We start from the raw sequence: 113,539 nt of genomic DNA, 5'->3' as shown, positions 1-113,539 counted from the left end.
AAGTGCGACGACTGCGACGAGTACGGGTGGCTGCCCGACGACGAGCACGGACGGGCCGTGCGGTGCGGGTGTCGGGTCCCGGCTGCGGCCTGAGGTCCGTTGCGAGGGTATCCACACCCGCTCGCACGAAAAGCGTCCCTTGCTGTCGTGAAAAGACGTCACCTCTCGGGTCGAGATCAGAAATCGGGGAGGGAACTTCCCGGTCGGGCGCAAATCACCGGCGGACACTGTGACTAGGCTCGGCTCCGTGAGCGTACGTGCAGGAATCATCGTGACCGGAACCGAAGTGCTGACCGGGAGGATCGCCGACCAGAACGGACCGTGGTTGTCCGACCGACTCCTGAAACTCGGCGTCGACGTCGCCCACATCACGATTTGCGGCGACCGGCCCGCCGACCTGACCGCACAGCTGCGTTTCCTCACCGAGCAGGGCGTCGACCTCGTCGTCACCAGCGGGGGTCTCGGTCCCACCGCCGACGACCTCACCGTCTCCACCGTCGCCGAGTTCTGCAATCGCGAGCTTCTGCTCGACCCCGGACTCGAAGAACACATCGCGGGCGTCATCCGCAGCTTCCGACCGGACGCCCCGGATCTCGACGCGGGGCCGACGCGTATCGGGATCCGTAAGCAGGCGCACGTTCCCATCGGCGCCACTGCTCTGCCGCCCACAGGTACAGCGCCGGGTGTGGTCATCCCCGCGGTGCCCGGTGATCCGCCGGTGCCGACCATCGTGATCCTGCCCGGCCCGCCCGGTGAGCTGCAGGCGATGTGGCCTAGCGCGGTCACCTCACCCGCGGTCGCCGACGTACTGTCCCGAGCCGACGAACTGCAGCAGGAAACCGTGCGCGCCTACGGATTGCACGAGGCACAACTCGCCGAGACACTGCGCCGGGCCGAAACGGAGATCGCCGACCTCGACCGGCTCGAGATCACCACGTGCCTTCGACACGGTGAACTCGACATGGTGACCCGATTCGCCTCCGGCGACGCACACATCTATCGCCGTCTTCTCGGCGTCCTCATCGAACACCATGAACGCCAGATCTTCTCCCTCGCCGGTGCCACCATCGACGACCGGCTGATCGATGCCCTCGACGGTCGCTCGATCGGAACTGCGGAGTCGTGCACCGGCGGTCTCGTCGCTGCGCGTCTCACCGACCGACCCGGGTCGTCGGCCTACGTCATGGGTGGGGTGGTCTCGTACTCCAACGACGCGAAGTCCGATCTGATCGACGTACCGGCCGAAATGATCGTCGCGCACGGCGCGGTGAGCGAACAGGTCGCCGCAGCCATGGCCGAGGGTGCCCGACATCGGCTGAAGGTCGACGTCGCGGTCTCCACCACCGGCATCGCCGGCCCCGGCGGTGGCACCGAGGCCAAGCCGGTCGGCACGGTCTGCTTCGGCGTCGCGATCGAGGGACGGCCGACGTACACCGTCACCCGCCGCTTCCCCGGGGACCGCGAGCGCATTCGAACTCTCAGCACCACGGCGGCATTGCATCTGGTTGTCGCACAGCTCGATCAGGGTTGATCGGGTGCTCGTCGACCACCTTCCGCCCTCCCACGCCGTCCTCGACGGAGCACGGCGAGAATCCACTTCGGCTCGGAGGTCGTTGATCTCGGCGGTACAGGGACGGGACCCGGTCTCGGACCGCTTCGTCGGTGTACTGCGGGATCGAGCTACGTGAACCGTTCCGGCCGAAGCCTCGCGACCTCGATGAGGATGTTCCGTTCACATCGTGCAGAGATTCTCCGACCGTCACCGAGATCGCGCACCCCCACCATGCCGAACAAAAGAGACATCGATATCATCGACGTCGATTGTTGTCTGTCGGGGACACACGAGGAGAATCGCGCATGTCCCGGATCGATCGCAGACACCGCCGCGCCGTCGGCCTGCTCACCGCAGGTTTGCTTACTGCAGGACTGAGCGTCGCGGGTCCGGTCGGCTCCGCGTCCGCCGACCCGGTCCGCAACTGCCCTGAACGATACGTTCTCGCCGTCGACGGCACCCGCGGCTTCGAGACCCTCGACTCGATCGATCCGGAATCCCCCCTGGCGGAGATCTCCGCTCGTTACGAGGTTCCCGGCACGGTGGTCGAACACATCCGGTACCCCGCAGTGGTCGTACCGATGCCGGGCACCGGCTCGAGCGACGATTTCGACGGCATAGACGACGACGGTGCCGTCGCCTACGACAGGTCGAAGCAGATCGGGCATCAGCGACTCCGCCAGACCATCACCGTCCGACACAGCACCTGCCCCGACTCGGACCTGCTGGTTCTCGGATACTCGCAAGGCGCTTCGATCGCGGGAGACGTTCTCGCCGAGATCGCAGCCGACGGGTCCGTTCCCGCCGAACGGATCTCGGGCATTCTCTACTCCGATCCCCGCGACAACCGCGGCGTCGAGACCTTGTTCCCGGGTCCCGTCGTTCCCGGCGTGACGCTCGGCGGCGCTCGCAGCGATTTCGGCGAGATCCACGTCGAGCGAGTCTGCATCGAAGGCGACGCGATCTGTGACGGTCGCACTCCCGACGACGGCAAGGACTGGCTCCGGGAGAACGTGACCGGATATTTCCGGCTGCACACGAAGTACCCCGACTACCAGCCCTGACCGAGTCGAGCCGGAGGGTGCGCCAACGGAGTGGAGGCCTCGGGTCCGAGCCGTCGTTACCGATAGCAGTAGGAATCCGAGGAGGCGTCGCCACCCTGGAGGCGAACCTGGTGCGCCCGCAGACCCCGAAAGTCGTCGCCGTGCGGGAAGAAGCGCTCGTCGATTTCCATCCCGCCGCGAGGGTCGGTGTGCAGCAGGGCCATCCAGGCGCCGACCCCGTCCGGGTAGAACTGGTCGTCCCAGGCCCCGTACAAGGAGTTGGTGACGTAGACCCGCTTGCCGTCCCGGCTGATCTCGACCATCTGCGGACCACCGGACAGCGGCTCGTTCGGTACCGCCGGATGGGCGCGGCGGCCGACGATCCCTCCGAGTCGGACGGACCCGGTCTCCTTCGGATGGTCGGGCTCACGCACGTCGAACTGTTTCAGCTCTCCGGTGCCCCAGCACGAGACGTAGAGGAACGCGTCGTCGACCGACAGGTCGATGTCGGAGACGAGCGGCGGTACCGCACCGAACGGCTTCAACGCCGGCGGCAGTGCGTCCGGCTCCGCCGGCTCGGCCGGGATCGTGATCACCTTGTCCACTGCCCAACCGTCGTCACCGCGGTGCCAACGCCACACCGACGCGGACAGGTCCTCGGTCGAGACGACCACGCCGACGAATCCCCAGGTGGCCTCCGGGTCGTGCGACGGGCGCAGTTCGAGCGGCATCTGATACTGCGCGCCCAGATCCACTCGCTGCTGGTGCGCGCCTGTGGACAGGTCCCAGAAATGAATCGCATGGCCGTACTCGTTCGCCAGTAGCAGCGCGGGCACCAATCCGTTCTCGATCATCGACGGTGTGCCCCATTCGCTGCTGATCAGCGTGTTCTGGTTCAGATGCCACCAGGCGTCGTACGCGAAATACTGCGGCCCCCGGTCGGCTTCCCATTGCCGGAGCACGTCGAACGTGCCGTGATCGAGGATGGCGATCCCGCCTGGGCCGTCGGATCCGTCGGCACCACCCAGGCAGGTCATGAACACGCCGTCCGGCCCGCAGTGCAAGGTGTGCGGTCGAGAGTAACCCGCCTTGGCAGCGAGATCGGCAGCGTCCACAACCTTGGCCACGGTGGGTTGACGCGGGTCGGGCCCGGTGTCGAGCACATACAGGGACGACGAGCGGATGCCCGGCACGATGAGGTATCGGCGTGCCAATCCCGCCATATCGTGGCCCTCGTGCTTCAACGCGCTGCTGCAGGCGTTCCAACCGAAATGATGCAGTTCGTTGCCCAACCCGGGTACCTCGGTCCAGCCCACTACTCGGCCATAGGTGTCCGAGCCGGGATCCACGTCTATCACGCTCATGGCGTCGGGCTTGTCCGCCGCGCGATCGAACGCAGCCACGTAGGCCAATCGCTCCGGTGGGGCGGCGGCCGCGTCTGCTGCGGTCCGATAGAAGGTCGGGTCTGTGGTCGGCCGACTCATTTCCAGCCTCCTTCGTCGAGGAGACCCCACAAGACAGAATACGAGGATCGTGCGAGGGACGGAACCGTGACGAGCTCACGGCCGGACGCCGCGAACCGGCGTGCAGTGCTCCGCGCTGTGGACCGGATCGCGACGACCGGGCGGTAGAGGTGCGGTCGGGGTTCTACCCGGCGAATACTTCGGTGACCCAACGTAAAAGGGAACCCATCCTCAGGTAAGGATGGGTTCCCTCGTCGACGAGTCCCTGGAGGACGGTCGTTACTGCAATCCCCGCAGGTCTGTTATCCCTGCGCAGCGGCAGGCGCATCGACGTGCTCCACCGAGCCGGCTTCCGTGAGGGGATAGACGGGGTACTCCACACCCGAGAGGTACTGGACGGTGCGTACCACCTGGCACGAGTAGCCGAATTCGTTGTCGTACCAGACGTAGAGAATGGCGGTGTCGCCGTCGACGATCGCGGCGTTGGCGTCGATGATGCACGCCGCGCGCGACCCGATGAAGTCGCTCGACACTGCGTCGGTGGCCGAGGTGTAGTCGAGGTTGCGGCGTAGCGTCCCGGTGAGCGACTCCTGGTGCAGGTGCTCGAGCACCTCCTCCTTGGTGGTCTCACGAGTCAGCTGAAGGTGAAGAATCGCGACGGAGACATCCGGCGTAGGGACGCGGATCGAGTTGCCGGTGATCTTCGCTTTCAGATCGGGAAGTGCCTTCGCGACCGCCGAGGCGGCCCCGGTCTCGGTGAGCACCAGGTTGAACGGCGCGGAACGACCCCGGCGGTCGGCCTTGTGGTAGTTGTCCAGCAGGTTCTGGTCGTTGGTGAACGAGTGCACCGTCTCGACGTGACCACGCACCACACCGAATTCGTCGTCCATGGTCTTCAGCGGCGGAACGATGGCATTGGTGGTGCAGGACGCGCACGACACGATCTTCTCGTCCGGGTCGAGGTCGCGGTGGTTGACGCCGTGCACGATGTTCGGGAGATCACCCTTACCCGGTGCGGTGAGCACCACCTTGGCGATACCGGGGCGGAGATGCTTCGACAGCCCGTCGCGGTCGCGCCAGATTCCGGTGTTGTCGATCAGGATGGCCTTGTCGATGCCGTACTCGGTGTAGTCGACGCTTTCCGGATCGTTGCTGTAGATGAACTTGATGACATTGCCGTTGGCGACCAAGGCGTTGTTCTCGGTGTCGACCTTGATCGTGCCGTTGAACTGTCCGTGGACGGAGTCGCGACGCAGCAGAGAGGCACGCTTGGTCAGGTCGTCGTCACCTCCCTTACGGACCACCACAGCACGCAGGTTCAGCCCATTGCCCGAGCCTGCCTTCTCGATGAGCAGACGGGCGACGAGTCGGCCGATTCGCCCGAACCCGTACAGGACCACGTCCTGCGGTTTCGCGGGGCTCGTCTGCGCGCCGCCGACCAGATCCGCGAGGCTCTCAGCGACGAACTCCGGGATGGACCGTCCGGCCCCCTCGGCGTGATATGCCGTCACCAGCAGGCCGAGATCGATCTTCGACGGTTGCAGATCGAGATCGGTCAGCGCTTCGAGGAACGGGAATGTCGCCTCGACGGACAGCTCGTCGCCGCGGATCTGCCGCGCGAAACGGTGGGTCCGCAGAATGCCGATGACCGATTTGTTCACGAGGGAGCGGCTGTGGAGCAGGATTGTGACCGAGTGCCGGCGGTGCAGACCGCCGATGATCGGGATCATTGCTTCCGCAATGGCCTCCTGGGAGTTCCACTGTGACAATTCCGGGGTGCTCACTGCGCTCCTCTGCCTTTCGGGCTCGTCTGACCCGTCGCAGGCTGAGGGTGCCGCCCGGACGAGGCGCACGCCACTCGCCGGTCGGCGTTCCGGGTCGGTGGAACCGTTCGCGACCGACACCGATTACGGCGTGCGCAACGCCAAGCATAGGAAAGTGCTCCCGCGGGTCGACGACCGGCGTCGCCGAAGCCGGTTCGCCCGGATCTCTTGCTCCTCGGCCCGCCGTACCCCGTCGACCGATTCCGGCCGGAGCCAGGGTTCCCGCGCCGGCACCCGTCCCCTTGTGGTTCTTCGGACAATGGAAACGAACAGCCGACCCGGTACCACTTCGGAGGCGAACGATGAACCGGATCGAAATCATGGTCCGCCGGATCGACGGCTTCCAGCAACGACATCCGGTCCTCGCGGTGCCGTTCGCGGTGGTGCAGAAGTTCGGCAACGATCAGGCCGGCGGCAAGTCCGCCATCATCGCCTATTACGGATTGTTCGCGGTCTTCCCTGTCCTGCTGCTGTTTTCGACGATCCTCGGGTTCATCCTCGCCGGTCATCCCGGCCTCGAACAAGACATGATCAACTCCGTGCTGGCCGATTTCCCCATCCTGGGGACCCAGCTACGCAGTTCCACCCACCCGCTGCGGGGTAACGGCTGGGCTCTGGTCCTCGGTGTGCTCGGTGCCCTCTACGGGGCCCAAGGCATCGGCCAGGCCGCCCAGAACGCCATGAACACGGTATGGAACGTTCCGTTCAAGGACTGGCCCGGCTTCGTCGGCCGCCGCATCCGAGGAATGACGATCCTGGTGTTCCTCGGCCTCGGCATCCTGCTCTCGACCACCCTGATCGGGTTCGCTCCCCGCCTGGGCGCGCTGTCCGGGGCATGGACCATGGTCGCGTCGGCGGCTGTGAACTTCACCGTGTTCCTGGTCTGTTTCACCGTGCTGACCTCGGCCACCGTGCAGATCAGGGACGTGGTCGTCGGCGCAGTCATCGCCACCGTCTTCTGGGAGATCCTCCAACGCATCGGAGACTGGTTCGTCCGCTACACCATCGACCACGCCACCGACGTCTACGGCTTCTTCGCCATCGTCCTCGGACTCCTGTCCTGGTTGTATCTCGGTGCGCGGCTGACCCTGCTCGCCGCCGAGATCAACGTCGTCCTGCGTTACCGTCTCTGGCCCCGATCGATGACGCAACCGCCGTTCACCGCGCAGGACAAGTCGGCGATGGTGCTCCTGGCCAAGATGGAGGAACGCCGACCCGAGGAAACCGTCGAGGTGAGTTTCACCGACGAGGCGGACCGGCAGCCACTCGACGACACCACCCTTCCGCCCCGTCAGCACCAGCACCGGCACCGGCACCGGCACCGATGACACCCTGGCGAACCCGCCACGCACCCGGGGGGTCACCCACCTCGACCGACCCTCCGACCGGCGACCCGCATCCGCCTCACTACGCTCCAGTTCATGAGTAAGCCGACTTCGACCTACGTCGACGTGACGCTCGACCCGCGTGCCAACGTCTACTTCGACGGCAAGTGCGTCAGCCACAACTTCCATCTGGCGGATGGAACCCGCAAGTCGGCCGGCGTGATCCTGCCCGCCACCCTGAACTTCGGAACCGCCGCGCCGGAGGTCATGGAGCTGCACAGCGGCGCGTGCCGCGTCCGGCTGGCCGGCAGTGAGGAATGGGCGACCTACGGTGCCGGTGATTCGTTCTCGGTGCCGGGCGATTCTTCGTTCGACATCGAGGTCACCGAAGCCGTCAGCTACGTCTGCCACTACGGCTGACCGTACTTCGACAGACGAAACGCTCCCACCGAGTGCGGTACTCGGCGGGAGCGTCTCCATTCGTGCCGCCCAGGACCGGACGATCGCGACGAGGGAGCTCCGCTCAGCCGGTGATCTCGGCCCGATCGGGTTCGGTTCCGGTCTGTGCCTTCCGCTGCGACGAGGCGTGACCGACGAACATCGCCGACGCCACGATCCCGATGAGCAGGACCGTCGCCGGCAGGAGCATCGACTGGCTCAGCGCAGTGCTGAACTTCTCGGCGATCTGCTCCGGGAGAGCGTTTCCCATCGCGGCGCCGCTTCCCTCGCCGGCCTGCACTTCGCCCAGTCCCTGCGCGGCCATCCGCGACGAGATCAAGGCACCGATCGCGGCACTGCCCAGCACCGAACCGACCTGGCGGGTGGTGTTGTAGATGCCGGCACCGGCGCCCGCCTGATGGATGGGCAGGTTGTGGGTTGCGGTCGACGCCAGCGGTGCCCAGATGCAGGAATTGGACACGCCGGCAACGGCGGCGATGATCAGGAACAGCACGATGGGACTGTCCGGCGTCATCAGCACCGCGAAGCCGAAGACCGACGCCGAGAACACCGTGAAGCCGATGGTGGGCAGGACCCGCGGCGGCATCCTGTCGGAGAACTTGCCGATGAGCGGTGCGGTCAGGCCGGTGACGATCGCCATCGGGGCGAAGATCAGGGCTGCTCGCGTGGGGGAGAATCCGCGGACGGTCTCGAGATAGAAGTAGGCCGGGACCATCAGGGCGGTCATGGCTGCGCCCATCGACGAGATCGCGATGTTCGACATCGAGAAGTTCCGGTCGCGGAACAGGCTCAGCGGCACCAACGGTTCACCCTTGTTGCGGGCCTGATTGACCACGAACAGCACCATCACCGCGATACCCGCGACGATCATCACCCACGTCCAGACGTCCCAGTCCCGGCTGGATCCTTCCTGGATTCCGAAGACCAGCAGGAACAGACCGATACCGCTGAGGATCACACCGACGACGTCGAACTTGTGCGGTTGGGTTTCGAGGCTGGGCACCAGCCACGCCGCCGATGCGAACGCCACGACACCGATCGGGACGTTGATGTAGAAGATCCAGTTCCAGCCCTGCCAGTCCACCAGCACACCGCCGACGAGGGGGCCGAGCAGTGAGGCCAGGCCGGCGACAGCGCCCCACAGCCCCATGGCCGCACCCCGCTTGTCCGGCGCGAACGTACGAGTGATGATCGCCATCGTCTGCGGCGTCATCAGCGCCGCGCCGAGTCCCTGGACGGCGCGGGCGGCGATGAGAATTTCGATCGAGCCGGAGGTCGCGCACCACAGCGATGCCGCGGTGAACACGACCAGGCCGGCGAGATAGATGTTCTTCGGCCCGAACCGATCGCCGAGGCGACCGGTGAACAACAGGGGCACCGCGTAGGTCAGCAGGTAGGCGCTGGTCACCCAGACGACTTGATTGATGTCTGCCTGCAGGTCGGTCATGATCGCCGGGTTGGCCACCGCAACGATGGTCAGGTCCAGCAGGATCATGAAGAACCCGACCACCAGGGCCGACAGGCCCCACCACGGATTACGTTCGGTTTTCATCGATGTCGTTCCTGTCCGTACCGGCCGAGCACGACCGGCGATCCATTGGTTCGAGATGTCACGGTTCGGTCGACGCCCGCGACCGTCCCGGGTCGCCTACAGCGCTTCTCCGCAATTCGGCGAGAGTCTCGTCGGTCAACGCCGCGCTCCAGTCGCGGCCGGGATCGCGGGGCGGGTCCGGGATCCGCGCGCCTCCGGCGTCGAAGTTCTGCCACGCGAGAGAGCCGTCACGGATCTCGCCGATCAGGCGCCGCAACCATTCCGTTTCGTGAGCGGTTCTGTCGCGGAGGAAGTCGACGGCCACCCAGTACCGCCGGGGCACGTCGTTGTCGACGGCCCAGGCACGGATGGCGTCCAGTTCGACGAGATCGTCCTCGAGACGATCGATGCGTTCACCGATCAGGGCGACGACCTCGTCGGCCGGCAGATTGTGCGATTCGGCGAGGCCGAGAGGGAAAATCGGATACTCGCGAGCCGGTCGACGGATGATCTCGGCGATGCGGGCACGCACGGCCTCCGCTCCGGCCGCAGTGATGCTGTAGGTGGTGCGCTCGGGTCTGTTACCTGCGCGTTCGGTGCCCTCCTGCCGGATCAATCCGCTCTCCACCAGACGGGAGACGGTGTGGTACAGCGAGCTCGGCCGGAGCTTGATCAGGTTGTCCTCCCGGCGCTTGAGCAGAAGCTGATGCATCTCGTAGGGATGCATCGGTCGCTCCTCGAGCAGTCCGAGCACAGCGATGGCTATCGGTGTCAGGACGGCGATACGGGATTGTTCGGACACCGCTCCTGCCTCCTTCGATCGTCGGGAGGCGTTCGGGAACCGCGACTGCTGCGCCTCGAATAGTCGGTATCGAATATACGACGCGGATTATCCGACGGACAACAATGCCTCCTTCCTGGCGTTCGTCGCCGTGCCGGGCGCGCGGCAGACGTGGATCGGGGGTTCCGACCGGTGCGAGACATCGGCCGGAACCCCCGATCCGGTGACGAATACTGTTCTCGTCACGATCTGTGCAACCACACGTCGGGGATTCTTCGAATCTCCTCCCTCACATCGGGATCCGCGAGGACGAGAAGCAGCCGTGGCCGGAGCGACCGGGCCACCGAGACAACGGCCTCGATGGCGGCGAGGGCCGCGTCGGCCTGCCCGGCGGCAAGGACGACGAGGTCCTGCGCCTCGACGCCGAATCACGGCGCCGTCGCCAACCCCGCGCCTGCATCGGTCTGCGGCAACGGCAGCACCTCGGCTCCGTCGACCAGCGTCTTCCAGAGTTCCTTCCCGGTCCTCGCCGTGCTCTGCACGATCAGAGCCGCCAATCCCGCCACGTGCGGGGTGGCCATGGACGTCCCACTGATCGTGTTGTAGCGGTCCGGCATCGGCCACGACGAGTACACGTCTACACCGGGTGCGGCGATATCGACGGCGCCGCCCGGAACCACGGTGGCTCTGGCCGAGAAGGCCGCCATCTTCAGGTCGGACGCCAGTGCCGCGACCGCCATGATCGACGGCGAATTCGCGGGGCTGCCGACGAATCCGGGATCCGCCGGCCGACGCGCGTTGTTCCCCGCGGCCGCGATGATCAGCGTCCCGGCCGCCAACGCCCGCTGCCCGACGGCCTCGTAGGCCGTCACCGGCCGAGGTACGTCGGCGCCCAGCGACATCGAGATGACCTGGCACCGATTGGCCAATGCCCATTCGATCCCGGCGAGGATGGTGGAGTCGGATCCACTGCCCTGATTGCTCAGTACCTTGCCGACGAAGATCGCGGCCCGTGGTGCGACGCCGTAGCCGCGCGCGGTCGGTAGATTCCTCGGTCCGCAGGATGTGCCGACGCAGTGGGTGCCGTGCCCGTTCCCGTCCTGGACGGCCTGACCTGCGATGAACGACTTACTGGTGATCGTCCGACCTGCGAAGTCGGGATGGTTGAGATCGAATCCGGTGTCGAGCACTGCTACCCGGACAGCGGACCCGTCGAACTGTGACGTCAGTGCCCGGGTGGCCTGCAGACCCCAGGTGTGCCTGCGACCGTCCGCCAGATGTGTCTCCAGGGCGAGTGGTGCCGCCAGCGTACGGACGACGTGTTCGGGTTCCACGGCCACGATCGCCGGATCCTGACGTGCGACGTCCTCGAGCGATTCGACCTGCGACCCGTCGACGGCGGCGACAGCCACCCCGAGCCGATCGAATAGGGTCGCATCGGTGGATTCGAGTTCGTCTGCGGGTACCGCTTCCGGCCCCGTCTCGTCGCTGGACGCGATCGAGTTCACGCCGCTGATCGCCTCGAGTGCGGCCACGCGTTCCTCGTGAGTGCTGTCCTCGGTGAAAGTGATGATCTGCCGGCCCGTGGTTTCGGCTTCGACGGGGCCGTCGGCATCGTCCGTCATCATGATGCGTTCCTCTGATCCGAAGAGTGATACGAGATGCGGGAGGACCCCGCGGGATCAGTATGGGAACCGGCCGATACCGGCGCCTGCGTAGACGACTACCCCATTTCGACCGTGCTGGTCGCGTCACTGGTGCGTAGCCGTTCTCGATTTCGGTGTTCCCGACCGCGCTGAGCGATGTCGGGAACACCGAAATCGCATCCGGTCACCGCGTGTGCGACCGCTCCGGGACCGGCCGGAACCAGTCCCCCATACGCGACACGAGCGCGGGATCTCCTGCAGCCGTCACGGATCCGTCCCGGACAGCGCGCGACCAATCGCCCCGACCGCGAGCCAGTGCCAGCAGTGCCGGGATCGACGACTCGAGATACACGTAGCGAGCCGGGTCCAGCAGCGGATCGGTGAGGCATCCGTACGGTTGCGCGCCGCGCTGCACGACCAGCCAGTACCTGCGGTCGCACCGATGGTGGAGCCGGAACTCGAGCACGACCGGCCGGGCCGGACAGTGCGCGCGCTCCACCCGTCGCGCCAACCAGCCGAGCACAACGTCCGGGTCGCGTTCGACCATCGCCGGATCGTCCGGCAACCATGTCTCCGCCCAGGTGCGCAGCGCGCCGAGCGGTGCCATCAACCCGAGGCCGACGTCGGTCAGACGGTAGGCCGGGTGCGGATCTTCGCAACGGGACACCACCCCGAGCATCTCCAGCCGGCGCAGTCGGTCGGCGAGCACCGAACGCGAGATCCGGCCGGGCAGGCCGGTGGCGAGGTCGTTGAAGCCCTGCGGCCCGAGGATTCCCAACTGCCGTACGACGAGCAGACTCCACCGGTCACCGAGGTGTTCGATGGCCTTGGTGAAGGAGCAGTACCCGGCGGATCCACTCGCGTCCACCCCCCGAGTGTCCCACCGCCCGGCGGCCGGGTGCGGTTCGAAGTTCGAACTGGTCACGTCCCACTCGACGACGGATCGTGAAGACGAGGACGAGATCCGGAGGTCACGATGAACATCCAGACGCGCGTACCGGGTCACCCGACTCGCGTGCAGAACGGATACGATCGGATGGTTCGGGACGCCGGTGGTCGGAGCCGATTCGTCCCGACACGGACGGGCCGGGCACACGTCGTCGAGCACGGTGACGGGCTACCGGTCGTCCATCTGCACGGCAACAACACCTCGTCGTTGTCGCACCTGATGCTTCTCGAGCACACGACGGCGGTGCACTCGTTCCTGGTGGATCGGCCGGGTTTCGGTCTCAGCGATCCGTCGGACTTCCGCCGCACCGGGCTCCGGCGGCATGCGGTCGGATTCGTCGACGACGTGCTCGACGGGCTCGGGCTCGAGTCGGCGGTTCTCGTCGGCGCGTCGGGCGGAGGGATCTGGTCGATCTGGTACGCCCTCGATCGTCCGGAGCGGGTGCGGGGCGCGGTCACGCTCGGGTCCGTCCCGCTGCTGCCCGGTGCTCGGATTCCCGTCGATGTCCGGGTCATGGCGACCCCCGTTCTCGGGCAACTGCTCGGCCGCATCGTGAAACCGGGTCGACGGATGCTGCTGCACCTGCTGTCCTCGGTGGGCGAAGGCGAGACCATCCGGCGGTACCCCGAGCTACTCGACTCGCTCGTCGACGCGGCGCACGATCCCGTCGCGAGGGCAGCGAACGTTGCGGAGTTGCAGGCGATCCTGTCACCGTTCGGCACCCGGCGCGCCGCCAGGATCTGTCCGGATGTGCTGCGGCAGCTACACGTTCCCACGCTGATGATCTGGGGTGACCACGATCCCGTGGTCCCGGTCGAGGACGCCCGGGCCGTCGCGGCACTCGTACCGCACGCGCATCTGGAAGTGCTGGTCGCGGGACACGTGCCTCAGCTCGGCCATCCCGCACGGGTGGCGGCGCTGATCGAGGAGTTCGCCCACTCGATTCCGTGAGCAGCCCGCGGGACGCGATCAGTGCTTCAGGTGTTGCAGCCGTTCGTGTTCCGACAGTCCACCCCACACTCCGTGCGGTTCGCCGCTGAGTATCGCGTGGGTGCGGCACTCGGCCAGCACCGGGCAGTGCGCGCAGATGCGTTTCGCGACGACCTCGCGCCGCCTGCGGATGCTCGGTGGCTCGCCGTCCGGGGCGAAGAAGAAGTACTCGTCGGAGGTCCGGCAGTTGGCATGCTGCTGCCATCCGAGACGTGGCCGGACACGCTCGGTCAGCAGGGTCATCCGATCATCACCACCTCCAAGGTGCGGGGGCCGTGCACGCCCTCGACGCGTTCGAGTTCGATGTCCGACGTCGCGGACGGCCCACTGATCATCGTGATCGGCCGCTCCGGGACGAGCCGGGCCAGCGCTTCGGGCACTCCCACCTCGACATCGCTCATCGCCACCACGCACACGTGCAGGTCGGGGACCAGTGTCAGCGCGCGTCGCCCCTGGTCGGGGCTGCCGTCGAGGAAGATCGTGCCCGTCTCCGCGCAGGTCACGGCCGAGCCGGTGACGACCCCGTCGAGATCACCGAGGTCGGCTGCGGGCCTGTCGGTGGAGTCGACCACCACCTCGCCACCGAACTCCGCCAGCCACGACCGATCCAGGCCCTCCGGGACCCCGACGCGGCGCACCCCGCGATCCGTGAGGATCTTCGCCAGCACGACGGGCAGATCCTCCGGCGTGCTCTCGTGCACGTGAGCCTTGTAGTCGACCAGCCGATCGACCAGCAGCTCACGGCGCTCGGCGTCCGGCAGGGTGCGTCCGAGACGGTAGTCGCGCGGTACCTCGACCGGTGTCGGCGGTGCGAGGGTCTGCGCCGAACGGATCCGGCCGAGAATCGCGTCGCGGCTGCTCATCGCTGCTGTCCTTCCTCGCGTGCCTTCGCGAGCGCGGCACGGCCTTCATCGGATGCCCACCATTGCCGGAAGGTCTGTTTCGGCGGGGCCGGCATGTCACGGGCGTCGGTCCAACCGGCGAGCGGACCGGGCAGACTGGTGATCTTCCCCTTCTTGCCGGCGAGGACGCGGCCGAGTCCGGCGGCCTTCTGCGCGGCCGTCCAGCGCTGCGAGGACGACATGGCCAGCGAGGCGGCCTTCATCGCCGCAGCCTCGGGCCCGAAGCGGGCGTGTTCGACCTTCTGGTGGCGCAGTTCCACCAGCAACGAGGGGATGTCGATCTTGACGGGGCAGGCGTCGTAGCAGGCACCGCACAGGCTCGATGCGAACGGCAGGCTGGCGTTGGGGTCGTCGGGTCGGTCCATCCCGGCCAACTGCGGGCTGAGGACGGCGCCGATCGGGCCCGGGTAGGTCGAGCCGTAGGCGTGGCCCCCGGTGCGCTCGTAGACCGGGCACACGTTCAGGCATGCCGAGCACCGGATACAGTGCAGCGCTTCACGTCCGATCTCGTCGGCGAGCGCGGCGGTGCGGCCGTTGTCGAGCAGCACGAGATGGAACTCCTGCGGGCCGTCGCCGGGGGTGACACCGGTCCACATCGACGTGTAGGGATTCATGCGCTCCCCCGTCGACGAGCGCGGCAGCAGCTGCAGGAACACCTCGAGGTCACGGAAGGTGGGCAAGAGTTTCTCGATGCCCATGACGGTGATGAGTGTCTGCGGCAGCGTCAGGCACATGCGGCCGTTGCCCTCGGATTCGACGACGGCGAGGGTGCCGGTCTCGGCGATGCCGAAGTTCGCGCCCGACACCGCGACCGGCACGGTCATGAACTTGTGACGCAGGAACTTTCGTGCCGCGGCTGCGAGATGACGGGGGTTGTCGTCGAGGTCGGGGTCGACGTCCGGCATCTCACGCAGGAAGATCTCGCGGATCTCGGCGCGGTTGCGGTGGATGGCGGGCACCAGGATGTGCGAGGGCTTGTCGTGGCCGAGTTGGACGATGAGCTCGGCGAGGTCGGTCTCGTAGGCCGCGATCCCCCGTTCTTCGAGATGCTCGTTGAGCCCGATCTCCTGGGTGGCCATCGATTTGACCTTGATGACCTCGTCGGATCCTGTCTTCCGGATCAGCTCGGTGACGATGGCGTTGGCCTCGGCGGCGCCGGCAGCCCAGTGCACCACGCCACCACGCGCGGTCACCGCCTCCTCGAGCTGGGTGAGCAGCTCCGGGAGGCGGTTGAGCACGTCGGTCTTGATGGCGGCGCCGGCGTCGCGCAGTTGTTCCCAGTCGGGCAGTTCCCCGGTGACGTTCAGTCGCTTGGCACGGATGGTGTGGGTGGCCTTGCCGATGTTGCGCCGCAACTGCGGGTTCGCGAGTTCCTGGTGCGCTGCGTCGGGAAACTTTCTGATGCCGCGCAGATTTCCGGATCCACGCGGCGGGACGGTGGGCATACCGAGTGCGGTCACGCGGGCACTCCCTTGGGGGCGACGGCCGGTTCCACGGAGGCGAGGATCTCGGCGAGGTGGATGGTGCGGGTACCGGTGCGCAGGCGCGTGAGACCACCGCCGATGTGCATCAGGCACGACGAGTCGCCGGCGCTGCAGTATTCCGCGCCGGTGGCGGCGACATTGCTCAGCTTGTCGGCGAGCATCGCAGTGGAGGTCTCGGCGTTCTTGATCGCGAAGGTGCCCCCGAACCCGCAGCACGAATCGGCCTCGGGCAGTTCGACGAGATCGATCTCGCGCACGGCTCGCAACAACTGGAGTGGCTTCTCCCCCACCCGCAGCATCCGCAACGAATGACAGGTGGGGTGATAGGTCACCCGGTGCGGGAAATAGGCGCCGACGTCGGTGACGCCGAGGACGTCGACAAGGAATTCGGACAACTCGTACGTCTTGGCCTTGACGGTGTCGACCCGTCCGCACAACGACGCGGAACCGTAACGGGAGGCGACGATGTCGTGCTGGTGGCGAACGGATCCGACGCACGATCCGGAGGGGGCGACGACGGCGTCGATGCCGCTGTCGCCGAAGGCGTCGACGTAGTTCTCGACGAGCGGCAGCGCGTCGGGTTGGTAGCCGGTGTTGACGTGCATCTGACCGCAGCAGGTCTGGCGTTCGGGGAAGACGACGTCGTGCCCGAGCCGGGTGAGGAGCAGGGCGGTGGCCGAAACGGCCTTCGGGAACATCGTGTCGCCGAGGCACGTCGCGAACAGGGCGATTCGCATGGAGATCTCCGCATCGGGGGTGTGGTCTGACCACATTGAACCACACGTTCCGGAGATCCGCCGCACATTTTCGGACAGTGACCGCACATTCCGTCAGGGGGTCGACTGTGACGCGGACCATGGTGTACTTTCACGTGGTCTGACCACATCGGTCGAAATCACATCCGCCGCCGACAGCGGCGCAACCACAGGAGTTTCGTGTGGCAACCCGGATATCGGCGGTGACATTCACACCCGCCACTGACGCCATCGCAGGCAGCCTCACCGCATCGGCTCTCGTGGGCCTTGCGCCGCTGCTGACCTTCTTCGTCCTGCTCGCCGGCTTCAAACTCAAGGCCTGGTATTCCGGACTCGGCGCCCTCGTCGCCGCGCTCATCGTCGCGATCATCGGCTTCGACATGCCCGCGCCCCTGGCCGGCCTGTCCGCCCTGCAGGGCATCACCTTCGGACTCTTCCCGGTGATGTGGATCGTGATCACCGCGATCTGGTTCTACGAACTCACCGTCGTCAGCGGCCGGTTCGAGGATCTGCGGCGCATCTTCAACTCGATCGGCCACGGCGACATGCGGATCCAGGCGATGCTCATCGCCTTCTGCTTCGGTGGCATGCTCGAAGCACTGGCCGGATTCGGCGCACCCGTGGCGATCACCGGCGCCATGCTCGTCACCCTCGGCATGCCTGCCCTGCGAGCCGCGGTCACGGTCCTGATCGCCAACACCGCGCCGGTCGCCTTCGGCGCCATGGCCATCCCGATCACCACCGCCGGTGCCCTGACCGACATCCCCGCCACCGAGATCGCCGCCGTCGTGGGCCGTCAGACCCCGGTCCTGGCGCTCTTCGTGCCACTGTTGCTGCTCTTCCTGGTCGACGGTCGTCGCGGTGTCCGGCAGGCCTGGCCGATCGCGTTGGTCACCGGCACGACGTTCGCGCTCGCCCAGTTCTGGTGCTCGAGCCACTTCTCGTACGAACTCACCGATGTCGTCGCCTCGCTCGCCGGTCTCACCGCCGCCGTGCTGATGCTGCAGGTCTGGAAGCCGCGGACCCCCGAGGACCAGCTCTCGCGTACCCGCACCGATGTCATCGCTGTCCAGGCCGGCAAGGAGGGCCCCGGAGCCGCTCGTGCGCCGCAGCGTCCCGTCGCCGACGAGTCGCTGACCACCTCGCGCGTCGTCATGGCGCTGTTCCCGTACCTGCTGGTCATCACCGTGTTCGGCATTGCGAAGCTGTGGACCGTCGGTGTCGATCTGCCGGAGCGTCTCGCCGCCACCGACGTCGAGATCGAGTGGCCCGGCCTGTACGGCAATCTGCTCACCGGCGGGGGCGACGCATCGAGCAGCGCGGTCTACACCTTCTCGTGGCTGTCGTCGCCGGGCACACTGCTACTGCTCAGCGGCGCGATCGTCACTCTCGTCTACGCGCGGCGGGACAGCGGCGGCATGTTCCCGCTGACCGTCCGCCGAGCCGTGGCCACCTTCGGCACCACCGTCGTGCGTATGAAGCTCGCCATCGCCACGGTGGCCACCGTGCTGGGTCTGAGTTATGTGATGAATCAGTCCGGCCAGACCGTCGCGATCGGCACCTGGCTCGCCGGCACCGGTACGATCTTCGCCTTGTTCTCCCCGATCCTGGGCTGGCTCGGCACCGCCGTCACCGGCTCGGATACCTCCGCCAACGCCCTGTTCGCCCGCCTGCAGCAGGCAGCCGGGCAGACCGCCGGCATCGACCCGACCCTGCTGGTCGCGGCGAACACCTCCGGTGGTGTGGTCGGCAAGCTGATCAGCCCGCAGAACCTCACCATCGCCGCCACCGCGGTCGATCAGCCGGGCAGCGAATCGGTGTTGTTGCGCAAGGTGATCGGCTACAGCGTCGCGATGCTCGTCATCCTCTGCGTGCTGGTCTACCTGCAGTCCACACCGGTGCTGTCCTGGATGCTCCCCTGATCCGGAATCGACTAGGCTCTGAAGTCATGTCGTCGTTCGAGGGTCGTGCGTGGGAGCAGGTGCTGAACCACCTGGAGCAGATGCTGGTCTCGGGAGAACTCGGCCCGGGCCAGCATCTGCCCCCGGAGCGCACGCTCGCCGCACAACTCGGCGTCGGCAGGTCTTCGGTTCGTGAGGCACTGCGCGTGATGGAGGCCCTCGGACTGCTCAGCACCCACACCGGTTCCGGGCCGAACGCCGGCGCAATGATCGTCTCGCGACCCACCGGCGGGATGTCGATGCTCATGCGCCTGCAGGTCGCGGCGCAGAACTTCCCGGTCTCCGACATCGTCCGCACACGTCTGGTACTCGAGACGGAAGTGATGCAGACACTGGCCAACCGAACCCCGGCACCGGAACTCACCCAGGCCGAGGAACTCCTGGACGCGATGGACGCTCCGGAGTTGGCCGCACCCGAGTTCCTGGTTCTCGACGCCCAGTTCCACGTCGCGATGGCCGACGCGGCCGGCAACCTCGTCGTCGCGGCGATGATGGCCGGTCTGCGCGACTCCATCGAGAGTTACGTCCTTGCGGGCGCGCCGCACACCGACTGGCCCGCGACCTGCGTGCGGCTGCGTCACGAGCACCGCGGTCTCGTCGACGCGGTCCGCGCCGGCGACGCCACGCTCGCACGCAAGCGCATCGTCGAGCACATCCGCGGTTACTACGCTCGAAGTTTCGGCGCCGACGCGTTCTGACTCTGCTCCCGCACACCTGCACGGTCGACCCGGTCCGACGAGACAAACTGTCGGGCCGGGCTTTTCGGATGTTCGATCACTGCTCTTGCAACTGCCGGATGGCGTCGACCAGCGGCGCCAGGACGGGTTCGGTCGCGGCCTCGTCGAGCGCCTCCCGCAGGGCGGTGTTGTGGGTGGGCCGGGCCTCTTCGAGCAGGCGCCGACCGGCGTCGGTGACGTCGGTGTAGATGCCGCGACGATCGGTAGGACACAGATAGCGCGAGAGCAACCCACGATCCTCGAGCCGCGTGACCAACCGCGTCGTCGCGCTCTGACTGAGAACCACAGCATCGGCGACCTGACGCATCTGCAGGTGCCCGCCGTCCCCGTCGTGCTGACGGTTGAGCACATCCAGCAGCGAGTACTCGCGCACGCTCAACCCGTGGCCGGACTGCAGGGCGCTCTCGATCCGGTTCTCGAGCCGCCCGTGCAGGAGCGACAGCGCCGACCAACTGTTGGCCAGCGCGGTCATCGAGGGGTCCGTGGCGGTCATGGTCGGCTCCTGGGTCGGCTCGTACGAACAGGTGACGCCGACGGCATGCCGACGTTGTCGCAACGCTCACTATACCCGCGCTTGCAATTAGTCGGCGCCTGCAATTATTGTCTACGCCAGTAAAGCGCGTCTGCGTCTCTTCTCGATCGAAGGATCGTTCTCATGCCACTCGCTCTACTGGCCCTGGCCATCGGCGCCTTCGGGATCGGCACCACCGAGTTCGTGATCATGGGTTTGCTCCCCCAGGTCGGATCGGATCTCGGCGTGTCGATCCCCACGGCCGGATATCTGGTCACCGGCTACGCCCTCGGCGTCATGATCGGCGCCCCGATCATGACGGCGCTCGGCACCCGGATCTCCCGTAAGAACATGTTGATGCTGCTCATGGGCCTGTTCGTCCTGGGCAACGCCGTCTCCGCCCTCGCGCCCACCTTCGCCGTCATGCTGATCGGCCGCGTCGTCGCCTCCCTCGCCCACGGGGCCTTCTTCGGCATCGGCTCGGTCGTCGCCGCCGAACTGGTGGCACCGCAGAAAAAGGCGGCTGCCATCTCCCTGATGTTCACCGGACTGACGGTGGCCAATGTCGTCGGCGTGCCGCTGGGCACCTTCGTCGGCCACACCGCGGGCTGGCGCGCGACATTTCTGACCGTCGCCGCGCTCGGCGTCGTCGGCTTGGCCGGCGTCGCGAAGCTCGTTCCCGACGTCCCCCGACCCGCAGGCGTGCGGCTGCGCCACGAGGTCGCGGCGTTCAAGAACGTCCAGGTCGTACTGGCCATGACCATGACGGTCCTCGGCTTCGGTGGCGTGTTCGCCGCGATCACCTACATCGCACCGATCCTGACCGATGTCAGCGGTTTCGCCGAGTCCTCCGTCCCCTGGCTGATGGCCGTGTTCGGAACCGGCATGGTGGTCGGCAACCTCGTCGGCGGACATTTCGCCGACCGCAATCTCATGCCGATGCTCTACACCGCCCTGGCCGGCCTGGCCATGGTGCTGGGACTGTTCACCTTCCTGTCCTCCGACAAGACCGTGTCCGTCGCGGCGGTCTTCCTGATCGGCGCCCTCGGTTTCGCGACCGTGCCGCCCCTGCAGAAGCACGTCCTCGACCATGCGCACGGCGCCCCGACCCTGGCTTCCGCCGCCAACATCGGTGCCTTCAATCTCGGCAACGCCCTGGCCGCCTGGCTCGGCGGCACGGTGATATCCGCCGGATTCGGGTACACGGCACCCAACGCCGTCGGGGCCGTCCTGGCCGCGTCCGCTCTGGTCCCGGCGGTCCTGTCCCACCGACTACAGCGAAAGGACGACCACACCAACGCAACTCACACATCCACAGAACCCGACCTCCACAGCACAACCCGTGCTGCAGTCGACCCCGTCCGACTCTGATCCCGAACTACGCGAACACCCCCGAAGGAGCACCGACTCGTGACATCGTCCACGATCCCCACCGTCACCCTGAACAACGGCGTCGAGATCCCCCAGCTCGGCTTCGGCGTCTTCCAGATCCCCGAGGACGAGACCACCGCGGCCGTCAGCGCCGCACTCGAGACCGGCTACCGCCACATCGACACCGCCGCGATCTACGGCAACGAAGCCGGCGTCGGCCGCGCGCTGGCGGATTCCGGACTGTCCCGCGACGAGCTGTTCATCACGACGAAGGTGTGGAACTCCGATCAGGGTTACGACGCCACCCTCCGCGCCTTCGACACCAGCCTCACCGCGCTCGGCCTCGATCGTCTCGATCTCTACCTGATCCACTGGCCGACCCCGGCCCGCGATGTCTACGCCGACACCTGGCGTGCCCTCGAACGCCTCGTCGAGGAAGGACGCCTTCGCGCTGCGGGCGTGTCGAAAACCGAAATCCGCGCACTGGCGATTCTGAGGCTCGGCGGCGACGGTAATCGGACCGTCGCGGTCGAGTTTCCGCGATGGCCATCGACAGGAACAGGCCCGTTCGGCGCGAGTGATCGTCAGGGGATCAGGACGATCCGTCCGCGCAGGCCACCTTCGGCCAGCTTTACGTGGGCCGCTGCTGCCCGCTCAAGCGGGTAGGTCCCTGAGACGCGGGCCACGAGCACCCCTCGGTCCGCAAGTCGGGAGAGTTCGGCGAGCTGGACACCGTCGGCCCGCACGTCCAGAACTTCGACTCGGACACCGCGCTCCGCCTCGGGTTCCCGCCCCGGCCACAGACCGAGGTAGGAGCCGCCGTCGCGGACCGTGACGATCGCCCCATGCCCCAAACCAGCAGCGTCGAGCACCCCGTCGAAACCGGCCGCTTCCAGGGTCGCCCCGCGGGTAAGGACACGGTCGGCTCCACGGGAAAGCAGGAACGGCTCGTCGCCGGCGGAGGCGAACGCGGTGACCTTCAGTCCGTGCCGGTGTGCCAGCTCCACCGCGTGCCCACCAACCGCGCCGGCCGCGCCCGTGACGAGCAGGTGCTGCCCGGCCCGCAACGCCATCATGTCCAGCGCCTGCGCGGCGGACAGCGAGTTGAGGGGCAGCACCGCGGCATGCACGTCGTCCAGAGAGGTCGGGGCGGGGGCGACGGCTTCCGCGTCGAGCACGACGTAGTCGGCGTGGGTGCCCAGCGGCTCGCGGTGCCCCGCGGCCAGGCCGATGACGCGGTCCCCGACCTTCCGGTCGACCCCCGTACCGAGGGCCTCGATCGTGCCGGCGACATCCCAGCCCAGACCGATCCGTTCCCCTCCGCCGAACACCCCCGCGCGCATGGCAGCGTCCACAGGATTCAGCGCAGCCGCACCGACCTTGATTCGCACCTGGCCGGGGCCGGGTGCAGGCATCGAAACCTCGGTGATTTCGACCGCCTCGGGTCCACCGAAGCGGGAAACGGTTGCGGCGCGCATGAACATGGTCTTCCTTCCCTGTTCCCGCGGCGACGATATCCACCGTGCGGGCTCTGTCAGACGTCGGGCCGCGGGTACCACGGACCTGACCTGGCTTCTTACCAATGGTGTGTGACCCCATGATGGGGCAGTATCGAAGTCGATACAAAAGGCACACGCGTGTGCGGAACCGGAAGGATCACGTTCGTCATGGAACCCGAACCGAGCACCGGGCGGACCGCGGCCCTCCCCGGGCCGTGCTCCCGCTGGCCGGCGGAGCAAGGGGAGACCATCCGGCAGATCATCGATCGAGCGGGCAACAAGTGGGCGGTGCTCGTTGTCGGTTCGCTGCACGCTGGGCCCCTTCGATACACCGACTTGCTGCGCTCGATTCCCGGTGTCTCCCAGCGCATGCTCACGCACACCCTGCGCCAGTTGCGGCGTGACGGGCTCGTCACCAGAACCGCCTATCCGGAGGTGCCTCCGAGGGTGGAGTACGCGCTGACCGATCTGGGTGAGACCCTGCTCATCGCGATCACGACCCTGATCGACTGGGCTGGCACCCATCATGACGAGATCCAGGAGAACCGTGCCCGATTCGATGAGACAGAGGCCGCCGTCTGACTCTGGGCAGGCTGTTCTTCTCGAGCAACAATGAACCGTCGATTCCGTTGTCGAGTTACTCGCAGGCGTCACACTCTATGCGAAGGCCGCTAAGCAGCTACTGCTGCGCGACACCAGTAAGCACGCTGCTTGCCGCGCCCATATGCCAACCACCCAACCCACCCCTTCAATAGGAAGCCTTCACTGCTTTCGAATGCGAATCAGCGGGGAGATACGAAGTGGACCAACGCAATGGGAGTCAAGCGATCTCGGCCGTGGCCGACATCTGTGCCCTTCGTGGTCGGCTTTCATCCGCACCACCTGACTGAATCGGTTCGCATTCAACGCACCGCGGATCCTGCTGCCCCGGTATGCACTCCCGGCATCTGCGGCTGCAAATCCCACCTCATGCGTAGCTTTTCGACAAGTTCTCATATTTCGGCCTACCAGTACCCGGATCCGGCAAGGCTGCCGGCGGCATCGGTTCGCTACTCCTCGGAGCGCACGACGACGAGGAACGGTTGGTGTTCATCGGCCGGGTCGGGACGGGATTCACCACCGCGACCCGCCGCGAGCTGCGATCGCAGTTGCGTCCGCTGGAGCGGCCCACCACCCCACTGGCGGTCGCTCCGCCGGCACGGGAGACCCACGGCGCCCACTGGGTGGAGCCCATCCTCGTCGGAGAGGTCGAGTACCGGGAGTACGCGGGCGGAAGCCTCCGGCATCCGAGCTGGCGAGGACTACGCACCGACAAGACAGTGCCGGAGGTCGATCTCCCGGGCCGACACTGACCGTCCGGTTACCGTGAGGCGCATGGACGTCCGTCGCAGTGTCGCCGATGCCCGAGTGGCCCGCCTCGCCACCGCCGACGGGTCCGGCGAGCCACACCTCGTCCCCATCGTGTTCGCCCTCGACGGCGACGTGATCCACACCTGTGTCGACGACAAGCCGAAATCCACCCGGCGCCTGCGTCGACTCGCCGACATCGCCGAGAACCCACGGGTGTGCGTGCTCGTCGACCACTACAGCGACGACTGGTCGCAGCTGTGGTGGGTCCGCATCGACGGCATCGCCACGGTCCACGACGCCGACACTGCCGAGGGAACTGCGGGCATCGACGCGCTCGTCCGCAAATACCCGCAGTACCAGGCGAAACGACCACCGGGACCGGCCATCACCATCGACAGGCTGCGCTGGCGATCCTGGTCGGCGTGAGCAACTACCGGTCCAACGTGAGCATCGCCTCGGCGATCTCGTCGACCACCGCAACAGGGGACCGCGGTGCCGGCATCGTCCAGGACGAGCAACCGCGCTCTCGGGATCTCGCGTGCGATGGCTTCTCCGTTGCCGACGGGGAAGAACGGATCCCGGCGGCCGTGCACGACGAGGGTCGGGACGTCGATCTGGCGCAAGCGTTCCCGCCAGCGGGGCGTGCAATCGAGTCTGGCGAAGACCATTCCGAGCTGATTCGCGGACTGGACCGACGGCTCGTCGTTCGGTGTGCGGTCCCAGATGCGCTCGGCAACCACGCACGCGGCGTCGGGATCGTCCCCGAGGACCGCGGCGCGAACGGCCGCGAATTCCGCCACGGCCGTGCGATCGGCCCAGTCGGGCATCGGGAGCGCGAACATGCGCTTCATCGTCGCCGCGCCGTGATCGGGAAGGTCGGGATCGCACGGGCCCGGTGCGACCGGACGCGTCCCGACCAGAGTCAGTGCCCGGAACGCGGCTGGATGGTCGAGCGCAGCGACCTGGGCCACCATCCCGCCGACACCGATGCCCGCGAGATGCGCCGGCCTGCCATCGAGCGCGTCGACGAGGGCTGCCGCATCGTCGGCGAGGTCGCGCAGGGTGTAGCCGGGCGCGTCCGGGTCCTTCGTCGTCGACTCCCCGCAATCCCGCAGGTCGTACCGCACGACACGACGCCCACCCGCGGCGAGCCGTGTGCACAGTTCGTCGGGCCACGAGAGCATCGTCGTGCCGCCGACGAGCAGGACGAGTGGTGCGTCATCGTCGCCGAAGAACTCGACGCCGAGGTCGACCCCGTTGGCGCTGATGGTGGTCATGGCTCACTCGAGCTTCCGGTGTGCAAGGTCGAGTCCTCGTAACGGGTGCCGTCGAGCCGTGGTCGATGTCCCATGTTCTCGTCTCCTTCTCGATCGGGTTCGGTCTTCTCCGAATCTGCGTGAACGAAGTCCGCGACAGTGGCCACGAGTGGTGGCGTTGAAAGGACAGACCGGAGCAACTCCCCGATCTCATCGGTCCGGCCGTCCAGATCCCCTTGCCGACGAGGACCTGGTCGAGACGCAGTGGGTCGCACTGCGCCTCGCCGAACGCTCCGACGGTTCGCCAGCGCTTCCCGCACTGCTCCACGACACCACCTACGTACCGGACACTGCGGAGGTCGTCGATTCCCTGATCGCTCGGAGCCTGATCCGCGACGACCGGCTCAGCGAATCCGGACGAGAAACCGTGGCAAGGATCGAACATCGCATCGAGGAGCTGACGTCCGGTATCTGGGAGGCCGTCCATCCGGCCGACCGTGTCGCCGCCGAACGTGCGCTGAACACTGTGCTCGACCGTGCCCGAGCGGTCCTTGTGAGTCGGTAGTTGTCAGCGCATCAGTCCTGTCGATTGCCGCGAGCGAGGCACCTTCTCGACGAGTTTGCAGGACGGCCCGTCGACGTCGAGAGCCACGATCGAGATCGTCCTGGGTGTGCTGTTGTCGGTCGTCGGTGTCCGGCAATGGTTCACCTCCTCCGTTCGAGCGTCGGACCCTTCGAGGGTGTCTTCCACCTTGACACGCCCGACCTACCCGGAGGGCACATACCGGGGTGCGACAGCGGTCAGTTCACGTGTGCGCGCAGCACATCCACCACCCGGCGGACCGCCGGCGCCGGGTTGTCACGACGCCACGCGAGCGCGATCGGCAGCACCGGACTGTTCCGCAGCGGGACGTACCGAACGCCCGTCACAGTGATGTCGGTGGTCGACGCGACGACGACCGCAACCCCCACCCCGGCACCCACGAGGGCCAGCAGGCTGTAGGGGTCCGGTGCCTCCCGGGCGATCACGGGGGTGAATCCGGCGGAGTGGCACACCGTGAAGGTCATCTCCCGCACGCTCGACCCGTGGGCGGCGGGATAGACGACGAACCGCTCGCCGGTCAGATCGGCGGCGTCGAGTTCCTCCCGGGTCGCCAATCGATGATCCGCCGGCAGCGCAACCATGAGCGATTCCTGCCGCACCGTCTCGGTGGCGACGTCCCGGGGCACCGGGAGGCCGACGATCCCCATGTCGAGCAGTCCCTGCGAGACGAGATCGAGCACTTCCCCCGTATAGGTCTGCGGACGCAGATCCAGCTCGATCCCGGGACAACGCTCCTCGAGGCGCCGGGCCAGCTGTGAGATCACCGTGTAACCGCTTGCGCCGCCGAATCCGACGCTCACCACGCCGGTGACACCCGAGGCCGTCGACCGCACGACCGTCCGGGCGATCTCGATCTGGGCGGCGATGACGCGCGCGGGACCGAGCAGCGATTCACCGGCGGCGGTGAGCTGCACCGAACGGGTGGTGCGGGCGAACAGCTCGGCGCCGAGGTCGCGTTCGAGGGCGCGGATCGTCTGGCTGAGCGGCGACTGGGCGATGTGCAGTCGCTCCGCCGCGCGTCCGAAGTGCAACTCCTCGGCCACCGCCAGGAAGGCCTGCAGCTGCCGAAGTTCCATGCCGACCTCGACTTTATAAGTTGATCTACACAATCGTGCTCGATTAGGTCTTGGACTTTACACGGTTGCGCCGGTGATAGTGATCCACGACTCATTCATCCGCGGATCGACTCCGCTCGACGCCCTCGGAAGTGCAGCGTGAATACTCCTCCAGAGCACACCGCGACCCCGCCGCCACGCCCGATGCACGACACCCGGGCCGCACGCCGCGCCGGTGTGACCGCCTTCGTCGGCACCACCATCGAATGGTTCGACTTCTACATCTACGGCACGGCCTCGGCTCTCGTCCTCGGGGCACTGTTCTTCCCCGACGCCTCGCCCGCGGTCGGCACACTCGCCGCCTTCGCGACCTTCGCCGTCGGTTTCATCGCCCGGCCTCTCGGCGGGATCGTCTTCGGCCACTTCGGCGACCGCTTCGGACGGAAGAACGCGGTCATCATCACCCTCGCGCTCATGGGCGCCGGCACCGTCGGCGTGGGCCTGCTGCCCACCTACGACCAGATCGGAATCTGGGCGCCTATCCTCCTCGTCGCCCTGCGAGTGCTGCAAGGCATCGCGATGGGCGGCGAATGGGGCGGAGCAGTCCTCATCGCCACCGAGTTCGCCCCACCCGGCAAGAAGGTTCTCTACGGTGCCTTCGCCCAGCAGGGTTCGCCGGTGGGCAATCTCCTTGCCACTCTTTCCTTCCTCGGACTCACCGCGATGTCCGATGCCACCTTCGAAGACTGGGGCTGGCGCATTCCGTTCCTCGCATCCGCCGCGCTGGTGATCGTCGCCCTCTACATCCGCGTACGGATCCAGGAAACGCCGGAGATGCGCGTGGCCGCCGCTGCACAGGAAAGCACGAAACTACCGTTGGTCGAAGTCCTGCGTTCACACCCGGCGGCGCTGCTCCTCGGTGTCGGTGCCGTGGTGGCGGGCGTGGCGATCACCTACGTCAAGACGACCTTCGCCCTCGCCTGGGCCACCACCGACCTCGGGTTCACCCGATCGGACTTCCTGCTCGTGATCACCCTCGCACTGGTCGCGCAGGTGCTCGTCCAACCCTTCGGTGCGGTTCTCGCCACCAGGATCGACGCGCGACGCGCCGTGCTGTGGATGCTCGGACCCGAGCTCATCGTCCTGCCGCTGATGTTCGTGCTGATCCGCACGGGCTCGCTCACCTGGGCGATCATCGGCATGGTGCTCGCCACCGCGCCGCACGCGATGTACTACTCGGCGCTGGCCGGCATCCTCGCGCAGGTCTTCCCCACCCACGTGCGCTACACCGGCATCTCGTTGTCGTATCAGATCTCGACGGCGATCTTCGCCGGCACCGCCCCGATGGCGAGCCAGTTCCTCCTCAACCGCGCCGGCTCGATCTGGCCGGTCGTCGGACTCGGGATCGGATACGTGCTGATCTCCCTGATCTGCATGACCGCGCTGCTCAAACGCTCACCGACCAGCACCGAGCCCGACGAACCACGCCCCGCCCCCGCCCGGACGACGGCCGACGCCTCCTGACACCGAACGGACGAAAATGAACTACGCCCACACCGACCCGGCTCTGGATGCGGTACTCGACCGCTGGATCTCCGACGCCCACCGGCCGCTCACCGACCGTCTCCTCGCGCGCCTGGGTGCCGATGCCGCCGACCGTCTCGACGCGCTCGCGGCCACGGCGAACGCCCATCCGCCGGTGCTGCACCGGTACGACCCCGACGGCGAGCGCATCGACCGCATCGAGTACCACCCCGCCTATCTCGAACTGTGCCGCGCCGCCTACAGCGAATACGGTCTCTCGGCACTGTCGCACCGCCCGATCCACGGTTGGACGGACACGCCCCCGCATCTCGTCAAGTACCTCGCGTCATATCTGTTCGTGCAGGCCGAGTTCGGCCTCGCCTGCCCGGTGTCGATGACCGATGCCGCCGCGCGCACCCTGCGGATGTTCGGCGACCCCGAGGTGTTCGGCCCGTGGATCGACGGCCTGACCTCCACCGATCCGGCCACCGCTCTGACGGGGGCGATGTTCATGACCGAGACCCAGGCGGGCACCGATATCGCGAAAACCGAGACCCGCGCCGAATTCGACGGCAACGCATGGCGCTTGACCGGACGCAAGTGGTTCGCCTCCAACCCGGACGCCGATGTCGTGATCACCCTCGCCCGGTTCCCCGGCGGCGACGAGAACTCGACCCGCGGCGTCGGAATGTTCATGCTGCCCGAGCGGCTTCCCGACGGGAGCCGGAACTCGTACACGATCGACCGTCTCAAGGACAAGCTCGGCACGCGATCGATGCCCAGCGGCGAGGTCACCCTGCACGGGGCGTACGCGCTGCAGGTCGGCGACCTCGACCGTGGATTCCGGCAGATGACGGAAATGCTGAACACCTCCCGCCTGTCGAACGCGATGCGCTCGAGCGCCCTGATCCGGCGCGCCGTGCGCGACGCCGTCGCTCACACGAGGGATCGGGTGGTCTTCGGGAAGTCCCTGTTCGACCAGCCGCTCATGCGCGCCACCCTGCTGCCGCTGCTGCTCGACGCCGAGGCCGCTCTCGCGCTCGTCGCCTACAGCGGTGCGACCCTCGATCGCGCCGACCACGGTGACGCGCAGGCCCGCAGTGTCGTCCGGATCCTCACGCCCGTCGCCAAGCACTACATCTGCAAGCGCGCCCGCACCGTCACCGGTGAGGCGATGGAGATCCGGGGTGGCAGCGGCTACATCGAGGACCGGGTGTTCGCCCGCCTCGTGCGCGACTCACACCTCGGATCGATCTGGGAGGGTTCGAGCAATGTCATCGCGCTCGACGTGCTGCGGTCGATGCGCAAGAACGGCGCGCACCGGGTCCTGGCCGACGCGCAGCGCACACTGCTCCACGCGGCGCATCCGGAGTGCGCCCCGGTCGTCGCAGCACTGCGGGAACGCTGGGATGCGCTCGAGGCGCGCGGCGAAGACCTGCTCGCCGGCGACGACACGCACGCGCAAACCCGCTGCGCGACCTACACCGACGATCTCGCACGGACGGTGATGGCGACCCTGCTCGTGGACCTGGCGTCGCACCGCATCGCGCGCGGTCTCGGCCACCGGTCGTTGCTCGTCGCCCATGCCTACCTCGACGGCCTGGCCGGTGAACCGAATGCCGTCGCTCTCGACCACCTCGCCGTGATCGCCGACGGCACGGACGTCGACCCGTCCGTCGCGGCCGCCGCGGCGCCGAGCACCGCCGCCGATGCGGCACCGACTGCACTGACAGGAGCCCGCTCGTGAGCACGCATCCCACCGGCCCGGCCCCGCTCGCCGGCATCAAGGTCCTCGACCTGTCGAAAATCCTCGCCGGACCGTACGCGACCATGTCGTTCTCCGACCTCGGCGCCGATGTCACCAAGGTCGAGCACCCCCAGGGCGGCGACCCCACCCGGGTGTGGGGGCCACCCTTCGTCGGCGACGACGCCACCTACTACCTCGCGGTCAACCGCGGCAAGAAGTCGGTGACGATCGACCTCAAGTCGGAGGAGGGACAGCGGATCGTGCACCGGATGCTCGCCGACGCCGACGTCGTGGTCGAGAACTTCAAACCCGGCAGCGGTCTGCAGAAGATCTTCGATTACCGCGCTCTGTCCGAACAGCACCCGCACCTGATCGTCCTGCACATCTCGGCCTTCGGTGACGAGGGACCGCTGGCCGACCAGCCCGGCTACGACATGGTCGCTCAGGCCGCCGGCGGTCTGATGTCGCTGACCGGTGAACCCGGTGGCGCGCCGATGAAGGCCGGATACGCGATGGGCGATCTCGGTGCAGCACTGTTCGGGGTGATCGGGGTACTCGCCGCGCTGGTCGAACGCACTCGCACCGGTCGCGGCCAGTACGTCACCACCTCGCTGTTCGAATGCCAGCTGGCGATGCACGTCAACTGGGCCACGAACTATTTCGCCACGCGGGAGCGACCGCACGCTCTGGGCTCGGCGCACCCCAATCTCGCTCCCTACCAGGCATATCCGGCGAGCGACGGATACTTCGTCGTCGCGGTGGGGAACGACGGGCTGTGGGAGAAGCTGTGCGTGACGCTGGGCCGACCCGAGCTCGTGACCGATGCACGGTTCCTCCACAACCGTGATCGCATCGAGCATCGCGACGAACTCGACGAGGTCCTCACCGAGGCATTCGCCATCGGGACGGTCGAATATTGGTGCCGGGTCCTCGAGGAACATGGCGTGCCGGTATCCCCCATCCGGCATCTCGACGAGATCTACAGCGATCCGCACACCGCCGCGATCGGCATGGTCGGCACCGTCGACCATGCGTCCGGGCCTCTCGAACAGATCGCGTTCCCGGTCAATTTCGGGGGGGCACGACCGCCGCTGCGGTCGGCACCGCCGCTGCACGGAGAACACACCGACGAGATCCTCGCGGGATATCAGGAGGTCTCCGTTCCGTCCTAGCGACGAACGCCTCGAATATCGCTGACCTACGGCCGTTTCCGATCGATCGGGAACGGCCGTAGGTCTGTCCGGCCATGGACGGCGGTGGCGGCATCCCACTGCGGTGTTGCCGGGGTCACGCAGTGCGGCAGCACTTCTGAGGTCGATACGTCCGGATTTCTCCGCGATACGCGGGGGTAACGTCCGCGAAACAAGAGCCGCGCATGATCGGCATCGAGTGCACGACCGCCGACTCGCACGAAAGAACGACATATGCAGCTGACTCCCGCCGATACCGAGAAACTCCTTCTGGCCGTCGCCGGCATGGTGGCGCGCGACCGGCGGGACCGCGGCGTCCGACTGAACTACCCCGAAGCCGTTGCCCTGTTGTCCACCTGGGTGATCGAACGGGCACGCGAAGGCGCCGACGTCGCCGACCTCATGGTGAAGGGCCGCGAGGTCCTCGCCCGCGAAGAGGTCATGGACGGCGTCACCGAAATGCTGACCGACGTGCAGGTCGAGGCCACTTTCCCGGACGGACGCAAGCTCGTCACGATCCACCACCCGATTTCCTGAAAGGAGCCCGACATGGCATCCGGACCGACTTCGGGACCCGGAGCGATTCGCGTCGCCGAGGGCTCCCTCACCCTCAACGCGGACCGCTCCGACGACGAGCGCATCACCCTCGTCTTCCTCAACACCGGTGATCGTCCCATCCAGATCGGCTCACACCTCCACCTGCCGGACGCGAACGCGGCCCTCGAATTCGACCGTGAACGCGCGCAGGGCTTCCGCCTGGACATCCCGTCGGGGACGTCGCAGCGATTCGAACCCGGCAGCAGCCGCGAACTGGACGCCGTCGCCCTGCGCGGGCGACGCGTCGTACCCGGTATCCAGGTGCGGAAGCAGGAGGACTGAGAACGTGGAGATCACACGCGCCGAGTACGCGGCACTGTACGGACCGACGGTCGGCGACCGGGTACGCCTGGGCGACACCGACCTGTGGATCCAGATCGAGGAGGACCGCACCTTCGGCGGCGAGGAAGCCGTCTTCGGTGGCGGCAAGTCCATCCGCGAATCGATGGCCCAGGGGGTGACGACGCGGGCCGAAGGTGCTCCCGACACCGTCATCACGAACGTGATCGTGCTGGACTGGTGGGGCATCGTGCGCGCCGACGTCGGTATCCGCGACGGTCGCATCGTCGCCCTCGGCCGCGCCGGCAACCCGGACATCGCCGACGGCGTGCACCCGAAGTTGCAGATCGGCCCGTCCACCGACGTCATCTCCGGTGAAGGCCGCATCCTCACTGCCGGCGCGTTCGACTCGCACGTGCACCTGCTGTCGCCGTCGCAGATCGTCGAGGCACTCGCCACCGGCATCACCACGATCGCCGGCGGCGGAACCGGTCCGTCCGAAGGATCGAAGGCCACCACCGTCACGCCGGGCCCGTGGCATCTGATGCAGATGCACCGCGCGCTCGACGCGCTGCCGGTGAATGTGCTGCTGCTCGGCAAGGGCAACACCGTCTCCACCGAAGGGCTGCGCGAACAGGCCCTCGCCGGTGCCGCCGGGTACAAGGTGCACGAGGACTGGGGCTCCACACCGGCCGCGATCGATGCGGCGTTGCGCGCGGCCGACGAGCACGGACTGCAGGTCGCGCTGCATTCGGACTCACTGAACGAGGCGGGCTTCGTGGAGAGCACCTTGGCCGCGATCGGCGGCCGCTCGATCCACGCCTTCCACGTCGAAGGCGCCGGAGGTGGGCACGCCCCGGACATCCTGAGCATCGCCGGGTTGCCGCACATCATTCCCGGCTCGACGAACCCGACTCTGCCGCACACGGTGAACACCGTCGAGGAGCACCTCGACATGCTGATGGTCTGTCATCACCTCAACCCGGCCGTCCCGGAGGACCTCGCGTTCGCCGAATCCCGGATCCGGGCCACCACCATCGCGGCCGAGGACATCCTGCACGACATGGGTGCCCTGTCGATCACCTCGTCCGACGCCCAGGCGATGGGACGGATCGGTGAGGTGATCACCCGCACCTGGCAGGTCGCGCACGTGATGAGGAACCGCCGCGGGGCGCTCCACGGCGGCATGCCCGCCGACAACGAACGGGCCCGTCGCTACGTCGCGAAGTACACGATCAACCCCGCGATCGCGCACGGCATCGACCACGAACTCGGTTCTGTCGAGGATGGCAAGCTCGCCGACCTCGTGCTGTGGGACCCGAAGTTCTTCGGCATCCGGCCGTCGCTGGTCATCAAGGGCGGATCGATCGCCTGGGCCGCGCTCGGCGATCCCAACGCGTCGATCCCGACCCCGCAGCCGGTGCTTCAGCGTCCGGCGTTCGGCGATGCGCTGGCCCCCCACACGTCGGTGTCGTTCGTCTCCCCCACCGCCCTCGACGACGGCCTGGAGGAACGACTCGGGTTGCGCCGCAGGTTGTTGCCGCTGCGGCCGACCCGGCACATCGGCAAGGCCGACATGAAGCAGAACGACGCGTTGCCGCGCATCGAGATCCGCCCCGACACCTTCGACATCGACATCGACGGCGAGCGGGTCGTTCCGGCGCCGGCCACCGAACTGCCGCTCACGCAGCTGTACTCGATGTTCTGATGGTGCCCGGCACTCTCTCCCCCACCACGGTGCTGCTCCTCCTGGCGGACGGGCGCGCACCGGTCGGCGGGAACGTCAACTCGGGTGGGCTCGAACCAGCGCTCCAGGGTGGGATGTCACCGACCGAGGTGCGCCGCTTCCTCGTCGCACGGTTGCGCACCTCGGCGGCAGTCGAGGCCGGCGTCGCCGTGGTCACCCGACACGCGGTCGACTCCGATGCCGGAGCCGCCCTGTCGCTCCGGATCGACGAGATCGAGGACCACTGGGCGGCGCGCACTCCGGGCCCGGCCCAGCGCGACGCGTCCCGGTTGCTGGCCCGCGGTTATCTGCGACTGGCCCGGAACCTGTGGCCCTCCACCGTTCTCGACGACCTCGACGCCCGGACCCCGCGACCGTCGCGGGGACTGGTGGTCGGGGCCATCGCGGCGCTCGCGCGCATCCCGGCGATCGACACCGCGCGACTGGTGCTGTACGAGGAGGCGCAGGCGATCGTCGCGGCCTTCCTCAAACTGCACCCCTCCGACCCGGCCATCGGTTCGCGATGGACGCTCGAGGCCTGCGCCCATCTCGAACCGCTCATCGCCGAGCTGTCCGCTCTCACCGACCCGGCGGGCATCCCGGCGACCGGTGGTCCCCAGACCGAATTATGGGCCGAAGCCCACGCATCCGCTCCGGAAAGGCTGTTCCGTGCCTGAACACATCACCACCCGTTCGCTCCGTCTCGGCGTCGCCGGTCCCGTCGGCACGGGCAAGAGCTCGCTGATCGCGACCATCTGCCGCACCCTCGCGTCCGAGCTGCAGCTCGGCGTGATCACCAACGACATCTACACCGACGAGGACGCCCGTTTCCTCCGCTCGGCCGGCGTGCTCGATCCCGAGCGCATCCGCGCGGTGGAGACCGGTGCGTGCCCGCACACCGCGATCCGCGACGACGTGACCATGAACCTGCTCGCCGTCGAAGATCTCGAACGCGACTTCGCGCCGCTCGACGTCGTCCTGGTGGAGAGCGGCGGTGACAACCTCACCGCGACCTTCTCCCCCGCGCTCGTCGACGCGCAGATCTTCGTGCTCGATGTCGCCGGTGGTGGCGACGTCGCCCGCAAGGGTGGTCCCGGCATCAGCCGCGCCGACCTGCTCGTGGTGAACAAGACCGATCTCTCCCCCTATGTGGGTGTCGACGTGCCCCAGATGGTCGCCGACGCCGAGAAGGCCCGCGAGGGCGGACCGGTGCTGGCGCTGTCCCGGACCGACGCCGCATCGGTGCAGGCGCTCGGTGACTGGGTGCGCGAGATGCTGGCAGCCCACCGCGCCGGGTCGCACACCCCGGTCGATCCCGGTCCGATGGCTCCGCACTTCCACGCCGACGACGACCACGGCCACAGCCACAGCCACGCCGTCGCACACACGCACGACTGATCATGTCCCGCACCATGATTGGTATCGACCGCGCACCGGGCCGGGCACGCCTGACCCTGCGAGCGGGCATGCTCGTCCCCCGCACCGTCGAGGTCGGTCCTGACCGCGCGCGGGTCGCCCTCGTCGCCGCCGGCGCGTTGTTGCTCGGTGGTGACTCGGTGACCGTCGACGTCCACGTCGACGCCGGGTGCACGCTCGAACTGCAGGACATCGGTGGCACCGTCGCCTACGACGCCGACAACCGGCTGTCCCGGTGGGACGTGCGGATCACCGTCGCCGAGGGCGGCACTCTCGTCTGGGACACCTACCCGTTCGTGATCGCCACCGGCGCCCGCGTGCACCGCGACACCCGGATCGAACTCGCCTCCGACGCCGCCGCGGACATGCGGGAGACGCTAGTCCTCGGGCGCCACGGAGAAACCGGAGGTGCGATCCGCAGCCGCACCTCGGTCACCCTCGATCGTCATCCCCTCTTCGTCGAGGAGTTGTACGCCCACGGCGCGTTCCCCGAACCCGGGATCCTCGGTTCCACGCGGGTGCACGACGTCATCGCGACCTACGGGCGACGCGCCGAGGGCGACGGCGTCGTCCAGCTCGAAGGGCCCGGCAGCCTGCTGCGGTTCCTCGGGGCCGACGCCCACTCCTCGCCGCTCGAATCGACCTGGCGCTCCTGGCACTCCACACCCGTTCACCCGTCCACCCTCGAAGGGAGTCTCACCCATGCACGTCCCTGACCATTTCCTCCCCATGAGCGCCACCGCGCCCGCTGCGGCGATCGCCACCGGTGCGGTCGTCCTCGCCGCCACCGCCGGGCGGCCGCGCATCACGACCCGGGACACCCTTCTCGCCGGCACGACCGCCGCCATGATCTTCGGCGCCCAGATGGTCAACTACCCCATCGCCGGCGGCATCAGCGGCCACCTCATCGGCGGCGCTCTCGCGACCGCGCTCCTCGGGCCCCGGCTCGCCCTTCTCGCGATGACCGCCGTGGTCGGCGTGCAGGCATTGCTGTTCGGGGACGGCGGGATCAACGCCCTCGGGATGAACGTGCTGCTGATGGCGGTGCTGCCCGTCCTCGTCACCGCCGCCATCCGTACCGGCGCCGAGCGACTCGGCCTCGGGAAGCTGACGCGGACCACCGCCGCTCTCGGCGCAGGTCTGTCCGTGCCGGTGAGCGCCGCGGTTCTCGGCGCCGCATACTCGGCGACCGTCGGTACGGGCGCCGCCGCAGCGTTCATCGGCGATCTGACCGCAGTCCATCTGGCCATCGGTCTCGGTGAAGCCCTCATCACCGCCGCGGTGTCGAGCGCGGTGATGGCGTTCGCGCCCGGCGTGGCCGTGTGGGACGAGCGGTCCACCGTCACCTCGGTCGCCGTGCGACGGGGAGTCGCGGCACTCGGTGGTCTGGCCGTGACCAGCGCCTGCGCGCTGGCCCTCGTCGCGTCCGGCAGCCCCGACGGTCTCGAGCACATCGTCGGCGCCTACTCGCTGCCGGTCGGGGATGCCACCTTCGCCGGTGTTCCCGGCCTCGCCGCCTACGGCACGATCAGCGGAACCGAGTTCCTCGCGGCGCTGGCCGGGCTCGCTGCGACCGCGGTGATCGGCGCCGGCCTCGCTGCGCCGGGCCGCCGCACGCCGGTCCGTCAGGGCGCGTAGCGGTCACGGCACGCGCCTCGTCGAGCCCCTCGGTCGGGACACCTCCGATCGAGCGGCTCGATGAGTTTCGGGCCTGCCCCCGGTCGACATTCGTGAACGGATCCGTCCGACTCCGGGAGACGTCATGACCCAGCAGACCGCCCGCGCCCTTCCCCCGATCGTCGACGAGCAGACCTGGCGGTCGGCTCTCGCCGACCTGCGGCGTCGAGAGAAGGCCGCCACTCGCGAACTCGACGCCATCGCGGCACAACGTCGCCGACTGCCGATGGTCGAACTACCCGCCTACACGTTGATCGGCGTCGGCGGCCCGATCCGGCTCGTCGATGTGTTCCAGGGCCGCTCACAGCTCATCACCTATCACCACATGTGGTCCGACGGCGCCGAATGGCAGTGCGGTGGATGCACGAGCCTCACGACACAGTGGACCCGGCTCGGCATCCTCGACAACTACGACGCCCGCATGGTCATCGTCACCGACGGACCGATCGACGAAGCCCTGGCCTACAAGACGAAGGTCGGCAACACGATGGAGTGGTACTCGTCGTCGGAGAGTTCGTTCGGTGCCGACGTCGACGCACCTCCCGGTGGAGGGTTCGCGGTCATCGTGTTCCTTCGCGACGGCGACAAGGTCTACCGCACCTGGCACACCACCGGCCGCGGAACCGAACAGCTCAGCTACACCTTCGCCCTGATCGACCTTCTTCCGTGGGGTCGTCAGGAGGAATGGCAGGATTCGCCCGAGGGCTGGCCGCAGTCGCCGACCTATTCGGGGTGGCTCGATTCGCCCGACGTGGCGCGGCTCTACGGCCCGGGCACCGGCGCGCGGTGAAGGCGGGTGACATGGCGGACGCGACCCCGTCACGCGCCTGGTAGATGAGAACCGGTGTGTCACAGGAATTCAGTCGGCAAGGTAGCGCAACATCACTGCGGTGGCGAAGTGACGTGTCTCGACCAGGCGCAGATCCACGCGTTTCTCCAGGGGCGGGAACATGGGTGTGCCACCACCGAGCAGGACGGGTGAGACGAACACCTGGTACTCGTCGACGAGACCGTGGGGGATCAGCGACGCGGCGAGGTTCGCCCCACCGACCTCCATGACTCCGTCGCCTTCGGCCTTGAGTCTGCGCACCTCCTCCACCGCGTCGTCGCTGACGAGGCGACTGTTCCAGTGGACTTCGGTAAGTGTGCGGGAGAAGACGACCTTGGGCGTGGTCGTCCACAGTTCGGCGAAGTCGCGCTCGATGGGCGAGGCATCGTCGGGCAGGTGCGGCCAGTACTTCGCCATCAACTCGTACATCCGCCGGCCGTGCAGCGAGAGCTCGAGCTGACGGAACCGGTCGTTGTGGAACCGGTGCAGTTCGTCGTCGGGGTCGGTCCAGTCGATGTTGCCGTCGCGGTCGTTGATGTAGCCGTCGAGGGACACGCCGAAGTCGTAGATCAGTTTTCTCATGATCCGATAGACCGTCGGCGCGCCCCGAACTCATCGGCCCGGTGCGACTGTGCGGCGCTTACGGCTGGAGCAGCACGTCCAGACCACGCTTGAAGTCGTCGATGCGGCGACCGAGCGCGTGGTGACCGCCGTTGACGAGCTCGGACACCCGGACGATCCCCGCGGTGTCCGCGACCTCGTTGAGGTTGCGCGAGGACCAGTACCAGGCGGCGGTGGCGAAGGCGTTCTCCGGCGCAGCGAGCAGCTCGGGGTGCGCGACGAAGTCGACGCCGACGTGTTCGCTGACCTTCTCGTAGTTGTGACGGCCCGTGATCTGGATCGCGCCGCGCCCCTTGTAGCGTTCCCCGTCGCCCGGCTGGGTGTTGCCGAGGTCGGCTCGCCCCTCGTAGGCGCGGCCGGACGCGTACTCCTCGAAGGTGCGGAAGGAATCGGATTCGACGGCGAGCTGGGCGATGAACGCCGCCTGACGGACCGGGTTGTCGATGCCGCTGCGCGTCATCGCATCGTTCAGCGGTGCGATGTACTGTTCGATCTTCTCTGCCGGGATACCCGGCACGATGCGGGTCAGCTCCTCGGGTGTGACCGCCGGCGGTACAGGAGGCGGAGCGATCTCCGTCGCGACCTCCACCACCTCGGCCGACTCCGTGGAAGTGGTGTCCTCCACGGAGTCCGTCACGGTCCATCCGTCGGCGGACAGTGCGTCGAAGTCCAGCGCCCGGATCAGAGCGCGGGGCTCCTGGAATCCGGTCGGTGCGGAGGTGGCGGTGTCGGCATCGGCGGCGGACGTACCGACGCCGATGGCGGTGGTGAGAACGGCAGCCGCAGCGAAGGCGGCACGGAAACGGCGCAATGATGAAACGGACAAGGTCGTGCTCCAAAATCGGCCGAATTGTGTCCGGCCCTCAACGGGGCCGCGGGCATCGCCGGCGGGATCTGGACCACCGCACGGAGCGTCATCACGCGACCTTCAGGTCACAACCAGGTAACGTCGCAGCTAGAGAGGTTTTCAAGCGATCGTGGCCGACGCCATCTGAACCGAGGCAAGTGAGACACGCCATACTCGAAAGTCGATCATTGCGGCCCTCGCGTTCGGCCGGCCCGATAAGAACCTGCCGTAACGGCACCTGGCCGATCCCGCCCCTCGTCCACAGAGGATCGACGTGCTCTCACCGAATTCCTTGTGCATCAATACCTTCGATGACACGACCGCACGCGCCGAAGGTTCGCCCCACAGATGATCGAATCGAGGCAGCGATGGGTCGCCCCCTCGAGAACAGACCGGTTCGATTCGACCGAGAAGGTGTATACCCCCGAGCCGGGTCGTAATCATTTCGTGTCCGACGACACACCTCGATAACGCGCTGCCGCAAGCAGAGGAGTCCATCCGCGTTCACGGTGTAACGGACCCGAAGGGGAAGTACCGACCGGTATGTTGACGCAGGTCGAAGGCCCCAACCACTCGGTCGGGGCCGTCCATGATCAGCGCGCCGAAACGGGGTCGACGCGGCGCGTTGCGGTAGCGAGCCCCGGTTCATCGCGCGAACTGCACTGAGGGGTACCGACCGCCCTGTATGCCGCGCCGAGAACTTCAACGGTCGCGGTAATACGCCCGGATCGCGCGGCTCATCACCTTGATCTCGCGGGTCCGCTCGTGCCGCAATCGGGCATCGGACCGGGCCGCGATCCGCTCGTTCTCACGCCGCAGTTTGCGATGACTCTCCACTCGCCGGGCATCGAGGTCGCCGCGGTCGACGGCGGCACGCACCGCGCATCCCGGCTCGGTCTCGTGCGCACAGTCCGTGAAGCGGCAGTACTGCGCGAGCTCGTCGATCTCGGGAAAGGCGGACGCGATGCCGGCATCGGCGTCCCACATCCCGACGCCCCGCAGGCCCGGCGTGTCGATGAGGGTCACGCCGCCACCCAGAGGGAACATCTCCCGATCGGTCGTGGTGTGCCGACCCTTGCCGTCCCCCTGCCGCACCGGTGCCGTCGCCTGGATGTCGCGACCGCACAGCGCGTTGACCAGCGTCGATTTCCCGGCGCCGGACGCTCCGACGAACACGACAGTGCCGTGGAGCAGCGCGCGCAGTTCTCTCAACCCGGATCGGTCCGGCGCGCAGACCTCGACCACACTCGCTCCGGGTGCGAGCACGGCGACCTGCTCGAATACCGGTTCGGTGGCGAGGTCGACCTTCGTCAGGGCGACCACCGGCTGCGCGCCGCTGTCCCAAGCCAGCGCCAGCAGACGTTCCACGCGACCGAGGTCGAGAGTGTCGGCCGCGACCGTCACCACGACCGTGTCCACGTTGGCGGCGAGGACCTGCTCTTCCGAACGGCCCGACGCGTCGGCACGACGAATCGCGCCGGTACGCGGCAGCACCGCACAGACCGTGCCGGTCATATCGCCTTCGGTGGGCGGTTCGCGCACGATCACCCAGTCGCCGGTGCAGACGTGGTGGCCCGCTGTCCGTACCCGCAGCGGACCGGCGGAGGTCACGGCGTCACTGTGACCGCGACCGACCCGCACGATCCTGCCGGGGGATCCCTGGATGCCGTTGTCCGCGAACCGTTCCGCGATCTGCTCGGACCAGCCGTACTCGACCAGCGGATCGGTTCCGGGTGGGACATCGGGGTGCACGGTGACTCCTGGATCATGACAAGGCGCGGGTGGTCCGCTCCGACAGATCCGATGGTGAACTTCGCACCCCGGCAATGCAATCGAATTTCCGCGTGCACCCTCAACCGCGGTGGGCCGACAGCAACCAGGCCGGGAGCATCGAACGGCCCTTGTCGTCGCGTTGCCACGCGGCAGCCTCTTCGTCGCCGAGAAATGCGTGGATGAAGGCCGGCCGCACGTCGTCGACGGTCCAGAACTCGGCAACCACGTCGCGCAACTCGTCGTCCGTCACGGGATTCGGTCCCTGGCCCTCTTCGGGGAAGGCGTCCTTCGAGAAGGCAAGGACGAAGAAGGACGCACTCGGTGCAGCGGCACGGGTGACGGCGCTCAGGTAGGCGCGGCGCCGGTCCACGGGCAGCGAATGGAACAGGGTGCTGTCGACGATCGTCGCGAACCGGCCGTCGAATCCCGTGAACGACGTGATATCGGCGACCTGGAAGGTCGCGGTCGTCAGACCCCGCTCCGACGCCGCGGCTCGAGCTGCCTCGATGGCTGTGGGCGACAGATCGAGACCCACCACCGTGTACCCCTGTGCCGCCAGGTGGAGGGAGGTCTCGGCATGTCCGCAGCCTGCGTCCAGCACATCGCTGCGGAATCCGCCCTCGTCGATCGATCGGGCGATCTCGGGTTGGGGTTCGCCGATGTTCCACGGTACGGGGCCCGAAAACCCTTCGGCGACTCCCCGGTAGATGTCGTCCCACGGTGCAACCTGGCCGTCCTCGGTCATGGATCCGACGGTACGCCCGCCGCCGGATCCGCCGCACCGATTCCGAATTCGACACCGGTAACCGGTTCACTCGACCGGGTTCGTGAGGAAGGATCGACAAGCGCCACCGCTCGAGAGGGGAACTCACTCGTGACCGAAACTGCTGCCTCTGCACCCGCCGGCCCCGGCCGGGAACGTCAGGGGGTCGTGTACCGCAACGGAGCGTTGGGCCGGCGTCCGGCCGTTCCGACCTCCTTCGGCGACCTCGAACGCGCCGCGCGGCGTGCGAGTTCGAAGCGGGCCTGGGCGTATGTCGCGGGCGGTGCCGGCGAGGGACGCACGATGCGCAACAATCGGCGTGCGTTCGACCGCTGGGCGATCGTCCCGCGTATGGCCCACGGCGTCACCGAACGCGACCTGCGTACGACTGTGGCGGGCACCTCGCTCTCCTCGCCGCTGTTGCTGGCCCCGGTCGGGGCGGGAGCGTTGATGGCCGCCGACAGCGACCTGGCGATAGCGCGGGCGGCCGCCGCGACCGGCGTGCCGTTCATCTTCTCCAATCAGGGCTGCAATTCCATGGAGGACTGTGCTGGCGCGATGGGCTCTGTGTCCCGCTGGTTCCAGCTGTACTGGAGTTCCGACGAGGATCTCGTCGACAGCCTGCTGCGACGGGCCGAAGCAGCCGGCGCCGAGGCCGTCGTCGTCACCCTCGACACGACGATGCTGGGATGGCGTCCGCAGGACCTGAATCTCGGGTCGTTGCCGTTCGCGCGCGGCGAGGGCATCGCCCAGTACACCTCGGATCCTCGCTTCCTCGACATCGTCCGGCAGCGGATCGACGCCGCCCGCGAGATGGTGACGGAGCGACCCGATGTCACGTTCGGCGCGATCCGCACACTGGTGTCGATGACCCGTAACCATCCGGGCCGATTCCTCGACAACCTCCGTTCCCCCGTGCCGCGCGCCGCTGCGGAGACCTTCCTCGACATCTACTCCAATCCGGGACTGAGCTGGGGGCATCTGGCGACGTTGCGTGAGCGGACGCGCCTTCCCATCGTGCTCAAGGGAATTCTGCATCCCGACGATGCGCGTCGCGCCGCGGATCTCGGCGTCGACGCGATGGTGGTGTCGAACCACGGTGGACGCCAGGTCGACGGGTCGATCGCCTCGCTCGATGCTCTGCTCGACATCCGTGCCGCGATCGGCCGGGAGCCGACCGTGCTGCTGGACAGCGGGATTCGCAGCGGTGCCGATGTCTTCGTCGCGCTCGCGCTCGGCGCGGACGCCGTGCTGCTCGGCCGGCCCTACATGTACGGCTTGGCGATCGCGGGTCGGCGCGGTGTCGAGGAGGTGATCCGCAACGTGATCGCCGAGTTCGATCTCACCATGGCGTTGACCGGCGCCCGATCGGTCGCCGATATCGACGAGCGGTTCGTCCGGCCGAATCCCTCCTTCTGAGACAGGATCAGCCCTTGCGCGCACGCACCTTGCGGTACGGGGTCTCGTCGATGCGCGTGGTGATCTCGGCGACCATCTTGTCGTACGACTCGTTCTTGCGGGCGATGCCGATGAGCCGCTCGGTGGTGCGCGCGGCGCGGAGGTTCATCGGGCGTCCTTCGACGCCGTACATCAGGCGCGCCACTCCGGCAGGCGCGACAACATGCCGTCCTGCACCACGACGAAGGTGAACACCTTCACCGGATTGCCCCACAGGCTCGGCTTCCGGAGCGCGTGCGTCGCCTCGGCGACAGCGACAACCAGTAGCGCTGCTCGTCGACGTACGCCACGAGGTCGGTACGGGTCGCGGGCGGTCCGGAACTGCGCGACGAGTTCTGCGGCGATGCGCTGTTCCCGCCATGCCCGCGACGCGAGAGGACGGATCGGCGTACACCCTCCACGAGACGGAGCCGGGGCCGCAGTAGCCGTCGTCTTCACGCGGCGCGTTCCGGGCAGGGTGGGGGTGATTGCGGTTACGGGTAGGGCTCCTTCAGCACCGGGGGAAGTGCATATCGGGAGAATGTCATTTCCGTGTGCGAAGTTTCGCGCGCCGCCCAGGCCCTTCACCCCACACTCACCCCGGAAGATCACCTCATGTCTTCAGGTACGCCAACGCCGACCGGGCGGCGTGGTACCCACACATGCCGTGCGCCCCGGCACCCGGCGGAGTCGCCGCCGAGCACAGGTACACGCCGGAAACGCCGGTCGCGTACGGGTCCAGAGCCGGGCGGGGCCGGAGCACGAGCTGCACCGCACTGTTGGCTCCGGTGACGATGTCCCCGCCCACGTAGTTCGCGTTGTGGACCGACATCTCGGTCGTCGTCCGCACGTGCACCGCACGGATCGTGTCGCGAAAGCCCGGGGCGAACCGTTCGATCTGAGCGGTGATCAGCTCGGTCGCGTCGCCGGTGTACCCGTGCGGGACGTGCGCGTAGGCGTAGAGCGGGTTCAGGTTCCCTGCGGAGCGCGACGGGTCGGCGAGGAACTGCTGGCCGACCAGGACGTAGGGGCGATCGGGCATGGTCCCCCGGTTCACCTGACGCTCGACCGCCGCCGTCTCGGCGTACGAACCGCAGACGTGGACGGTGCCGGGGTCGCCTCGGTGAGGCCGTATCCCTCGACCATGACGAACCCGAAGCGGTCGTGGCACCGCTGCAACAGTTCCTTCGGGACCGGAGCCGCGCCGCACACCACGAACCGCAGCGACGAGGTGTCGGGCCGGACGGTGTCGGGCAGCGCGGCAAGCATCGCATAGATCGCGGGTACAGCGGAAAAGTATGTGGGGCGGAGCTTTTCCACGTGGTCGAAGAATCGGCTCGCGGAGAACGATCCGATCACACTGAGCTGTCCGTGCGAGCGCCAGACCGCCAGTGCGCTCACCATGATCGCGTTGACGTGGAACAGCGGCAGGACCAGCATGCAATGGTCGTCGGCTGTGAGACCGAAATGGTGCGCCATCGTCGACGACATGGCCTCGGCATTGTCGTGATCGAGTATCACGCCCTTCGGCCGGCCGGTGGATCCGCTGGTATAGATGACCAGGCTCGGTTCGTCACCGCGCAGGGCCACGGGTTCGGGGCCGTCGCCCTCGACGGCGAGATCGTCCACGGTGATGCTCGACCGGCCGCCGTCGGGCGCGTCGGTTCCGTTGTTGACGACGAGGACAGCACCGGAGTCCGAGATCTGATAAGCCGCTTCCGATTCCGTGAACGCCGGATTGACGGGCGTCGCGGCAGCACCGAGACGCCACGCCGCGAGCATGGCGACCAGCAGTTCGACCCGGTTCGGCAGCATGATCGCGACGACGTCGCCCGCACCGACGCCGTGTCGCGCGAACTGCGCTGCGACAGCGCGGGTTCGGTCGTCGAGCTGGGCGTAGGTGAGTTCGAGCGTGTCGTCCCGGACCGCCGTGCGAGTGCGATCCTCGGCGGGGACATTCCAGGGGAGAAAGGGAAAGTGGGAGAAGGGCATCTACAGCTCCTCGGTCCGACGAGCACGTATCGGTTGTGATGCACGACACTATGCGGCCGGCGTGATCCAAGACACGTCCCCGCGAGACCAACTTCGACGCTGCCGTTGTCGAATCTGCACAAAAATCGGGTCAACGACGGGACGTGCGCTTTTCCATGGGCATCAGCACGGGTCGTCCGAGCACGTGACAGACGTGCAGAGCCAACTCGAGATCCAACCGGTTGTCGGAGATGGGCCGTCCCCGTTCCTCCTCCGCCTTCTACAGCCGGTACTTCACGGTGTTCCGATGAAGGACGAGTTCCTCGGAGGTCTGCACATAGCTTCCGCCGGTCCGCAGGAACATCCGCGTCGTGTCCCGCAGACGCTCCGCGGCCGGGTTGTCGATCGCGAGTCGGCCCAGCGTATCGGCGACGAAACGCCTGGTCGTCGCGAGGTCGCGTGCCAGCACCGCCGTCGCGGACATGCCGTCCTCTCCGTAGTACACCGCTCGGCTGTGCGGAACGGTCGCGGTGCTCGCGACCGTTCCGCACCGCTTCGGCCTGCTCGTGGCTGCGCCGGAACCCCGCGACCCCGACCCCCGGCTTCCCGAATGTCACGCGCAACCCGGGGACGGCCTGCACAACGGTCCGGAGGCGTGGCACGTCGACGACCGTGCCACCCGCCGCCGTCGTCCACAACCAGGCCGTGCGGCGATCCACCGGGACGAGCAAAGGCGACCCTCCCCCACCGGCCGCGACCGTGAGGGTCTCCGCTGCCGCCGCGAGGGTCGGGGTCTGGTCCGCGCCCTGGGCCGGGCCTTCGATCCACGCGATCGCACCGAGGTGGGTTCCGTCGAGCCGGTAACCCGTCTTCGTCGCGAACTCCTCCGTATCGAACGCACCGCCGCTCAACACCTGTTCCACCAGCGCCGACGTCACGTTCTCGGACTGCCGGACCAGCACCCGCTGCTCTTCTTCGTGAGCGTCGAGCACGACGCGCGTCATCCAGTCCACATACTTGTGCATCCACCCGGCGAAATGGTGGAGCAGCTCGAGTTTCAGGTCGGGCGCACAATCGAGCTGCTGGATCTCCGCGAACATCTGGTTGAACAGGTCGTCGGAGCCGATGTGGTAGGCCCGGCGCAGCGCAGCCGCAGGAACGCCGTGCCGCGCGAGCCTGACCGCATACTCCGTGGCGGCGGTGATCGGCTGGATACGATCGAGCGGGATGTCGTTGCTGATCATGTGCAGGATGGTGGCGACGTTGCCCTCCACGCTCGCGCGCAGCATGTCGGTCAATTCGGACTCGCCGAGATCTTCGACGGCCGACTCGATCGCCGCGTCCATGCTCGCGACGATCTCGTCGGACCGCCGCTGCATCCGCTCGCCGACCACCACCACGAGTTCCTGCACATCGGCGGCACGCGTGTCCTTCGACGGAGTACCGCGTCCGGCGTCATCGCTCATTGCACTCGTCTACCAGAAAACTCTCGTGCACAGTGTGCGATCACCACACCACCGACGAGGTCCTACACGAACGTCAGCCCGCGGCGTCGTCCTGACATGCCGCACAGCCTCCGGCAACGAAAGCCGACAACAGCATCATGTAGCGCAGGAACAACACTTCTTCGGCACAGTGGTATCGCCCCACGGCAGTACGGTCACGGTCGGATCGACGACCGAGGGAAGGTCGGACGGCGCGGCGATCGCATACGTGTAGTAACCCGACGCGTCGAGTGCGCGATGATCTGGTCGAAGCCTGCCTGTGCGAGCTGTGCGGCGGGTCCGGTACAGGAAGTTCGGGTCGAACGGCTGCTCGCACGGTTGCCTGAGCATCGTCGCCCCGCCGAGGCGCCTGGTCACCTCGGGGCAACGGCACGCCGTCGCTGAGCGATGCGGCGTCGTCGGGCACGGACACGCGGATGATCAGAAGCCCACCGGGGTGCTCTGCCCCTCCGGAACACCGCGGATCTCGTTGCGCGCGTGGTCCGCCGGACCGGGTACTACAGTGGCATGCCACTTCTGCTGTGACGGACGGCGATTCCGCGCCGCTGATTCCGCGAACGGATTCCCGCTACCCGAATCCGGCACGATCATGTCGTCACGCAGCAAATCGACGGTGTCGAAGTTCGTGCCGTAGGTGTCGAGCGAGAAGTACCGCGCGGCCGGATAGGTGCCGGACACCTCGATCGAGTCGCCCGGGCCCAGCGCAGAAGGCCGGTTCGGCACCGTCGGCCGGGGGCACGGCGAGCGTGACGCTCCCGCACAGAAACGCAAGCGCAGCGACGATACGAGCACAGAGGACTCGGGACGAATTGCGGGACACGGGGACTCCGTTCGTCACATACACGATGAACGCGGGTCACCGCCTGTGAAGCGAATTCGGTGGACGAAATCGTCGATATCACCCTCGCCGCATCAGGTGAGAAGCGCGGCGTCGAGTACTCGGCGCGCCACCGCGGGATCGTCGACGTGGATCGAGACCCGGCTCACGAGCGCCGGACGGCGGCGGTGTTCGAAGAATGCCGGCAACAGGACGTCGACAGGTTCCGCGAGCATGAGGTCGAGATTGGTGCCGTCGGGTCCGGGCAGGAACAGCACCTCGCCATCCACGCGCGTCTCCGTCGGCCGGAAGCGGTGGCGAGGAGTGCATCGCTGCAGGTTGTCGGCGCCGATATGTGCCACGACCTGATGTCCGGCGCGCAGGACCAGGCCGTCCCGCGTCAGAAGATGCGGATTGACGACATGATCCGCGAGCCACCCGACCAGGGGAAGAAGTGAGCACACCGAGACGATCGACAACGTCCAGCGCAGCCACTCCCAGGGCACGAGTATGTGGACCACCGCGATCTCGATGACCGACGCCACGAGCCACGCGATCGGCACGCTCATCGTGCCGCGGGTGTAGCCGATCGTCGTCACCCCGGGGCCGGCATCGACTCGACGCCCTCGTATCAGCAACCACAGTGCGCGGTAGCTTCTCAGCTCCGCGCGCATCAGGGTTGCGGGCACGCGGCCGACGAGTTCGTCGAGCACCCTCGCCCATGGGGCTTCGGATCGGCGCAGAACTCGGATGCGCACTGCTCCGACGATCAGCACCAGGACCCCGAGAGGTAGCTCGAATCCGAGCCAGACCTTCAGCGCGGTCGCCGGGGCGAAGACGTCCAGCGCAGCAAGGACGGCGTTCGTGCAGGCCACTACTACGGTGAGGACAAGGGCGGCCCGGTGGACGAGCCGGACGGTGCGCTCGGTCATGACCGCGCTCCGTGCTGTTGCGGTCCCGATTGTTCGGCGACGCGCCGGACGAACCCGATCGCGACGGCCTGCTGGGCCGGGTCGGGCAGGAACTCGGCGAGAACGTCGATGTTCGATTCGAGGGCCGTCGCCGCCTCGGCCGCCCAGGAACCGAGCACCTCCACCATGATCGGGATGTCGTCGAGAAGTGCGGTCATGCCGTCGATCACGGCGGTGATCTCGTCGGCCGCGGCAGCGGAATCCTGTCCGGCGAGTCCGCCGAAACGTCGGTAGACGGCAACCATCGCGTGTCGTTGTCCGGGGTCGTCGAGCAGGGTTCGCAGTGCCTCGAGGTATTCCGGTGGGGCCTGTCCGGTGAGTGCGAGCATCTCCCAGCTGTCGCGCTCGCGCACGAACAGAGTCCGGGTACGCGGGTCGTCCTCGCCGTCGATGAGTTCGTCGAACGCATCGACGATCGGTGACGGCAGGGGCGAGAGCCGGTCGCCTGCGCGATGGCGCTCCAGGATCGCGGCGAGAGCATCACGCTTGACCTGCAGGGTCCGGATCTGGGCATCCGCCGCCTCGAGCAGCGATTCGAGGTCTGCGGTGAGATCGGACCCGGAATCGCGGTCGTCGCCGTCGATGAAGCGGCCGCCGAGGACTGTCGCCACCGAACCCAAGGGAACACCCGACTGGGCGAGCCAGCGGATGCGCAACAGGCGCACCAGGTCGGCGAACCCGTAGTCCCGATATCCGTTGGGTGCCCGTGGGGGTTCGGGCATGAGCCCGAGCCGGTGGTAGTGCCGGACGGCCCGAACGGTGGTTCCTGCGGCCTGGGCCAAGTCGCTGATCCTCATGGCTCCAGCATCGACCCTGACGCTACGTCAGGGTCAAGTCGTGGATGCGGCGCACCTCGGGCGGGAACAACCCGAGAAGGACGGCGGTTGAGTGCAGTAAGGTAGTTGACAAATCAACTACATGACCGAGAGGGGTTACCGTGCCCGCCGTAACCGTCGACAACGTTCTCGCTCTTCCCCGCGTCGAAGAGCCCACACCCGGCGCGCTCTCGCGTCCCGTCCTGTCCGTGACCACCGCCCCGCGCGGCTTCGAAGGCGAAGGCTTCCCCGTCCGCCGTGCGTTCGCGGGCATCGAGACGAAGCACCTCGATCCGTTCATCCACATGGATCAGATGGGCGAGGTGAACTACGCGCCCGGCGAACCGAAAGGCACACCCTGGCATCCGCACCGCGGATTCGAGACCGTCACCTACATGATCGACGGCGTCATGCAGCATCGCGACTCCCACGGAGGCGGCGGCACGATCGGTGGCGGCGACACCCAGTGGATGACCGCAGGCAGCGGCATCCTGCACATCGAAGCGCCACCGGAACACCTGGTGGTCAGTGGTGGGCTGTTCCACGGCGTGCAACTGTGGGTGAACCTGCCCGAGGCCGAGAAGTTCGTCGCTCCGCGGTATCAGGACATCGGTGGCGGCGAGGTCGCCTTGTTGTCCTCGGCCGACGGTGGCGCGCTCATCCGGGTGATCGCCGGAGAACTCGACGGGCACCGCGGCCCCGGTTCGACGCACACACCGATCACCCTGTTGCACATGACCGTGGCGCCGGGAGCGAGCGTCACGCTGCCGTGGAACCCGGAGTTCAACGCGCTGGCATACGTACTCGCCGGCGATGGCGCGGTCGGACCGGAAGACCGTCCGATCCGAACCGGGCAGACGGCCGTCTTCGGCAGAGGTGAGAGCCTGACCATCTCTGCTGCCGCCATGCAGGATTCGCGTACCGACGCGCTCGAGGTGTTCGTGCTCGGCGGCAAGCCGATTCGTGAACGCGTCGTCATGGCAGGTCCGTTCGTCATGAACACCCGGGCCGAGATCATCGAGGCGATGGACGACTTCCACGCGGGGCGTTTCGGGTCGATTCCTGCCGTGCGCGGCTCGGACGAGAAGGCCTAGACGTACCGGTCGCCCAGGGCCTCGCCCGCCGGAATGAAGATCCGGCGGGCAGGCAACCGGTACCGGCAACACCTCCGCTGGATCGACACCCGCCAGGGTTTCCCGTTCGCCGGGAACTTCGATCTCGCGATCCATGCGCACGCTCCGTTGACGGTGCACCTCGTCCAGATGTGGATTCCGCCGGACACCGCCGGTATCGAACCGAGTTACGAGGAACTGCCCGTCGCGGAGGAACTCGCGAGGGTAGGACCGGGCTTCACGGAGACGTTGCCCTCCGCGGCACTCGACGGACGAGACCGATCAGCAAATCGTGGCGAGCACACCTCCGCCACCTTCCCACGTGCCCATGAGGCCGGGACCGGCAAGCTCCACGACCGTCGGCAGGTGATGCACAACGATCGTGATACCCGGTGTGCCGATATGCGTCCGACTGTCGCTCTCATCGGTTGCATCGATTGTTGTGACTGCAGGGACCTCGATGCCCTCGGCACCACTTCCCCGAACGCGAACAGTTCCGGCGACCTTCCTCGGTTTGCCCCCGTCGACGTGGACATAGTGTTCGGCTTCGCTTCCGCCACTGAAGATCGTGACGAGTAATTGCCGGACGTAGACGGGATCGGTGGTCGCGTCGTAGACGAATCGGTGTCCCAGCACCGAATGTTCCGTCTCCCCGACCGATCGACCGTCGGGTAGTGGCGCCGAACGATAGGTCCAGGGCACCTGATAGACGACGCCTTGGGTGTCGCGCACGAGGTGGGTTTCGATACCGACCTCACCGGCCGGATCATCGAAACGAAACGCGCCGAGCCGGTCGACGTCGGAGTCGCCACCCCGGTAGAAGGACGTTCGTGGGAGCCAATCCCGCAGCAATCGGCTCTTGGTGGGAGACAGTTCGGCGTCGTACAGGAGAGCCATGCCGTCGACAATAGTGCCGGCGCAGAGCGAATGGCCCCCCGCACCTACGCCAGTGCCAGCGCCACGAGCGCGACCAGCGACGGCACACTCTGGCACAGCGACCCCACCACTCCGGATCCACGTGGGCGACTCATCGCCATCCGGTCCGAGACGAACAACGCGACCCCGGCCGAGAACATGAACGCACATGTATAGACGACGAGCGTGCGACCCGGGGTCTCGTGCCCGGTCCACCACACGATCACCCCTGCGATGGCTCCGGATCCGAGGAACAAATTGTAGAAGCCGACGTTGAACGCCCACATCCGTACCGGCGGAACATCCGCAGTAGGGATGCGGAACAGGTCCCGGTGAATGCTCGGGCGGCGGAACAGGATCGTCTCCCACGCGAATGCCAGCACGTGTATCGCGGCGGCGACCAGCGCCGCGAGCTGCGCGATGAGGATCATGTCGCGGCCTCCTCGGCGAACCGGATGTCATAGCGAGCGGCGATCTGCGCGAGTGTGCTCGTCAGCACTTCCTCCGGAAGATGCGCCTCGCCCAGCGCGTGGAGATCGGTGAAGAAGCCTCTCATCCCGGTACCGGGACAGACGAGGAGGAACGCCGCGTCGTCGGTGAGCACCGAGAAAGTGTTCGATGTCCCCGCCTCGATGGTGAGCGTATCGCCGGCAGCGAGTTCACAACCGTGGCCGTCGAGCAGGGCGAGAATCCGGCCGCGCAGCAGGTGGTAGGTCTTGGGCCAGGGCTCGGAGTGCAGCGGCGGTGGAGTGCCGCAGGGCGCCTCGACCAGCATGACCTCGTAAGCACCGCCGGTATGTTCACCGGACGACAGAACGGTGACGACGGCGTCCGGCACCGAAAGACGCCTACCCGTACCGGCCTGAGTGAGATGAGTGGACACACTGGCGACGCTATGGCGCCGTCAGTGGCCGAACCATCCCCGAAACCGGGGATGCTCCGGCGGTTGGGGCCGGCGCATACTGGGCTCATGCTCGAAGTGCGGGCAGAGCGGGTCCGCCGTGAGATCCTGGAGTTCGCGGGCACCGGCGCGGGTGCCACCGAACTGCACGAACGTGCCATCGAACTGGTCGATCGCATCGTGCGCAGCGACCTGACGTGCTGGGCGCTGTTCGATCCCCTGACCCTGGCGTTCGGTTCGATGACCAGTGGACGCAACCGCATTCCTTCCGAATACGAGCCACTACTCGCCGAATCGGAATGCGGTGGACACGATCCCGCGACGTTCGCAGACATCGTCCGCAGTGGACGAACGGTGGTGCGGGCCTCGGATCTACCGTCGACCGAAGTCGCCCACAGCCTCCGGCACGCTGCGGTATGGCGCCCGCTCGGACTCGACTGCGAGGTGCGTGTCGTCTTCACGGCTGACGGATTAGGTTGGGGATCAGCCGGTTTCGTCCGATCGGGTCCGGACTTCACGGATCGCGAACTGGAGTTCCTGACGATGATCGCGCCGGCGGTGGCGGTCGCGACACGGGCGGCCGCCGTCCACTCCCTGCAGGCACGCCCCGGAGCCGATCCCGGTCCGGCGGTGATCGTGACGGACCCTGTGGGCGAACCGGTCGCGTCGACCGTCGCGGCGCGGGCCTGGGAGGAACGACTCGCCGGTCCTGTGCGACCGGCATTGCTGTTGCGGGCGGCAACGTTCGGAGCACGGGCGAGTTCGACCGGGGTGTTCCGGGCGCGTGTCCGCAACGAGGGCGGAGGCTGGATCGTCGTCCGTGCGGCGCCGTTGAGCGCCGACGGCGACGAGTCCCGCACCGCGGTCACCATCGAACCCGCTGCGGCCAGTGACCTCACAGAGGTGCTGTTCGCCGCGTACGCGCTGACCGATCGCGAGTGTGAGGTGTGCACCGACGTGCTGAACGGGCTGTCCACCGCCGAGATCGCTCGGCACCGGGGCATCACGACGAACACGGTGCACGATCACTTCAAGTCCGTCTATGCGAAGACAGGATCGAGTAGCCGCGCGGAACTCGCCGCTCGGTTGGCCGGCCGGCAGATGCCACGGTCGTCGCTGTCGTCCCGGGCCGGCGCAGCGCCACGGAAATCGGTTCGGGGGGCGCGTCGGAACCCGTGAACGCCGGGGTTCGGGGTTGGATGTCCGTGTCCTCGACGTTGCCGGCACGATGCCCGGCCTCCCCGTGCGTCTGGACATCGTCGTAGAGATTCGTCGACCCGAACGACGCACCGTCCTGATGCACACGAGTGCATACAGCATGTATCAGCCGAAACATGCCGGCCCCGATCCGATCGAAGTCGCCCCATTGTTTTTTGCACCTTGTTGCACATAGGCTGCCGTCGAAGGGACCGTCCGGAGACAAGAAGGAGCCACACCATGACGCTGCCACCGATCCTGTCCGGCCCGCTGAGCGTGCCCCTGATCGCTTCCCCGATGTTCATCGCGTCGGGGCCGGAACTGGTGTCCGCCCAATGCCAGGCCGGTGTCATCGGGTCGTTCCCGGCGCTCAATGCCCGCCCCCAGTCGATGCTCGTCGACTGGTTGCACCAGATCACCGAGAGCAACGCCGACTATGCCGCACGCCACCCCGAGCAGTACGTCGCGCCGTTCGCCGTCAACCAGATCGTGCACCGCTCCAACGAGCGGCTCGAGCAGGACCTCGAAGTCATCGTCGAGCACCGGGTGCCGATCGTGATCACCTCCTTGGGGGCGCGAGAAGAGGTCAACGAGGCCGTCCATTCCTATGGAGGCATCGTTCTCCACGATGTGATCTCCAACGAATTCGCTCGTAAGGCGATCGACAAGGGTGCGGACGGAATCGTCGCCGTCGCCGCGGGAGCAGGAGGACATGCCGGCGTGCAATCACCGTTCGCCTTGCTCCAGGAGATCCGCCGGTGGTTCGACGGCCCACTGCTGCTGTCGGGATCCATCGCGCACGGCCGCTCCATCCTCGCCGCCCAGGCCGCTGGCGCCGACCTCGCGTACGCCGGCACCGCCTTTCTCGCCACCGAGGAAGCCCGCAATGCCGCCGATTACAAGAATATGATCGTCGACAGCACCGCCAAGGACATCGTCTACAGCAACCTGTTCACCGGGGTGCACGGCAACTACCTGCGGGGCAGTATCGTCGCCGCCGGCCTCGACCCCGACGACCTCCCCGAATCCGATCCGTCCGCCATGAACTTCGGCTCCGGCGGCGGCACCGACGCCAAGGCCTGGCGCGACATCTGGGGAGCCGGCCAGGGCCTCGGCGCGATCGAGTCCGTCGTCACCGTCCGCGAACTCGTCCAACGGCTCCGGGACGAGTACGAGCAGGCGTGGGGGTCCCTCGAACGACGCCGAGTCGTCATGATCGACGCCGGATAACGTGACCTAGGCTGACCCGATGTCACTCAGGTTCGCCATCCTCACCGCACTGGTCGAGCGCGACAGCACCGGACTGGAACTCGCTCGACGCTTCGACCGGTCGATCGGTTACTTCTGGCCGGCGACCCACCAGCAGATCTACCGCGAACTGGACCGGATGCGCACCGCCGACCTGATCCGCGAGGTCCCTGCGGACGGCAAACCCGGCCGAGGACAGCCCCGGCGTTTCACCATCACACCCGACGGCCGACGGCTGCTGCGCGGCTGGATCGCCGAGATCGAGGATCCGGACGTAGTTCGGTCCGGCATCTCCGTCCGTCTGCGCGCCGCCGCGGCCCTCGCCGATCCCGGCTCCGCGCGTCCGGCATTGGAACATCACCGCGCGTATCGGACGGCGATGCTCGAGCAGTATCGAGCCATCGAGCAACGCGACTTCGCCGAACTTCGGGGCGACGCGCGGCGTACCCTGCAACACCGCGTGCTGCGCCTCGGCATCGTCCTGGAGGAGACCTGGCTGGCCTGGCTGGACGAGACGCTCGATACGATCCACCGACTCGACACGGCACCGGATACTTCGGACGACCGGAGCGGAACACTGCCGTAGGCCGATCTACGGTAGGCGGTGAGCTCAGAAGTGCTGTCACCAGGGGGCCACAGGTGTCCCACGCGCGTGTCCTGCCCCGGAGTCGCCCACCGTTCGTGGCAAGGTCGACAGAATGCATCCGTACGACCAGGGGTTCGAGCCTCCGCAAGCGTGTTCGGAGTGGTGCCGGGCGCGCTCGTTCGACCTGCAGGTACTCGACGAGGGCGTCACCGTCGACCTGAAGTGGTGGAACGGCCATCTCGAGCGTGCCGGGCACGAGATCCGCCTCCGCGGCCGGAATCTCGACGGACGGATCATCGATGACGGTGACGCGATCGTCCAGCGCAACGACCTCCGTTCGGGCAGCGAACTGATCGATGCAGACCACGCCGGACTGGGTGTGCTGTTCCTGTGCGCGGCCTGGCGTAGTGCACACCCGAGACGACGCGGCGCCAGACGCTTTCCCGATGTCCGCGACGCACACGCCCCGAAGGACCGGGACAGGTTCGCCAAGATCAAGGGAGTCCTCGACTACTGCGCGAAGACCAAGTCGCTGCCCGAGACTGCTCGGCAGACCTGGTCCGGATGGCCGGATACCCCCGGGGTCGGCGTGCCGCTACTGGCGACCTATCTGTGGGCGGTCGAGGTCCGGACCGAGGCAGGGCCGGCGCAACTTCTCGATCAGCACGCGGTGTCGACGCTCATCCACGAAGGGTGGCTCGAGGATCCCTCGGTCGCCGACTTCACCTTGCGGCGCTACCACCGGTACGTCGAACTACTCGACATGTGGGCGTCGTTGATCACCACGCGTCCGGAGATGGTGGAGATGTGGCTCGTCGACCGCTGGCACGCCCGGATCTGTGAAGCCCGGGACGGGTCGCACGCGACGCCGCGCTTGTTCTGACACCGCTCGGTTGTGGACGCGAGGCCGCGCGAATCACGCCGTCGAGGTCGTCTTCCGAGTCTGATCGGCGGCAACGCCACGGCGCCGAGGAGCACACCACCTCGCGTTCGTGCCCTCGACATGCTGGTCGCGCTGCCGGGAAGGCGTCATGATGGAGGAGTGACGCCCGTGTCGCCAGGAGACTTCACGTTCCTCGCCCGGATCCGTACTGAGGATCCGGAATCGCTGTGCGCCAGTTCTGTTCACGCGATCACCCGGACGCCCTTCCGCCGCGACGGAAGGGCGCAGCGGTGACCGTACGGTACGAGGAGCAGCACCATGACATCGATCGAACCTTCCCGAGGCGGGGGTGGCGGCACGATGGCGCGGCCGAACTCGTCCGGGCTGGCAGACGTCATCGACACCATTCTCGACAAGGGTCTCGTGATCGACGCGTTCGTGCGGGTGTCCCTCGTCGGCATCGAGATCGTGACCATCGATGCCCGCATCGTGGTCGCCAGCGTGGACACCTACCTGCGGTTCGCGCAGGCCGTCGACAGGCTGGAGATCTCACAGACCCAGCCGAAGGGTGTGCCCGAGATCGTCGGTGATATCGGCGGCAAGGCCGTGGAGAGCGCCGCCGAGCACAAGACCCACAGCGCCCTGGACTCCGCTGCCGAGAAGGTGCGGGGATTTCTCGACGATGTGTCGGAGAAGCGGCAGGAAGCTCCGCGAAGCAAACGGAAGCGGCGGTAGCGGATCGACCGTCGTTTTCCGGTGGCGAACGTACGGCGAAGAGCACGGATGGGCGATACCGTCGGAACCGCAGCACGTCGACCGAGGGGTGGCAGTGGCGGATTTCGAACGGGACCGGGCGCTGATGATCCGTCTGTGGCGCATGTGGGGCTCACGCGCCGCCGACCTGTCCGACCAGCAGTGGACGACCGACACCCGACTACCCGGTTGGACGGTTCGCGACCTCTACGTGCACATCACTCCGTCCGTGATGATCGACATGCTCGCCACCCCCACAGCGGACGGTGCCGCGAAGGTCACCAGCGCGGCCGAAATGCTCCGGGTCTTCAATGCCGATCCGACCGTGGCCGAATTGCGGCACGGGCAGATGGCCGAGATGGTCCGGCAACTGGCGGTCGATGCCGATCGCGCGACCATGGCGACGCGCTTCGTATCCGAGTTTCCCGCCGCCTTCGAGCGGCTCACGGGATTGAATCGTGCCACCGTCATCCCGCATCCCTTTCTGGACTCGGTCGCGCTCGGCGCCTTCATCGACGTAGCGATCCTGGAGACCACGATCCACTGGCTCGACGTGGCCGATGCGGTCGGAGGACCACCGCCGGAGTCGATGGCACTCGAACGGACGCGCGACATCCTCGCCGCGGTACCCGATCCGCTCACGTTCGTCGAGGCAGCGTCGGGACGGTCTGATCCGGCGATCCTGCCGGTCATGCGCTGAGGGACCACACGTCGTCGCTCTATGCTCGGACGATGTTCCTTCTCTTCGGCTTCGGCACCAAGCGGCAGAACCTCGGTCAGGGGCAGAACCGGACGTGTCCGCGCTGCCACAACACCACGCAGTGGGCCCGCATGCGGGAGTTCAAGCAGTTCACGTTGTTCTTCGTACCGATTGCGCGCTGGAGCCGGCGGCAGCTGGAGCAGTGCGGGATCTGCGGTACCGCGGTGGAGATCTGAGGGCGATCGGTCGGGATCGGCGAAGGTGGACGGCCGCTCGGCCATGCCCGCGGAGCCGGCCTCGATCCGATCGGGCGATCCCGTCAGCTCGACCCGCAGTATGCGCCGCCGGAACAGAAGCTCTGCCCGCCCGGTGGAGCACCACGGCGCGTACCGCGCGGTCGGTCCCCAGCTGCTCGGTGGCATCGACGATCGCGAACCTCCTCGAATTCCGGTGGGACCGCCACGCGCGGACAGCTCGGCCCGCAATCGCGAAGTCGGCTGCACAAGAGGGATTTCGATACCGACGACAGCATGTGGCTCGTCGCGAGGAGCTCTCTCCCCAGCGACCCGGAGACGCGTGCCGACGTCGGCACCGAACGCCTCGGCGAGGCACACCGTGACCGAACCGTTATAGTCGGCGTCATGACTACAGTTCTCGGTGTCTCGGTCGGTGCCAGCGCGGTGCGCTTTGCGCGACGTGACACCGGGAGTGTCGACAGTCCGATCTTCCGCTCCCGCGCGATGCCCGCCCTACTCGACCGGCCGGCCGAGCTGGCCGCGGAGTCCATCGAAACGATGCTCGCCGAGACCGACGAGATCGAACAGGTGCGGGCCATCGGCGTCGCCTACCAGAACGAGACGCAGGCCGATTTCGTCCAGGGCGCGATGAGCAGACTGGACTTCGACAACTTCCGACTCGTGCCGGAGGTGACAGCCGCGCTCGAAATGCTCGAAACCACCGGCGATCTCGGCGATCACAACACGCTCGTCTTCTACGACCTCGGCAGCTCGGGCCTCACCGTCACGGTCGTCGACCGAGGCACCCGTATCGCATTGAGTACGGCGCGCTCGAACCGGATCAGCGGCGACCTCGTCGACCGCCTGATCTACGATCACCACGTCGAGCTGCAGCGTTTCGCCGAGCCGGCCGACATGGCGGCCCACCGGGCGCTCACCGCCCGGTGCCGCGACGCGAAGGAGCAGTTGTCGTCGAAGGACGCGGTGTGCATGCCCGGTGAGGGTGGTCTGTTGCTGCTCTCGCAGGACAGTTTCGATTCTCTCATCGACGGACCAGTGAAGGCCTCGGCCGGCCTCGCCCTCGACGTCATCCGGCGCTCGGGACGCACTCCCGACGCTGCGGTGCTCATCGGGGGCGGAGCGAACATTCCGCTGGTCACTGCCGTGATGGAGTCGTGGCTCGACATGCCGGTCATCGTGCCCCCGCAACCCGAACTCGTCGCAGCGGAAGGCGCGGCGCTCCTCGCCCGCCCGGACACCGCGAAGCCCAGCGAGACGGCGGAGTTCGCCGCGCCGACGGAGGTGACCGAGACCGCCCAGTTCGCCCCGCAGCTGATCGCGTCGCACGCGCCGACCGAGGGTTTCGCCGCAGCCCACCTCCGGCAGGAGCCCGAGGCGACCGCGCAACCGCGGAAACGGCGACGCCTCCTGCTCGCCGGTGGGGCCGTCGTCGTCGCGGCAGCGATCGGTCTGGGCGTCGAACTGCTGCAGGGATCCGGCCGCGATCCCCAACCGACCGCGACGCAACAGGAGATGCAGGTGCCACCGGCGCAGCCTGCACCGGAGCCACGTCCCACGACAACCACGGACGCCGGCACCTCGTCGGAGGCCACTCCCACGGTGGACGAGCAGTCGGCGGTTGCGGATCGGAACGAGCCCCGCACCACCTACCAGCCGCAAACGCAGACCTCCACACAGGCGCCCATCTCCACCGGGACGCAGCAGGACGCGGCGGTCGACACCTCGGTGCCGTCTCCCGAACCCGAACCTGCTCCACTCGTCCCAGGGCTCCCCCGCTTCGAGCTACCGACACTCCCGCCGCAGCTGCCGCTCCCGGAACTGCCCCGGATTCCCGGGCTCTGAGTCGTCAGCCGCAGACCACCGGGGTCCGCTCGGGATTCGCCGATCCCGGATGTGACAACAGTCGCTGCCACCACCGGGCCACACGAGGACCCGGGAACGTCCGTGCTCCACGGGACCGGGTCGTCTCCCGCTTCGTCGCGGGTTCGGGGTGAGCGGAAACCGTCGGCGCCGCATCGCGCACCACGCACTGTTTCTGCGGTGCCGAGTACCTGCCTTCGCCGTGGTCCCACTCGACCACCACCGAGCGTGCCCCGCTCCGGATGATCAGCGACCGCACCGGTCCCTCCACGAAGACCTCGCGGTCGACGTGATGTGCGTCGAGATACCCGGCACCGGGTGTAGAGGCCACGCCCAACAGGATCTCGGGTTCGGTGGACGGACGGCTCGCTTCGACCAGCAAGCGTTCTTCGTCGACTTCGCGAACAGTGACGTCACTCCGCCCCGAAACATCTCCTACCAGCAACGCGACGTATTCGGTCTCGCCCTCCTCATCGTGGATCGCCAGCAATCGGGCCTTTCGGGAGCCACAGCGCAGCGACTCGTCGAGCTCCGGAACCATCGAGCGCGCATCCTCTGCCGCGCTCAGATCGATCCGTCTCGACGTCCAGCTGAAGAACGGCTCCGACGATGTCGTTGTCATCACCAGCTCCTTCGGCCGCCGCCCGTTCGGTTCACTTCGACGACTCCATCGTCGTCACCGAACATGCAGGAGTCGCGCGTAGTGGAGTACTCGAAACAGGGCCGCATGCCGGAGCCGAAATCTCCATCCCGGAGATATCCGCACTCTGCACATCTACGATCGAGTGCATGGATCAGCGCTGGCCACTGATTCAGCGGCGGGGGGAACTGGACATCATTGTCGCGGCCCTGACGGACCCCGACCGAGGCGGTGTGGTCCTCACCGGAGATCCCGGCGTCGGCAAGACCACCCTGGCCCGCATGGCCACCGACTCGCTGGCCGCCCCGGTGCGCTGGATCGCGGGAACAGAATCCGCTCGCAGCATCCCGCTGGGTGCCTTCGCGCACCTCGTCGAAGCTCCCCCGACTCGCGACCCCGTCGCGTTCCTCGCCGCCGCCCGACAGGCATTGCTGCACGAGCACGGCTCCGGTCACGCACGCCTGGTCCTCGGTGTCGACGACGCCCACCTGCTCGATCCGCTGTCGGCCACCTTCCTCCATCAGCTTGCACTCGATCGGGCCGTCCACACCGTGGCCACGGTGCGCCACGGCGAATCCGTGCCCGACGCCGTCACATCACTGTGGAAGGACGGTCATCTCATCAGAGTGGAGCTGTCACCGTTCACCCGGCAGCAGTGCATCGACCTCGTCGAAACCGTGCTCGGCGGCCCGTTGGAGGAGCTGAGCGCCGACCTGATCTGGAAAGCGTCCGGCGGCAACGCCCTGTTCGTCCACCACCTCGTGATCGGAACCCGTGAAGCAGGCACGCTCCGCCGCGCCGGGAACGTGTGGCAGCTCCGTGGCGGCACGGCTGTCACCTCGGAGCTGGCCTCGCTCCTCGAACATCGCATCGATCACCTCACGTCGGAGGTGCTGCAGGCGCTGCAACTGCTGGCGTTCTGCGAACCGCTCGACCTCGAGATCCTCTGCGGTCTCGCCGGTGACGAGGCGGTCGAGGAAGCAGAACGACGCGGATTGATCGACGTCGTCGACGACGGCCGCAATTACCGCGTGCGCTACACCCATCCGCTCTTCGGCGAGGTGGTACGTCGCCGCGTGGGCCGGGTCGCAGGTCGCAGGATCCGCGGTCAGCTCGTCGAGGCCCTGGGCTCGCGTGTCCAACGGGGGCCGGCCGACCGGATCCGTCTGGCCGAGCTCTCCCTGGACAGCAACCGATCCGTCGGCACCGAACTGCTCGAGACCGCGGCCCACGACGCGATCGCCCTGGGCGACGCTCCACTGGCCGAACGGCTCGCCCGCGCGGCATTCGATGCCACGGGGACGTTCTCGGCGGCCGATCTGCTCGCCCGCGCCCTGGTGTGGATGGGTGGGATCAGCGAGGCCGAGTCCGTGCTCGCGTCGTTCGACCCCCGCACCCTCGACGAGAGCGAACTCGTGCGGTGGGGCACGACACGCATCTCCAATCTGTTCTGGGGAATGGGCAACGCCGCGGAGGCCCAGCAGGTGCTCGCCACCCTCCGCGAACTGGTCACCCGCCCGCACCTCCGTCCGGTGATCGACGCGATCGACTGCGGGTGTGCGGTGTACGAGGGCCGCCCACACGACGCGCTCACCCTGGCGCATCGCACCCTCGCCACCGAACCTGCACTCCCCTGGGCGATCGAGTGGGCCTTCTTCGGCGGCGGTCTGGCGCTCGCGGTGATGGGACGCGGTCACGAGGTCCCCGCGATGGCGGCGCGCTGTGCAGCGATCGCCCATCAGGTCGACGGTCTGCTGCGCTATCCCGCCGGTCTGGGTGAGGTCCTCGCGTTGCTCCTCACCGGGAATCTCGACGAGGCCGAGCGGCGGGCCGAGACCTACCGGCACAGCGCGATGCGCGGTCCCGCCGACGCCCGCGGAACCGTCACGTCGACAGGGCAGTATCTCGCCTGGGGCCTGGCGAACATCCTGCGCGGCGTCGTCGACACGACGCGAGGGAGGTTCGTCCACGCCGTGCACCGTCTCGAGCAGGCCGTCGCCGCGCTCCAGGTGGACGACCGCGCCGCCGCCGTCTCCTGGAACGTGCCGGCGTACATCGCCCTCACACAGGGCTATGCCGTACTCGGTCGTGTCAACGACGCGGACGACGCGCTGGCACAGGCCACATCGCGGAGCGGACGGCACGTCGCCGTCTTCGAACCGCAACTCCGGATCGCGGAGGCATGGCTCGCCGCGGCGCGCGGCGAGACCACGAACGCGGTCGGCCTCGCCCGAACCGCGGCGGAGACCGCGGCCCGGAACGATCAGTTCGGCATCGAGGCCGTCGCCCTGCACGCCGCCACTCGGTTCGGGGACCACACGACAGCAGAACGGCTCTCGGTTCTGGCCGAACAGTGCGACGGGCGCTTCGTCGCGGTCATCGCCGCCCATGCGTCCGCGGCCGCGGACGGCGACGGCCGGGGACTGTCCGCAGCGGCGATCGACTTCGAGGCACTCGGCGCGCTCGCCGACGCGGCCGACGCCCATGCTCGGGCCGCCCTCGCCTACCGCGATCGGGGAGACACCCGGCGGTCGATCGAGTCCGCGGCCACAGCCGCGGCGCTGGCCGTGCGATGCGACCACGCCACGTCGCCGGCACTGGACGAAGCGGCCCGCCCGCTCCCCCTGACCAGCCGGGAACGGGAGATCGCCGCCATGGTCACCGCCGGACTGTCGAACCGGCAGATCGCCGACCGTCTCGTGGTGTCCGTTCGCACCGTCGAGGGCCACATCTACCGGGCGTGCACCAAACTCGACGTGTCCGACCGCACCGAACTCGCCGAGTTGATGCGGGACACCGGCCGGCGCTAGCGCGACGACCGGCTCATCCCATCGATTTCGCGCCGTCGAGGGATTCACGGATGATGTCGGCATGACCGGCGTGCTGTGTCGTCTCCGCGACGATGTGCAGCAACGCGCGGCGCACCGACCATGTCTCCTCGATGTTCCACGGCGCCTTCGGAAGTTCATGGATCACGTCCAGCGACGGCAGTGTCCGCACCAGCTCGTCCGTCCTCGCCGCCACCTCGTCGTAGGCGCGCAGCGCTCCTTCGAGGGTCTCCCCCGGCTGCAGCTGGAAGTCCTTCTCGCGCTCGGCGAAATCTTCCTCGGTCCACTCGGTGAAATCCTTCTCGATGTAGTCGGCGCCGACCACAAGGAAATCCGCCCATCCTCTCTCGACCTCGGTGACGTGCTTGATGAGGCCACCGATCGTCAAGGCGCTCACAGTGGTTCGTTGGGACGCCTGATCGGTTGTGAGATCGCGGGCAGTGAACCGCAGGAAATGCCGCGCGTGGGCCAGGCTCGACAACACATCGCGGCGTTCCTGGTCGAGCCTCGGCGTGACGTTCTCGGTGGTGGTCTCGGTCATCGGGTGCTCCTCGTCGTCGTGGTTCGGTGAGAACTACGCTACGAGCTATTGGTGCCAGTTCCTGTCACTTATTGCTCCGAAGGTGCGGAAGAATGCGACCATGTCCGACACGAGCTCCCGCACGCTGCGACTTCTGTCGCTGCTGCAGACCCACCGCTACTGGCTCGGCGCCGACCTCGCCGAGCGGATGGGCGTCTCGCTGCGCACCCTGCGCCGCGATATCGAGCGGCTCCGCGATCTCGGCTACCCGGTGCGGTCGGATCGCGGAGTCGGCGGCGGATATCAGCTCGCGCCGGGCGCGTCGCTGCCTCCCCTGGCCCTCGACGACGACGAAGCAGTCGCGCTCGCTGTCGGTCTACTCACCGCGGCCCAGACCTCGATCACCGGGATCGCCGAGATCTCCGTACGCGCGCTCGCCAAGGTCATCCAGGTGATGCCGCCGCGACTGCGGCGCCAGGTCGAGGCACTGGACGCGGCGACGGTCTCCGCCGACACGCCGTGGGCGACACGCGCGACCGATTCGCAGCAACTGGTCACCGTCGCGCGCGCGTGCCGCGACGACGAACGCATCGTGTTCGACTACACCGCGGCCGACGGGACCGCGACGAGCCGACGCGTCGAACCTCGCCAGCTCGTGTCTCTCGGGCGACGCTGGTATCTGGTCGGGTACGACCTCGACCGCAGCGACTGGCGCAGCTTCCGGCTCGACCGGATGACCGAGGCCGCCGCCACCGGGATGCGCTTTCGCCAACGCGACCTGCCCGGCGGCAATGCCGCTGCCTTCGTCGAAGCCGGAATCCGCGGGCGCTCCCACGTGAAGGTCAGCGCCGAGCTGGCGGCCTCCGAGCACGAGGTGCGCCGACGGATCGGCCAGTGGGCCGAGGTGATCGCGATCGACGCCGACCGGTGCCGGATCGAGGTGGACGCCGACAGCCTGGACTGGGCGGTCTTCGCCGTGGGCATGTCCGGTGGCCGGTTGCTCGGCGCATCTCCCCCGGCGTTCGTCGAGCACCTCGCGGAGTGGTCGAATCGCCTGCTCGCAGGTGCCGAGAGACCGGATTCACCATCTCCCGACACGGTATGACCCCCCTCACAATCGGATCGGCATCGGAATGTCGCCGGGACGCGAGCGGTTGCGCCACCCATGGACTTGTTCACACCGGTAGCTCTCGGAGACCTCGAACTCGCGAACCGTATCGTCATGGCCCCGCTGACCCGCCTGCGTGGTGGTTCGGCCGGCGTACCCGGAGATCTGATCGTCGAGCACTACCGTCAGCGGGCGAGTGTCGGCCTGATCATCGCCGAGGGAACCTATGTGAACTTCGAATCCCAGGCCTTCGTCGGCCAGCCCGGAATCGTCACCGACGAGCAGGTCGCCGGTTGGCGCCGCGTGGCGGAGGCCGTGCACGACCGTGGCGGCCGTATCGTGGTGCAGTTGATGCACGGCGGCCGCGTCACGCATCCCGCTGTGAACGGTGGTCGACGCGTCGTCGCGCCGAGCGCCCTCGCGATCGACGGCCAGGTGCACACCGAACAGGGTAAGCAGCCCTACCCCGTGCCCCACGCACTGACCACCGACGAGATCCCTTCCGTCGTCGACGACTTCGTCGCATCGGCCCGCCGAGCGATCGACGCCGGACTCGACGGCGTCGAGGTCCACAGTGCCAACGGCTATCTGTTGCACGAATTCCTCTCTCCCGCCTCCAACGTGCGGGCCGATCAATACGGCGGTTCGGTGGAGAACCGGATCCGGCTGGTCGTCGAGGTCGTCACGGCCGTGTCGGACGCCGTCGGTGCCGGACGCGTCGGACTGCGGATCTCCCCCGAACACAACATCCAGGACGCGGTCGAGACGGACCGCGACGACGTCCACGCCGTCTACGGCGCTCTGGTCGACGCCCTGCAGCCCCTCGGTTTGGCGTATCTGTCCGTCCTGCACAAGGAGCCGACCGGAGATCTGGTGCAGGAACTGCGGAACCGATTCGGCGGCAAAGTGATCGCCAACAGCGGATTCGGTTCGCCGACGACCCGTGACGAAGCCGTGCAGCTGATCGAGGATTCGCACGCCGACGCCGTGGCGGTCGGTCGCGCGGTGCTCGCCAATCCCGACCTGGCCGAGCGGTGGCGGGACGGACAGCCGGAGAACCCGCCGCGTCCCGAACTGTTCTACGCGTCCGGAGCCGAGGGGTACACCGACTACCCGTTCCTGCAGACAGTCTGAGCGGAGAACTCACCGCTCCTCGAAATCCTTGCGCGCCGAACCGTTTCTCGCCGCCGCTGTAGCGCGGGCGAAACCCGGTTCGGCGCGTGAGGTCGTCTCGGCGTCCAGGTGCAGGTCGGGCATCATCCGTTCGAGCATCGGTCGCCACCGCTCGACGTGGTCCGGGAAGCACGTGCGCAGCACCTCGATCAGTGCCGTCGGGGCGATCGAGGCGCCGGGTGATGCGCCGAGCAGACCGGCGATGCTGCCGTCCGCGCTCGTCACGACCTCGGTACCGAAAGTCAGGACACCGATCCTGCGGCGATCGGGCTTGACCAGCTGGGCCCGCTGCCCCGCGTCGATCAACTCCCACTCGGAATCCCGCACATCAGGGCAGAATCGCTGCAGCTGCCGAAACTTCCGTGTGCGGGACGCAAGCAGTTGGCCGATGAGATAGCGCACCAGCGGCAGATTCTGTATCCCCACCCCCAGCAATGGAGCGAGGTTGTGGGGGCGCAGAGTGGTGAACAGATCGGTGAGCCGGCCGTGCTTGAGCAACCGTGTGCTGAACGTGGCGTACGGACCGAACATGAGCCATTCGCGCCCGTCGACGATCCGTTTGTCGAGATGCGGCACCGACATCGGCGGGGCGTCCACGTCGGCCTGGCTGTAGACCTTCGCTGCGTGCCGCGACACCACATCCGGATCGGCGGTGCGCAGGAACTGCGCCCCTACGGGAAAGACCGCGAAGCCTCGCACCTCCGGGATCCGGGCCTTCTGCAGCAGTTTCAGGGCATACCCACCGGCGCCGACGAACACGAACCGGGACCGGACCGAGAACCGCCCCGTCTTCGTGCGTCCCGAGACCATCCACCGCCCGTCGGCGGTGCGGCGCAGTCGTGTGACCTCGTGTCCGGTACGAATCTCGGCGCCACGACGGCGCGCGTCCGACAGCAGTCGATGTGTCAGGGCGCCGAAGTCGACGTCGGTGCCCGCCTCGTAGCGCGTAGCGGCGACCGGTTCCGATCCGGTGCGACCGGCCATCACCAGCGGCGCCCATCGGGCGATCGTGTCGGGGTCCTCGCTGTACTCCATCGCCGAGAACAACGGTGATCGCTGAAGCGTGGCGTACCGCCGGCGTAGGTAGTCCACATCACGTTCGCCGAAGACGACATCCATGTGCGGCGTCGCGTTCACGAACGTCGCAGGTGCGTCGTCCGGCTCGTCTAGGGAGTCCCAGAACTGCCGTGAAATCCGGAACTGTCGGCCGATCTCCTCGGCCCGGGTCGAATCCGTGGGATCGGGCATGTAATTCAGCTCACACAGGCCGGCATGTCCGGTCCCGGCATTGTTCCACGGGGCACTGCTTTCCATCGCGACCTCATCGAGTCGTTCCAGGACGAGAATCGACCGATCGGGTTCGAGCCGTGCCAACAGTGCACCCAATGTCGCCGACATGATGCCGGCACCGATCAGGACGGCGTCGTACTCGGGGTCGTCGTACTGTGTTCCTTCGGCAGAGTGTCTCCGACTCACCGTCATTCACCTGCTTTCGTCGTTGTCGATCATCAGCGTGCGCCCTTCCCCACTCATCCGTCCAATGAGATTCCGCGGTCAGTACCATGCAGATATGGATTGGTATGTGACGACCGAGACCGCCGCCGTGGCTCCGCTACTCGTTGCCTTCGACGCCGCGGCACGCGAAGGCCACATCACCCGGGCGGCAGATCTACTCGACGTCCCCCAGTCCTCGGTCAGCCGCCGTATCCGGGCACTCGAGAAGACACTGGGCGTGACACTGTTCCAGCAGTCCGGGCGCGGGGTCGTCTTGACGACGGCCGGACGAGAGTTGCACGAACGCATCCGACATCTGATCCGTGAACTCGACGGCGCGATCACCACCGTGCGCGAGCACGCCGATCCCGACCGCGGCGTCGTCCGCTTCGGGTTCCCACTCACCCTCGGACCGGTGAGCATCCCGTCGCTGCTGGCCGAGTTCCACCACCGCGCACCCGGAATCCGGCTCCACCTGGTCCAGGCTCACGGCGAAGCACTCGCCGCGATGGTCCGCGACGGCCGGCTCGATCTCGCCGTCATCATCCCTCCGCCGCAGGATCTACCGGTCACCGTGCTCGCCCAGCAGAAGCTGTTGCTCCACCTCCCGAGCACCCACCGACTCGCCACGCGTGCCCGGCTCGACCTGTGTGATCTCGCGGACGACCACTTCATCGCGAGCCCACCGGACTACCACATCCGAAGGGAACTCGAAACTGCGTGCACCGAGGCCGGATTCGAGCCGCACATCGCGTTCGAGATCAGCGAGTTCGACACGATCCGCGCACTGGTGGCGAAGGGCCTCGGGGTCGCACTCCTGCCTCGCTCGGAAACGCCCGTGACCGGAACCGCCACGATCCCGGTCACCGGCATCGAGAACCGCACGGTCGGATTGACCACCGGGACACGGACGCCCTCACCGGCAGCGGCGCGACTGCACGCCCATATCACCGAACACGCCGACAGATTCGATGATCGCCGGGTCGATCCATAGGGATTGCTCAGCTGTCACTCGTGCCGATGATCGCGGTCTGTAACGCCGCACCACCGTTCGAGCGCGTCGCTCAGTCCGTCCGTCGAGCCCTCCCCCACCCATGCCACATACCCGTCCGGGCGCACGAGCACAGCCGACGGCGCATCCACCCCACCGAGGACCGGCAACTCCCATGCGCCGTCGTAGCGCGCTCGCACGTGGCCGACGTGTTCGGGCAGGGTCCCGAAATCTGTTGGCGGAACATCCAATTGCAGCATCAATGGATGGGCCTGGTGCATGAGTTCGAACACGCGCACCGACTCCTCCTCCACGACGATGTCGAGATCCGGCATCCGCCGCCCCACCAGTGGATGACCTTCGCCGAGGTCGTAAGTGACGTCGAGACCGGAGATCAACGCTGCGATCGGCGATCCGGCGTCGTCGACGCGGAGCATCTCGTCGATCAGATCGCGCAGGGCCTCCTGACGCGGATCGGCTTTCTGGAACAAGGATTGCGCCATCGTGAACTTCAGCGCTCGCGCCCCGGCCGGGTGCCGTTCGGCGTGATAGGTGTCGAGCAGTTCGTCCCCCGATGTCCCTCGCACGACCCGCCCGAGTTTCCAGCCGAGATTGACGGCGTCCTGGATGCCCAGGCCGATCCCGAGTCCCCCGGTGGGCGAATGCACGTGTGCGGCGTCGCCCGCGAGCAGGATCCGGCCGGCGCGATAGGTCGTCGCCTGCCTGGTCGCGTCGGTGAATCGCGAAAGCCAGGTGGGAGCGTGCACACCGAAATCGGTACCGAACACGTGGATCAACTCTCGTCGCAGGTCGTCCAGCGTCGGCGCTGCGGCCGGGCCCAGCTCGGCCTCGGTCACCACCACCCGCGCGCGGCCCTCTCCCATCGGATACAGCCCGTGGACGCCGCGTTCATCGATCGTGGCGTCGGTGGGGAGTTCCTCGGTGACCCGCACTTCGGCGATCAGGCTGCTCCGTGTCGCATCGGGCCCTTCGAGTCCGATCCCGGCCTCGCGGCGCACGACACTGCGACCGCCGTCGGCGCCCACCACGTACCGAGCCTGCACCGACTCCCCTGATGTGAGCCGAAGGTGGACGCTCCCCTCGTCCGCATCGACGCCGACGACCTCCGAGTCCCGTCGGATCCGCACTCCGAGTTCCTCGACCCACTGCAGTAACAGCCGTTCGACGTGGTTCTGGAACAACGCCAGCGTGTACGGGTGGCGGGTGGGTAGGCGCCCCACATCGAGCCGGGTGCCCCCGAAGGTCGCGGTGTTCACCGTTCGCCCCTCGGAGAGAAAGCGCTCGGCGATCCCTCGTTGATCGAGCAGTTCGATCGTGCGGGCATGGATACCGCCACCCCGTGACCCTGCGAGTTCCTGCGATGTGCGACGTTCGAGTACGACGACGTCCGCTCCGGCCAGGCGCAACTCCCCCGCCAGCATCATTCCCGTCGGCCCGCAACCGACCACTGCTACCTCGTGCATGTCCACCCCTCTCCACGACATCGGACGGGCAGTATGAGCCCCGGGGTGGGGGTTGCGGCAAGCCCCCACCTCCGCGATACCGTGGAAACGGGACGGGACGACCAGCGTCCCGGGTCAGCCCCCGAGGATGCGTTCGATCGCGTCCAGGGTCGCCGGAATTCCGCTGCGGGCGGACTGTTCCCGTGCGGCGATCCGAGCAGGTGCCCCCGCCCCGAACTTCTCGTGGAAGAACGCCAGTCCGGCTTCGGTGAACTCCCAGGTCTCCGTCAGCTCCGTGCCTGCGTCCGCGGGCTTGATGATGTAGCTCCAGCGCACGAGGCCGGGACCGACCGACCACGCGAACTCGCGGCCCGGAGATGCGACGACGACCTCCGACCGTGTCTCCCAGGTGCGCTCGGGGGTGACGTTCCGTCCGGTGAAGAAGGACCCGACCTCGGGGCCCTGACCTTCGTCCCACCAGCATTCCGCGCAGACGGGAGACCATTCACCTGTGCGGGTGACATCGGAGACGAGGGCATACACCTCGTCGGGGGTGGCGGAAACGACGACGGAGGATTCGAAGGTCAGGGGTGTGGTCTGCATGGCTGCCATCCTGCCCTGTCGAGATCACCGCGTCGCGCCGTACTGCCCCGACCGGATCGCCGGGACGGCTACGCAGCGACGGCGCTGCCCTCCACACGCGCCGGCACGGGTTCGGCCGCGACCGAGGTGAACGGTGTCTTCACCGGACACTCGTCGTGGAGGGATTGCACGCAGAGCTTTCGCACGATGCTCGCAAGACCGAGTGTTGCTTCGAGCATGGCGAAACGGTCGCCGATACAGGTCCGTGGGCCACCCCCGAACGGCAGATACTGCCGACGCAACCGATTTCCTGGTCGCCCCGGCGCGAACCGCTCCGGATCGAACTTCTCGGGTTCGTCCCACAGTGCAGGATCACGGTGGAATGCATAGATCCCGACGACCGTGTTCGTGCCGGCCGGGATGCGGTAACCATCCACTTCCACGTCCTGCATCGCCATCCGCCCGGTCGTGGCCCCGGGCGGACACATTCTGAGCGACTCATGGATCACCTGGACGGTACAGGGCAGATGCTCGATATCGTTCGCTCGCAGGGGACGGTCCCCCAAGTCGACAGCTTCCGGCGCCACGCGCTCTTGAATTCCGGGATTGCGTCCGAGTTGCCACAAACTGTAGGTCAGAGTGGTCGCGGTGGTGTCGTGACCGGCGAAGAGAAAGGCGAACAGGTCGTCGCGAATTTCCTTGTCGGTGAATGGCTTACCGGTGGCCGGATCGGTGAGTTCGGAGATCCGATCCGCGTGAACCGCCACGTGGTTCCTGGTGAACAAGGGCTGCAATGCCCGGCGTCGGGCACCCACGGTTCGTGGGGAAGATCGAACAGGTTGTTGCCGCCCCACAACCGTTCCTGGACACAGACCGTCATCTCCTTGTCGAAAGCCCCGTCGGAGCCGCCGCGAACATCGTGGGCGTCCTGAGGCGAGGTGACGATTGCGAAGGTCGGCGCCCATCGAGCGGGACGGAGGTGGACGAGGGTGACCGGTCCACCCGGCATCAGGAACGAGGCACTGCGCAACCGCATTCTTGGTGAACTGCACGGGTGAATTCGTCTGCAGGCAACAGTTCGACCGAATGTCAGGATCGAACTTCGAACTGCAATTCGATCCGTAAAGCGCTGCTCCCGTGTCGATGTGTGCTTATACTCGCGCAATGTTGATCATCGGGATCATTCTGTTCGGGCTGCTCGTCGGCGCGGCGGCACAGATCGTCGTGGGCAGATCCGGGACCGGGATCGATTGGACGCTCGCGTGCGTTGCGGGCATCGGCGGTTCGTTCGCCGGCGGTCTGCTCATCAGCCTTCTCGCGGGTGACGGACTCGAACTGCGGCCCAGCGGGATCATCGGCTCGCTCGTCGGCGCGATCATCGTGACGGCTGCCTGGTCGGCATGGAAGGCGCGCTCGCGTCGGGCGTAGCTGTCCGAGCGACCACCGGCCCCGCGAACGAGCAGCGACTGCTCGACATCGAGCCGGGAAATCCAGTGTGCCGCCGCGACGGTCGCTCAGGGGCCCGAGCACTGATCTCGATCATTCGTCGGAAGCGTCGTCGAAGCTACGCCGCGCCTCCTCGATGTAGGGAAGATTCGTCGACGCCCATAGCAGGAGGGCGTCGATCGGTTCGCGCGCGGTCTTCCCCAGCGGGGTGATGCGGTACTCGACACCGACCGGTCGGGTATTCACCACGCGGCGTTCGACGATCCCGTTGCGCTCGAGTCTGCGCAGCGTGTTGGTCAGGGATTTCTGCGTGACCCCGGGAACGGCGCGGCGCAACTCGTTGAAGCGACGCGGCGCCTCGCACAATTCGGTGAGCACGCTCAGCGACCACCTGTCGAGGATCTGCCCCAGCAGCTCCCGGTGGGCAGCGAGGGCCAGCAGATTGTGATCAGCGGTATCCGTCATGAAACCTGGTTTCGTTGAAGTGACTTTCGGCTACCAAGTATAAATCGGATACCAATCGGATTCGATCTCAGGAGTAGCCCGTGCCCGTCACGTTGTTCAGCCCCGCAGGCATGCTGCCGAACGCGCCCTACCATCACATCGCCGTCGCCACCGGAACACGGCAGGTCCACGTCGCCGGCCAGGTCGCGCACACGCCGGACGGTTCACCGGTCCCCGCCGACCTGGCCGGCCAGGTGTCCCGGACGCTGCGCAACGTCGCCCGGGGCCTGGCCGGAGCCGACGCGAGCTTCCACGACGTCGTGCGCCTGACGTTCTACGTCACCGACTGGCACCCGGAGAAGATCGAGGCACTCATGACCGGCGTTCGGGCCGTGGCGCACGAGATCGGACTGCCCGATCCGATGCCGCCGGCGTCGCTGATCGGAGTCGCGGCGCTCTACGAACCAGCAGTGCTCGTGGAGATCGAAGCGACCGCGGTTCTCGAGGGGTGAGCGTCGTTCGTCGGTCAGGCCGCGCAGACCTCGAAGATGGGGAACCCATCGCCGCACGCCGTCGCATGGAACGCGACCCGCACCCGGGCGTCGGCGCAGTCGGGGAACGATCCTTCGATCTTCGAGTACAGCCACGGCCCGGCGTCGAGTTCGACGATCGCGAGCGTGACGGCGGTATCGTCCTGCGGGCCACCGTCGAGAGGCTCGACGACCTTCCAGGACACGATCGAACCGGTACCGGAGCAATCGGCGGACTCGAGATTCGCGCTGCCACAGGAGGAGCAGCGCACTGTGTCGGGAGCGAGCAGCGTCGTGCAACTCCCGCAGCGCAGGATGGTCATGCGGCGCTGCGTCGCGTGGGGCGCCATCGCGGTCCTTCCGTCAACGAGAATGTCCGAGCCACAGCAGCAATCCGTCGCAGCAGGGGCGAGACCCCCGACGGGCCGATGACGTGGCTCCGGTCATCGGCCCCCATTCGAAGGTAGGCCTCGGTAGGGGGCTTGCCATCGGTACGGGAGCACACAGATCAGTGTTCCATGCTGGTCTCAGCGCACAATCCGGGGTTCTTCCGCTGGGACTTTCGGGCTGCCGTGCCATGTGGGGACGAGGGCCCGAACATCGCCGTGAACTGTAGGTTTTCCCCACCGGCCGGTGACGCACCTCTCCCTGGCACCCGGTGCCGTACGCAGTCACTGTGCGCACAGCCCGAAAGAGACCCCGAACAGTGTGCACGTACCCCGGTGAAACGAACACCCATCCTCCTCAGCCTGGATGAGCAGCGAGCCCGCTGCGTCGCCGCGCTGGGTCACCCCGCTCATCGCGGCCGTCTCCCCTGCGGATCGACCGGCCCCAGACATTCGACCGGTTTGTGAGGAGTTCTCCTGTGACGACCGCACGCGACGTGCGCGCGCCATCCGCCCCCCGCGACGGCCCGGGGGCCGAAACCCCACCTGGCCTTCCGACCGCTGTCCGCCGACGCGAGTTCCACGGTGCCAGCCCCCAGGCTCGGCTGCTGCCGGCGATCGACGGGACGGGGTCCGCCCCGGTCGCACTTCCGAATTGTGGCGGATCCTGGGTGGAAGGACCACGTGCGGGTTTCGACCGGGTGATGCTCTACCTGCACGGGGGTGGCTTCCTGTGCGGAGGGATGCGCAGCCACCTGCGTCTCGTGTCGCGAATCTCCGACGCGGGACGAACGCCGGTGCTGATGGTCGACTACCGGATGCTGCCGAAGCACTCGATCGACGACGCCGTCGACGACGGGGTGGATGCCTTCCGCTTCCTTCTCGCCGCGGGGTACCGGCCGGAGCAGATCGTCGTCGCCGGGGATTCGGCCGGCGCCTATCTCGCGTTCATGGTCTCGCTGACACTGCGCGACCGGAGATTGCCGACGCCCGGGGCGATCGTCGCGTTGTCCCCGCTCACCGAGTGGGATCCCACCCGCAAGCTCGGACATTCGAACGCGGCGCGGTGCGCACTGCTGCCCGGCAAGGCGCTCGAAGCGCTGGCGGGCCTGGCCGGTCTCGGGGACGAGCGGGATCGGGTCTGTCCCGCCGATGCTGATCTGTCGGGACTTCCGCCCACACTTGTCCAGGTGGGATCGCACGAACTGTTCCTGGTGGATGCGGAGTCGATGGCCGAGCGTCTCACCGAGGCCGGCACCGCATGCGAGCTGCAGGTCTGGGACCGCCAGGTACACGTCTTCCCGATCGCTGCCGATCTGCTACCCGAAGGGATCCGGGCGATCGGCGAGATCGGACGTGTCGTTCGGGCCGTCGTCCCGGGCCGCCGGGCCGGATGACCGCCCTCACCCGGGCGGCAAGGGGCTTTCGGGATCCGGTGCGAGCACGGTGGGTCCGAGCCAGTGACACAGAGCCAACGCGTTCTCGAGATCGAGTCGATGTTCGCGCACGCTGTGACCGATCTGCTCCTCCGCCTTGCTGATCCGATAGGCGACCGAATTCCTGTGCAGGTGCAGCCGTTCGGCAGTCGCCACGAAACTTCCTCCACTGGTGAGGAATTCGCGGAGGGTGTGACGTAGCTGCGCGGCGCCGGGATCATCTGCGGCGAGCCGGCCGAGCACATCACCCACCCACGCACGCACCCAATCGAGGTTCGTGCACATCAGCGCCACCGCCCCGACCTCGTCGATCGAGACGAGCCGCGGCCCCGGCAGCTCGGACGTCAGAGCCACCTCCCGCGCCTGAGCCGCCTGCCGATGGGTGCGGACGAAACCGTCGATGCCCTCGTGAGGTGCGCCGAGCGCCACACCGACGGGTCGCTGCCACGCCGCAACGATCTCGGTCAACATGCTCGCATCGACGTGGTCGACCGCACCGAGCGGTATCCACGCCCAGGCCGTGTACTCGTCGGACTGCTCGAACAGCGCTCGACCACCGACTCCGAGGTGCTCGGTGAGCACCGTCACCGCCTGCTCGAGCCCGTTCCATTCGGTCCCGGACCGGTCGCCGCCGGCCACCTGGATGTCGTCGGTCCAGACGATCACGCCGAGATGGTGCTGCCCGAGCCGATATCCCAGGGTGCGCTCGGCGTCCCCGACCTCGATGGGACGTCCGGCCAGAATGTCCTGGATCCGGGCGGTGCGGGAGGCATTGCGGTTGAGCAACCAGGTGTCGCGTTCCGACTCGTACACTCCCAGCAGCGTCTGGGACACCCCGTCGATCCCGGCCGAGAGCCTCATGAGGATCTCCACCCCCGCCTGCGTCACCGCGCCGGCATCCTCGCTGAGTCCCGCCAGCGCCTCGAGATACCACCGCATGATGCTGTCCTGTGCAAGCCGATTGCTCCGATCCACCACCGAGACCGGGAAGCCCTGCCGGGCCAACATCCGGACCAACGCATACGATGCGGCCGGTATCTCGATCTCGTCGCGGTCGTTTCTGAGAAATCGGGTGATCGCGTCGACACCGTCCTCGGCGGTCTGCTCGAGTGCGCGACGAGTCGGGCGATCCTGGGACATCGCGTCGATCTCCGGGGAGATCCGCTCGAACATGTACCGCATGATCTCCGAGCGCCGCGTGATCGACAGATCGGCCGCCGCGTCGATCAGTGCACGCGTGTCCGGTGCCGGATCGCCCACCGCGCGGGCGCCCCGTCCGATCTCGTGAGCATTCATCGTTTCCGTTCCCGGAGCGTGCCGCCTCCGTCGAGGTGCGCTGCCTCGACGGTAACGGCTCGATGCGGGCGGCGACCGCGGATCGGCGGCGTTGATTCGGACACGATCGTGCCGACACTCACCCCGGGTGTTGTCCTGACCCGTCGGCCGCGCCGCCTAACCTGTCACGGTGAGTGAATCAGGCCGAGCGCGGTTCGACGCGATCGAGGATGCGTTGGTGCGGGACGACCGCCTGCGGTTGTTCTCGTTCGCCACGGCCGAGAAAAGAGTGGACTACCTGTGGGTTCTGCGCGCATTCGATCACGCGCGCGGCAACTATTCGGTGCTGCTGCACGCCGGGGACGTCGAAAACGTCCTGACCCGGCTGCCCGGGGCGACCAGCGACGACGTCCCCGATTCCTCCGAGATCCCGGCGCTGCTCGAGCAGTTGCACGCATGGGGTGTACTCGAACGCAGCTACGACGGCACCCGTGCGGCGACACTCGCCGAATATCGCAACCGGCACTATGTCTACCAGTTCGGGCAGGCCGGTTACCGGGTGTTCCGTGCCGTCGAGGATGTCCTGTCGTCCCGCGGTGAGGATGTGTCGCTGTCGCGCCTCGCACTCCCCGACCTGCTCGCCGACCTGAACGATCTCGCCGACGCGAACGCGGCCGGCGACGGCGAACTGGTCTACCGGAAGCTGAGTCGGCTCGACGCGACCTTGTCGGACATGGCCGAGCGCGCCGCCCGCTTCTATCTCGTCCTCGGCGACCTGGTGCGCACCACCGAGGTCACCCCGGAGACCTTCCTCGCGCACAAGGATGCGTTACTCACCCACATGCGCGAGTTCAGCACCGACCTGGCCCGCTATGCTCCGAAGCTCTCCGCGGCCCTGGACCGGGTGCAGGCCACCGGCGTGCAGAAGCTCACCGCGGAGGCGGCCCGGCACGACGAGCGGGTGTTGCTGTCGTTCGAGGAACGCGAAGCGGACTGGGCGCAACGCTGGTGGGGCATCGAACACTGGTTCGTCGGTGTAGGTGCCGAGCCGAGCGAGTCCGAACGTCTGCGCGGCGCGACGATCAACGCGATCTCGGCGGTGCTGGGACTGTTGCGCCGGCTCACCGAGCAGCGGCGCGGAGGCGTCAGCCGCGAGTCGCAGCTGCGGCATCTCGCCGGCTGGTTCGCCGCGGCACCATCCGAGGACGCCGCGCACGCGCTGTTCGGGGCGGTCTTCGACCTGGGCCGCCCCCGGCATTTCTCCGTCGCACATCCCGATGCCGACGTCGTTCCGGTCACCCGGTCGTGGTGGGAGGCGCCACCGGTCGAGATCTCCCGCACTCTGGCCGAGACCGGTCGCCGGCCCGCGGCGGGGGCGCCGGGGCGGATCCAGCGCAACGATGCCGGGGTGCGCCGGTTGCGCGAGACCCAGCTCGAGAAGCAGCGTCGCCGGGCCGAGGCGGCTCGTTCCCTCGCCGCCGGTGGGGTGCGCGAACGGAAGCTGAGCGAACCGGAAGCGGAGGTGCTGTTGAGCCTGCTCGACGCGGCGTTGTCGGCGCGAGTCCCCGTGAGGGGCCGGGTGCGCAGCGACGATGTCGCCTCCGGCACCCAGAACGGGGTCGAGCTCACACTCCGCCCGAGCGGCGAGTCCACCGTGGTGCACACCGCGCGGGGGCGCCTGTATCTGGACGGTCTGTCGGTGGAGGTGCGGTGAGGGCGCGTTCGATCCCGTCGGTCGAGTTGGATTCGTATCAGCGTGCTGCCCGGCTGGTGCTCACCCACCATCTCGTCACCGCGACCTTCCCCGACCGTGCGGCGCTGGCGACGGTGCGCCGCTGGGCCACCGAGTTGCGCGACGATCTGCTCGCCACCTTCGGATACCGGCTCGAGGTCACCGAGACCACCGCGCGGCTGTTCACCGTCGCCGATCGTCTCGACGCGGGTGCGGGCACGTCGACGCACACGGGTCGGCCGTTCGACCGTCGCCGGTACGCCTATCTCGCGTTGGCGATTGCGGCGCTCGGTCGTGGTGCCGGCCAGATCGCCCTGTCCGAACTCGCCGAGCACGTCGCCTCCGAGGCGGGTCGGGTGAACGGTGTCGAGCTCGACACCGAACGCGCCGCCGATCGCGATGCCTTCGTCGACGCCGTGACCTGGCTCGGTGTGCGCGGCGCGATCACCCTCGCCGACGGTGATGCCGGTGGGTGGGCGAGCGACCCCGAGCGCGGTGAAGCGCTCTACGATGTCGACCGTGCGGTCGTGCATGCCCTGTTCCGGCCACCGCGGGCGTTGCAGCATCTCGAATCGGTGTGCGGTCTGCTCGGCAATGCGGGTGCCCCGCATTCGGATACGGCGGAGGTTCGGCGGCGGGTGCGACGCGCAGTGGTACAGCGCCCCGTGGTCTACGCCGACGACCTCGACGAGGACGAGGCACTGCAGCTGGCGTTGCGCCGCACCACCGACGACGTGGAGTTGCTGACCGGCCTCGTCTGCGAACGTCGCGCCGAAGGCGTTGCGCTGGTGGACACTTCGGGACGACTGTCGGATCTCCGGTTCCCGAACACCGGGACGGTCGCGCAGGTCGCCCTGCTGCTGGCCGGAGAGATGTGCGACCGCGTCCTCGACCCCGACACCCCGGCCCCGCCCCGGTTGCCGGTCCCCGCGGAGACACACGACGCCCTCGTCGCCGCCGTCGATGCCGCGATCCCGAGGTCGACGGTATTCACCCCGCTCGCGGTGTCCGACACTCCGATACCGCACGAGCAGGCCGAGAACGACGACATTCGCGCACCGCTCGAGCATCCTTTGCTCGAGGATTCGTGGCTGGCAGGCACCGTCGGGCGTCTCGTCGACATCTACGGCCGGACCTTCGCCGCGCAATGGCAGGCCGACCCCGCCGGACTGACCGAAGCCGCGGTGGACATGCTCGACCGGCTGCGGCTGGTGGCCCGGGTGGCGGGCGGGGTGCTCGTCCTGCCCGCGATCGCGCGCTTCCGCGGCGTGACGGTCAGTGTGCGTGAACGGGATCCGGAGATCGACCTGTTTCCCGAGTCCACCCCGCCGACAGTCCCCGACCCCGATACGACCCCGACGGAGATCTCATGAGCAGCGCCCGATTCCGCCCCACGCGTGCCGGGATCATCAACCTGTGGGACTACCGCGACCAGGAGTTCTCGTTCGCCGACGGGCGACTGGTGCTGCGCGGACCGAACGGGTCGGGCAAGACGAAGGCCCTCGAGGTGCTGTTCCCCTTCGTGCTCGACGGCCGCATCGAACCGCGACGCCTGAACCCGTTCGCCGGCGAGGAACGCACCATGCGCTCGAACCTGCTGTACCGGGGGCAGGACAGCGCCCACTCCTATGTGTGGATGGAATTCTGCCGCGGCCGCGCCGACGACCCGGAAGCCGTCACCGTCGGCATCGGCATGCGCGCCACCCGCGGCAACGACAAGGTGACCCGCTGGCACTTCGTCGTCGACGGCCGTGTGGGCGTGGACTTCTCACTCCTCGACGACGAGGACCGCCCGCTCACCCGCAAGCAACTCGCCGACCGGATCGGAGCCGACGCGATCACCGATCGCCCCGTCGACTACCGGGGCGCGATCGACGCACGCATGTTCGGACTGGGCGCGCAACGCTACGACCAGCTGATCAACCTGATCTTGACGCTGCGCCGCCCGCAGCTCGCCAAGAACCTCGATCCGAAGGGCTTGTCGCAGGCCCTGACCGACGGACTCCGCCCCCTCGACGACGACCTCATCGTCGAGGCTGCCCGCTCGTTCTCCGCCATCGAGGAAGTCGAGCGCACACTCGAATCTCTCGCGGCCGCCGACGACGCGGCGCAGCAGTTCGTCAAGGTGTACTCGAAGTACATCCGTCAGCAGGCCCGCACCGCTGTGGACAAGGTCGCCGTTCGTCTCGGGGTGGTCGACACGGCGGTCCGGTCGCTGCGTGAGGCGTCCGAGGCCCGCACCGAGGCCGCCGCCGCACGCACCGCCTCGGAGGAACAGCTCCTGGTGGCCGAACGCGACCACGAACAAGCGCGCACCACCCTCGAGGCACTCCACCGCTCGAGCGCCTACGAAGGCAAACAGCAACTCGACGACCTCGCGTCGGCGGTGAAGAACCTCGAGCGCACCACCGCCGCGCAGGGCGAGCAGGCGAACCGCGCCCAGGCCGTGGTGGCCGACCGGCTCCGCGATCACGGCAGTGCCCGCGACGCGCTGGAGACGGCGACGGCGACGCGTCGTCGCACCGAGGACGGGCTGAGTGCGGCAGCCGAGGACGCCGGCATCACGTGGAGCGGTCTCGACGACATCGAACGGACCGAGCAGCTCAACGCGGCGATAGACGCGCTCGCCGAGGAACGCGACGCCGACGTGCGCGCCGTGCGCAGTGCACTGTCCCATCTCGACGGTGCCGCCGCGGCGCGATCACGGGCCGAAGCCGCGGCGGTGCGTGCCCGCGCGCAACGCGACACCGCGTCGGCCGCGGTGGAGACTGCCGAGACCATCGTCGAGCTGTCCCGCAGCGAGATCGCCGCCGAGCTGGGCCGGTGGTGGTCCGATCGCGCCGAGACCTTCGCGGCCGTGGGTCTGTCCACTCCGGTCTTCGAAGCGCTCGACACCGCCTTCGGAACCGTCGGTCAGGACGATGCGCCGGCTCCGGCGGCGGTGTTCGCCGAGCACACCGGCCCGGTGCTCGACGACCTGCGGTTCCGGCGTCGCGTATGCGGCTCGGAGATCGAGTCGCTCGGCACCCGCATCGCCGAACTCGAGACCGAACGCGCCGCCGTCGCGGCCGAACGCGACGACGCTCCCCCGGTATTCCTCGCTCGCACCGGCAACCGTGACGATCTTGTCGGCGCCCCGCTGTGGCAGCTCGTCCGGTTCCGCGACGACGTGTCGACACAGGACGCCGCCGGTATCGAAGCGGCATTGCAGGCCGCGAACCTGCTCGACGGGTGGATCACCGATGGCGACCTGCCGGACATCGAGTCGGAGCAATTGTTGGTGCCGTTGGCGCCCGAGCACCGGCCGAGCGGTCCCACGCTCGCGGATGTACTCGTTCCCGAGCCCGACACGGCCGTCCCCGAGGAACGGGTCGCCGCGGTGCTGTCGTCGATCGCGTGGGCCACCGACCCCGGACCGGGCGCGCGGGTGTCGGTCGATGCGCACGGCGGGTTCCGGCAAGGAGTGCAGCTCGGTCGCCACGTCAAGGAGCAGGTCGAGTTCATCGGGGCCACCGCCCGCGCCCGGCGTCGGCAGCGTCGCATCGTCGAACTCGAGACCACCATCGCCGAATGCCGCGCCGACGTGGAGTCGCTGCGCGAGCAGGATCGCGAGATCGGCGACCGGCTCACCGCACTCGACGACGCCGCGAAGTCGTTGCCGCGCACCGGATCCGTGCTCGCGGCGCTGCGCAAGGTTACCGAATGCGCCGGCGCGCTGCGGACCGCATCCGAGTCCGCGACCGCCGCCGACCGCGACCTGGACCAGGCGATCGCCGCGATCGCCACCAAGGAACAGCACCTGCGATCGACGGCCGGCCGGCACCGGGCACCGCTCACTGCGACGGAACTCGACAGTCTCGACGCGGCCGTGCGGCACTTCCGTTCGCAGGCTCAGGCCCTGCAGCGCGCCCTGCGCGAACAGGTCACCTGTGGCGATCGGCTCCGCGACACCGATCTTCGCCTCGAGGAAGCACGGGCCTCCGCCGAGAACGCGGCCGAACTCGCCGCGGAGAACGCCGAAAGACTGGCCGACGAACAGCAGAAACTCGCGACGCTGCGCGAGTCCATCGGGGCGAGCGCCGACCGCCTCGACACCCAGCTCGACGAGGCGCGGCGCAGGATCGAGATGACGAAGACCGCCGAACGGACCGCCCGCAAGGCCCACGAAGCGGCGCTCGAACGAATCGGCAAGGCCGACGCGGCCCATACGGGCGCCGAGACCGCCCTGCGCTCGGCGCTCACCGAGGCCCGGGCCGACGCCGACACACTCGCGCCGTTCGCCCGCCGCGACCTGCTGATACTGCTCGGTGTGGACACCGAACACGTCTGGCCGTCCAGCGCGGCCGCGTGGCTCGACGCCGATCAGCTCGCCTATCGGATCCGGCAGTCCCCCGACAACCCGGTCGACGTACTGCCCACCGAGGTCCTCGCACTGTTCCGCGCCCTCGACACCGCCACCGAATCGGTCACGACCTCCGAGTCCACTCGCAAGTCCACCGCCTCGGCGCTGACGTCCGCACTGCAGGAGTTCGACGCCGAACTCGCCCGGAGCCGCGACTACCGGCTGCACTGGGACGCCGCCGAGGGCGTCACCGTCGTGCAGGTACAGGATGAACAGGGCTACACGTCCGTCGCGGCCTTCGCGCAACGTATCGCCCGAGCGCGGCAGGAACAGGAGACCCTGCTCACCGACTCCGAACGGCGCATCCTCGAAGACGCGCTCCTCACCGGTCTCGCGCAGCAGATCCACGAGCGCACCGTCGACGCCCGCGACCTCATCGCCCGGATGGGTACCGAGATGCGGCAACGGCACATGTCCTCGGGCAACACCATCGGCGTGCACTGGGTGCTCGCCGACCATCTCGACGAGCCGGCCCGGGCGGTGTGCAAACTCCTCGACCGCGACGCGTCGATGCTGGCACCGGACGATCTCGCGGGGATCCGCGCGCATTTCGCCTCGCGGATCCGCGCGGAGCGGGCCGCGCACCCGGAACGGTCGTACCCGGAGATCCTCGCCGCGACGCTGGATTACCGCCGGTGGCGGGTGTTCTCGTTCAGTCTCATCGGTGCGGACGGCAGCGAGGACCGCCTCACCCCGGCCCGGCACTCGGCGTTGTCCGGTGGCGAACAGTCCGTCTCCCTGCACCTGCCGTTGTTCGCGGCGGCGCACGTGATGCTCGATTCGGCCGACCCGCACGCGCCGCGCCTGCTCGCCCTCGACGAGGCCTTCGCCGGCGTCGACGACACCGGTCGCAGCGAACTGCTCGGTCTGTCCGTGCAATTCGACCTCGATCTGTTCATGACCGGTTTCGACCTGTGGATCACCTATGCGGGCGTGCCGGGGTGCGCGCACTACGACCTGTCGCATTCGGTGGCCGAGCACACCGTCGCCACCACGCTGCTGGTGTGGTCGGGGGGCGAACTGCTCGCCGAGCACGACGGGTCCGATCTGGAGAGCGCGCTGGGATCTCCGCGGACCCGTCGGGTCGCACGCCCTGCGGAGGGGGCCTTCGAGTTCGCCTGATCATGACGACGGTCACTGCGGCGTGTTGCTGGTCGATCGGGGCTCCCCCCTTGCCTCGCGGTCCTACGATCCGGAAGATGACGAGGCTTCGGGTATCCAGACTCATCGTCGGCGCCGCGACCGTGGTCGGCCTGCTCCTGGGCGCGGGCCCTGCGGCAGCCGCACCGGCACCGGGCGCGCGGGTGACCGCGTCGCCGGACGGTTTCATGCTCGACGGTCGGGCCTGGTGGCCCACCGGGTTCAATGCCTACCAGCTCGCCACCGATTGGTCGGTGAACTGGGGATGCGGCGCCATGGTCGACCTCGACGCCTATTTCGGCGCGCTGCCGCCGAATTCGCTCACCCGATTCAATCTGTTCCAGGCGCTGGCCGTCAACCGGTTCACGGGACAACTCGACTTCGGACCGATGGATGCGGTCTTCGCGGCGGCCGAAGCGCACGATCAGATGCTGCTACCTGTCCTGGCACCTCAGGACGGTGCGTGTGAGGACGAGGTCTTCAAGGGCCGGCAGTGGTACGTCGACGGCTGGACCGAGTTCACCCCGGGCCACGAGCGGGTGGTGATGAGCTACCAAGACTGGATGCACACTGCCGTCGCCCGCTACCGGGATTCCCCCTCCCTCGCGGCGTGGGAACTCATCGGCGAGCCGGAGACGAGTTCCTGCACCGACGCCGCGTGCTATTGGTGGACCCGGTCGTGCGAGCCCGGGGCCGCCCAGGTGCTGCGCGACTTCTTCGATACAGCCGGTGCCGAACTGCGCGCTGTCGACCCCCGCACCTTGATCACGGCGGGGTACACCGGAGGCGGCCAGTGCGGAACCCAGGGCGACGAATACCGGTTCGTCAGCGCCTCACCGTATGTCGATGCCGTGCAGTACCACGACTACGGTGCCGACGGCGTGCCCTTGCCCGGCGATCAGTGGAACGGTCTCGCCCGGCGAGTCGCGCAGGCCACGGCCGTCGGAAAGCCGTTGCTCGTGGCGGAGATCGGCGAACTCGCCGGGTCCTGCGGGGCGCTCGTCGACCGCGCCGACCACATCACCACGAAGATCGAAGGTCAACGCGCCGCCGGCACTGCGGGTGCACTGCTGTGGGCGTTCGTACCCGACCCGAGGGAAGCCGACTGCACCTACGACATCGGATTCGACGACCCACTGTGGGATGTGGTCGAGGACCTCGGTTCCCTCGAGCCCTCCACCGTCCCGAACGCGCAGTTCTCTCCGTAGGAACAGTACTCACACGTCGACGGTGAAGTCGAGGTCCACATCGCAGGCGGCCTGTCCGGCGCAGATCCCCCAGCTCTCGGTCGGGATGTCGCGCGCGATCACGGTCACGTGGTCGGCGGGGATCGCGAATGCGCCGAGCCGCTCGGTGATCTCACGGTAGAGGCGCCGCTTGGCGTCCACGCTGCGTCCGGCAAAGCAGTCGACGATCACCAAGGTGTAGAGCTCGGGTGATGTCAGGAGAATTCATCTGCGGGCGGTGAGGAAACTCTTCCGCCTCTTGTCGGGCATCGCCGCCGGCGCGTCGTCGGTTCTCCGGTGGCGCCGGAGGTTACCCACGCACACCCGTCCCACGAGCGCAGGGTGGAACAGACAGCTCGGCGGATCCATCAGGCTGCTGACCCGCAGGAATCGGTCGACGACCACGGGATCGTTCTCGGCAGCGGCCAGGACACGCGCCACATACGCGTTGCCGAGTCGGGTCTGCACGCTGCGTGAACCTTCGACCTCGGGCAGCGCCAGATCCGCGCCGACCGCGAGCTGCCACGCGGCGCCGATGGGTTTCCTCGCGGCCCGGAAGAATCTGCGGGACAGGTCGTCCTCACCGCGCCGCAGGCAGTCCCGCAGCGACATCGCTTCGACGGCGGCTACCGTCATGCCCTGACCATAGACCGGATTGAAGCTGCAGATCGCATCGCCGAAGACCAGCAGTCCATCCGGGAAACGGTGCATCCGCTCATAGTGTCGCCATTGGCTGGACGGGAACTTGTGCTGTGCCAGCTCACCGAGGGGTTCGGCGGTACGGAGCGCGGCCACGACATGCTCGGGCGCGTACGCCTCCACGGCGGAGATCATGCCGTCCAGGCGCGGTGGCGGTTCACGACCAGCCATGGCGGCGACCGTGAACAGCCACGTGTCGTGCTCGTAGCCGAACAGCGCCATGCCCGCGGGGCGACCCGGCACGGCGCCGATCAACACCATCTTCTCCATCGGTGTGCCCGGCGCGAGTCGCAACAGCTGGCTGCGATACACGACGTGGACGACGACATGCTCCTCGACCGGTCGCCCGTAACCGAGTTTCTCGAGACCCGCCGGGGTGCGGGCTCCGCGCCCCATCGCGTCGACCACCAGATCCGCCGTCAGGCTCCGAACACCCTCGCGGCTGCCCACCTGTACTCCGGTGATCCGGCGGCGGTCGGGTGTCGTCGTCAGGTCGCCGACGTTGTGCCCGTCGAGGAGAGTGATGTTCGGGATGGCGCGCACGCGCCGCCGGACATGATGTTCGAGCAGCGGCCTGCTCGGCACGTAGGTGGCTCGGTGGTCGCGGAAGCGACCCGACGGCGCCAGCCGGTGGCCACCGAGGACGAAGTGCATCTCCGACAGGTCGCCGTCGGCGATCACCGGTGCGCCGTCGGCGATCAGTTCGTCGAGGATACCCGGGAACAATTCGTCCATGGACCGGGCGCCGCGGGCGAGAAGCCCGTGTCCGTGCCGCCCCTGCGGTACCCCGTGGCGGTTCTCCGCACCGGTCGGGAGGACGTCGCGTTCGACGACCGTCACCGCGCGGTACGAGTCGGCCAGTGCACGGGCCGCGAGCAGACCGCCGACGCTCGCGCCCAGAACGATTGCATGGTCACCGATCTTGTCCATCTCGTCATCTCCGTCGGCCGGTCGACTGTCGCGCACCTACGTGCCTGTACACGAAGTCTGGGGCGGCGATCGTCGACGGTCGCGAGTAGCGCACTACTCGATTCGGAATCCGGTTGCCCGGCCGCGGCGGCGCTGCTTCGATCGGAGCCATGAACGACCGCACACGTCTGACGCGCAAACCCGAACGCGGCACCGACGATCCCGCCGTCCTGCACCGCCTTCTCGACGAGGCCCGCATCGCGCACGTGGGATTCGTGCGTGACGGATCGCCCGTGGTGCTGCCGATGGCGATGGGACGCGACGGAGACCGGTTGCTGCTGCACGGTTCCACCGGCGCCGGGATGTTCCTCGCCGCCCGTGCCGGAATCGAGGTGTCCGTCGCGGTGACACACCTCGACGGACTCGTGTTCGCCCGGTCGGCCTTCGACCACAGCATGAACTACCGCAGTGCCGTGCTGTTCGGAGTGGCCACACCGGTCGTCCCGGACGAGAAGGAACGTGCGTTGAGGGTGGTGAGCGAACATCTGATGCCGGGACGCTGGGACGAGGTCCGGTCGCCGACCCCGAAGGAGCTGGCCGCCACCACCGTCCTGGAGGTGCCGCTCGCCGAGGTGAGCGTGAAGGTCCGGGCCGCCGGTCCGGGTGAGGATCGCGGGGACGGCGAGGACCACTCCGTGTGGGCGGGAGTGGTGCCCCTGCGTACCGTCGCCGACGATCCGATCCCGTCACCGATCACCGGTTCCGCGAGCGCACTACCACGTTCCGTGCGCGCACTCCTGTGATCTCGTTCGGAGTGTCCGCCGTGTCCACCCCCGATTCCGGCATCGGTGATGAAAGGATGCCCGGGTCGGGGGAACAGATCGGAGTCGCCGCGAGTGCCACCAACGTCCGTGTCCGTGAAAGCCGCACGCAAGCGGCTCGGTGAACTGGTCCGAGAGGTCAACGACGACACTGTCGCCGTCGAGATCGTCGGCAAACGTGGCACGGGCGTCCTGATCTCCCAGGACCGTTACGCGGCGCTGCAGGAGGCGACCTTCCTGCTGCGCTCCCCCGAACTGATGGACAGCCTCCGCCGCGAGATGCAGCGGGCGCTGCTCGAGGACGCCGAGCCGGCGGACGAACCGCCGCTACGATCCGCTCGCCGGCGCACGAAGAACAAGAAGAAGCGGAAGAAGCGCCATCGTTCTCGCTGAGCGCCGACCTGCCGGAGCGTCGTCGGTCCGTCGTCCACAACAGTTCGGGCCGGATCGACCCATCCCGTACGTCTGCACACCGTCACCGTCCCCGTCCCCGTCACCGTCATCGTCACCGACGACCACGGCCCGCCCGGCACCCGACTCGTCCAGGGCCGGCCGAGACGGCCGACTCCCCGAGAGCGCCTGATCGAGCAGAGGTGCGCGGGATCGGACGGTCAGGTGCCGCAGAAGGTCCGGAAGGACTCGGCGAACGAACGTGGTGCCGGCAAGGCGTATTCGGCCCACTCGGCACGCATCTCGAAGGGATGCGTCACCACGTCGAGCAGTGTCGCGAACGGCGCGAGGTCACCGGCCGTCGCGGCCTTCAGAGCTGAATCGACGTGATGATTACGGGGGATGTACAGCGGGTTCACCCGGTCCATCGCCTCGGCCCGCTCTTTCGCCCCACGGTTGTCGCTCGTCGCGGCGGCGTGCCAGCGTTCGAGCCAGGGCGCTGTGCGCTCGCGCGGCACGAGCATGTCCAGGGATGCCGGATCTCCTCGCAGTTCGTCGGCGAGGGCACGGAAGGTCGCGGTCCAGTCGGCGCCGTGCTCTTCCAGCAGGGCCAGCAGATCGTCGACCGAGACCCGGTCGAGCGCGTCCTCGGAGAGGCCGAGCTTCGCCGCCATACCGACCCGGTAATGGTGCTCGTAGCGCACGTCGAAACTGTCGAGAACCGCGGTGACGGCGCCGATCGCCGCGTCCGGGGTGGAATCGACCAATGTGAGCAGGGTTTCGGCGAGACGTGCCAGATTCCACTTCAGGACGGCAGGCTGGTTGCCGAAGGCGTAGCGCCCACTGTGGTCGATGGAACTGAACACTGCGGCCGGATCGAAGGCGTCGACGAAGGCACACGGACCGTAGTCGATGGTCTCTCCCGAGATGGTGGTGTTGTCGGTGTTCATCACGCCGTGGACGAAACCGACGAGCATCCACTGCGCGACCAACGCCGCCTGGGCCTCGACCACGGCGGCGAAGAAGCCCAGGTAGCGGTTGTCCTCGCCGGTCTCCGGCCGGTCGAGCAGGTGCGGATAGTGCCGGGCGATCGCGTGGTCGGCAAGCGAGCGCACGATCTCGCCCCGTCGCACCGCGAACTCGAAGGTCCCCACCCGCAGGTGACTGGACGCGACCCGGGCCAGCACCGCTCCGTCCTCGACACCCTCGCGGTACACCGACCGGCCGGTCGCCACCACCGACAACGAACGGGTGGTCGGGATACCGAGCGCGTGCATGGCCTCGCTCACGAGATATTCGCGCAGCATCGGCCCGACAACCGCGAAACCGTCCCCGCCCCTGGAGAACGGCGTAGGGCCCGAACCCTTGAGATGCAGGTCGGCACGTCGGCCGTCCCCGTCGACGAGTTCGCCGAGCAGCAACGCGCGACCGTCGCCGAGCAGCGGGGCGTATCCGCCGAACTGGTGACCGGCATACGCCATCGCGACAGGCTTGGCGCCGACCGGCACCGCCGAGCCTGCCAATACGGCTACCCCGTCGGCGCTGCGCAAGGCCGCCACGTCCAGGCCCAGTGACACCGCGAGCTCCTCGTTGAGCGCGAGGAGTTCGGGCTCGGGCGCCTCGGTGCCCTGCCACGGCACCGACAAGCCACTCAACTCGTCGGCGAAGGAACTACCGAGACCGGATATCGTGGTGTTCGTGCCGACGGGGAAATCCGGAATCGCAGTCATCCCTCGAGGGTAACCGTGTGACTCCGCCGCCTGTCGCGGGCGAATGGAACGCCGGTGCACCCCGGTCACCGGCGGCGCATCATTTCGCCCCGGACCGGGTATCCGCCCCCGTGCATCCCGACCCGGACGGTCCTGGCCGCCCCTCCCGGCAGATCCGGATCCGCGACGTCGCCGAGCACCTCCGCGATGTCCTGCGAGTCGGGCCGCCGGACGGTCACGACCGCGTGATCACCGGGATCAGCGACGATTCCCGGACGGTGCAGCCGGGCGATCTGTACGTAGCGTTGCCCGGGCATCACGTCCACGGCCTGGACTTCGCGGCCGAAGCCGGCTCCCGCGGTGCGGTCGCGGGGCTCAGCGACCGGCCGTCGCATCTGCTGCCGACGTTCGTCGTCGATCGGCCTCGCGACGTGGTCGGTCCGCTGGCGTCGTGGATCCTGGGTCATCCCTCCCACGACCTGCAGGTCCACGGCATCACCGGCACCAACGGCAAGACGAGCGCGACCTATCTCCTCGACACCGCGCTCTCCGCGAACGGTGTCGTGACGGGCATGATCGGCGGTGTCGTCGTCCGCGGTCCCACCGGGGTTCGGGCCGCAACCCGCACGACCCCCGAAGCCGCGGTGGTGCACCGAACCCTCGCCGAGTTCCGCGACCAGGCTGTGCAGGCGGTGACGCTCGAGGTGTCTTCGCACGGCATCAGTCAGGGCCGCATCGACGGTGTGCGGTTCCGCACCGTCGCCTTCACCAATCTCGGACCCGACCACCTCGACTTCCACCACACGATGGAGCAGTACTTCGCCGCCAAGGCGGCACTGTTCACCGCGGATCGCGCGCAGGCCGCCGTGGTGAACATCGACGACGAGTACGGCCGACGCTTGGCGGCGTCGGCCGAGGTACCGGTGTGGACGCACTCGACCCGCGATGCCCGCGCCGACATATACGCGGACACGATCCGGTGCGACCTCCACGGCACCACCTTCACCGTGCACACGCCGTCCGGACGTGCGCCGGTGCGACTGTCTCTGCTCGGACCCCACCAGGTGGCCAATGCGCTGACGGCGCTCACCTCGGTGGCCGCCGCCGACGGAGACGTCCTGCACGCCGCGGCGGGTCTGGAAACCCTCGCGGGTGTGCCCGGACGACTCGAACGCGTCGACGCCGGTGAAGGCGTTCTCGCGTTGGTGGACTACATGCACAACACGTCCGGGCAACGCGAACTGTTGCCGTTCCTCCGGTCGCTCGCTCCCGAGCGGCGGCTGGTTCTCGTCATCAGTGCGACCGGAGAACGCGACCCCGGCAAGCGATTTCCGCTCGGCCACACCGCAGCGACCTATGCCGACGTCGTGGTCGTCACCGACGACAGTCCGCTCTCCGAGGACCCGCGTGTCCTCCGGGACGCAGTCGCCGAAGGTGCCTTCGCCGCACGCAGTGCCCGCGTCGTCGTCGAACCCGACCGTCATCGTGCCTTCGAGATCGCCGTCGCTCACACCGGGCCCGGGGATGTCGTCGTCGTGGCCGGGCGGGGATGCGAGCCACGACTGGTCTCCGGGGAGACGATTCAGTTGTTCGACGACCGGGACGAACTGCGGCAGGCACTGCACCGCGCGAGGCGAAGGCCCGTCTCGCGTGTCCACCGCCCCTGAGCGACCCGCCAGGCCGGCGTGTCGCGACGAGATGCGCACCGTGCAGGGCGGTTTTCCCAAGACGAACGGAGACGGACGTCCCGGGATCTACGATCGAAAGGGGCTCGGACGGAGGAAACAGATATGGCTTTTCCTGCACTCACCCACGTCGCCGTCACCGTGTCGGATCTGGCTGCGAGCACCGCGTGGTACGCGAATCTGTTCGGCGCCTCACCCGTGCTCGACGAGGACGACGAATCGGGCACCTTCCACCATGCGGTCTTCGCGCTCGACGGTGGCACGCTGTTCGGACTGCACACCCATTCCGGTTCGCACCCGCAAGGATCTTTCGACGAACGGAACACGGGGCTCGACCATATCGCGTTCGGTTGCACGGCCGGTGAGCTGGAGAAGTGGCGCGACCGGCTCGACAGTCTCGGAATCCCGCACGGGGACATCAAGAACGCGGCGTACGGCTCCGGACTGTCGTTCCGCGACCCCGACAACATCGCGCTCGAATTCTTCGCGCCACCGAGCTGATCGCCCCTGCACGTCGGCGCCGACCCACCGCGGCTACATACTCTTCGGCGTCATCTCCGCTGCGGACGTGTCGAGAAGATCACCGGCCTCGACCGACCTCCTATCCGGGCACAGGCGCGGTCACGACGGGCGTGACGCTGACGAAAACGCCCCGCGCCTGCACAGTGCGTTCACCGTTGCACTCGATCCAACCTTCGGCGATGGTCTTGCGGCCGACGGTGTCGACGATGCGCGAATACAGATCCAGCGGCTCTCCCAGCGGTGTAGGCCGTGGGTATCGCAGCTCGAGCGACGCCGTCACGGAACGCACTCCACGCGCCTGCATCAACGTGCCCAGCATGCAGTCGAGCAGATGCGCGGCAAACCCGCCGTGCATGATGTCCGGCGGTCCCTCGTGCAGCGCGTTCGGCACAAGCCTGGCTCGTGCGTCATCTTCACCGAAGTAGATCGCCAGAGGAATACCCATGGGGTTGTGGCTGAATTGCGTCCATGGCACCTGACCGCCGGTCTCTCGGGACCGTGCCGGCCCGTCCAACGCCGGACGCAACGGGCGACTCCGCGGCCGCGCGCCGAGAACATCGGCCACTTCCGTAATCGAGGCGCTCGCAGCCCGGATGGCATCGATATCTGCTGTGGTGGTCGCCGCCGCCAACATCAGCGTGCGCGTTGCAGCAACGAGAGCCGCCGTTGCCTCGGTCAACTCCGGGGGGATGTCGGTGATTCGGGTCATCGAAGTCCTGCCTTCTTGTGTACGGGTGGATCCGGTCGTCGAGTTGCTCGGCCTGTTTCCGCAGCAGCATGGACGTTTGCGGACTCACCTGCAGGGGTGACGTCCCCGAGCGCCACGCCGCGGGTTTCGGCGGTCAGCGCAATGGCGCCGACCGAAAGCCCGGCGGTCACGACGATGATCAGGCTCAGCGGCCAACTGCCCCCACCGAGCGTGGCGAGCAGGGCGCTGGCGACCAGAGGAGTGAAGCCGGCACCGATCAGGCTTGCGCCCTGATAGCCCAACGATGCTCCCGTATACCGCACCTCCGCACCGAACATCTCCGACAGCAGCGGCACCAGCGGAGCGAACATGACATTCTGGATGACCTGCCCGATGACCAGGCCGACAACCAGCAACACCACCGAGCCCGAGTCCACCAGCATGTACAACGGAAACGCGAACAACATTGCCGCGACGGCACCGGTGAGCACGATCGGTCGGCGACCGACACGATCGGACAACGCCGATGCCAGTGGAACGACGAGCAGCGAGACCGCCGACAGCAGCACCAGCACCTGCATGACGGTGGATCGTTCGTAACCGATCCCGGTCGTGTACGAAATGATGTGCGAGGTGATCAGCGCCGTCATCGCGAACGGCGCGATACCGATGCCGCAGGCGAGCAGTACGGGCCGCGGCGCCCGGAGTACCTGCGCCAGCGGTATGCGGTCGGCGGTGGTGGCCGCCTCCTTCTTGACCGCCTGCTCGAAGACCGGGCTCTCGGCGACCTGGGAACGAATGTAGAGACCGACCACCACCAGCAGTGCGCTGAGCAGGAACGGCACGCGCCAGCCCCACGTCTCCAGGTCTTCGTCGGGTAGCAGACTGACGATCGCCACCGCGACGGTTGCCATGAGAAAGCCGATGGGCGAGCCCAGGTTCATTACGCCGGCCCACTTGCCGCGGTTGTCGGCATCAGCGTGCTCGACGACCATCAAGGCGGCGCCACCCCATTCGCCGCCGATGGCGATCCCCTGCACGAGCCGCAGGACGACAAGCAGTACCGGGGCCGCCATGCCGATGCTCGCGTAGCCGGGCAGCAACCCGATGATGAAGCTCGCGCTACCCATCAGGGCCATCGTCACGAACAGGATGTGCTTGCGGCCCACGCGGTCACCGAAGTGACCGAAGATGAGCCCGCCCAGTGGCCTCGCCACGTACCCCACGGCCAGGGTGCCGAAGGCGGCAATCGTGGATACAGCCTGGTTCTCTCCGGGAAAGAACACGTCGCCGAACACCAGCGCGGCCATCGTGCTGTACAGCAGGAAGTCGTAGTACTCCAGCACAGTTCCGAACAGGGCCGACAGTGCGACCTTCCGGATGTGCTTGTCGTCGGTGTCGTCGGTCATGCCAGGCTCTGTTCGTACTCGCGGACAGTTTTCACGAGGCCGTGGATCGCGCGGGTGCAGTCCCCCCGGGGATAATCGAACACTCGCAGCGTCTCGGCGCTGGGCTCATAGGAGATGGTGTTCCCGCGCCCCTGCATGATCGCCGCATCCGGCAAGAGGGGGTGCGGTTCGTTGCGTTCGACGATGGTGCGCCCGCCCCCAGCGGCGTCGACGAGCCGCTGGAAGAACTCGCGGTACGGCAGATTCTCGTCACCCACCAGGTACGCAGCACCGGGCGCGGCGTTGCGCAATGCTCCAGCGATCGCGTGCGCCAGCGACTCGGCAGACATGTAGTTCGTGCCGCCCGGCGGGGCGAAGTCCGGGATCTGCGGCTCGTTGCCGGCCGCCCATGAGACGAAGCGACGATACCGCTCGGCGGACGGGCCGGGCACGGCTCCGATGATCGACGGCGGGTTCAGCGTGCACGCGACGAACGAATCGTCGGCGAGTGCCCGGGTCCGCTCGTCCGCTTCCTTACGCGCCGTGACGTAGGGATTGCCGTCGGCGAATCGCTCGTCGAGTTGATGGTAATAACTGCCTACCTGCACGAAACGGCGCACACCCGCCTCCTTGGCGAGAGCGGCGAAGCGAGGCACGCCGGCGCTCTGGGCGTCGCGCCAGAAATTCTGGTCGTCGGTCTCCCGCGGCTTGTGCCGCACGTCCTGGCCTGCGGCGAACACGATGCCGTCGAACACCGACAACTGCTCCGCGGTGAAGGTGGGGACGGTGTAGTCGCCGGTCAGGACCGGGAAGTCGGCCACCGGCGACGTGCTGGGTACCGAGCCGCGCGCTGCGACGGTGACTTCGTCGCCCATCTGCCGGAGCAGAGTCGCGGTTGTGGCGCCGATCATGCCGGTGCCACCGACAACAAGGATCTTCATTACTGGGCATCCTCCGGAAAGGTGGGTGAGGTCAGGGGTTGGGGGTGATCAGGGGTTGCGGGGGCGATTGGTCCACCCGGCTCCGCGCGGCACCCAGCCGCCGGCCGCGTGAGTGCCGCCGTCGACGTGAATGGTTCCACCGGTGACGAATCGCGCCAGGTCGCTGGCCAGGAACAGGACGGCTCCGGCGACGTCCTCGGGCTGCCCGGGGCCGCCGAGTGGGGACCAGTTGGGCCACAACGGCACGTCGTCGCGCGGGACGAGGGTGGTGTACGGGACCTGCGGCGTTTCGATGAGGTCGGGCGCGACGGCGTTGACCCGGACCCCGGACGGGCCGACCTCGGCGGCCAACGACCGGGTGAATTGTGTGAGCGCCGCCTTGTATGCCGAGTACACGGACATCCCGGGAATGGCCCGGTGTGATTCGACCGTGGTCAGGTTGATGATCGACCCGCCGCCGCGCTCTATCAGCCCCGGCAGCAATGTCTGCGTCAAGCGCAGGACGTGCGCGAAATTGATCTCGTGCAGCTCGTCCCACAGCGACGCGGCGTTGTCCGTGAACGGTTGCTGCGGGTGCAGGAAGTGTCCGACGTTGTTGACGACGACGGATGGGCGATGATCGACGACTTCGGCAGGGCACGGCGAGGTGCGCACGTCCCAGTCGAGGGTCGTGACGGCACCACCGGCGGCGAGATCGAACGCGGGCGGTGGCGCCGGTGCGTTGTCTACCACGAGGACGTGCGCGCCGTGTGAGGCGAACGCGGCGGTGATCGCGGCACCGATCCCCGCCGACCCACCGGTGACGAGGGCGCGTTGCCCGGCCAGTAGTGCTGTGGGTGTAAACCGCTGTGTTCCCGTCATGCCCCGATTACAGGCCCCCCCGACGGTACAGCCCTAACCGTTCTTCCGGTGAACGGAAGAATCGGCGCTGCGCGACACGCGGACTGTTATTACTCGAAGGGCAGCACAGATCGCTCAGCGATCTTCTCTACTCGGTGCGAAGGACACAGAATGAGCTCGAGCGAACCGGGGGGACACGACCCGGGCCGACCACCGACCGGAGTCCTGCGGCGGGCGGCACGGATCCTCGATGTCTTCGCGGCCGAGGCAGGCACGTCCCCGGCGGGGTTGACCCTGACCCAGGTCGCTCTGGTCACCGGTCTCCCGCAGGCATCGGTGCACCGGACGTTGGAGCAGCTGGTGGCCCTGGATTGGCTCCGACGCGAGGGCATGAGGTATCGGCTGGGCATGCGTATGGTCGAGCTGGGCTCGGCAGCTGTCAACGACGACGCTCTCCGCCTGGCGGCCCTACCCAGTCTGCGATGGCTTCACCAGCAGACCGGCTGCATCGTCCAGCTCGGGGTTCTCGACGGTGACGACGTCGTCTACCTGGAACGGATCGGCGGTGAGTCCGTCTCCGCGATCAAGACGCGGGCAGGCAGCAGAACGCCGGCACGACAATCCACGATCGGCACGGCTCTGCTTGCACTCGCATCGTCACCGTGCGTCGTCGACCTCGAAATCATGCGTGTGCGGGAATCCCGCATCGCCTACAAGCGCGACGGCTGTCTGGAAGGGTTCGCGTGTCTGGCGGCTCCTATCGGCCCCCAGGGATACGGCCGAGCCGCCGCCGTCTCGGTGTTCGGACCGGCGCGGCGGGTCGACAACGAGCAACAGGTCCGCATACCGTTGCAAAGCGCTGCCGCCGCCATCTGGCAACGGCTCAATGCGCCGGCAACGCCCCGTACTGTGGCTGAGAAGGCACGGGCCTGACCTTCATGTCGCGACCTGATGCTCGCTCCGGCCGCAGAGTCGGAGAAGTACGACATCCCGGTTGCCGGTCCGGACAGCCGGCCGCTTCGAACACCGCGGGGCGCCTCCCCCTGAGATGTGGACACCAATTCCTTTGGCGGCGAGCGATGTAGACTATCGCTGCTCGAAATCGATCGGACAAATCCTTCGCAGGATCGGCCAGAGCCGCGCGTACGTCGGCCGACGTGATACCCGGGAGCAACCGCAGCGACTTCTCATCGACTCGCTGGCGGGGATCCACCAGTGTCGGAAGCGATGCCTGCAGCGTGCGGTTGGTGGCCGTGCCTGCCCAGGTCCACCAGCGGCCCGGTGTCGGAACCGCTTGCACGGGTCAACTCGAGAAGTTCGTCGATCGGTCCCTCATGGCAGAGCACCACACGATCGGTCTGACGCGTCAACGCCGCGTACAGCAATTCCCGAGACACTCGGTGCGCCCCCGCCGGCAGCATCACCACAACCAGACCGAATTCCGAGCCTTGCGCCTTGTGAACCGTTAGTGCCCATGCGATTTCAACGGGCGCGTCGGTCTTGGAGGATCCCACAGAGGTGGTGAAGCGGCGGCCGAGCCGGCTGGAGTATCCGACTCGCCCGTTCCAGGGCGGGTTCTTCATGGCCTTGGTCTTGATCTGTCCGATGACGACGCCGATCTCGCCGTTGGTGAGATATCCCTTCGACTCCCCTTCATCCTTGGACCGGAACCACGCGCGTGACCTGTTTCGGGTATTGACGACCGTGTCGCCCAGCATGATTCGCTCGGGGCGAGCGGTTCAGGCACGCTTCGACTCTTACCCCACATTTGTGCCTTGCGGAGTTCGAAACCGCGGTGCGTTTCCTTCAAGTGCCGATTCAACCGGACGGATCCGTACGTGCAATTGCGGAATGGCAAAAGTACCTGCCACTTCTCGATATGGGAGGCGGCATCGAAGTAGTTCACGTACGGGTCGACTGCCGCTCCGTACGATGCCGCGAACGAACGGCCGTCATCGCCCGTGCGCACACCGAGTTCGTCGCCAGGACATCATCGATCACCTGCTCCGGGGACCGTACCTCCCACGCGACCGCACGTAGAGATGGCATCTTGTCGCCGCGGCGGATTCGTTTCCGGACGTCGTCGAAACCCTCCGGAATTTCGTCACCGGCAAACCACTTGGCCAGCATCAGATCGTCGCGAACGTGCCCTTGCTGGCGGCGCCGCGCAGCACAGTCAACTCCGCCCATCCAGGCGCGACCGCCGGCCAGCGTCCGTCGTGTCCGCCGCGCGTTCGAGATCGACGAATGGTCTTCTTTCGCCGATCGGAGGAAGCTGACGCGGATCGCCCACCAGGATAAGACGGTCCGGCGGCACGAGAGCATCCATCAGCGCCGCAAGCATCGTCTCCGTGAGCATCGACGCCTCATCCACCACGACCAGGCCGTACTTTGCGCGGTTACCGGGATCACCCGTCACCCGGTACCGTCCGGTGTTCCCGTCATATCGATCGCTGCGGGCGAGGAGCTGAGCCACGGTGACAGCATCGTGGTCGGCCTTCTTCGCCAGTTGCACGCGGGCTTTGCCGGTGGGTGCAACAAGCAGCACGCCTCGGCCTGTAACCGTCGGATGATGGATCAGGGCTTTGACGATCGTCGTTTCGCCTGTACCAGCCCATTCCGATTACCCAAAGCAACGAGATCGATGTCCTCGCTGAGACGACCGCTCGGGAGGTGGGTGCGCGCGAGCGCGGTGCCCCCGATGAAATGCACGCGGTCCGCGAAGCGATTCGCGATTGCCGCGAGGAGATGTGAGATGAGGTGGTCACGCTCCACCTGTTCCGGCGAGACACCGAACTGTGTGGAGACCCAGTCTCGTTCGTCGAGGTTCACGATTGCGCTCCGGCCCAGATGTCGGCACGTCGCAATGCCGCAACGGGACGCTGTGACTTCGCCATGTCGGCGAGCCGGTCTGGATCGCTGCGGCGGTAGAGGACAGCGATCGCCGCAGGGATCTCGGCCTCTGAGTTACCGAGCAATGGTCGGCGGGCGAGATCGAGCACTGTCTGTTCGGCTGTCGTGACGAGGACACGCCCGAGCGATGTCTCCACGCGTTCGGCATCGAGAGCGTCGGGATCGCGTTGCACGAACCGGACACTGGCAGGCCGGCCGTTCAGCTCGATCGGTCTGTGCGCACGAGGGACGGCGACGACGGCATTCGCCGGCGCACGGGAAGTCGCACCGAGTAACCGCGCTGCGCTGATACCTATCAGCACCACTCGATCTGCTCGGTAGATCGTCGAGGCGATCCCCGCGGCAACGGCTTCCAGACCGGGCCGCCACGGACGCCCCACCTGGTCTTGCGGGACGACGATGTAGTAGCCATGGACCACCCGATGCAAGACGCCCTGATCGACGAGCCGCGACAGCTCGGGACGCGGGTGCGCATACACGCGGGCAGCATCCTGGGGACGGAACATGGACAGGGTGGAGCGCGCCAGCTAGACCGGCAGCGGTGTCCCACGCAACCTGCCCACATCAGTCCTTTCAGTGTGCATTTCGTAGGCTAGAACCCTTACGGAATGCACACTGCCTATGCAACCAGTAGGGAGTGGATGCACTGTACGCGAGCTGCCACGCGCACGCGTGCGGGTGCCGCTCAGGTGCGCGATGTGCCGATCTCCACCACCTGCGCCCATTCCGGTGGTCGGCTGAGGACGAAGTCGGGGTCCGATTCGTTTCGGGGAGCGATCCGGGGGAACAACCCGACCACCGTTCGGCACCGCGGACGGCTACTGGGCCAGGGGGTTTGCCCATCGGTGAGCACGACCACCACGTCGGGACGGAATCGACTGCGCAGCGCCCTCTCGAATCCGGCGCGCAGATCCGTACCGCCACCCCCGAACAGTGGAATGTCCTCGGCCTGACACAGCGGGTGCACCACCCGGGCCGCTGCGTCGCAGGACAGCACCGTGACCAGGTCGCGGCGTCCACCCACGGCCCGTGCGATGGCGGCGACCTCGAGGAGTGCACTGCCCAGGTCGGCGTCGCTGACCGAACCCGACGTGTCCACGATGATGCTGACCCGAGGCGGGTTGCGTCGCAGACTCGGCAGTATCGCGCCGGGCACGGCGGCGGAGCGACGTGCCGGCCGGAGATAGGTGTAGTTGTCGCCGGCCCCCGACGAGGATGTGGCCGAGCGGATTGCCGCGCCCAGCAGGGCTCGCCACGGTTGTGGCGGGTGCACAGCTTCCTCTGCCCACCGCCGCCACCCGTGGGGCGCGCTGCCCGGCTGTCCGATGATGCTGTGCGCCACCCGGAATCGGACTGCGTCTCGCTGCTCGTCGCTGAGCCCGTTCGCCCCCTCCGGGCCCAGTTCCCACTCACGGCGCAGTCCGTCGGCACCGCTGCCGCAGTCGAGCCACGCCACGGCGTCGGTCCACGGACCGAGGCCGAACTCGCCCAGGTACTCCTCCATGAGCCGGCCGCCGGGCACTCGCAGGGTCGACGGCAGTACGGCATCGTGAGGTGTCGGTAACCCGTCGCCGAACGCGTCGTCGTTGATCTCCGCATCGGCAGCGAGATTCATCCGTAGCCGATCAGCGCGGGAAGTCAGTCCGTGTGCGTGGGCGTAACGGTCGCTGCGGCCGTGGTGATCGCGCAGCAGATGCGACACCTCGTGGACCAGGAGCGAGGCCAGTTCCTCCACTGGTCGCTGAACGACTAAAGCAGGCGAGACGTAACAGCGCCAGTGCCCGTCCACGCCCATGGTCGGCACTCGAGGCGAGCTGACGATGTGCAGCGCGTACAGGGCGGTCGCGAGGTAGGGCCGGGCGCGAGCGGCGTACAACCGCGCGGCATAGATCTTGTCAGCGTCGAACGCTGGTGCCGCCGTCATCGTTCGGCCTGTACTGCGGCGCGGTCACGGGCGTGGTCCGCTGCTTTGGACACCGATACGATCCCGGCGAGCCGGTCGATGGCCGCAGGCAGCTCCCAATCGTCTTGCCGCAGAGTAGCCAGTGTGGTCGCAGGAACGACCACGAGGTCGGGTGGCCCGGTTTCCACTGCGGTGACCAGGATTGTCCACGCCGCGTCCCAGCGAGACTTGTCGGGCCGTCGGCGGACGGCTGCGACGACCGCGTCGAGCACGGCCTGGCGCAGATCCCCTCGATCGGGGAGATCGGCGGATGCCGGATCGGCTAGCAGCGTCTCCGGGTCCGGGAGATCCATGCGCTCGACAGCGGCCAGCAGCTCGAATCCGGGCCCGTCGCCGACACTTCCCCGGACCAGCAGGGACAGTACGTCCTTCGACGATGAGGTGGCGGTCGCGAACGCGATCAACCGCACGGTCATGTCCCAGCTCCGTGGCGAGGGCCACGCGGCACCACGGCGGGTCTGACTGCTGGGCATCTGGTGCACGAGAGCCGGGCGGGCGGCGAGGAACTCACAGACTGCACGGCGGCCGAACGTCACCGCGTCGACGAACTTCCCCGGGTCGAGGCGAGGCAGCGTCGCACGTGGCCAGGTCCCGCCGAGCCCCCGGACGACGACCTCGTGGTCGTAGGTCCAATGGAGGTGCACGAATCGGTTCGCCAACGGCGGGCTCAGCTCCCAGCCGTCCGCTGCCGAGGACGGTGGGTTGGCGGCGGCCACGATGCGGACACCGGGTGGCAGTTGCAGTGCCCCGATTCGTCTTTCGAGAACGAGACGCAGCAAAGCTGCTTGCACGGCAGGCGGTGCCGTCGACAGTTCGTCCAGGAAGAGCAGTCCCCGGCCGGCCTCGACGAGCCGGACGGCCCATTCGGGAGGGGCCATCGGGACCCCGCGTGTCGCCGGGTCGTCTCCGAGCACGGGCAGGCCCGAGAAATCCGACGGCTCGTGAATGCTCGCGATGACGCTGGTCAGCGGGAGGTCCACGGCCTCGGCGAGCTGGGTCAGGGCGGCGGTCTTGCCGATGCCCGGTTCGCCCCACAGCAGTACCGGTAGGTCCGCGGCCACCGCCAGAGTGAGGGCCTCGAGTCGGTCGTCGGAACGAGGTTCGGTGGTGACCGAGTAGAGCATCGCCGACAGTGCTGCAGCACTGCCGAGTTCATCGTGCTGCGGCCGGTCGGGAAGAAGTGCGGAAGACATGTGCATCACCTGGGTATCGAGTCGAGCGGCAGGACGTGGCCGGCCGGCCACGCTGCGGCGCAGCGGATTTCGGGAAGAAGGGGAAAGAGTCAGAGTGAACGGGTACGGCGCGACCGCCCTGTGCGCCGAGGTTGCCTTACGGGTGGCGGCTCCACCGGTGTGGAACGGAACCGGTCGTACGTGCTGCGGCGGTCCGCGGCTGCGCGGAGTTCGTCCAGCAGAGGACCGTCGCGGAGAACGGCATCGGGACCGAGCCACCCTTCGACGAGCGCCAACGCCCCGGCGGCGTCTCCGTGGTCCAGACGTTCGCGGACGCCCGGCAGACAGTCCGGACGGCGAAGCGTCTGGTCGATGACCTGCAGGCACGGCAGCGGTGTGCCGCCCAGTTGGGCGAGCAGTTCCTCGCGCCGAATCTCGGCGGGATCATGGTCGAGTGCGGTCAGGGCACCGTCGACCAGTCCGATCCGGTGCTGTTCACCACGGCAGTCGACACGGTTGATCCGATTCTCCGGCCTCGATTCCGAGGTTGAGGTCGGCGGCCTCCAACCCGGATCCAGAGCGGCGGCGACCAGCGGATGCAGCCGATCGGCGGTGATCGCTCCCGACCGGATCAGCTCCAGATCGGGCAATACCCAGGTCGCGGCATCGGGCAGCACCGGCAACGCGGCGAGTCGTCCGCGCGGGTAGTCGTCCACGAGGCGTACCGCGGCGGGATCGACTCCACCCGACTCCATCACCACGTCGTACCGGCCCCCACACCGCACCCGCACGGGACCGTCGCCCTGCCCGTCCGCGCGGAGCAGAATGCGAGATTCTGCCGCCCAGCGGTCGACGGCGCACCCCTTCGGTATCGCCTCCCCCAGACCAGGATCGAGCGCGGAGTTCGGCAATTTCCCTGTCCCGCAGCGTACTCGTAGCTCGTTGGACCTGCGGGCGTCCCACAGATGCCGATGAAGGTCCAATCGGAAACGCCCGTTGGGACGGGGATGCGGATGGTTCGCGGCATCCGGGCCGTCCCACAGTGTCAGGACGACCCTCTGCCCCGCGTCCGCCCAGGCCGGCGTGGTCCGGGCCACCAACTGCACCGAACCGATTCCACCACACGGCTTTCGGTGCCCATCAGGGCCGTATCGGGCCAGTGCGATGGTCAGCCCCGGGCGCAGCAGTCCGTCGGGCGCCACGCGCGGTAGGTGCCAGCGCAGCAGGTCCGGGGCCAGGTGACGCAGATCGTCCAAAACCTGTGATGCGACGTCGAAGCCGTGCGTGTGGCGCAGTACGCGTAGGTCGATGTCGACATCGAATCCCGCTGCAGCGCAGGCGCCACGCCAGTCGCCGGCGAGACGTAGGTCGGTTGCGGCTTCGATCATGGACGGCGGTACGGCGAACTCACGCACGCGCAGCCAGAAGGACAGTCGGGAGTCGAACCCGTTCACGGTCGGAGTGTGCATCAGCACTCACCGTGTGTGAACTGGGCCCCCAATCTTTGATCAGAGAAGGTTGCCATCGGCGCAATCGTAGCGTGTCGCGGCAATCGCGGCCAGGGCGCGTGTCTACTCGGACCAGGACGACGTCCGCCACTCGGCGGCACGGGCGTCCGATGGACGTGGTCGAACGTGGTCATCGGTGCCGACAAACGCCCCCGCACCTGCCGAACCCGACGGGGACGACATTCGCGTGTGGGTGCTCCGAGATAAGCCGAGTGGCTGAAACGTACGGGGCGGCTGTGTGCGACACCGACGTCGGAATCGCACACAACCTCCCCATCGAGCGGACCCGAGACGGTGTGCGCTCGCGCTTCACCCGTGCGTGTCAGCGCAGGTTCACACCGAGCAGCGCGTCGACCGCGTCGGCGAACAGACCCGGCGCCGATGCGTCGTCTCCCCCGCGTTCGACGGCGAACGTCGCCCACCCGTCCAGGGCGTCGAGGGCCTTGGGGGTGTCGAGATCGTCGGCGAGGTGCTGCCGCAGACGCGCGATCACATCGTCGGCCGACGCTGCCGACGACAACCCCGCTGCCTGCCGCCACAAGACCAGTCGCGCCTGCGCGGTCTCGAGAACCTCGGCCGTCCACGGCCGGTCGACGCGGTAGTGGCCCGACAGCAGGCCAAGGCGGATCGCGGCCGGGTCGACACCTTCCCCGCGCAGCTTGGAGACGAACACCAGGTTGCCGCGAGACTTGGACATCTTCTCGCCGTCGAGGCCGATCATGCCGGTGTGCACATAGTGCCGGGCGAACCGCCGGTCGCCGGTGACGGCTTCGGCATGCGCGGCGGAGTACTCGTGGTGCGGGAAGATCAGGTCGCTGCCGCCGCCCTGCACGTCGAAACCGGAGCCGATGCGGTTGAGAGCGATGGCCGCGCATTCGATGTGCCAACCGGGACGTCCGTCGCCGAAGGGCGACGGCCACGCCGGTTCGCCGGGACGCTGCGCGCGCCACAGCAGGGCGTCGAGCGGGTCGCGCTTGCCGGGACGTTCCGGGTCGCCGCCGCGCTCGGCGAAGAACCGCATCATCGTGTCGTGGTCGTAGCCGGACTCGTAGCCGAACTGCTCGGTGGCATCGGTCCGGAAATAGACGTCGGGGTACTCGGCGTCGTCGACGATGTACGCCGCACCGGAGGCGACGAGCTTCTCGACGAGCTCCACGACCTCGTTCACCGACTCCACGGCACCGATGTAATCGCGCGGAGGCAGCACCCGCAGGGCTTCCATGTCCTCGCGGAACAGCGCGGTCTCGCGCATGCCGAGGACGACCCAGTCCTCACCGTCGCGCTCGGCGCGTTCGAACAGCGGGTCGTCGACATCGGTGACGTTCTGCACGTAGTGGACGTCGTGGCCGGCGTCGCGCCAGATGCGGTTGACCAGATCGAAGGTCAGGTAGGTGGCGGCGTGGCCGAGGTGCGTGGCGTCGTAGGGGGTGATACCACACACGTACATCGTCGCGGTGTCACCCGGGGTGACCGGACGCACCGCTCGGTCCGCGGTGTCGAACAACCGCAGCGGAGGCCCCTGGCCGGGGACGGACGGGATCGCGACGTCGGACCAAGATTGCATGACCACGAGCCTAATGGAGTCGGAGAAGTGCTCCGCGCGGGCACCCGGGGCGGGACGGGCGAAGCGCGGATGCCTCAGAACGCCGGCCAGGGAATGCGCCGGTCGCCGCGCGGATGCGGCATCACAGGATGCTCGAGCAGCCGGGTGATCCGGCGCTGCAATGCGCGGACCTCGACGCCGGTGATGTGCTCGCGCAGCTCCTCGGCGAACCCGCCGTCGAACCGGCGCAGCAACTTGTCGAGATCGGCGAGCAGGACCGGATCGACCGTCTCGCCGCTCCACCCCCACAGCACGGTGCGCAGCTTGTCGTCCTGGTGCAGGCAGATGCCGTGATCGACGCCGTAGACGTGTCCGTCGAGACCTTCGAGGACGTGCCCACCTTTGCGGTCGGCGTTGTTGAGGACGACGTCGAGCACCGCCATGCGCTGCAGGCGCGGATCGTCGGCGTGGACGAGCACCACCTCGGCGCCGTCCAGATCACGGGCACGCAGGATCGGCAGCCACCCCTGTGCGACCGCGCCCGCCGGGCACAGATCCACCAAGTCCAGTCGTTCCGTGGCGCCTTGCACCGAGTCGACCGTGTCGATCCAGCGCTGCACCATGCCGGGTCCGTACGACCCGTCGCGCAGCACCGTGAGCGGAACGACGTCCCAGCCGAGCGCCTCGGAGATCAGGTACGAGGCGACCTCGCGTCCGGCGAGGGTGCCGTCGGGGAAGTCCCACAGTGGCCGCTCGCCCCGGACGGGCTTGTAGACGCACCGCACGACGGTGTCGCCGTGCCGCGCGTCGCACACGAGGGTGGCGTTGCTCGCGTGCACGATCTGTCCGACGACGGTGAGGTCGCCGTCGGTCAGCACGGTCCGGGTGTCCGGCGTCGTCACGTGGTCAGCTTTCTTCCTCGCCGAACCACGAGGCCGGATCGAATCCGGGGGTGCGCAGATAGCCGTTGGTGCGGATGCAGATGTGCCCGTCGGCGCCGATCGGCTCGCCACACAGCGGGCACGGAGTGCGACCGGCCGAGACGACGAGTTCGGAGCGGGCCGCGAACTCGCGGGCCTGGACCGGGGTGAGGAACACCCGCACGGCGTCGGGGCCTTCCTCGGTGTCGTCGAGCACCACCGATTCGTCGAGTTCGGTGTCGGTGACCGCGAGCAGTTCGACCACCACCGAGCCGGCATCGGCGTCCCAGCCCAGACCCATCGTGCCGACGCGGAACTCCGCCTCGATCGGTGTCACCAGCGGGCTGACGTCGACCTCGGGGTAGTCGGGGATCACGGTGCCGAACCGGCGCTGCACCTCTTCGAGGAGCAGGCCCATCCGGTCGGCCAGGATCTGCACCTGCTGCTTTTCCAGCAGCACGCTCACGACACGGGACTCGTGCACGGCCTGCAGGTAGAACACCCGGTCGCCCGGTTCACCGACGGTGCCGGCGATGAACCGATCGGGGGTTCGAAACACGTGTATCGCGCGGGCCATCACACCTCCTCGAGTCCCCACACTCTGCCATGACGGTCACTGCCATTATCCGCGCGCCGTCTCCTGCCGGTGCCCTCGAGGCGGGTCGCCGGGTTCCTCCACCGCACCGGGGACCTCCCCGCCGGGCACGGACTTCGGTTCGGACGGGCCGGCGAGCCCGGACAGGTCCGAACCGGTGTCGTTCACGCGCAGCACGAACGGCCGGGTGTCGGTGTAGCGGACGATGCTGATCGACGCCGGTTCGGCGACGATTCGCTGGAACGCATCGAGGTGGGTCGCGAGCGCGTCGGCGAGGATCGACTTGATCACGTCGCCGTGACTGCAGGCGATCCACACGACGTCCTTGCCGTGCGTCTCGCGCAGACGCCGGTCGTGTTCGCGGATCGCGGCGACCGCACGGGACTGCACCTGCGCAAGCCCTTCGCCGCCGGGGAAGACCACCGCGGACGCGTGCTGCTGCACGACCGCCCACAACGGTTCCTTCACCAGTTCTTTCAGCTCGCGTCCGGTCCACTGCCCGTAGTCGACCTCGGCGAGCCGCTCGTCGACGACCGGTTCGAGTCCGCGATCGGTCGCGAGCGGCTGCACCGTCTGCCGACAGCGCAGCAAGGGCGATCGCACGATCTCGGTGATCTCGAGCCCGGCGAAGCGGGTGACGAGATTCTTCGCCTGCACGTGGCCGACCTCGTCGAGTTCGACACCGGGCGATCGACCTGCCAACACGTGCGAGGTGTTCGCGGTCGAACGTCCGTGCCGCAGCAGGATGACCGTCATGCGCCCAGCCTAGAGGTACGGCCTGCCGGCAGTCTGTCAGGTGGCGGAGACCACGCCCGTGGCGAGCAGCGCCAGCACGACCGCACCGAGGATCACCCGGTAGCCGACGAACCAGTACATCGAGTGGTTGACGACGAAGCGCAGCAGCCACGCGATCGCCGCGTAGCCGACCGCGAAGGCGATCACGGTCGCGACGAGCAACTGCGCCCCCGAGGCATTGAGCCCCTCCCCGGCCGGTTCGAAGGCGTCCGGCAGGCTGAACAGACCGGAGGCGACGACGGCGGGGATGGCGAGCAGGAACGAGTATCGGGCGGCAGCCTCGCGGGTGAGCCCGAGGAACAGACCGGCGGAGATGGTGCCGCCGGAGCGGGACACGCCGGGGATCAGGGCCAGCGCCTGCGCCGAACCCATGATCAGCCCGTCCTTGAGGGTGAGCTGACTCACGTCGCGCCGCTGTTTGCCGAAGTACTCGGCAGCTGCGATGACGATCGAAAACACGATGAGCATGGTGGCGACGAGCCACAGATTGCGGGCGACGGTGCGGATGTCGTCCTTGAACAGCACGCCGAGGATGCCGATCGGGATGGTGCCGAGGATGACGTACCAGCCCATCTTGTAATCGTGGTCGGAGCGGTGCTCCTTGTGGAACAGGCCGCGGAACCAGGCCCGCAGGATCCGCCAGATGTCCCCGGCGAAGAACACCAGAACGGCGGCCTCGGTGCCCAACTGGGTGACCGCCGTGAAGGACGCGCCCGCATCCTCACCGAAGAAGATCTCCGAGACGATCCGCAGGTGGCCGGACGAGGAGATCGGCAGGAACTCCGTGAGCCCCTGCACGATGCCGAGCACGATCGTCTGCAGCCAGGTCATCGATTCGCCGATCATGCGGCGACTCCCGGCACGGAGGCTGCGGCGGGGGCGGGTCGACGGTCTCGGATCCAGGGAGCAATTCTCACTCGGCGAAGGGTACGTGGTGACCGATCGGTCGGCGCGCCGGACGCTGTACGGCGGGTCGCGCGCATTAGGGTGCAATACCGGGGTCGTGGCCGAGCGCGGCGACGTCCCGTCGTGTCGGGAGGAAACGCGGACGGTTATGGAATACAGGACAGTCGGTGCGAGCGGCCTGCGGGTTTCACGGCTCGGCCTGGGCACCTTGACGTGGGGTCGCGGAACGGACGGCGACGAGGCCGCGGCGCAGCTGTCGGCCTTCGTCGATGTGGGAGGCACGCTCGTCGACACCTCCCCCGCCTACGGAGACGGGGTCGCGCAGCGGATCCTCGCCGAACTGCTCGACGACGTGGTGCCCCGCGACCAGCTGGTGCTCTCGGGCAGCTCCGGCATCGACACCACCACCCTCGGCTCCGGCCGGGTGGACTGCTCCCGTTCGGGGCTGCTCAACCAGCTCGACGCGACGCTGCGCGAACTCGGCACCGACCACCTCGACGTGTGGCAGGTCGCGACGTGGGATCCGCACACCCCCGTCGACGAGGTGATGGACGCCCTCGAGTTCGCGGTGACCAGCGGGCGCGTGCGCTACGTCGGGGTGCGCGGTTATCTCGGCTGGCAGCTCGCGACCGCGGCGGCCGCGGCGCGGCGCCCGGCTCCGCTGATCAGCACGCAGGTCGAGTACTCCCTGCTCGCCCGCGGTGTCGAGGAGGAGCTGATCCCGGCGGCCGCACATCACGGAGTGGGTGTCTTCGCAGCGGTCCCGCTCGCCGGTGGTGTGCTCACCGGTAAGTACCGGTCGGGTGTGCCGGCGGATTCGCGGGGCGCCGACGATGTGCACACCGAGGAAGTGCGCCGTTATCTCACCGAATCCGCGGTGCGGGTGGTCGACGCGGTGGCCACGGCCGCCGACGGCCTCGGCACGTCGCCACTGGCGGTGGCCCTGGCCTGGGTGCGCGATCGACCGCATGTGGCGTCGACGCTCGTGGGCGCACGGGATCTCGCGCAACTGACCGGAGTGCTGGTCGCGGAGGAGTTGGCCTTGCCACCGGCGATCGCCGCGGCGCTCGACGACGTGAGCGCGTGATCCCGGCAACACCGATCACACCTCGCTCCTTTCCCGAAGGTGGGCACGACGAACACGCCGTGGTGGTCGTGCTGCCCCCGCCGTCCGAGCCGCGACCTGCCTGCCTCGGCGCAGAGCTGAGCAGCAGGTCACATCCGGCCCGGCGGGCGGCGTCCTGATTTCTTTCCCGCGACCGGCATCAGGAACACTGAGGGTCGGTGCGCCGGTCGCCGGGAGGCGTCCGGCAGGTGCGGATCGAATCCGAGGACGAGGAGCAGCAACGATGGGCAGAGCGGGCATCCGGGCGGTCACGATGGTGGGTGCGATCGCGCTGGTCGCGCTGGCGGGTTGCTCGTCGGAGAGCACCCCGGACGTACTGCAGACCATCGAACCCGCCACGCCGGCGGCCGCGCCCGAGGTCGGCCCATCCCCCGCCGGCGATGTCCGCCCCCTCGACCTGCAGGTCGACGCCCTGATCGTCGAACCGTCCACCGGTACCTTCGCCGCGCTCGTCGACGACGGAGCACGGGTGGCGCTGTTCGACGACGCCGAGTCCGAACCGCGTCTGGTGGACCTGCCGTCGTCCGCGGCGACCGTCGTGGCCGGACCCGACGGCAGTGTGCTCGCTCCCGCATCCGGTGCCGTGCTGCGTATCGACGCTGCCGCGGGCACGCTCACCGAGGTTCCGGTCGACGGCACCGCATCGTCGGCGGCCGTGCTGTCCGACGGTCGCTGGGCCGTCGGGACCGACGACGGCCGCGTGCTGGTCGTCGACCCCGGCTCCGGTGAGGTAAGCACCACGGTCGGTGGCCTCGCCTCCGTCGACGCCCTCGCCGTCACCGGGGACGCTGTCGCGGCGCTCGACCGCCGGCAGACCTCGCTCACCGAACTCGACCTGGCCGACGCCCATCTCGGTCCCGCGCTGCGCTCCGGTGAGGGAGCGACGCAGCTGACCACCGACCCGTTCGGGCGCGTGATGGTCACCGACACCACCGGGGACGAGCTGCTCGTCTACACCCTCGACGCGATCGTCCTGCGGCAGCGCTATCCCGTCGGTCCCGCCCCGTACGCTGTGACCTACGACGAAACACGGGATCTGGTCTGGGTGACTCTGACCGGCAGCAACGAGGTCGTGGGCTACGATCTTTCGACCGGGATCCCGCGAGAACGCCACCGCTTCGCAACGGTGCGGCAACCGAACTCGATCGCCGTCGATCCGGTCGACGCGGCTCTGGTGATCGCATCGGCGACCGGTGACGGTCTGCAACGGATCCCGATCGAAGGACAGTGATGGCGAACGAGCGACTCGGCCGGTTCACCCGGTTACCTGTCGGCTGGGACACCAGCAACGACGAATACGAGTACGTGCCGCTGAAACTTCCCCGGGACGTCTCCCGGGTGAGTGCGTCGATGCGGCTGGCGATCTCCGCGGAATTCCACGGCTGGGAACTCACCCGGGTGCGCCTGTACCCGGACGGAAGCCGCCGCGTGCTGCTCCGGCGCCGCAAGACGCTCCATCACGTCCCCGAACCCACCGTCCGCTGATCATCACCCCGGGCCTCGCCCGGGCCTGCAGGGAGTTGTCCGTGTACCGCTTGCTTCTTCGGCTCATGTTCCTGTTGTCGCCGGAACGAGCCCACCATCTCGCCTTCCTGGCGATGCGCTGGGCGACCAGGTTCGAGCCGGTGCGGACCGTGGTGTCGAAGATCCTCGTCGTCGACGACCCGGTGCTGCGCAATTCGGTGTTCGGCGTCGAGTTCCCCAACCCGGTGGGCCTGGCCGCGGGCTTCGACAAGGACGCCACCGGTGTGGACGTCTGGGGTCCGCTCGGCTTCGGGTTCGCCGAGGTCGGCACCGTGACCGCGCAGGCGCAGCCGGGTAATCCGCAGCCGCGCCTGTTCCGCCTGCCCGAGGATCGGGCGATCGTGAACCGGATGGGGTTCAACAACCACGGGGCCGGTGAGGCCGCCAACCGGCTGCGGCAGCGCCGCCGCACCGTGCCGATCGGCGCGAACATCGGCAAGACCAAAGTGGTGCCCGCCGAGCAGGCGGCGCAGGACTACACCGACAGCGCACGGCTCCTCGGTCCTCTCGCGGACTTCGTGGTCGTCAACGTCTCGTCGCCGAACACCCCGGGTCTGCGCGATCTGCAGGCCGTCGAGTCGCTGCGCCCGATCCTCGCCGCGGTCCTCGACACCGTGACGGTGCCGGTGCTCGTCAAGATCGCCCCGGATCTGTCGGACGAGGATGTCGATGCGGTGGCCGACCTGGCGCTCGAACTCGGCCTGGCCGGCATCGTCGCCACCAACACCACCATCCGCCGCGACGGATTGAACACCCCACAGAGCCGGATCGAGGAGATCGGCGCGGGTGGTCTGTCGGGTGCGCCGGTGGCCGAGCGATCGCTCGAGGTGCTGCGCCGGCTGCGCTCACGGGTCGGCGACCGGTTCACGCTGATCTCGGTCGGCGGCATCGAGACGCCCGAGCAGGCCTTCGAGCGCATCCTGGCAGGTGCGTCCCTGGTCCAGGGCTACACCGGGTTCATCTACGGCGGCCCGTTCTGGGCGCGCCGCATCAACAAGGGCATCGCCCGCAAACTGCGCGCGCACGGTTACCGGTCCATCGCCGACGCGGTGGGCGCCGCAGCACGAGTCTGATCGGCACACGGATCGGGGGCCCGGGACGCCAGTGGTCCCGAGCCCGCGATCCGTTGTGTCAGCGCACCTCGTAGGTGCCGGTCAACAGACCGCGGGCGATGGCGTGCCCGAAGACGTTGAAGCCGAGGAAGGCCGGGCTCGAGTCGGGCGTGACGCCGTCGAGCATCTCGACGTCGAGTGCGTGCACCGCGACGATGTAGCGGTGGTGGCCGTGACCGGCCGGTGGAGCGGCGCCGATGAAGCCGTGGGCTCCGCCGTCGTGGCGCAGCGTCACGGCCTGCTCCGGAAGAGCGTCCGAGTCGGCGCTACCGGCACCCGTCGGCAACTCCGTGACGGAAGCCGGGATGTTCGCGACGGCCCAGTGCCAGAAACCGGAGCCCGTCGGGGCATCCGGGTCGAACACCGTGACGACGAAGCTCTTCGTCTCGGCGGGGAAACCCGACCAGGACAGCTGTGGGGAGACGTCGCCGCCCCCGGGGATTCCGAACGCACCGCTGGCCTGCGGGAGTTTCCATTCCTCGCCCTCGGCGAAGTCCGCGCTGGTCACCTCGAAGGTGGGCAACTCGGGCAGGAACGTGTACGGATCGTAATCGAAAGCCATTCCGGTCCTTTCGTGACGGTGTCGAGTGTTCTAGGCGTGCAGGAGGAAGTGTTCCATGACACGGGTGCCGAAGCGCAGCGCGTCGACGGGGACACGCTCGTCGACGCCGTGGAACAGGGCCGCGAAGTCCAGGTCGGGCGGCAACTGCAGCGGCGCGAACCCGAAGCAACGGATCCCGAGCCTGGCGAACGCTTTGGCGTCGGTGCCGGCCGAGAGCATGTACGGCACGGTCCGGCCGATCGGATCGTGCGCGAGGATCGCGGCGTTCATCGCGTCCACGAGCTCGCCGTCGAAGGTGGTCTCGTACGGCTCGAGTCCGGTGATCCACTCGCGGGTGACGTTCGGGCCGATCAGCTCGTCGACGGTGCGTTCGAACTCGGCGAGCCGGCCCGGCAGGATGCGGCAGTCGACGACGGCGTGCGCGGTGCGCGGGATGACGTTGGCCTTGTAGCCGGCGTCGAGCATGGTGGGGTTCGCGGTGTCGCGCAGGGTCGCGCCCACGATGCGGGCGATCGAGCCGAGCTTGGCGAGTGCCCCCTCGAGATCGGGTGAGGCCGGATCGAAGTCCAGCCCGGTCTCCTCACTCACGACGGAGAGGAACTCGGCTACGGAATCGTTCACCACGAGCGGGAAGGTGTGGGAACCGAGCCGGGCCACGGCGCGGGAGAGCACGGTGACGGCATTGTCCTCGTGCAGGAACGAGCCGTGCCCGGCGACACCGGTCGCGGTCAGGCGCATCCAGCGCATGCCCTTCTCCGCGGTCTCGACCATGTACAGGCGCCGTTCGGTGCCGTCGGGACGTGGCACGGTCAGGGAGAACCCACCGACCTCCCCCACAGCCTCGGTGACGCCCTCGAACAGGTCGGGCCGGTGCTCCACCAGCCATTGCGAACCGAACTTGCCCCCGGCCTCCTCGTCGGCGACGAACGCGAACACCAGATCACGCGGGGGCACGATGTTCTCGACCTTGAAGTAGCGGGCGACGGCGATCATCATGCCGACCATGTCCTTCATGTCGACCGCTCCGCGTCCCCACACGTAGCCGTTCTCGACGGCACCGGAGAACGGGTGCACGCTCCAGTCCGCGGCCTCGGCAGGCACCACATCGAGATGGCCGTGGAGCATCAGCGCTCCGCGACTCGGGTCTTGGCCCGCCAGCCGGGCGAAGACATTGCCGCGGCCCGGCGCGCCGGATTCGACGTAGGTCGTCTCGTAGCCGACCTCCTCGAGCACGGAGGCCACCCATTCGGCGCACTCGCGTTCGCCCCGGGTCGTGGTGGGTTCACCGGTGTTAGAGGTGTCGAACCGGATGAGGCGGGAGACGAGGTCGACGACCTCCTCCTCTGCTCTGGACGGTTGGTGGGCGCTCGTGTCAATGGCCATGGCCGTATGTCTACCACCGCCCGTCCACCCCCACGACAGTTCGGATCAGTGCAGGTGGAGGCGGCGATTTGGGACCGTCGGCGCGGTGGGTTACTCTTTCACAGCGCCCACGACGAGCGGGCGCGAGCATCAGGTCCGAGTGGCG

General features: G+C 67.8%; 108 protein-coding genes and 7 pseudogenes (1 of these 115 cut by a window edge). 55 read left to right on the top strand and 60 right to left on the bottom strand.

Annotation, left to right across the window (positions count from 1 at the left end; translation table 11 throughout):
• The 3 genes and pseudogenes from EQ874_RS11515 to EQ874_RS11505 form a co-directional block, all read left to right on the top strand.
• A pseudogene (locus EQ874_RS11515) lies at positions 1–93 on the top strand (replication protein); it begins 650 nt to the left of the window's first position.
• 154 nt (positions 94–247) lie between these two features.
• Positions 248–1,531 (top strand): competence/damage-inducible protein A, encoded by a 1,284-nt coding sequence (locus EQ874_RS11510; RefSeq protein ID WP_129976817.1) that lies wholly within the window; start codon positions 248–250, stop codon positions 1,529–1,531.
• A 326-nt stretch (positions 1,532–1,857) separates the two neighbouring features.
• A complete protein-coding gene (locus EQ874_RS11505; protein ID WP_064065162.1) occupies positions 1,858–2,616 on the top strand; it encodes a PE-PPE domain-containing protein in 759 nt (252 codons plus the stop codon).
• Positions 2,617–2,672: 56 nt separating this feature from the next.
• On the opposite strand, the gene EQ874_RS11500 is transcribed toward EQ874_RS11505, so the two are convergent.
• Together EQ874_RS11500 and EQ874_RS11495 are read right to left on the bottom strand one after the other, a co-directional pair.
• Positions 2,673–4,079, bottom strand: a complete 1,407-nt coding sequence (locus EQ874_RS11500; protein ID WP_129976816.1) for a selenium-binding protein SBP56-related protein — start codon at positions 4,077–4,079, stop codon at positions 2,673–2,675.
• Positions 4,080–4,360: 281 nt separating this feature from the next.
• Positions 4,361–5,842, bottom strand: coding sequence for a glyceraldehyde-3-phosphate dehydrogenase (locus tag EQ874_RS11495; protein ID WP_129976815.1), 1,482 nt, complete (start codon positions 5,840–5,842; stop codon positions 4,361–4,363).
• Positions 5,843–6,183: 341 nt separating this feature from the next.
• Here EQ874_RS11495 and EQ874_RS11490 point away from each other — a divergent pair, with 341 nt between their 5' ends.
• Both EQ874_RS11490 and EQ874_RS11485 read left to right on the top strand, forming a co-directional pair.
• Complete coding sequence (locus tag EQ874_RS11490) at positions 6,184–7,209, top strand: YihY/virulence factor BrkB family protein (protein ID WP_129976814.1); 1,026 nt, start codon at positions 6,184–6,186, stop codon at positions 7,207–7,209.
• A gap of 93 nt (positions 7,210–7,302) precedes the next feature.
• Positions 7,303–7,626, top strand: coding sequence for a pyrimidine/purine nucleoside phosphorylase (locus EQ874_RS11485; protein WP_129976813.1), 324 nt, complete (start codon positions 7,303–7,305; stop codon positions 7,624–7,626).
• A 103-nt stretch (positions 7,627–7,729) separates the two neighbouring features.
• Here the strand turns inward: EQ874_RS11485 and EQ874_RS11480 are convergent, their stop codons facing one another.
• The 4 genes from EQ874_RS11480 to EQ874_RS11465 form a co-directional block, all read right to left on the bottom strand.
• Positions 7,730–9,217 carry a DHA2 family efflux MFS transporter permease subunit gene (locus EQ874_RS11480; protein WP_064065158.1) on the bottom strand — a complete coding sequence of 496 codons (1,488 nt, stop codon included), beginning with the start codon at positions 9,215–9,217 and terminating at the stop codon, positions 7,730–7,732.
• A 58-nt stretch (positions 9,218–9,275) separates the two neighbouring features.
• The gene (locus EQ874_RS11475) at positions 9,276–9,998 is read right to left on the bottom strand and encodes a PadR family transcriptional regulator (protein ID WP_064065157.1); all 723 of its coding nucleotides are present in this window, start codon (positions 9,996–9,998) and stop codon (positions 9,276–9,278) included.
• Positions 9,999–10,405: 407 nt separating this feature from the next.
• The gene (locus EQ874_RS11470) at positions 10,406–11,605 is read right to left on the bottom strand and encodes a S8 family serine peptidase (protein WP_115311455.1); all 1,200 of its coding nucleotides are present in this window, start codon (positions 11,603–11,605) and stop codon (positions 10,406–10,408) included.
• A 202-nt stretch (positions 11,606–11,807) separates the two neighbouring features.
• A complete protein-coding gene (locus EQ874_RS11465) occupies positions 11,808–12,491 on the bottom strand; it encodes a helix-turn-helix domain-containing protein (protein WP_129976812.1) in 684 nt (227 codons plus the stop codon).
• A gap of 108 nt (positions 12,492–12,599) precedes the next feature.
• Between EQ874_RS11465 and EQ874_RS11460 the strand changes: the two genes are divergently transcribed.
• Entirely contained in the window at positions 12,600–13,523 is a 924-nt protein-coding gene (locus tag EQ874_RS11460; protein WP_084422047.1) for an alpha/beta hydrolase, read from the top strand.
• Between the two features lie 18 nt (positions 13,524–13,541).
• Here EQ874_RS11460 and EQ874_RS11455 read toward each other — a convergent pair whose 3' ends face one another.
• Genes EQ874_RS11455 through EQ874_RS11440 form a run of 4 tightly spaced genes read right to left on the bottom strand, consistent with a single transcriptional unit; the run spans position 13,542 to position 16,685 of the window.
• Positions 13,542–13,805 carry a WhiB family transcriptional regulator gene (locus tag EQ874_RS11455; RefSeq protein WP_129976811.1) on the bottom strand — a complete coding sequence of 88 codons (264 nt, stop codon included), beginning with the start codon at positions 13,803–13,805 and terminating at the stop codon, positions 13,542–13,544.
• On the bottom strand, positions 13,802–14,425 hold the full coding sequence (locus EQ874_RS11450; protein WP_129976810.1) for an LUD domain-containing protein: 624 nt from the start codon (positions 14,423–14,425) through the stop codon (positions 13,802–13,804). The genes EQ874_RS11455 and EQ874_RS11450 overlap by 4 nt, the downstream gene beginning before the upstream one ends.
• A complete protein-coding gene (locus EQ874_RS11445; RefSeq protein ID WP_016934054.1) occupies positions 14,422–15,924 on the bottom strand; it encodes a LutB/LldF family L-lactate oxidation iron-sulfur protein in 1,503 nt (500 codons plus the stop codon). The genes EQ874_RS11450 and EQ874_RS11445 overlap by 4 nt, the downstream gene beginning before the upstream one ends.
• Positions 15,921–16,685: a (Fe-S)-binding protein gene (locus EQ874_RS11440; protein ID WP_115311569.1), complete on the bottom strand. Its 765-nt coding sequence runs from the start codon at positions 16,683–16,685 to the stop codon at positions 15,921–15,923. Before EQ874_RS11440 ends, EQ874_RS11445 begins: the two co-directional genes overlap by 4 nt.
• Before the next feature lie 200 nt (positions 16,686–16,885).
• Between EQ874_RS11440 and EQ874_RS11435 the strand changes: the two genes are divergently transcribed.
• Positions 16,886–18,625, top strand: a complete 1,740-nt coding sequence (locus tag EQ874_RS11435) for an L-lactate permease (RefSeq protein ID WP_115311454.1) — start codon at positions 16,886–16,888, stop codon at positions 18,623–18,625.
• A gap of 26 nt (positions 18,626–18,651) precedes the next feature.
• On the top strand, positions 18,652–19,362 hold the full coding sequence (locus tag EQ874_RS11430; RefSeq protein ID WP_129976809.1) for an FCD domain-containing protein: 711 nt from the start codon (positions 18,652–18,654) through the stop codon (positions 19,360–19,362).
• Positions 19,363–19,438: 76 nt separating this feature from the next.
• Here EQ874_RS11430 and EQ874_RS11425 read toward each other — a convergent pair whose 3' ends face one another.
• On the bottom strand, positions 19,439–19,894 hold the full coding sequence (locus EQ874_RS11425; protein ID WP_129976808.1) for a MarR family transcriptional regulator: 456 nt from the start codon (positions 19,892–19,894) through the stop codon (positions 19,439–19,441).
• Between the two features lie 162 nt (positions 19,895–20,056).
• Here EQ874_RS11425 and EQ874_RS11420 point away from each other — a divergent pair, with 162 nt between their 5' ends.
• Positions 20,057–21,283: an MFS transporter gene (locus EQ874_RS11420; protein ID WP_129976807.1), complete on the top strand. Its 1,227-nt coding sequence runs from the start codon at positions 20,057–20,059 to the stop codon at positions 21,281–21,283.
• A 39-nt stretch (positions 21,284–21,322) separates the two neighbouring features.
• Entirely contained in the window at positions 21,323–21,949 is a 627-nt protein-coding gene (locus EQ874_RS11415) for an aldo/keto reductase (protein WP_255161044.1), read from the top strand.
• On the opposite strand, the gene EQ874_RS11410 is transcribed toward EQ874_RS11415, so the two are convergent.
• The gene (locus tag EQ874_RS11410; RefSeq protein WP_129976806.1) at positions 21,868–22,761 is read right to left on the bottom strand and encodes an NADP-dependent oxidoreductase; all 894 of its coding nucleotides are present in this window, start codon (positions 22,759–22,761) and stop codon (positions 21,868–21,870) included. The genes EQ874_RS11415 and EQ874_RS11410 overlap by 82 nt on opposite strands.
• Before the next feature lie 189 nt (positions 22,762–22,950).
• On the opposite strand from EQ874_RS11410, the gene EQ874_RS11405 reads away from it, so the two are divergent.
• The 3 genes and pseudogenes from EQ874_RS11405 to EQ874_RS23165 all read left to right on the top strand — a co-directional run bounded on the left by EQ874_RS11405 (position 22,951) and on the right by EQ874_RS23165 (position 24,558).
• Positions 22,951–23,364: a helix-turn-helix domain-containing protein gene (locus EQ874_RS11405; RefSeq protein ID WP_129976805.1), complete on the top strand. Its 414-nt coding sequence runs from the start codon at positions 22,951–22,953 to the stop codon at positions 23,362–23,364.
• 428 nt (positions 23,365–23,792) lie between these two features.
• A pseudogene (locus EQ874_RS11400) lies at positions 23,793–24,134 on the top strand (ATP-dependent DNA ligase); the annotation flags it as partial.
• A 22-nt stretch (positions 24,135–24,156) separates the two neighbouring features.
• Positions 24,157–24,558, top strand: coding sequence for a TIGR03668 family PPOX class F420-dependent oxidoreductase (locus EQ874_RS23165; protein ID WP_064065421.1), 402 nt, complete (start codon positions 24,157–24,159; stop codon positions 24,556–24,558).
• Positions 24,559–24,686: 128 nt separating this feature from the next.
• On the opposite strand, the pseudogene EQ874_RS23160 reads toward EQ874_RS23165, so the two are convergent.
• Positions 24,687–25,316: pseudogene (locus EQ874_RS23160) on the bottom strand (alpha/beta fold hydrolase); the annotation flags it as partial.
• Positions 25,317–25,557: 241 nt separating this feature from the next.
• Between EQ874_RS23160 and EQ874_RS11385 the strand changes: the two are divergent.
• Positions 25,558–25,953 carry a hypothetical protein gene (locus tag EQ874_RS11385; RefSeq protein ID WP_242496717.1) on the top strand — a complete coding sequence of 132 codons (396 nt, stop codon included), beginning with the start codon at positions 25,558–25,560 and terminating at the stop codon, positions 25,951–25,953.
• 236 nt (positions 25,954–26,189) lie between these two features.
• On the opposite strand, the gene EQ874_RS11375 is transcribed toward EQ874_RS11385, so the two are convergent.
• A complete protein-coding gene (locus tag EQ874_RS11375) occupies positions 26,190–27,068 on the bottom strand; it encodes a LysR substrate-binding domain-containing protein (protein ID WP_129976804.1) in 879 nt (292 codons plus the stop codon).
• Between the two features lie 183 nt (positions 27,069–27,251).
• On the opposite strand from EQ874_RS11375, the gene EQ874_RS11370 reads away from it, so the two are divergent.
• From EQ874_RS11370 to EQ874_RS11325, 11 genes are all read left to right on the top strand, one after another.
• Positions 27,252–28,571 carry an MFS transporter gene (locus tag EQ874_RS11370; protein WP_129976931.1) on the top strand — a complete coding sequence of 440 codons (1,320 nt, stop codon included), beginning with the start codon at positions 27,252–27,254 and terminating at the stop codon, positions 28,569–28,571.
• Between the two features lie 16 nt (positions 28,572–28,587).
• Complete coding sequence (locus EQ874_RS11365; RefSeq protein WP_129976803.1) at positions 28,588–30,318, top strand: acyl-CoA dehydrogenase family protein; 1,731 nt, start codon at positions 28,588–28,590, stop codon at positions 30,316–30,318.
• The gene (locus EQ874_RS11360; RefSeq protein ID WP_129976802.1) at positions 30,315–31,490 is read left to right on the top strand and encodes a CoA transferase; all 1,176 of its coding nucleotides are present in this window, start codon (positions 30,315–30,317) and stop codon (positions 31,488–31,490) included. The genes EQ874_RS11365 and EQ874_RS11360 overlap by 4 nt, the downstream gene beginning before the upstream one ends.
• A gap of 252 nt (positions 31,491–31,742) precedes the next feature.
• A complete protein-coding gene (locus tag EQ874_RS23045) occupies positions 31,743–32,045 on the top strand; it encodes an urease subunit gamma (protein ID WP_016933273.1) in 303 nt (100 codons plus the stop codon).
• Positions 32,046–32,057: 12 nt separating this feature from the next.
• Positions 32,058–32,387: an urease subunit beta gene (gene ureB / locus EQ874_RS23040; RefSeq protein ID WP_016933274.1), complete on the top strand. Its 330-nt coding sequence runs from the start codon at positions 32,058–32,060 to the stop codon at positions 32,385–32,387.
• Positions 32,388–32,391: 4 nt separating this feature from the next.
• Positions 32,392–34,092 (top strand): urease subunit alpha, encoded by a 1,701-nt coding sequence (locus EQ874_RS11350; protein ID WP_129976801.1) that lies wholly within the window; start codon positions 32,392–32,394, stop codon positions 34,090–34,092.
• Positions 34,092–34,787, top strand: a complete 696-nt coding sequence (locus tag EQ874_RS11345; RefSeq protein ID WP_016933276.1) for an urease accessory UreF family protein — start codon at positions 34,092–34,094, stop codon at positions 34,785–34,787. The genes EQ874_RS11350 and EQ874_RS11345 overlap by 1 nt, the downstream gene beginning before the upstream one ends.
• Positions 34,780–35,508, top strand: a complete 729-nt coding sequence (gene ureG, locus EQ874_RS11340) for an urease accessory protein UreG (protein WP_064065414.1) — start codon at positions 34,780–34,782, stop codon at positions 35,506–35,508. Before EQ874_RS11345 ends, ureG begins: the two co-directional genes overlap by 8 nt.
• A gap of 2 nt (positions 35,509–35,510) precedes the next feature.
• Complete coding sequence (locus tag EQ874_RS11335) at positions 35,511–36,242, top strand: urease accessory protein UreD (RefSeq protein ID WP_129976800.1); 732 nt, start codon at positions 35,511–35,513, stop codon at positions 36,240–36,242.
• Positions 36,229–37,164: an energy-coupling factor ABC transporter permease gene (locus EQ874_RS11330; protein WP_129976799.1), complete on the top strand. Its 936-nt coding sequence runs from the start codon at positions 36,229–36,231 to the stop codon at positions 37,162–37,164. Before EQ874_RS11335 ends, EQ874_RS11330 begins: the two co-directional genes overlap by 14 nt.
• A gap of 124 nt (positions 37,165–37,288) precedes the next feature.
• Positions 37,289–37,993 carry a DUF899 family protein gene (locus EQ874_RS11325; RefSeq protein ID WP_129976798.1) on the top strand — a complete coding sequence of 235 codons (705 nt, stop codon included), beginning with the start codon at positions 37,289–37,291 and terminating at the stop codon, positions 37,991–37,993.
• Between the two features lie 69 nt (positions 37,994–38,062).
• Here EQ874_RS11325 and EQ874_RS11320 read toward each other — a convergent pair whose 3' ends face one another.
• The 4 genes from EQ874_RS11320 to EQ874_RS11305 form a co-directional block, all read right to left on the bottom strand.
• Complete coding sequence (locus EQ874_RS11320; RefSeq protein ID WP_064065410.1) at positions 38,063–38,614, bottom strand: dihydrofolate reductase family protein; 552 nt, start codon at positions 38,612–38,614, stop codon at positions 38,063–38,065.
• A 58-nt stretch (positions 38,615–38,672) separates the two neighbouring features.
• The gene (locus EQ874_RS11315) at positions 38,673–39,479 is read right to left on the bottom strand and encodes a glycoside hydrolase family 19 protein (RefSeq protein WP_242496716.1); all 807 of its coding nucleotides are present in this window, start codon (positions 39,477–39,479) and stop codon (positions 38,673–38,675) included.
• Between the two features lie 723 nt (positions 39,480–40,202).
• Complete coding sequence (gene rsgA, locus EQ874_RS11310) at positions 40,203–41,252, bottom strand: ribosome small subunit-dependent GTPase A (protein ID WP_129976797.1); 1,050 nt, start codon at positions 41,250–41,252, stop codon at positions 40,203–40,205.
• 100 nt (positions 41,253–41,352) lie between these two features.
• Positions 41,353–42,018, bottom strand: a complete 666-nt coding sequence (locus EQ874_RS11305) for a class I SAM-dependent methyltransferase (protein WP_064065407.1) — start codon at positions 42,016–42,018, stop codon at positions 41,353–41,355.
• 129 nt (positions 42,019–42,147) lie between these two features.
• Between EQ874_RS11305 and EQ874_RS11300 the strand changes: the two genes are divergently transcribed.
• Positions 42,148–43,455 (top strand): alpha-hydroxy-acid oxidizing protein, encoded by a 1,308-nt coding sequence (locus EQ874_RS11300; protein ID WP_129976796.1) that lies wholly within the window; start codon positions 42,148–42,150, stop codon positions 43,453–43,455.
• Between the two features lie 7 nt (positions 43,456–43,462).
• Here EQ874_RS11300 and EQ874_RS22880 read toward each other — a convergent pair whose 3' ends face one another.
• The 9 genes and pseudogenes from EQ874_RS22880 to EQ874_RS11265 form a co-directional block, all read right to left on the bottom strand.
• Complete coding sequence (locus EQ874_RS22880) at positions 43,463–43,603, bottom strand: hypothetical protein (RefSeq protein WP_157100864.1); 141 nt, start codon at positions 43,601–43,603, stop codon at positions 43,463–43,465.
• A 23-nt stretch (positions 43,604–43,626) separates the two neighbouring features.
• Complete coding sequence (locus EQ874_RS11295; protein ID WP_129976795.1) at positions 43,627–43,932, bottom strand: hypothetical protein; 306 nt, start codon at positions 43,930–43,932, stop codon at positions 43,627–43,629.
• Positions 43,933–44,086: 154 nt separating this feature from the next.
• Positions 44,087–44,584 (bottom strand): annotated as a pseudogene (locus tag EQ874_RS11290) (FAD-dependent oxidoreductase); the annotation flags it as partial.
• Positions 44,581–45,465: pseudogene (locus tag EQ874_RS11285) on the bottom strand (long-chain fatty acid--CoA ligase); the annotation flags it as partial. The pseudogenes EQ874_RS11285 and EQ874_RS11290, both read right to left, overlap by 4 nt.
• Positions 45,466–45,724: 259 nt before the next feature.
• Positions 45,725–45,928 carry a helix-turn-helix domain-containing protein gene (locus EQ874_RS23155; RefSeq protein ID WP_242496715.1) on the bottom strand — a complete coding sequence of 68 codons (204 nt, stop codon included), beginning with the start codon at positions 45,926–45,928 and terminating at the stop codon, positions 45,725–45,727.
• A gap of 124 nt (positions 45,929–46,052) precedes the next feature.
• Positions 46,053–46,448 (bottom strand): annotated as a pseudogene (locus EQ874_RS23150) (polyketide synthase regulator); the annotation flags it as partial.
• Between the two features lie 595 nt (positions 46,449–47,043).
• Positions 47,044–47,654, bottom strand: a pseudogene (locus EQ874_RS23145) (hypothetical protein); the annotation flags it as partial.
• Between the two features lie 207 nt (positions 47,655–47,861).
• Entirely contained in the window at positions 47,862–48,698 is an 837-nt protein-coding gene (locus EQ874_RS11270; protein WP_129976793.1) for a hypothetical protein, read from the bottom strand.
• Positions 48,695–49,534: a MerR family transcriptional regulator gene (locus tag EQ874_RS11265; protein ID WP_064065398.1), complete on the bottom strand. Its 840-nt coding sequence runs from the start codon at positions 49,532–49,534 to the stop codon at positions 48,695–48,697. The genes EQ874_RS11270 and EQ874_RS11265 overlap by 4 nt, the downstream gene beginning before the upstream one ends.
• Before the next feature lie 140 nt (positions 49,535–49,674).
• On the opposite strand from EQ874_RS11265, the gene EQ874_RS11260 reads away from it, so the two are divergent.
• A complete protein-coding gene (locus EQ874_RS11260) occupies positions 49,675–50,646 on the top strand; it encodes a pirin family protein (protein WP_016935341.1) in 972 nt (323 codons plus the stop codon).
• Between the two features lie 300 nt (positions 50,647–50,946).
• Here EQ874_RS11260 and EQ874_RS11255 read toward each other — a convergent pair whose 3' ends face one another.
• From EQ874_RS11255 to EQ874_RS11245, 3 genes are read right to left on the bottom strand one after another with little or no spacing between them, the layout of a single operon-like run.
• The gene (locus tag EQ874_RS11255; protein WP_129976792.1) at positions 50,947–51,561 is read right to left on the bottom strand and encodes a hypothetical protein; all 615 of its coding nucleotides are present in this window, start codon (positions 51,559–51,561) and stop codon (positions 50,947–50,949) included.
• Between the two features lie 44 nt (positions 51,562–51,605).
• Positions 51,606–52,010, bottom strand: coding sequence for a DUF1304 domain-containing protein (locus tag EQ874_RS11250; protein ID WP_064065395.1), 405 nt, complete (start codon positions 52,008–52,010; stop codon positions 51,606–51,608).
• Entirely contained in the window at positions 52,007–52,462 is a 456-nt protein-coding gene (locus EQ874_RS11245; RefSeq protein WP_129976791.1) for a cupin domain-containing protein, read from the bottom strand. Before EQ874_RS11245 ends, EQ874_RS11250 begins: the two co-directional genes overlap by 4 nt.
• A gap of 87 nt (positions 52,463–52,549) precedes the next feature.
• Here EQ874_RS11245 and EQ874_RS11240 point away from each other — a divergent pair, with 87 nt between their 5' ends.
• From EQ874_RS11240 to EQ874_RS11205, 8 genes are all read left to right on the top strand, one after another.
• The gene (locus EQ874_RS11240; RefSeq protein WP_129976790.1) at positions 52,550–53,659 is read left to right on the top strand and encodes a helix-turn-helix transcriptional regulator; all 1,110 of its coding nucleotides are present in this window, start codon (positions 52,550–52,552) and stop codon (positions 53,657–53,659) included.
• A 258-nt stretch (positions 53,660–53,917) separates the two neighbouring features.
• Positions 53,918–54,907, top strand: a complete 990-nt coding sequence (locus EQ874_RS11235; RefSeq protein WP_064065392.1) for a nitronate monooxygenase family protein — start codon at positions 53,918–53,920, stop codon at positions 54,905–54,907.
• 19 nt (positions 54,908–54,926) lie between these two features.
• Complete coding sequence (locus tag EQ874_RS11230) at positions 54,927–55,511, top strand: PadR family transcriptional regulator (RefSeq protein WP_129976789.1); 585 nt, start codon at positions 54,927–54,929, stop codon at positions 55,509–55,511.
• 112 nt (positions 55,512–55,623) lie between these two features.
• On the top strand, positions 55,624–56,394 hold the full coding sequence (locus tag EQ874_RS11225; protein WP_129976788.1) for a hypothetical protein: 771 nt from the start codon (positions 55,624–55,626) through the stop codon (positions 56,392–56,394).
• Between the two features lie 360 nt (positions 56,395–56,754).
• A complete protein-coding gene (gene gvpJ, locus EQ874_RS11220; protein WP_129976929.1) occupies positions 56,755–57,129 on the top strand; it encodes a gas vesicle protein GvpJ in 375 nt (124 codons plus the stop codon).
• 94 nt (positions 57,130–57,223) lie between these two features.
• Entirely contained in the window at positions 57,224–57,847 is a 624-nt protein-coding gene (locus EQ874_RS11215; protein WP_172506043.1) for a maleylpyruvate isomerase N-terminal domain-containing protein, read from the top strand.
• 32 nt (positions 57,848–57,879) lie between these two features.
• Entirely contained in the window at positions 57,880–58,083 is a 204-nt protein-coding gene (locus tag EQ874_RS11210; protein WP_064064072.1) for a zinc-ribbon domain-containing protein, read from the top strand.
• A 405-nt stretch (positions 58,084–58,488) separates the two neighbouring features.
• On the top strand, positions 58,489–59,946 hold the full coding sequence (locus tag EQ874_RS11205) for an Hsp70 family protein (protein ID WP_129976787.1): 1,458 nt from the start codon (positions 58,489–58,491) through the stop codon (positions 59,944–59,946).
• Positions 59,947–59,950: 4 nt separating this feature from the next.
• On the opposite strand, the gene EQ874_RS11200 is transcribed toward EQ874_RS11205, so the two are convergent.
• Positions 59,951–60,586 (bottom strand): hypothetical protein, encoded by a 636-nt coding sequence (locus EQ874_RS11200; RefSeq protein ID WP_129976786.1) that lies wholly within the window; start codon positions 60,584–60,586, stop codon positions 59,951–59,953.
• A gap of 167 nt (positions 60,587–60,753) precedes the next feature.
• Here EQ874_RS11200 and EQ874_RS11195 point away from each other — a divergent pair, with 167 nt between their 5' ends.
• Complete coding sequence (locus tag EQ874_RS11195) at positions 60,754–63,414, top strand: LuxR family transcriptional regulator (RefSeq protein ID WP_129976785.1); 2,661 nt, start codon at positions 60,754–60,756, stop codon at positions 63,412–63,414.
• A 13-nt stretch (positions 63,415–63,427) separates the two neighbouring features.
• Here EQ874_RS11195 and EQ874_RS11190 read toward each other — a convergent pair whose 3' ends face one another.
• Complete coding sequence (locus EQ874_RS11190) at positions 63,428–63,973, bottom strand: DinB family protein (RefSeq protein WP_129976784.1); 546 nt, start codon at positions 63,971–63,973, stop codon at positions 63,428–63,430.
• Between the two features lie 100 nt (positions 63,974–64,073).
• Between EQ874_RS11190 and EQ874_RS11185 the strand changes: the two genes are divergently transcribed.
• Positions 64,074–65,057 carry a YafY family protein gene (locus EQ874_RS11185; RefSeq protein ID WP_165369234.1) on the top strand — a complete coding sequence of 328 codons (984 nt, stop codon included), beginning with the start codon at positions 64,074–64,076 and terminating at the stop codon, positions 65,055–65,057.
• Positions 65,058–65,117: 60 nt separating this feature from the next.
• Entirely contained in the window at positions 65,118–66,194 is a 1,077-nt protein-coding gene (locus EQ874_RS11180) for an alkene reductase (RefSeq protein WP_129976782.1), read from the top strand.
• A 9-nt stretch (positions 66,195–66,203) separates the two neighbouring features.
• Here the strand turns inward: EQ874_RS11180 and mqo are convergent, their stop codons facing one another.
• The gene (gene mqo / locus EQ874_RS11175) at positions 66,204–67,715 is read right to left on the bottom strand and encodes a malate dehydrogenase (quinone) (protein WP_129976781.1); all 1,512 of its coding nucleotides are present in this window, start codon (positions 67,713–67,715) and stop codon (positions 66,204–66,206) included.
• Between the two features lie 88 nt (positions 67,716–67,803).
• Between mqo and EQ874_RS11170 the strand changes: the two genes are divergently transcribed.
• Positions 67,804–68,721, top strand: coding sequence for a LysR family transcriptional regulator (locus EQ874_RS11170; RefSeq protein ID WP_242496714.1), 918 nt, complete (start codon positions 67,804–67,806; stop codon positions 68,719–68,721).
• Between the two features lie 14 nt (positions 68,722–68,735).
• On the opposite strand, the gene EQ874_RS11165 is transcribed toward EQ874_RS11170, so the two are convergent.
• The 3 genes from EQ874_RS11165 to EQ874_RS11155 all read right to left on the bottom strand — a co-directional run bounded on the left by EQ874_RS11165 (position 68,736) and on the right by EQ874_RS11155 (position 71,557).
• The gene (locus EQ874_RS11165) at positions 68,736–70,202 is read right to left on the bottom strand and encodes an FAD-dependent monooxygenase (RefSeq protein WP_129976780.1); all 1,467 of its coding nucleotides are present in this window, start codon (positions 70,200–70,202) and stop codon (positions 68,736–68,738) included.
• Positions 70,203–70,316: 114 nt separating this feature from the next.
• Positions 70,317–70,793, bottom strand: a complete 477-nt coding sequence (locus EQ874_RS11160; protein WP_129976779.1) for an SRPBCC family protein — start codon at positions 70,791–70,793, stop codon at positions 70,317–70,319.
• 59 nt (positions 70,794–70,852) lie between these two features.
• A complete protein-coding gene (locus EQ874_RS11155; RefSeq protein WP_242496713.1) occupies positions 70,853–71,557 on the bottom strand; it encodes a cytochrome P450 in 705 nt (234 codons plus the stop codon).
• Between the two features lie 370 nt (positions 71,558–71,927).
• Here EQ874_RS11155 and EQ874_RS11150 point away from each other — a divergent pair, with 370 nt between their 5' ends.
• Positions 71,928–72,191 (top strand): GlsB/YeaQ/YmgE family stress response membrane protein, encoded by a 264-nt coding sequence (locus EQ874_RS11150; protein ID WP_129976778.1) that lies wholly within the window; start codon positions 71,928–71,930, stop codon positions 72,189–72,191.
• 111 nt (positions 72,192–72,302) lie between these two features.
• Here EQ874_RS11150 and EQ874_RS11145 read toward each other — a convergent pair whose 3' ends face one another.
• The gene (locus EQ874_RS11145) at positions 72,303–72,674 is read right to left on the bottom strand and encodes a helix-turn-helix domain-containing protein (RefSeq protein WP_129976777.1); all 372 of its coding nucleotides are present in this window, start codon (positions 72,672–72,674) and stop codon (positions 72,303–72,305) included.
• An 80-nt stretch (positions 72,675–72,754) separates the two neighbouring features.
• On the opposite strand from EQ874_RS11145, the gene EQ874_RS11140 reads away from it, so the two are divergent.
• The gene (locus EQ874_RS11140) at positions 72,755–73,165 is read left to right on the top strand and encodes a Rid family hydrolase (protein WP_129976776.1); all 411 of its coding nucleotides are present in this window, start codon (positions 72,755–72,757) and stop codon (positions 73,163–73,165) included.
• A 14-nt stretch (positions 73,166–73,179) separates the two neighbouring features.
• Here the strand turns inward: EQ874_RS11140 and EQ874_RS11135 are convergent, their stop codons facing one another.
• The gene (locus EQ874_RS11135; RefSeq protein WP_064064061.1) at positions 73,180–73,533 is read right to left on the bottom strand and encodes an OB-fold domain-containing protein; all 354 of its coding nucleotides are present in this window, start codon (positions 73,531–73,533) and stop codon (positions 73,180–73,182) included.
• Between the two features lie 707 nt (positions 73,534–74,240).
• Here EQ874_RS11135 and EQ874_RS11130 point away from each other — a divergent pair.
• Positions 74,241–74,966, top strand: a complete 726-nt coding sequence (locus EQ874_RS11130) for an alpha/beta hydrolase (protein WP_129976775.1) — start codon at positions 74,241–74,243, stop codon at positions 74,964–74,966.
• A gap of 6 nt (positions 74,967–74,972) precedes the next feature.
• Here the strand turns inward: EQ874_RS11130 and EQ874_RS11125 are convergent, their stop codons facing one another.
• On the bottom strand, positions 74,973–76,301 hold the full coding sequence (locus EQ874_RS11125) for a helix-turn-helix domain-containing protein (RefSeq protein ID WP_129976774.1): 1,329 nt from the start codon (positions 76,299–76,301) through the stop codon (positions 74,973–74,975).
• 232 nt (positions 76,302–76,533) lie between these two features.
• On the opposite strand from EQ874_RS11125, the gene EQ874_RS11120 reads away from it, so the two are divergent.
• The 4 genes from EQ874_RS11120 (at position 76,534) to EQ874_RS11105 (ending at position 84,762) form a co-directional block, all read left to right on the top strand.
• Positions 76,534–77,994, top strand: coding sequence for a TIGR02677 family protein (locus tag EQ874_RS11120; protein WP_129976927.1), 1,461 nt, complete (start codon positions 76,534–76,536; stop codon positions 77,992–77,994).
• A complete protein-coding gene (locus tag EQ874_RS11115; RefSeq protein ID WP_129976773.1) occupies positions 77,991–79,385 on the top strand; it encodes a TIGR02678 family protein in 1,395 nt (464 codons plus the stop codon). Before EQ874_RS11120 ends, EQ874_RS11115 begins: the two co-directional genes overlap by 4 nt.
• Complete coding sequence (locus EQ874_RS11110; RefSeq protein ID WP_129976772.1) at positions 79,382–83,536, top strand: TIGR02680 family protein; 4,155 nt, start codon at positions 79,382–79,384, stop codon at positions 83,534–83,536. The genes EQ874_RS11115 and EQ874_RS11110 overlap by 4 nt, the downstream gene beginning before the upstream one ends.
• 77 nt (positions 83,537–83,613) lie before the next feature.
• Positions 83,614–84,762 carry a beta-mannosidase gene (locus EQ874_RS11105; protein WP_129976771.1) on the top strand — a complete coding sequence of 383 codons (1,149 nt, stop codon included), beginning with the start codon at positions 83,614–83,616 and terminating at the stop codon, positions 84,760–84,762.
• A 9-nt stretch (positions 84,763–84,771) separates the two neighbouring features.
• Here the strand turns inward: EQ874_RS11105 and EQ874_RS11100 are convergent, their stop codons facing one another.
• Together EQ874_RS11100 and EQ874_RS11095 are read right to left on the bottom strand one after the other, a co-directional pair.
• On the bottom strand, positions 84,772–84,972 hold the full coding sequence (locus tag EQ874_RS11100; protein ID WP_242496746.1) for a tautomerase family protein: 201 nt from the start codon (positions 84,970–84,972) through the stop codon (positions 84,772–84,774).
• Between the two features lie 33 nt (positions 84,973–85,005).
• On the bottom strand, positions 85,006–86,409 hold the full coding sequence (locus EQ874_RS11095) for a 2-polyprenyl-6-methoxyphenol hydroxylase-like oxidoreductase (protein WP_129976770.1): 1,404 nt from the start codon (positions 86,407–86,409) through the stop codon (positions 85,006–85,008).
• A gap of 149 nt (positions 86,410–86,558) precedes the next feature.
• Between EQ874_RS11095 and EQ874_RS11090 the strand changes: the two genes are divergently transcribed.
• Positions 86,559–87,191, top strand: coding sequence for a pyridoxamine 5'-phosphate oxidase family protein (locus tag EQ874_RS11090; protein WP_129976769.1), 633 nt, complete (start codon positions 86,559–86,561; stop codon positions 87,189–87,191).
• Between the two features lie 114 nt (positions 87,192–87,305).
• Positions 87,306–87,602 (top strand): type II toxin-antitoxin system prevent-host-death family antitoxin, encoded by a 297-nt coding sequence (locus EQ874_RS11085; protein ID WP_242496712.1) that lies wholly within the window; start codon positions 87,306–87,308, stop codon positions 87,600–87,602.
• Between the two features lie 218 nt (positions 87,603–87,820).
• Here the strand turns inward: EQ874_RS11085 and EQ874_RS11075 are convergent, their stop codons facing one another.
• Positions 87,821–89,329 (bottom strand): protein adenylyltransferase SelO, encoded by a 1,509-nt coding sequence (locus EQ874_RS11075; RefSeq protein WP_129976767.1) that lies wholly within the window; start codon positions 89,327–89,329, stop codon positions 87,821–87,823.
• Positions 89,330–89,346: 17 nt separating this feature from the next.
• Between EQ874_RS11075 and EQ874_RS11070 the strand changes: the two genes are divergently transcribed.
• Together EQ874_RS11070 and EQ874_RS11065 are read left to right on the top strand one after the other, a co-directional pair.
• A complete protein-coding gene (locus tag EQ874_RS11070; protein WP_242496711.1) occupies positions 89,347–90,975 on the top strand; it encodes a UDP-N-acetylmuramoyl-L-alanyl-D-glutamate--2,6-diaminopimelate ligase in 1,629 nt (542 codons plus the stop codon).
• A gap of 123 nt (positions 90,976–91,098) precedes the next feature.
• The gene (locus EQ874_RS11065) at positions 91,099–91,494 is read left to right on the top strand and encodes a VOC family protein (protein WP_129976766.1); all 396 of its coding nucleotides are present in this window, start codon (positions 91,099–91,101) and stop codon (positions 91,492–91,494) included.
• Between the two features lie 100 nt (positions 91,495–91,594).
• On the opposite strand, the gene EQ874_RS11060 is transcribed toward EQ874_RS11065, so the two are convergent.
• The 4 genes from EQ874_RS11060 to EQ874_RS11045 are packed head-to-tail and all read right to left on the bottom strand — an operon-like array spanning position 91,595 to position 95,393.
• A complete protein-coding gene (locus tag EQ874_RS11060; RefSeq protein ID WP_129976765.1) occupies positions 91,595–92,224 on the bottom strand; it encodes a PaaI family thioesterase in 630 nt (209 codons plus the stop codon).
• Positions 92,221–93,612, bottom strand: a complete 1,392-nt coding sequence (locus EQ874_RS11055; protein WP_129976764.1) for an MFS transporter — start codon at positions 93,610–93,612, stop codon at positions 92,221–92,223. The genes EQ874_RS11060 and EQ874_RS11055 overlap by 4 nt, the downstream gene beginning before the upstream one ends.
• Positions 93,609–94,532, bottom strand: coding sequence for an NAD(P)-dependent oxidoreductase (locus EQ874_RS11050; protein ID WP_129976763.1), 924 nt, complete (start codon positions 94,530–94,532; stop codon positions 93,609–93,611). The genes EQ874_RS11055 and EQ874_RS11050 overlap by 4 nt, the downstream gene beginning before the upstream one ends.
• Positions 94,533–94,580: 48 nt before the next feature.
• Positions 94,581–95,393 (bottom strand): SDR family oxidoreductase, encoded by an 813-nt coding sequence (locus EQ874_RS11045; protein WP_129976762.1) that lies wholly within the window; start codon positions 95,391–95,393, stop codon positions 94,581–94,583.
• A gap of 150 nt (positions 95,394–95,543) precedes the next feature.
• Here EQ874_RS11045 and EQ874_RS11040 point away from each other — a divergent pair, with 150 nt between their 5' ends.
• Positions 95,544–96,305, top strand: a complete 762-nt coding sequence (locus EQ874_RS11040) for a helix-turn-helix domain-containing protein (protein ID WP_129976761.1) — start codon at positions 95,544–95,546, stop codon at positions 96,303–96,305.
• Between the two features lie 254 nt (positions 96,306–96,559).
• Here EQ874_RS11040 and EQ874_RS11030 read toward each other — a convergent pair whose 3' ends face one another.
• The 12 genes from EQ874_RS11030 to EQ874_RS10975 all read right to left on the bottom strand — a co-directional run bounded on the left by EQ874_RS11030 (position 96,560) and on the right by EQ874_RS10975 (position 107,624).
• The gene (locus tag EQ874_RS11030; protein ID WP_129976759.1) at positions 96,560–97,090 is read right to left on the bottom strand and encodes an ATP-binding domain-containing protein; all 531 of its coding nucleotides are present in this window, start codon (positions 97,088–97,090) and stop codon (positions 96,560–96,562) included.
• A gap of 458 nt (positions 97,091–97,548) precedes the next feature.
• A complete protein-coding gene (locus tag EQ874_RS11025; protein ID WP_242496745.1) occupies positions 97,549–97,950 on the bottom strand; it encodes an AAA family ATPase in 402 nt (133 codons plus the stop codon).
• The gene (locus EQ874_RS11020) at positions 97,950–98,204 is read right to left on the bottom strand and encodes a nucleotidyl transferase AbiEii/AbiGii toxin family protein (RefSeq protein ID WP_129976757.1); all 255 of its coding nucleotides are present in this window, start codon (positions 98,202–98,204) and stop codon (positions 97,950–97,952) included. Before EQ874_RS11020 ends, EQ874_RS11025 begins: the two co-directional genes overlap by 1 nt.
• On the bottom strand, positions 98,201–98,812 hold the full coding sequence (locus EQ874_RS11015) for a DUF6088 family protein (protein WP_347400874.1): 612 nt from the start codon (positions 98,810–98,812) through the stop codon (positions 98,201–98,203). Before EQ874_RS11015 ends, EQ874_RS11020 begins: the two co-directional genes overlap by 4 nt.
• Before the next feature lie 158 nt (positions 98,813–98,970).
• Complete coding sequence (locus tag EQ874_RS11010; RefSeq protein WP_129976755.1) at positions 98,971–100,209, bottom strand: VWA-like domain-containing protein; 1,239 nt, start codon at positions 100,207–100,209, stop codon at positions 98,971–98,973.
• A complete protein-coding gene (locus tag EQ874_RS11005; RefSeq protein WP_347400873.1) occupies positions 100,206–101,372 on the bottom strand; it encodes an AAA family ATPase in 1,167 nt (388 codons plus the stop codon). Before EQ874_RS11005 ends, EQ874_RS11010 begins: the two co-directional genes overlap by 4 nt.
• 158 nt (positions 101,373–101,530) lie before the next feature.
• A complete protein-coding gene (locus tag EQ874_RS11000; RefSeq protein WP_129976753.1) occupies positions 101,531–102,895 on the bottom strand; it encodes a hypothetical protein in 1,365 nt (454 codons plus the stop codon).
• 355 nt (positions 102,896–103,250) lie between these two features.
• On the bottom strand, positions 103,251–104,492 hold the full coding sequence (mshC, locus tag EQ874_RS10995) for a cysteine--1-D-myo-inosityl 2-amino-2-deoxy-alpha-D-glucopyranoside ligase (protein WP_129976752.1): 1,242 nt from the start codon (positions 104,490–104,492) through the stop codon (positions 103,251–103,253).
• Between the two features lie 74 nt (positions 104,493–104,566).
• Positions 104,567–105,373, bottom strand: a complete 807-nt coding sequence (locus tag EQ874_RS10990) for an SCO1664 family protein (RefSeq protein WP_129976751.1) — start codon at positions 105,371–105,373, stop codon at positions 104,567–104,569.
• Positions 105,374–105,377: 4 nt separating this feature from the next.
• Entirely contained in the window at positions 105,378–105,968 is a 591-nt protein-coding gene (locus EQ874_RS10985; protein ID WP_064064851.1) for a DUF3090 domain-containing protein, read from the bottom strand.
• Positions 105,969–106,013: 45 nt separating this feature from the next.
• Entirely contained in the window at positions 106,014–106,742 is a 729-nt protein-coding gene (locus EQ874_RS10980) for a histidine phosphatase family protein (protein WP_129976750.1), read from the bottom strand.
• A 36-nt stretch (positions 106,743–106,778) separates the two neighbouring features.
• The gene (locus tag EQ874_RS10975) at positions 106,779–107,624 is read right to left on the bottom strand and encodes an undecaprenyl-diphosphate phosphatase (RefSeq protein WP_207213533.1); all 846 of its coding nucleotides are present in this window, start codon (positions 107,622–107,624) and stop codon (positions 106,779–106,781) included.
• A 211-nt stretch (positions 107,625–107,835) separates the two neighbouring features.
• Between EQ874_RS10975 and EQ874_RS10970 the strand changes: the two genes are divergently transcribed.
• From EQ874_RS10970 to EQ874_RS10955, 4 genes are all read left to right on the top strand, one after another.
• Complete coding sequence (locus EQ874_RS10970) at positions 107,836–108,774, top strand: aldo/keto reductase (RefSeq protein WP_059383563.1); 939 nt, start codon at positions 107,836–107,838, stop codon at positions 108,772–108,774.
• Positions 108,775–109,036: 262 nt separating this feature from the next.
• A complete protein-coding gene (locus tag EQ874_RS10965) occupies positions 109,037–110,044 on the top strand; it encodes a hypothetical protein (protein WP_129976748.1) in 1,008 nt (335 codons plus the stop codon).
• A complete protein-coding gene (locus EQ874_RS10960) occupies positions 110,044–110,298 on the top strand; it encodes a DUF5703 family protein (protein ID WP_064064855.1) in 255 nt (84 codons plus the stop codon). The genes EQ874_RS10965 and EQ874_RS10960 overlap by 1 nt, the downstream gene beginning before the upstream one ends.
• Positions 110,299–110,339: 41 nt before the next feature.
• Positions 110,340–111,410, top strand: coding sequence for a quinone-dependent dihydroorotate dehydrogenase (locus EQ874_RS10955; protein WP_064064856.1), 1,071 nt, complete (start codon positions 110,340–110,342; stop codon positions 111,408–111,410).
• A 58-nt stretch (positions 111,411–111,468) separates the two neighbouring features.
• On the opposite strand, the gene EQ874_RS10950 is transcribed toward EQ874_RS10955, so the two are convergent.
• On the bottom strand, positions 111,469–112,011 hold the full coding sequence (locus EQ874_RS10950) for a YbhB/YbcL family Raf kinase inhibitor-like protein (RefSeq protein ID WP_129976747.1): 543 nt from the start codon (positions 112,009–112,011) through the stop codon (positions 111,469–111,471).
• A 30-nt stretch (positions 112,012–112,041) separates the two neighbouring features.
• A complete protein-coding gene (locus EQ874_RS10945) occupies positions 112,042–113,394 on the bottom strand; it encodes a M20/M25/M40 family metallo-hydrolase (protein WP_129976746.1) in 1,353 nt (450 codons plus the stop codon).
• Between the last annotated feature and the right edge of the window lie 145 nt (positions 113,395–113,539).

It is taken from the genome of Rhodococcus sp. Q1 (assembly GCF_004153645.1).
Taxonomy (GTDB): Bacteria; Actinomycetota; Actinomycetes; order Mycobacteriales; family Mycobacteriaceae; genus Rhodococcus; species Rhodococcus gordoniae.
This window is presented reverse-complemented; position numbering and strand designations above follow the sequence as displayed.

Excerpts from the sequence above, each read along its gene's own strand:
- EQ874_RS11135 (WP_064064061.1), bottom strand. The coding sequence starts at position 73,533 with ATGGCGCCCCACGCGACGCAGCGCCGCATGACCATCCTGCGCTGCGGG.
- EQ874_RS11420 (WP_129976807.1), top strand. The coding sequence starts at position 20,057 with ATGCCACTCGCTCTACTGGCCCTGGCCATCGGCGCCTTCGGGATCGGC.
- EQ874_RS11255 (WP_129976792.1), bottom strand. The coding sequence starts at position 51,561 with ATGGCTCTCCTGTACGACGCCGAACTGTCTCCCACCAAGAGCCGATTG.
- EQ874_RS11105 (WP_129976771.1), top strand. The coding sequence starts at position 83,614 with ATGACGAGGCTTCGGGTATCCAGACTCATCGTCGGCGCCGCGACCGTG.
- EQ874_RS10970 (WP_059383563.1), top strand. The coding sequence starts at position 107,836 with ATGGAATACAGGACAGTCGGTGCGAGCGGCCTGCGGGTTTCACGGCTC.
- EQ874_RS11090 (WP_129976769.1), top strand. The coding sequence starts at position 86,559 with ATGAACGACCGCACACGTCTGACGCGCAAACCCGAACGCGGCACCGAC.
- EQ874_RS11030 (WP_129976759.1), bottom strand. The coding sequence starts at position 97,090 with ATGCTGGGCGACACGGTCGTCAATACCCGAAACAGGTCACGCGCGTGG.
- EQ874_RS11205 (WP_129976787.1), top strand. The coding sequence starts at position 58,489 with ATGACTACAGTTCTCGGTGTCTCGGTCGGTGCCAGCGCGGTGCGCTTT.
- EQ874_RS11305 (WP_064065407.1), bottom strand. The coding sequence starts at position 42,018 with ATGACCGAGGACGGCCAGGTTGCACCGTGGGACGACATCTACCGGGGA.
- EQ874_RS11190 (WP_129976784.1), bottom strand. The coding sequence starts at position 63,973 with ATGACCGAGACCACCACCGAGAACGTCACGCCGAGGCTCGACCAGGAA.
- EQ874_RS11040 (WP_129976761.1), top strand. The coding sequence starts at position 95,544 with ATGAGCTCGAGCGAACCGGGGGGACACGACCCGGGCCGACCACCGACC.
- EQ874_RS10980 (WP_129976750.1), bottom strand. The coding sequence starts at position 106,742 with ATGACGGTCATCCTGCTGCGGCACGGACGTTCGACCGCGAACACCTCG.
- EQ874_RS11055 (WP_129976764.1), bottom strand. The coding sequence starts at position 93,612 with ATGACCGACGACACCGACGACAAGCACATCCGGAAGGTCGCACTGTCG.
- EQ874_RS11165 (WP_129976780.1), bottom strand. The coding sequence starts at position 70,202 with ATGCACGAGGTAGCAGTGGTCGGTTGCGGGCCGACGGGAATGATGCTG.
- EQ874_RS11010 (WP_129976755.1), bottom strand. The coding sequence starts at position 100,209 with ATGACGGCGGCACCAGCGTTCGACGCTGACAAGATCTATGCCGCGCGG.
- EQ874_RS11450 (WP_129976810.1), bottom strand. The coding sequence starts at position 14,425 with ATGAGCAGCCGCGACGCGATTCTCGGCCGGATCCGTTCGGCGCAGACC.
- EQ874_RS11335 (WP_129976800.1), top strand. The coding sequence starts at position 35,511 with ATGTCCCGCACCATGATTGGTATCGACCGCGCACCGGGCCGGGCACGC.
- EQ874_RS11325 (WP_129976798.1), top strand. The coding sequence starts at position 37,289 with ATGACCCAGCAGACCGCCCGCGCCCTTCCCCCGATCGTCGACGAGCAG.
- EQ874_RS11195 (WP_129976785.1), top strand. The coding sequence starts at position 60,754 with ATGGATCAGCGCTGGCCACTGATTCAGCGGCGGGGGGAACTGGACATC.
- EQ874_RS22880 (WP_157100864.1), bottom strand. The coding sequence starts at position 43,603 with ATGAACCTCCGCGCCGCGCGCACCACCGAGCGGCTCATCGGCATCGCC.
- EQ874_RS11250 (WP_064065395.1), bottom strand. The coding sequence starts at position 52,010 with ATGATCCTCATCGCGCAGCTCGCGGCGCTGGTCGCCGCCGCGATACAC.
- EQ874_RS11430 (WP_129976809.1), top strand. The coding sequence starts at position 18,652 with ATGTCGTCGTTCGAGGGTCGTGCGTGGGAGCAGGTGCTGAACCACCTG.
- EQ874_RS23155 (WP_242496715.1), bottom strand. The coding sequence starts at position 45,928 with ATGTCCGCGACGGCGGTGCTGGCACGCGACCTCGCGACGACCAGGCGT.
- EQ874_RS11345 (WP_016933276.1), top strand. The coding sequence starts at position 34,092 with ATGGTGCCCGGCACTCTCTCCCCCACCACGGTGCTGCTCCTCCTGGCG.
- EQ874_RS11110 (WP_129976772.1), top strand. The coding sequence starts at position 79,382 with ATGAGCAGCGCCCGATTCCGCCCCACGCGTGCCGGGATCATCAACCTG.
- EQ874_RS11125 (WP_129976774.1), bottom strand. The coding sequence starts at position 76,301 with ATGAATGCTCACGAGATCGGACGGGGCGCCCGCGCGGTGGGCGATCCG.
- EQ874_RS11050 (WP_129976763.1), bottom strand. The coding sequence starts at position 94,532 with ATGAAGATCCTTGTTGTCGGTGGCACCGGCATGATCGGCGCCACAACC.
- EQ874_RS11005 (WP_347400873.1), bottom strand. The coding sequence starts at position 101,372 with ATGCTCTACTCGGTCACCACCGAACCTCGTTCCGACGACCGACTCGAG.
- ureB (WP_016933274.1), top strand. The coding sequence starts at position 32,058 with ATGGCATCCGGACCGACTTCGGGACCCGGAGCGATTCGCGTCGCCGAG.
- EQ874_RS10950 (WP_129976747.1), bottom strand. The coding sequence starts at position 112,011 with ATGGCTTTCGATTACGATCCGTACACGTTCCTGCCCGAGTTGCCCACC.
- EQ874_RS11095 (WP_129976770.1), bottom strand. The coding sequence starts at position 86,409 with ATGGACAAGATCGGTGACCATGCAATCGTTCTGGGCGCGAGCGTCGGC.
- EQ874_RS10985 (WP_064064851.1), bottom strand. The coding sequence starts at position 105,968 with ATGGCCCGCGCGATACACGTGTTTCGAACCCCCGATCGGTTCATCGCC.
- EQ874_RS23045 (WP_016933273.1), top strand. The coding sequence starts at position 31,743 with ATGCAGCTGACTCCCGCCGATACCGAGAAACTCCTTCTGGCCGTCGCC.
- EQ874_RS11160 (WP_129976779.1), bottom strand. The coding sequence starts at position 70,793 with ATGGCAGCCATGCAGACCACACCCCTGACCTTCGAATCCTCCGTCGTC.
- EQ874_RS10960 (WP_064064855.1), top strand. The coding sequence starts at position 110,044 with ATGGCGAACGAGCGACTCGGCCGGTTCACCCGGTTACCTGTCGGCTGG.
- EQ874_RS23165 (WP_064065421.1), top strand. The coding sequence starts at position 24,157 with ATGGACGTCCGTCGCAGTGTCGCCGATGCCCGAGTGGCCCGCCTCGCC.
- EQ874_RS11240 (WP_129976790.1), top strand. The coding sequence starts at position 52,550 with ATGCTCGAAGTGCGGGCAGAGCGGGTCCGCCGTGAGATCCTGGAGTTC.
- EQ874_RS11200 (WP_129976786.1), bottom strand. The coding sequence starts at position 60,586 with ATGACAACGACATCGTCGGAGCCGTTCTTCAGCTGGACGTCGAGACGG.
- EQ874_RS11065 (WP_129976766.1), top strand. The coding sequence starts at position 91,099 with ATGGCTTTTCCTGCACTCACCCACGTCGCCGTCACCGTGTCGGATCTG.
- EQ874_RS11485 (WP_129976813.1), top strand. The coding sequence starts at position 7,303 with ATGAGTAAGCCGACTTCGACCTACGTCGACGTGACGCTCGACCCGCGT.
- EQ874_RS11225 (WP_129976788.1), top strand. The coding sequence starts at position 55,624 with ATGCATCCGTACGACCAGGGGTTCGAGCCTCCGCAAGCGTGTTCGGAG.
- EQ874_RS10945 (WP_129976746.1), bottom strand. The coding sequence starts at position 113,394 with ATGGCCATTGACACGAGCGCCCACCAACCGTCCAGAGCAGAGGAGGAG.
- EQ874_RS11410 (WP_129976806.1), bottom strand. The coding sequence starts at position 22,761 with ATGCGCGCCGCAACCGTTTCCCGCTTCGGTGGACCCGAGGCGGTCGAA.
- EQ874_RS11185 (WP_165369234.1), top strand. The coding sequence starts at position 64,074 with ATGTCCGACACGAGCTCCCGCACGCTGCGACTTCTGTCGCTGCTGCAG.
- EQ874_RS11490 (WP_129976814.1), top strand. The coding sequence starts at position 6,184 with ATGAACCGGATCGAAATCATGGTCCGCCGGATCGACGGCTTCCAGCAA.
- EQ874_RS11150 (WP_129976778.1), top strand. The coding sequence starts at position 71,928 with ATGTTGATCATCGGGATCATTCTGTTCGGGCTGCTCGTCGGCGCGGCG.
- EQ874_RS11405 (WP_129976805.1), top strand. The coding sequence starts at position 22,951 with ATGGAACCCGAACCGAGCACCGGGCGGACCGCGGCCCTCCCCGGGCCG.
- mqo (WP_129976781.1), bottom strand. The coding sequence starts at position 67,715 with ATGACGGTGAGTCGGAGACACTCTGCCGAAGGAACACAGTACGACGAC.
- gvpJ (WP_129976929.1), top strand. The coding sequence starts at position 56,755 with ATGGCGCGGCCGAACTCGTCCGGGCTGGCAGACGTCATCGACACCATT.
- EQ874_RS11440 (WP_115311569.1), bottom strand. The coding sequence starts at position 16,685 with ATGCGAATCGCCCTGTTCGCGACGTGCCTCGGCGACACGATGTTCCCG.
- EQ874_RS11235 (WP_064065392.1), top strand. The coding sequence starts at position 53,918 with ATGACGCTGCCACCGATCCTGTCCGGCCCGCTGAGCGTGCCCCTGATC.
- EQ874_RS11480 (WP_064065158.1), bottom strand. The coding sequence starts at position 9,217 with ATGAAAACCGAACGTAATCCGTGGTGGGGCCTGTCGGCCCTGGTGGTC.
- EQ874_RS11330 (WP_129976799.1), top strand. The coding sequence starts at position 36,229 with ATGCACGTCCCTGACCATTTCCTCCCCATGAGCGCCACCGCGCCCGCT.
- EQ874_RS11370 (WP_129976931.1), top strand. The coding sequence starts at position 27,252 with ATGCACGACACCCGGGCCGCACGCCGCGCCGGTGTGACCGCCTTCGTC.
- EQ874_RS11230 (WP_129976789.1), top strand. The coding sequence starts at position 54,927 with ATGTCACTCAGGTTCGCCATCCTCACCGCACTGGTCGAGCGCGACAGC.
- EQ874_RS11470 (WP_115311455.1), bottom strand. The coding sequence starts at position 11,605 with ATGATGACGGACGATGCCGACGGCCCCGTCGAAGCCGAAACCACGGGC.
- mshC (WP_129976752.1), bottom strand. The coding sequence starts at position 104,492 with ATGCAATCTTGGTCCGACGTCGCGATCCCGTCCGTCCCCGGCCAGGGG.
- EQ874_RS11500 (WP_129976816.1), bottom strand. The coding sequence starts at position 4,079 with ATGAGTCGGCCGACCACAGACCCGACCTTCTATCGGACCGCAGCAGAC.
- EQ874_RS11270 (WP_129976793.1), bottom strand. The coding sequence starts at position 48,698 with ATGACCGAGCGCACCGTCCGGCTCGTCCACCGGGCCGCCCTTGTCCTC.
- EQ874_RS10965 (WP_129976748.1), top strand. The coding sequence starts at position 109,037 with ATGGGCAGAGCGGGCATCCGGGCGGTCACGATGGTGGGTGCGATCGCG.
- EQ874_RS11460 (WP_084422047.1), top strand. The coding sequence starts at position 12,600 with ATGAACATCCAGACGCGCGTACCGGGTCACCCGACTCGCGTGCAGAAC.
- EQ874_RS11365 (WP_129976803.1), top strand. The coding sequence starts at position 28,588 with ATGAACTACGCCCACACCGACCCGGCTCTGGATGCGGTACTCGACCGC.
- EQ874_RS11210 (WP_064064072.1), top strand. The coding sequence starts at position 57,880 with ATGTTCCTTCTCTTCGGCTTCGGCACCAAGCGGCAGAACCTCGGTCAG.
- EQ874_RS11170 (WP_242496714.1), top strand. The coding sequence starts at position 67,804 with ATGGATTGGTATGTGACGACCGAGACCGCCGCCGTGGCTCCGCTACTC.
- EQ874_RS11045 (WP_129976762.1), bottom strand. The coding sequence starts at position 95,393 with ATGACGGGAACACAGCGGTTTACACCCACAGCACTACTGGCCGGGCAA.
- EQ874_RS11375 (WP_129976804.1), bottom strand. The coding sequence starts at position 27,068 with ATGGAACTTCGGCAGCTGCAGGCCTTCCTGGCGGTGGCCGAGGAGTTG.
- EQ874_RS11075 (WP_129976767.1), bottom strand. The coding sequence starts at position 89,329 with ATGACTGCGATTCCGGATTTCCCCGTCGGCACGAACACCACGATATCC.
- EQ874_RS11060 (WP_129976765.1), bottom strand. The coding sequence starts at position 92,224 with ATGACCCGAATCACCGACATCCCCCCGGAGTTGACCGAGGCAACGGCG.
- EQ874_RS11505 (WP_064065162.1), top strand. The coding sequence starts at position 1,858 with ATGTCCCGGATCGATCGCAGACACCGCCGCGCCGTCGGCCTGCTCACC.
- EQ874_RS11455 (WP_129976811.1), bottom strand. The coding sequence starts at position 13,805 with ATGACCCTGCTGACCGAGCGTGTCCGGCCACGTCTCGGATGGCAGCAG.
- EQ874_RS11425 (WP_129976808.1), bottom strand. The coding sequence starts at position 19,894 with ATGACCGCCACGGACCCCTCGATGACCGCGCTGGCCAACAGTTGGTCG.
- EQ874_RS11320 (WP_064065410.1), bottom strand. The coding sequence starts at position 38,614 with ATGAGAAAACTGATCTACGACTTCGGCGTGTCCCTCGACGGCTACATC.
- EQ874_RS11265 (WP_064065398.1), bottom strand. The coding sequence starts at position 49,534 with ATGAGGATCAGCGACTTGGCCCAGGCCGCAGGAACCACCGTTCGGGCC.
- EQ874_RS11145 (WP_129976777.1), bottom strand. The coding sequence starts at position 72,674 with ATGACGGATACCGCTGATCACAATCTGCTGGCCCTCGCTGCCCACCGG.
- EQ874_RS11180 (WP_129976782.1), top strand. The coding sequence starts at position 65,118 with ATGGACTTGTTCACACCGGTAGCTCTCGGAGACCTCGAACTCGCGAAC.